This is a genomic window from Salinisphaera sp. (assembly GCF_002729955.1).
Taxonomy (GTDB): Bacteria; Pseudomonadota; Gammaproteobacteria; order Nevskiales; family Salinisphaeraceae; genus Salinisphaera.
In genome coordinates, this window is sequence record NZ_PBYA01000057.1 from 1 (window position 1) to 114,320 (window position 114,320).

The window sequence follows — 114,320 nt, forward strand, 5'->3', positions numbered from 1 at the left end:
GACGCGGCGATGAGGCCAAGCAGTGCGAGATAGCGGCGCATCGTGTCAGCTCCCCTTCTGGATACGTTCGATGAACGTGGTCATGAACGCCGAGGATTCCGGGTAGAGCTGGCGCTCGATCGCGAACTGTTCCGCCGCGCCGGCCTCGTTGCCCTGCATGTAGTTCATATAGCCCAGATGGGCATGCACGCCCGGTGGCACGCGTTTGCCTTCGGCTTCGCTGCGTTCGATATCGGCGCGCAGCTTCTGAGCCTGCACGCCGGGCTCGGCCGCACCCGGCTGCATGTACATCGTATAGATCAGGTTTTCGTATTCGCCCCAGCGATAGAGAGGCTCGGGCTGGGTGACACAGCCGGCCAGCAGCAATGCGCCCGCCAGCGCTGCGAGGGCGCTGCCACGCACGAATCGTGTATGAACTTTCATGCTTAGCGAACCGGCGACCAGGCGCCGTTCTCCATGGCCTGGGTGAGGTTGTTCACGGCTTCGGTGATGGCGAAGTTGAGCACCTTGCCATTGAGCGTGGCGTCGTAGCCGGCGGTGCCGCCAAAGCCGGCGACCTGGCGGTTGCTCAGCTCGTATTCGCCCGCGCCCTGTACCGAGTAGATGATTTCGGAGGTGGTGACATCGACCACGTTGAGCGCGACCTTGGCGTAGGCCACCTGGGTCTTGCCGGCACCGAGAATGCCGAACAGCTGCATGTCACCGGTGGTGCGACGGCCGAACTCGGTCACGTCGCCGGTAATTGCCACCTGGGCGCCTTTCAGGGTCTGCTGGGTGCCGCTGATCTTGGCTTCCTGGGCGATCTGGGCCATGTTGTCGCGATCGACCACGGCAAAACGGTTGGTCTGCTGCAGATGGGTCTTGAGGATGGTCTTGGCCTGGCTGCCGAGACGGTCGGTGCCATCGCTGAACAGGCCCTGCCGATAGGTGGAGCGGTTCTGGAAATTGCCCACGACCAGCACATAGCGCGGGCCGTTGTAGGCGGTGCCATAGCTGGCCACGGTTTGCGGCTGCACGCTGCGATGCGATTCGGTCGCACAGCCACCCAGCAACAACAGCCCGATGACGAGCACGCCGAATACGCGCGCCCGCGCAGAAAAACGATCAAACATGATGTATCCCCCAAGTGGGAACGGGCGCTTTGGTACGCGCTCGATTCCCGATTTCCCCATGAACAAGCCGACGGTCGCTACGGCGATCGCGGCATGCGCCGCACTATAGAACGTTTGTGCCGTGCGCCGGCAAGCGCGCCGGATAACAGTTGGTCGTAGGCGCGACAGGTCCATATGGAAACAATGGCTTGCGCAGCCGCTTGAGACAGACAGTAGACGGGGTGCGCCCAGGCGTCGGCCTGGGGTGAGCGATAACGCGCGTTACCGCGTACGCTCAGCGCGATCGTTTGCCGCGCTTGCCGGCGCCGGGCGGTTTTTTCGAGCCGGCCGCCGCCCGGGCGCTGCGCAGGGCGAGCTGGTCGGCGGCTTCGGCGATCTCGTCGCGCAGCTTTTCATAATTCGCGAATCGGGCGGCATCGAGCTGGCCGCTATCGATCGCCGCCTGAACGGCACAGCCGGGCTCGCCCATATGACGGCAATCGCGGAACCGGCATTGCATCGCGATTGCTTCGATATCGGCAAAGCCGTCTTCGACCAGGTCTTCCTCGCCGGTGGGCTTGAGCTCGCGCATGCCGGGCGTATCGATCAGGCAGGCGCCGGCCGTCAGAGCGATGAGCGCGCGGTGGGTGGTGGTATGTCGCCCGCGCGAGTCGCTGGCCCGGACCGCGCCGGTCTTCATGGTCTCGGCCCCGGTCAGGGCATTGGTGAGCGTTGATTTGCCCACCCCCGAGCTGCCCACGAGAACGGCGGTGATGCCCGGCGCGAGCCAGCGTTGCAGGCGCTCGACGCTGGCCGGGTCGGTCGCGTTGAGCGTGCATACGTCGACTTCGAGCGTGGCGAGCGCGGCTTTCGCGTTTTCCACGGCGCCGGGTTCGCGAGCCTCGGCGATATCCGTTTTCGTGAGTACCACCACCGGCCGTGCGTCGCCGCGCACCAGCAGCAGATAGCGTTCGATACGGCGCGGGTTGAAGTCGCCGTCCAGGCTGGACACGATGAAGACGATATCGATGTTCGCGGCGATGATCTGCTGGCCGTAGTGCTTGCCGGCACTGCTGCGCTTGATGGTGCTACGCCGCGGCAGCAGGGCAACGGCCTGGGCATGGGTATCGTCGCCGCCGCTCACCAGCAGCCAGTCGCCCACCGCCGGGCGCTGTTCCGAGGGCAGGCGCGGGCGCTGCCAGTCGGGCAGGGATTCGACCGCATAGCTGGTCTGGATGTCTTCGGCCACGATATAGCCGCTTCGGTGCTGTTCGACCACCCGGGCCGGGCGGGCGTTGGCATGAACCGCCTGCAGTTCGCCCCAGTCGCCGTCGCCCAGCGCGGTTTCGAACGGCCAGCCGATACGGCGCAGGGCGTTCAGATCCGCGGCCATCAGAAGCCGCCGCCCGCCGCAGCCGAAGCGGCACGCCGGCGTCTGATCGGCAGCGATGGCGCGGCCACGATTACCACATCAGGTCGTCGGGCACCTTGTAGTCGGCATAGGGATCGTCGGGGTCGGGCGTGTCATCGGCCGGTGTCGCGAGCCAGATGCGGTTGGGGATCAACGGTTGCAGTCGCTCCGCGACATCCGCGTTCACCAGCGAGGTCTTGCCCTGGTAGCGCACGATCGCCATGCGCCCCGCGGCCAGGGCCTTGCGCTGCGTATCGCTGACCATGAGCCGCTTGATCTTGCCGTTGACGTTGTAGTTGTAGGCCACGGCCTGGTCATTGTCGCCTTCGGCCGCCACCCGGTTGCGTTCGATGATCTGCACCGCTTTCTGCTGGCGTTCCTGGGCCTCGCGCTGGGCCTTGCGCTGTTCGTTGAGGCGCCGGTCGTAGTCGCGCTTGCCGGCCTCCTTGGCGGAGATTTCTTGTGCGAGCTGATCCTGCTGCTTGGCTTTCTTGGGGTCGCGGCGGGCGGCCTGGGCCTCGCGGGTCTTGTCACGGCGCGCCTTCTTGGCCTGTTTGGGCTTGGCCAGACCGGCTTGCAGCAGTTGTTCCTGCAGGGATTTCGACATCGTGCGTCTCGATACGAGCATGCGTGGCTATGCGCGCATTCTATCGAAGCCGGCCGCCGCTGCGCAGCCGATGTTCGACGAACCCGCCGGTTGTCGATGCGCTATTCGGCCTTCGGCGAAAGTTAGGGCAAGCCTACGGTTTGGCGCTACGCTGTCTGTCCGTTCACGAAGGGGCCATCATGAAGACGTTCTTATCGATGCTGTCGGCCGCGGTGCTCGTGCTGGCCGCGACCACCGGCTGGGCCGCGCCGAAAGGCGAAACCCTGGTCACCACGGCCCAGGGCGATGTCACCCTCTATCGCATTCAGCACGCCAGTTTCGTGCTCGAATGGCATGGGCAGACGATCTACGTGGACCCGACCCAGGGGGCCGAGGCTTATGCCGGGCTGCCGACCGCGGATGTGGTGTTGCTCACCCATGGGCATGGCGATCATCTGGATTCGAACACGCTGAACGGGCTCGATCTGCGCAAGGCGCTGGTGATCATGCCGCAGGCCGTGGCCGACGAGATCGGCGAGCGCTTTGGCCATGCACAGACCATCATGGCCAACGGCGAGACGGTGCATACCGATGCGGGCGTGGGTATTCATGCGATGCCCATGTACCACCTGCCGCCCAGTGACGATGCTTATCACCCCAAGGGCTGGGGCAACGGCTATGTGCTGACGCTGGCCGACAAGCGCATCTATATATCGGGCGATACCCAGGGCATCGAGGAAATGCGCGATCTGGACAATATCGACGTGGCCTTCGTGTGCATGAATCTGCCCTACACCATGGATGTGGAAGAGGCGGCCGATGCGGTGGCCGACTTCGCCCCGGCCGTGGTCTATCCCTACCACTATCGGGGTCAGGACACGGAGCGGTTTCGTGAGCTGGTCAACCAGCGCGAGCCCGAGATCGAGGTCCGGCTTCGCGACTGGTATGCGCCGCGCTAGCTCGGGTCAGGCCTGGGCGACCTGATCCCGGCCCTCGCGCTTGGCGGTATACATCGCCAGGTCGGCACGCGCGACCAGCGAGCGCAGTTCTTCGCCGGGTTCGTATTCGGCCGCACCCACGCTGATGGTGCATTCGACCGTCTCCGTGCCTGGACGAATCGCACGGCTCGCCACGGCGGCACGAATGGCGTCGGCCACCCGGAGGGCGTTGGGCAGGCTGCAATCACCCAGCAGGATCAGGAATTCGTCGCCGCCCCATCGACACAGCGTGTCGGTGTCGCGCAGATGAGTTCGGCAGGTATCGGCCAGGGTATAGAGCACCAGGTCGCCGGCGGCATGGCCGTATTCGTCGTTGATTTGCTTGAAGTGGTCGATATCGATCGCCAGCAGCGACAATGGTGAATGGCTGCGCAGCGCATTCTTGCGGGACTGATCGAAGATGGCTTCGAATACGCGGCGCGTGGTGCAGCCGGTCAAGGGGTCGGTGCCGGCCATCTGTTCCAGGCTTGCCTGATAATTGCGCACCGCGACCCAGCCGATCGCGCCCACCAGCGCGGCGATGGCGATGGCAATGCCGATATTGAGCAGCAGGGCACCGAGGACGCGCGCCTCGGCCGATGACTGTGCCTGCTCGACGATCAGGTACCAGTCGAATTCGGGAATCAGCCGGCTGTTGACGTAGACGCGCCGGCCGGCGCCGTTTTCGTAACTGACCGATGCGCTGGGTGTTGCCAGAATGGTGGTGGCGATCTGGCTCATGCCCGCGCGTTCGCGCAGATTCTCGGCGCCCTCGAACCGCGGGCCACGCAGGGTGACGCGGCCTTCGCGGTCGGTCAGATAGATTTCTCGCGCATAGCGGGTCTGGTAACTGGCGATCAGCTTGGCCACGGAATCGACCGAGAGTCCGATACCGGTCACGCCGATGAAGCGGTCCTGATAGTCGGTGACCCGATAGTTGAGAAAGATGGTCAGGCGGCTCGGATCCGCCGTATCGGTATCGACGTTGATCTCGTAGGGCGTTTTGAGCTGGCGCGCGCGAAAGTACCAGGCGTCCTGGGCATCGTCGGCCGAGACCTGCTTGAGGATGCCGTTGGCGTGATAATAGTTGCGTGTCTTTTCGGATACGTAGAAGGCCGTGGTCGTGTCGTATTTGTTCTGGATCTCGCGCAGATAACGCACGATTTTCTCGGGGTCGGCCTCGCCGTCGAGGGTCCAGTCGCGCAGCAGGGTGTCATGCGCCATGAGCGACGAAATGAGCACCGAGCGCAGCAGATCCTGTTCGATTTCGGAATAGATGTTGTCGCTGGTCAGCGGCAGCGTTTCCTCGGCGATATGATCGTTGACCGATTCGCTGGCCAGGAAATAGCTGATCACGCTGGTTGCGATAAAACCGAATACGAGCGCGCCGGCCAGGGCGACCGCCAGATACACTTTCTTTTGAGCCAGCATTGTTCTTCTTGGAAAGTGGATCGGAAAATCGCGCGCTGCCGGCAAGGCAGGGCGACCACATCGCCGCGAAGGTTCGCGCTGACAGCTTAATCAGTTGTTCAAGGCTTGGGTAGCGCGCTGCGCTTGTCGGAATGTCATCGCTGCCTTATACCGTTGTTATCGGCCCGGCATGGCAAGTGCTGTATGCCGGCTCAATTTTCGTATTCACTGCCTGAAGATATCCATGAAAACAGTTGTCTTTTCGATCGCCCGTCGTGTCCGGATGGTATCGCTTTCGTTTGCTTTGATCGCATTGCTTGCCGGCTGTTCGGGTGCGCCCGATGCCGGCGATGTGCAGCCGCTGCTGGAGAAGCAGGTACGCTCCAGCCTGGAAAACGCTCAGTCGGCGATGCGGGCCCTGGGCGGCGAATCCGGGGTCGAGTTCATGCGCGCCATGGGAGCCCCCGAGCCGACCGATATCAGCATCGAGAACGTCGAGATTCTGGAATCGCGTGAACTCGAGCACGACGACTACGAACTACAGCTGCGCTACGACATCGTGGCCGGGGAGAATCGCAAGGTCGAAACGACGACCGTACGCGTCAACGAAGGCGATGACGGCTGGCGTTTATTGCCCAACTAATACCGCAAGCAAGCCGCAGAAAGCGGCTCGTGGCCAATTTGAGCCGCTGTTGGCGGGCCGTTGAAAGGTGTCAAAAAACCGCCTTGCGACAGTCATATAGGGCGGATAGGCGGCACATATTATGCATCCAACACATGAGCCAAAGCGGCTATCTTGCTGACAACATGATACAAATAGGTCTCGCTCGTTGGCGTTTCACACCTGTGACGCCGCCATGGAGGCCTCGATGATAGAGACGTTTTCGCACGATTCGCGCTGCCGCTGGTTTGGCGGTATCGCCCTCGCTCTTGCCGTATTGGGCACGTCGCCCGCACACGCCGATAGCGCCGCGACCTGGGAAACGCTCGAAGTCACCGCCACGTCGTTCACCCTGGCTGAAGAAGAAACCAAGCAGGGCAACATCGGACTCACTGCCTTCGGCGATCAGCTGGAGCCGGGCGACAAGGCGATCGCGGTATCCCGCGACCTCATCCGGCTGGGGCTGACCCATGGCACGAAAGTGCGGGTGGAAGGGCTGCCGGGCACCTACACCGTGCAGGACAAGATGCATCGACGCTGGCGCAACAAGATCGATATCCTTTTCGCCAAGCGCAAGCGTGCCCTGAAATGGGGACGCAAGAATATCGAAATCCAGTATCTGGTCGCCGGCGCGAATTGATCCGCCCCCTCAGGATTTCAGCCGATACCCGGTTTTGAAGATCCAGGCCACGACCAGCAGGCACGCGGCCAGAAATACGCCGATCATGCCCAGACTGACGAATATGTTGACGTCGGCCACGTCGTAGAAGCTCCAGCGAAAGCCGGAGACGAGATAGACGACCGGGTTGAGCAGGGTGATCTTCTGCCATATCTCCGGCAGCATATCGATCGAATAGAACGTGCCGCCCAGAAAGGTCAGCGGCGTGACGATGAGCAGCGGCACGATCTGCAGCTTCTCGAAGTTGTCCGCCCAGATGCCGATGATGAAGCCGAACAGGCTGAAGGTGATCGCGGTCAGCGCGAGAAACACCAGCATCATGAAAGGATGGGCAATACGAATATCCACGAAGAAGAATGACGTGCCGAGGATGATGAGCCCGAGCGCGGCCGACTTGGTGGCGGCAGCCCCCACATAGCTGATCACGATCTCCACATAGGAGATGGGCGCCGAGAGCAGTTCATAGACGGTGCCGATGAACTTCGGGAAATAGATGGCGAACGAGGCGTTGGAAATGCTCTGCGTCATCAGCGAGAGCATGATCAGGCCGGGCACAATGAACGCGCCGTAGCTCACGCCCTGTATTTCGGTAATCCGCGAGCCGATCGCCGAGCCGAACACGACGAAATACAGCGAGGTGGATATCACCGGCGACACGACACTCTGAAAAAGCGTGCGCCAGGTGCGGGCCATTTCGAATTTGTAGATGGCGGCAATGGCATGGAGGTTCATGCGTCGTTCCTTGTGTTGCCGGCGGTCGGCGCCTTCACCAGATCCACGAAGATCTCTTCCAGCGAACTTTGCTTGGTATCCACATCGCGCAGCCGTAGCCCGGCGTGATCGAGGTCGCGAAACAGGGAATTGATGCCGGTGCGCTTGTCGTTGGCGTTGTAGGTGTACACGAGGGCCTGGCCGGCGTCGTCGAGCTCGAGCGCGTGCGCGGACAAGGCCTCGGGCACCTGTTCGATCGGCTCTTGAAGCTGCAGGGTCAGGCGTTTTTCGCCGAGCTTGGTCATCAGCTCGTTCTTTTGCTCGACCAGCACGATCTCGCCGGCGTTGATCACGCCAATGCGATCGGCCATCTGTTCGGCCTCTTCCAGGTAGTGGGTCGTGAGAATGATGGTCACTCCGTGGGCGCGTAGCGACCGGACCACCTCCCACATGCTGCGCCGTAGTTCCACGTCCACGCCGGCGGTGGGTTCATCGAGAAACAGAATGCGCGGTTCGTGCGACAGGGCCTTGGCGATCATCACACGGCGCTTCATGCCGCCGGAGAGGGTCATGAGCATGTTGTCGCGCTTGTCCCAGAGCGACAGATCCCTGAGCACCTTTTCGATATGCGCGGAATTCCTGGGCTTGCCGAACAGCCCGCGGGAAAAGCTTACCGTGGCCCATACCGTTTCGAAGGCGTCGGTGGTGAGCTCCTGGGGGACCAGCCCGATCAGCGAGCGGGCCGCGCGGTAGTCGCTAATGATGTCGTGCCCCGCTGCCTCGACCGTGCCGCCAGTGGGATTGACGATGCCGCAGATCACGTTGATGAGCGTGGTCTTGCCCGCGCCGTTGGGCCCGAGCAGGGCGAAGATATCGCCATCGGGAATATCCAGGTTGATGCCCTTGAGTGCCTGAAAGCCCGAGTCGTAGCGCTTTTCGAGATTGCGAATCGATATGATCGAAGCCAACGTGGATCCTTGTCGTGGGCCGCCGCCCCGGTCTGGGGCACCGGCGGTGTCGAGTCCAGGCGCGTAGGTTACGGCGCTACACGCACAAGGCAAATCGCTCGCGGTGTGACGGGTAGCGCTACCGCACAGCAACCTCGTGTACGCTCGGCATGGCGTATCAAAGGCAATCGGAGAATCGAATGATCGGCTATGTGACCCTCGGCGTGAGCGACATGACCCGCGCCAAGGCGTTCTATACCCAGCTGCTCGCGGATATGGATGCCCGGGTGTTGATGGATATGGGGCGTATCTGCTTCATCGGCCAGAAGATGAGCCAGCCCATGCTCGCGGTCTGTATCCCCTACGACGAACAGCCGCACGACCCCGGCAACGGCAATATGCTCGCATTCCACCCCGGCTCGAAGGCGGCGGTCGATACGATCTATCACCAGGCGATCGAGCTCGGTGCCAGCTGCGACGGCGAGCCGGGCCAGCGTATTCCCGATCAGTTCTACGGGGCCTATGTACGCGACCCGGACGGCAACAAGCTCTGCTTCTACCATTTCGGCTGACGCGCCGGGCGTGCTGCCCGCGCGAAGGTGAAAGATCATGTCCTCATCTCCTGCCACGGGTTTTCATCCCATAGCCCGCACGTTCCATTGGCTGGTGGCCGTACTGGTGTTCGCGGTCTGGCCGCTGGGCAAGGTCATTTCCTTCGTGCGCGACGATGCCAAGACCGGCTTCTATCTCTGGCACGAATCGTTGGGCTTTCTCGTACTCTGGTTGATGCTCGCCCGCCTTTGCGTGCGTTTTCTCACGCATACGCCGGGCCATGCCGGCATGCCCCGCGCCCAGGCATGGCTTGCCGATACGGTGCACTGGGCGCTCTACCTGGCGCTAATCGCGATGCCCGTTAGCGGGTTTCTGGCCACCAATGCCCACGGTTTTCCGCTCGAATGGTTCGGCGTGCTGCCGGTGGCCAGTCCGATCGGCAAGTCGCCCGAGATTGCGCCGCTGCTGTCCGCGATCCACTACTGGCTGAGCTGGACCACCCTGGCGCTGATTGCGCTGCATCTCGCGGGCGTGCTCTTTCACCGCCTGATTCTGCGCGACAACACGCTCGAACGCATGACGTGAGCCGCGCTTCCGTCAGCCTGCTCGGCGCTGCGTGGTTGTCCGTAGTAAAACGGATACTGTCGGGAAGAGATCGGCCCCAAAGTTATTGAACGCGCAAAAGATCGTGTGCGATGCGGCAGGATCGCCGCCGTATGCATCCGCAGGCCATGCATCTCGATGTCGGCCTCGGGGTATTCGAGAATCCAACCTGCCGGTACGGCTCAAACAGTCGACCGGCTCATCAAGGAGTATTTCCATGGTTGATGATGATCGCAAGCAGGGTACAGCCGACCGCGTCAAAGGTGCCGTCAAGGAAGGCATCGGCAAGGTCACCGGCGACGAACAGAAGGAAGCCGAAGGCAAGGCCCAGCGCAAGACGGGCAAGGTTCAGGACAAGGTAGGCGAAGCCAAGGACAAGGTTCGGGACAAGCTCAAGGACTAGGGAAGCTCTGCATAACCTCTCGCGGATCGCGTTCGAGTCCTCACAGACGGTGCGGCAAGGCGTCCCGACGCAGCGCCTGCCTTACTGGCAGGTCAAGCCTGGCAACGCAGTCGCGGCGTCTGTGAGGCCGAACCCCTTGCGGGCCGGGGCTTTGCGCACGCTTGAACGGCGTCAGTGTTCGCTACCGTGCCACTTGTTATTGGCTTGGGCACGCTACGCTCTCACTTGCCTGTCAATCGCGCGCAAAGCACGCCGGCGCGACCGCGACAGGTTGTGAAGAGCTTCCCTGGTCAGGCCCGTTCTCGAACATGGCGCGCCGGGGTTTTCCCCGGCGCGTTTTTTTAGTCGCTGCCCTCGAAGGCCCGCCGACGCTGTTCGATCTTGTCGCTGAGCGGCCGCGAGTCGGACTCGAACTGGCTGCGTCGCGTTTCCAGCGAATTGGCGCGCGCGGCGTTGCTGTGGGTCACGCCGTTGGAATAGCCGGTACCGCCGGATATGCCCAGGTTGGTACGCCGGTCGCCGCCGTCGATGACCGACATATTGCCGGAGCCGGAGGTGCGGCTGTCGCCGCCGATCGCCCGATCGCTGCCGGTGATGGCACGGCCGCTGCTGCTCACCGCACGATCGCTGCCGGTTACGGCGCGTTGGCTGCCCGTGACCGCGCGTTCGGCCATGGCCGTGCCGGCAAAGCCGAGCAACACGCAGCTGAGGGCGAGAATACGAATGTTCATGCTGAACTCCAGGCCCGCAGGGCCAGTATGAGAATGGCTAGACGCCGCCTGTAGAGGACCTGCCAACCGCCGACGGCGATGGCTTGATTATGGCGCGCCTGGCCGGCGCGTACCAGAAGCCTCGGCACAGACGACACGCGCTATGCGCGTTTGGCCGCCCAGCGTGCATGGCTGATTGCGACCCCCCAGATCGCGAGGCCGCCCAGCGCCAGCAGACTGCCCACCGCGCCGGTCGAGCGAAGACCCAGGCCCGCGGCCAGTGCCAGCCCGGCGACCCACGGTCCGAGGGCGTTGGCCATGTTGAAAGCGACGTGGTTGAGCGCGGCCGCCAGGTTCTGGGCGTCGCCCGCCACATCCATCAGGCGCGTCTGCAGTACGGGCCCCAGCGCACCGCCGATACCGATACAGAACACGTCCAGGGTGATCAGCCAGGGGTCGTGGGCCACGAGCGGAAAGCAGGCCAGCGCGATGGCGCTCCAAAGCAGTATGGCTCCGGCGGTGGGCATGAGGGCACGATCGGCAAAACGCGGCAGCACCGCGTTGCCAAACGTCATGCCCAGGCCGAATACGCACAGAACGACCGGTATCCAGCGCTCGGGCATGCCGGTGACCTGTTCCAGCGTGGAGGTCACATAGGTATAGACCGCGAACATGCCGCCAAAGCCCACTGCACCGATGGCCAGCGTCAGCCAGACCGATGCCCGGGCGAGCGCCCCGAGTTCGCGCGCCGCGCTGGCATCCGGGGCGGCCCGATCGCGGGGCGCATAGATCGCGATCAGTGCGACCGCGGTCAGGGCGATGGCCGTAATCACCCAGTAACCGCTACGCCAGCCCGCGGCATGGCCGAGCCAAGTGGCCAGCGGCACGCCGACCACGGTGGCGATGGTCAGCCCCAGCATCACATAGCCCACGGCCTGGGTACGCCGCGCCGGGTCCACCACCGAGGCGGCCACCAGCGATGCCACCCCGAAATAGGCGCCGTGGGGAATGCCGGCCAGAAAACGGCACAGCATCAACGAGCCGTAGCCCGGCGCGACCGCGCTCAAGGCGTTACCCAGAGCGAATAACGACATCAGGACCAGCAGCAACGGTTTGCGGGCGACCTTCGCTGCCAGCACGGTGATGATCGGGGCGCCGAACACCACGCCCAGCGCATAGGCACTGATCAGATGGCTGGCCGTGGAGGCATCGATATCCAGCTCGCCCTGGATGAAGGGCAGCAGGCTCATGGTGGCGAATTCGGTGGTGCCGATCGCGAACGAGCCGGTGGCCAGGGCGAGAACGACGGGCAGGGCGGCTAGCTTCTGGGGCATGAAAGTTCATCCGCGAACGGGCAACGCCAGTACATCGTTTCGCCTGTGGCCGGTTTCAAGGGCGCGGCACGGTTCAATTCCGGGGCGGGGCCAGATTGGCCAGTTTGTCCGCGCCGCGCACGCGGTCGAACAGCCAGGGGTCGAGCCGGTCGCCCTGGGCGAGTACGGCACAGTCGCCCGTGGTTTCGAAGACCACGGCCAACACCTGCTCGCGGTCGGTCACGCCGGCCAGGCGCAGTTTCGAGCGCAGATCGTCTTCGGTGACCCGCGCCTCGCGCAGATTGTCGTAGAGCACCTCGGAGCCGGCCATCAGCAATAGCGGCTCGTTGTCCACCAGGTTCTGAATCGCGGAACTGGCATGGCGCGCGCGGGAAACCGCGTACTGCAGGCCGTACAGCACCGCCAGGCCGAAGGCGGCACTGAGCAGATCCGGATTTTTCGACAGGAGCGTCGAAGCGATGATCGAGCCGAAGGCGACGGTGGTCGCGAAATCGAAGCTCGACATCTTGGAAAAGCTGCGCAGCCCGGCGAGCCGGGTGAGTACGAGCAGGGCCGCATAGATACCGATAGCGGAGATGAGCACCATCACGAGCGTGGTGGCGCTGCTGGTCAGCCATTGAAGATTCATTGGCCGGATCCTTGTGTCGTGGGAAGAGAAAGCCCGGTGCATGACGACCGGCAAGGCGGGCCACCGTGCCCGCGTGCGCTGGGGGCGGCGTGGCGATACGAACCAGTCTACCCGACACCGCCATCGCGACTTTTGCACACCGACGCTGGACGAAGCTGTGGATAAGCCGTGTGCGAGTGCGCCGATCGCCCGCCCCCCAAGGCCCGGCGTTGTAATGAACAATTTTTGACCAGGCCCCTGGAGCCTTTGACGCATGCGCTCGTCGGCATCGCGGTCGGCGCCCGACGCGCCCGATGGACGAGGTTCGTTATCCTGGGTTGCAGGCGGCGCGAAACGCGCGCGGCCCTGGCCGATCGTTTTCGGAGTCGATGCCCATGTCGCAGTCACTACGCCTGCTGTACCCCGTCATGGCCACGTTCGTGCTGCTGGGCGTGCTCTGGTGGGGCTTCGATCAGCTGCTGGACAGGCGTGCCCACCCCAATCGCGGCGTCGCGGTCGGCGCCGAGGCGCCCGACCGGCTGGTGCTCGAATCCGGCCCCGGCGGGCACTACATGGTGCCGGGCGAAATCAATGGGCAGGCCGTACGGTTTCTGGTTGATACCGGCGCCAGCCATGTGGCGGTACCGGCCGATATCGCCGAGCGGCTTGGCTTGTCGCGCGGCGCCCCCATGCTCGTTGAAACGGCGGCGGGGCGCGTGCGTGCCCATGCCACGCGCCTGGGGTCGGTCCGTGTCGGTGGTTTCACCCAGTACGACGTGCGTGCATCGATCAACCCGGCGATGGAGACGGATTTCGTGCTGCTGGGCATGACCTTTTTGCGGCATGTGGATATCAGTCAGCGCGACGGGCGGCTGGTTCTGGAGCCGCCGGCGGGCCGGTGATCGAAGCCGGGTTGGTGGTCGGCCTGTTGAAAGGGCGCCGCGCATGGGTAATGCTGAATCTCTCGCAGAGCCGAGGAGCACGATATGGCAACCGGTTGGGCGCGCGAAGGCGCCGTACAGGAACAGATCGACAGTACCGTGGCCGAAGGCGTCGAACTCGCACGCTCGCGGCTGGGGCAGGCCGGCGAGAGCCTGGAATATTGCGCCGAATGCGGTGAAGAGATTCCCCAGCGCCGTCGTGAAGCCATTCCCGGCGTACAGCTCTGCGTGGCCTGCCAGGAGCAGGTCGACCAGGACCATCGCCAGAACGCCGCCTTCAACCGGCGCGGCAGCAAGGACAGCCAGCTGCGCTAGTCCTTTCGAGCTCGCGCGGCGCGAACGTTTGACCTTTCGATCATCGACTTTTAGACCATCGGCTCACGAATCATGCGTTTTATCTGTGAAATCGGCAGCGACGAACACCTGGTCGAGGCCGATACCTTCGAAGCCGCGGCCGAGGCCGCCGCACGGGCGCATGCCGACGTACGCGGCGAGGCCGGCGGCAGCTACACGGTCAAGGTCTCCGAGGCCAACGAGGCCGATTTTCCGCTGGTCAGCGGCGAGGACTATCAGGTGAGGCTGGGCGACTAGCGCCCGCAGACGCCAGCACTGCGCCCGCGCCCGGCGATTCGCCGGGCCGCGCATGGAAAAGCAGGCGGTTATGGCAGCATGGGCAGGTCATAACCGTACGAGCATTTCCCATGAGTGAGTCCAACCCCTTCGAGAGCCTGCCGCAGAACGCGGCCAACCATGCCGCGTTGTCGCCGATCAGTTTTCTGGCCTGGTCGGGCGAGGTCTATCCCGAACGTACCGCGCTGATCCACGGCGAACTGCGCCAGAGCTGGGGCGAAACCTATGCTCGTTGCCGCCGGCTGGCCAGCGCACTCGATAAACGCGGCGTGGGGGCCGGCGACACGGTGGCGATCATGGCGCCGAATATCCCGGCGACCTACGAAATGCATTTCGCCCCGGCGATGGTCGGGGCCGTGCTCAACGCGCTCAACGTACGGCTGGATGCGGCCACGCTGGCCTTCATGCTTGAGTTCGGCGAAGCGAAGATGGTGTTCGTCGATCGCGCCTTCGCGCCGGTCATGGCGGATGCCATCAGCCAGCTGGATAACCCGCCCACGGTGGTGGATATCGACGATTCGGTCTATGCGGGGGACGAAGCGCTGATCGGCGAGATCGAGTATGAAGCCTTCCTGGCCGAAGGCGATGCCGACTTCCAGTGGCGGCTGCCCGAAGACGAATGGAACGCCATCTCGCTGAACTTCACCTCGGGTACCACCGGCAACCCCAAGGGCGTGGTCTATCACCACCGCGGTGCGTATCTCAACGCCATGACCAACGCCATGGCCTGGGACATGCCCACCCATGCGGTGTATCTGTGGACGCTGCCGATGTTTCATTGCAACGGCTGGTGTTTTGCCTGGACGCTGGCAGCCAAGGCCGGCACCAACGTCTGCCTGCGCCAGGTCGCGGCCGATCCCATTATCGAGGCCATGGCCGAACACGGCGTCACCCACTACTGCGGCGCGCCGATCGTGCATTCCATGCTGGTCAACGCCGATGCACAAAAGCTTGCCGGCATCGAACAGACCGTTTACGGCCTGGTGGCCGGGGCCGCACCGCCGGCGGCGATGATCGAAGGCATGGAGCGTATCGGCTTCAAGCTCACCCATGTGTATGGCCTGACCGAAACCTACGGCCCGGCCGCGCTCTGCGCCAAGCATGAATCCTGGGACGAGGTCAGCCTGGAGGAACGGGTGCGCCTGAACGGCCGCCAGGGCGTGCGCTACCCCACCCAGGCCGCGCTGACCGTCATCGATCAGGACAGCGGCGAGATCGTGCCCCACGACGGCCAAACCATGGGCGAACTCGTATTCGCCGGCAATATCGTGATGAAGGGCTATCTGAAGAACCCGTCGGCCACCGAGGAGGCCTTTGCCGACGGCTGGTACCACACCGGCGATCTTGGCTATATCGAACCGGACGGCTATATCAAGATTGCCGACCGCGCCAAGGACGTGATCATCTCCGGCGGCGAGAATATTTCCTCGCTCGAGGTCGAAAGCGTGCTCTCGCGCCATCCGGCGGTCGCGGCCTCGGCCGTCGTTGCTCGCCCGGACGACAAATGGGGCGAAACCCCCTGTGCTTTCATCGAACTGCGCGACGGCGAGCATGCCACACAGGACGAGATCATCGACTACTGTCGCGAGCATCTGGCTCGGTTCAAGTGCCCCAAGACCGTCGTCTTCGGGCCGTTGCCGACCACGTCGACCGGCAAGGTACAGAAGTACGAACTGCGCTCGCAGGCAGGGGAGTTGAACGACTCGCCATGATTGCCTGCCGGCGCAGGCGGTGATCCATATAGGCGGATATGCGATAAGATTGTGCTCCATAAAAAAGCGTGCGAGCGCAATCGGGGAGCCCATGTATAAGAAAGCGATGTTCGTCGGCCTGTTGACCACGGGCGTGCTCGTACTGGCCGGCTGCAAGGGCGACGACGGTAGCGTCGGGCTGTCGGCTTCAGGCCAGACCGGTGGTACTGCGGCCGATAACGAGGCGTCGACTTCGGGGCCGGGCGATTCGGCCAGTGAATCAGCAGAGTCGGGCGACGCATTCGCCGGCCCGGCGCTGCAGACCGACCCGGCCGAGCTCGATCGATCGCTGAACTGCACGGCCTTTGAACATCCGGATAAACCGCCGGTGTTGCTGATCCACGGCACCACCGTGACCGGCAGCGAGCAGTTCACGACGTTCTATACGCCGCAGCTTGTCGAACGCGGTTTTGATGTGTGTATCGTCACTTACCCGGATCGCGGGCTCGGCGATATGCAGGTTTCGGCCGAATATGTGGTCTACGCCCTGCGACGGATTCATGCCGAAACCGGCCGCAAGGTCGCCATGATCGGGCACAGCCAGGGCGGGGTGATGCCGCGGTGGGCGATCAAGTTCTGGCCGTCTGCGCGGGAGGCGGTGGCGGACTTCGTCATGCTCGCCGGGGTGAATCATGGTACCGATGTGGCCCTGCCGGCCGCGCTGGCCGACAGCCTGACGACCTTGCTGGGCATTGATCGCTTGCCGCCCGGTGTCGCGCCGGCGGTGACCTACCAGTTCGCACGGAGTTCGAACTTCGTCGCCGCGCTCAATGCGGGCGATGAAACACCCGGCGAGATCGACTATACGGCGTTGTATACGCTCTATGATGAGCTGGTGCGACCGGTGGTTCCCGAGCCGACCGCCGCAGTCGACTACGAGCAGGGCAATCCGAAGGTGGCCAATATTCTTCTCCAGGACATATGCCCGGGCCATGTGTCGGAGCATTTCGTGATCGGCACGGCCGACAGCCTCGCCTTCGCACTCGCCGTAGACGCGATCAGCAACGACGGCCCCGCCAACGTCGAGCGCGCCGGCGGGGCAGCGGGGCTCTGCGGCCTGCTGCCGGTCGATCTCGCGGACATCGTTATGCCGAGCAATGCGGCGCGTCTGCTCGAAGTGGTGGCCAGCACGCTGGACGAGCCGGAGCTCGACCCGCATCTCACCGCCTCGGAGCCGCCGCTGATGCCCTACGCACAACAGTCGGCCAAGCCGTAGAGACGATCGCGCGGGCCAGGGCGTGGCCCTGTTGATCCGGCACCAGAACAGCTGACTACGTCAGCTGGTTTCCATGGCTTCAGGGCCGTTGGAGGTCGTGGCGCGCGTGCGTTCGCGCACGCGCGTTATCAGCCCGACACATCCTTTATTGACTCATCTATTTCGGGACCGGGTCAGTAAGACCAGGGCAGTCGATCGAGGTCGACGTTGCCGCCGGTGAGGATCACGCCCACGCGTTGGCCGGCAAAGCGTTCGGGATGATGCAGGATCGTGGCCAGCGGCACCGCGCATGAGGGCTCGACGATGATCTTCATGCGCTGCCAGATCAGGTGCATCGCCTCGACGATCGCCGCTTCTTCGGCCCGCAGGATCTCGTCGACCTCGTGCTGCACGATGCCCCAGTTCAACTCGCCCAGAGAAGCCTTCAGGCCGTCGGCGATGGTGTCGGGCGCATCCTCGATGAGTCGTTTGCCGGCCGCGAGCGATCGATAGGCATCGTCGGCGTTGGCGGGTTCCGCGGCGAGCACCTGCGTATGCGGCGACAGGGCACGACAGCTCAGCGCGGTACCGCCGATCAGGCCACCGCCGCCGATCGGCGCGATGACGACATCCAGCCCCTCGATGTCCTCGAGCAGCTCTTTTGCACAGGTGCCCTGGCCGGCGATCACCCGGGCGTCGTCATAGGGCGGCACAACGTTGGCGCCGCTTTCGGCAACGACGTGATCCAGGGTTTGCTGGCGGGCCGTATTGGTTGGCGTACAGAACACCACCTCGCCGCCGTAGCCGCGTACCGCCGCCACCTTCGCCCGGGGCGCGGTTTCGGGCATGACTACCGTGCAGTCGATGCCGCGACAGGCCGCCGCGCGCGCCAGCCCCATGCCATGATTGCCGCTCGAGTGGGTAGCCACGCCGCGAACGGCATCGGCGTCCTCCAGACCGAAAACGGCGTTGACCGCGCCGCGCGATTTGAAGGCGCCGGCTTTCTGAAAGTTTTCGCACTTGAAGAACAGCGTGGCGCCGGTCATCGCATCGAAGGTCGCGCTGGTAAGTACCGGCGTGCGATGAATCCAGGGGGCGATGCGCTCGTGTGCGCGGCACACGTCCTCATAGGCCGGTAATTGCATGGCTCGCTCGTGGTTTTGAGGGGCTATCCATAATGCCCAACGCTGGTGGCATAAGGGAAACACGGCGCGGGCCCGATCACGCCTGCGCCGCGTATCGTAAAACGCTTGTGCCGCAAGGCGCGCAGGCCCTAATAATGAGTGATCGTTGCTAACCACAGCCCCTGCTGTACCGAGGTTTTTGTGGCCGAATCCCAGTCTTCAGAGCCTGTTCGTGAAACGATCGACGGCCAGAGCCCCGAACAGGCGGCGCGTACGCTCGGACGCCTGCCGCCGGAGCAGATCGAAACACTGCTCGGCCAGATGCCCCACGATGAGGCGATGGCCGTGGCCGCGCAGCTGCCCGGCGTGGCCGGTACGCAGGCGAGTGAGGATGGCAGCGACGAGGCCACCGAGGCCACCGAGGCGGCCGCAGCCGAAATCGATGCCACCATCGACGAATTGCTGGAAGCGGCGCCCGCGGTGCTCGATTCCGGCAAGACCGCGGCGGAGGCGGTGGCTTTTCTGGTCCAGAGCGAGTCGGTCGCACAGATCACCTATATCTTCATCGTGGACGATGAAAAGCTGGTGGGGGTGGTGGGCATGCGCGATATCGTGCTGGCCAAACCCGGTCAGCGGCTGTCCGAGATCATGGTCCAGGCGCCCTTCGCCTTCAAAAGCGGGACCGGCGTCGATGCCGCGGTGCGCGCCGCGCTGGCCCGTCATTATCCGGTCTATCCGGTGGTCGATGACGAGGGACGGCTGCTGGGGTGTGTGCGCGGTTGGCAGTTGTTCCAGCGCGTGGTGGTCGAAGTCACCGCACAGGCGGGTGCGACGGTCGGTGTCTCGCGCGAGGAACAGGTGAGCACGTCGATTCTGGGCGCGTTTCGCATGCGCCATCCCTGGCTGCAGGTGAATCTGCTCACCGCATTCGCGGCGGCCTTCGTGGTCAGCCTGTTCGAGGACACCATCACCCAGATCGTCGCGCTGGCCGCTTTCCTGCCTGTGCTGGCAGGCCAGAGCGGCAACACCGGCTGTCAGGCGCTGGCCATCACCCTGCGCGGTATCACCCTCGGCCAGCTCGATGAATACCCGGTGCGCAAACTGCTGCGCAAGGAGATATTGCTGGGCGCCTTGAACGGCGTGGTGGTGGGCATCGTCGCCGGGCTGGCGATGTGGCTGTATGCCGCGTACTCGGGCGAGCCGAACGCCATCATGCTGGGGCTGGTGATCCTCGTCGCCATGGTGGGCGCCTGTACCGGCAGCGGCATATTCGGGGTGGTGGTGCCGCTCACGCTCAAGCGCCTGGGCGCCGATCCGGCCATGGCCAGCAGTATCTTTCTGACCACGTTCACCGATATCCTCGGCATGGGTTTGATGCTGTTTCTCGCGAGCTCGATTCTTTTGTGACCGCTACCAAAAACGAAGACGATAGCTTTGGCTGGCACTACCGAGGGGGTGAGCGTCCGCCGTTTGCCATCGAGCCGGGGCCGGGCCAGGAATCGGTCTGGGACTACCCCCGTCCGCCGGCGCTCGTGGCCTGCGACAAGCGTGTCGATGTACGTCTGGGTGGGCGGCTGATCGCCAGCACCCGGGCCGCGTTTCGTATCCTCGAAACCGCCGGTGCGCCGACCTATTACCTGCCGCCCGAGGCGGTGGACTTCGATGCGCTCATGCCTGTCGATGCCCAGAGTTTCTGCGAATGGAAGGGCATGGCCCGTTACTGGGACGTCACCGACGGCAAACGCCGTGTCGCCCGCGCGGCCTGGAGCTATCCCGACGCCGGTAATCGCTTTGCCGCCATCGCCGGCTGTGTCGCCTTTTACTGCGACCGGCTGGATTGCCGGGTGGATGGCGTCCGGGCCTTCGCCCAGCCGGGCGGTTTCTACGGTGGTTGGGTCACCCCGGACATCGTCGGCCCGTTCAAGGGCGAGCCGGGCACCCGCGACTGGTAATCTGACCCGTGGGTGTCGCGTCGCTAGACCGCGCTGGCATGGTCTTTAATCGGTACCACCTTGGTCTGTGGGGCGCGTTGTGTCAGGCGGACAAACTCATCGGCTGACAGAGCGGGGCTGAACAGATAGCCCTGTACCTGATCGCAGTGCATCTGCTGGAGCTGTACCAGCTGGCTTTCCTCTTCCACGCCTTCGGCAACCACTTCAAGGTCCATGGCATGGGCAAGGTTGATCACGGCGTCGACGATCATCCGTCCGTGCTCGCTTGGGGACGTGAGCTGGCTGATGAAGGTGCGATCGATCTTGAGCTGGTCGATCGGCAGATCGCGCAGGTAGGACATACTCGACAGTCCGGTGCCGAAATCGTCGAGCGCGATCCGAATGCCACATGCACGCAGGCCGCGCAGCGTTTTAAGCGTGGCCGCCAGTTCGGCGATGGCCGCGGTTTCCGTAATCTCGCAGATAAGGTCGTCACTCGACAGACCGAATTCGTCAAGCGTGCCCAGCAGGATGTCCGGCAGAGCCGTGTTGCGCAGGCACATGGCCGACAGGTTGAAAGCGATCGGGGGTACAACGCGGCCGGCATCCCGCCATGCCCGTACATCGCGACATATCTGCCGCAGCATGCTCATCTGCAGGTCGTTGATCTGGTTCGACTGTTCGGCGACCATGATGAACTCGCCCGGCGATAGTTTGCCGCGTACGGGATGATGCCAGCGCGCCAGCGCTTCGCAGCCGACCAGCTGACGCGTGGCGACATCATATTTCGGCTGGTAATGAGGCCGAATTTCTCCGCTGGCGATCGCGGCATTGAGTTCGTTGCGGATGACAAAGTCGCGTTCCAGCCCTGCGGTTTGTTCGAACGTAAAGAAGGCATAGCGGTCGCGGCCTGCCTGCTTCGCGTTGTGCAGAGCGATATCCGCCGACTTCATCAGGGCCGGGGCGGTCTTGCCGTCGGCGGGATAGCAGGCCAGGCCGAGGCTGGCGCTCAAGCGCGTGCGCCCGGCGCCGACCGAGCGCACGGCCGCGAGCAGCCGTTCGGATACGTGTTCCAGTGCTTCATCGCCCTGGTTCGAGACAACGATCAGCGAAAATTCGTCGCTGCCCATGCGTACGGCCGTGTCCTGAGGGCGCACGCTCTGGTACAGGGCAGCGCCAACCCGGCGCAGTATGTCGTCGCCGTAATCGTGGCCGAGGTTGTCGTTGAGCTGCTTGAAGTTGTCTACATCGAGCGCGATCAAGGCGAAGCCGCTGCCGGTGCGGGCGGCGTGCTCTATGGCCAGGTTCAAGCGCTCGCGCAGCAGCACACGATTGCCGAGATTGGTCAGCGAATCGTGCCGGTTGGCATGGCGAAGCTGATCGCTCATTCGTTCGAGGGCCGCCATATGCTCGGCTGTGCGGTTTTGCAGGCGCCGATCCAGGGCCCCGGCAACCAGCGCACATGCCAGCAGCAGCAACGCGGTATTGGTGATCAGAAACGCCAGCCAGGGCGTGCTGATCGCGGTGACGGCGCCGCACACGCTCCCGATCGGGAACTGGGCGGCCTGCATGGCCGTGTAGTGCATGCCCACGACCGCGCCGCCCAGCGCCAGGGCAGCAAGTGTCTTGTCCATGAAGCCGGATTGAGAATGGCTGAAGGCGATACGCAACGCGCCATAAGACGCAGCCAAAGCAACCCCGATGGAGACACACACCCAGAAGGGGTCATATGAGATCGCCGGGCGCATATCCATCGCGGCCATGCCGGTGTAATGCATGCCCACGATTGCGGTCGTGATAAACACGGTGCCGCTCAGGTGGTGATGCCTGTGCAGCGTGGGGGCCGTGGCCAGACGAAGCCCGAGAACGGATCCCAATACAGCCAGCAGCCACGAAGCAGCGGTGAGATCGACGCGATAACCCATTTCGATCGGCAGATCGAATGCCAGCATGCCGACGAAATGCATGGCCCAGATGCCGCTGCCCATGCTGAGCGCGCCGGCCAGCAGCCAGCCCCAGGCGGTGGCGCCCTGGGCGGCGCGGATCCGGCCGGTCAGATCCAGCGCGGTATAACCTGCGAGCACGGCTATACCGATCGATACGGAAACCAGTAGCGGATCGTGGGTGCCGGAAAGAAAAGCCATGCAGAGTCCTGGAGTGGGGCGCGCTATCGTCAGCGCCGACGCTGGATCTGCTGACTTATCGGCCGACGGTCTTTTTTTTTCAGTGCGTCCATTACGTGACCGGGCCTGCGCCGGATGACGTGCCACCAGGACGGGGGGCGTCGTGGGGCATGGGCGCGCCTGTACCGCGCGCATAGGCAACGACCCGGCCACGTGAATAGGACGGGCAGTCCTGGCTGACAAAAACCCTGCTCGATCGACGGGAATACGCAGCTTCAGGCGTGTTTTGCGGGTTTTTGTCGAACGCAAAGGCCGGCGGTTTCGCGCCGCCGGCCGTTGGCGAAGGTTCAGGCGATGCTGTCGACCACGCCGCCGTCGACGCGCAGGGCCGCGCCGGTGGTGGCCGATGCCTGTTCCGAGACGGCGTAGACCACCATGTTGGCCACTTCTTCGACCGTGGCCGCGCGCTGGATGATGGAACTCGGGCGGGCCTTCTGCACGAATTCGGCCGCCACCTGTTCCATGGACTTTCCGCTCTTTGCCTGTTGGTCGGCGAGCATATCCTGTACGCCTTCGGAGAGCGTGGGGCCGGGCAGTACGGCGTTAACGGTCACGCCGGTGCCGGCCAGACGTTTGGCCAGCCCGCGCGAAACCGACAGATTGGCGGTCTTGGTCATGCCGTAGTGCAGCATCTCGGCCGGGATATTCAGGCCCGATTCCGACGACAGGAACACCACCCGACCCCAGCCGGCCTCGACCATGGCGGGAGTATAGGCACGCGACAGGCGTACGCCGGACATGATGTTCACGTCGAAGAACTGCTGCCATTCCTCATCGGGGATGTCGTAGAAGTCCTTGGGCCCGAAAATGCCGAGGTTGTTGACCAGGATATCGACGCGCGGCTCGGCTTCGACCAGCGTCTTGCAGCCTTCGGCCGTGCCCAGGTCGGCGGCAACGCCGCGGGCATCGACACCGGGCACGTCGGCGCGAAGTCGGGCCAGGGCAGCATCCACGCGGTCGGGTTTGCGGCCGTTGACGATTACGGTGGCGCCGGCACGGGCGAGGCCGCTGGCAATGGCAAAGCCGATACCGTGTGTGGAGCCGGTAACCAGGGCGGTCTTGTGGCTGAGGTCGATCTGCATGGTAATCCTCTCGCTGTGTTGTGATGGGCCCGTCGCCCAGAAGCCGTCGGGGCGGTGTCATGTAGGCCGGAATTGGCACGACGGCAACGCGGGCACGGTCGCCGCGTGCCTGTGTCTACGGGCGAAACCGAATACTGGGTTTTGCCGAAGATAGAGCCAAGCGGCGCCGGGTGGAATGCTTTGTTGCCAATCATGCAATAATCCGCGGTTTTCGAGCGAGGCGCTAGCGACATGGCCGACGAACTCATTCAGATGCGCGTTTTCGTGCGGGTGGTGGATTCGGGCAGTCTGTCGGCCGCGGGGCGGGAACTGGGTTTGTCGCCGGCGGTGGTCAGCCGTCGTCTGGCCGCGCTCGAACAACGTCTGGGCGTGCGCTTGATCAACCGCACGACCCGCAGCCTCGCGTTGACCGACGAAGGGGCAGCGTTTCAGGCGCGCTGCATGCGCATTCTGGCGGATATCGAGGACGCCGAAACCCAGGCCGCGGTCGGCGCGCGTGCGGCCAGTGGCGAACTGCGGGTAACGTCGACCGTGGCGTTCGCGCGTCGACTTTCACCGCTGCTGCACGAATTTCAACGTCTGCATCCGGGGCTGAGTATCCGCCTGCATGCCAGCGATGCCGTCATCAATATCGTGGATGGCGGCTTCGACCTGGCCGTGCGTTTTGGCGCGCTGGCCGATTCCAGCCTGATCGCCCGCGAGCTCGCCCCGAACCGGCGCGTGATCTGTGCCTCTCCCGACTACCTCGAACGCCGCGGGCGGCCTGCCTCGCCGGCTGAGCTGGTGCACCACGACTGTCTGCTCATGGGCGATCCCGGCGCGGATGTCTGGCAGTTCGCCGACGGCACGAGCGTGCGCGTTAACGGTGCGTTTGCCAGCAACGATGGCGAAATCGCCCATCTATGGGCCCTGGATGGCGCCGGCTTGGTGCGCAAGTCGATATGGGATGTACAGGCGGACCTGGCCGCCGGTCGTCTGGAGACGGTACTCGATGCGCATCCCCTGGCCTGTGCCTATATCCATGCGATGTACCCGCATCGTCGATTCGTCGCACCCAAGGTGCGGCTGTGCGTGGACTTTCTTCGCGAGCGACTGGCCGCACAGGCGCTTGATATGCCGGACCTGGCGGCGGCCACGGTCTGAGAAGGGTGGGGCCGCCAGCACGGCCGGTCCCTGGCCTGGTCCTTGCGTTTATCCCGGCCTTGGCTAGACTCGATTGACCGGCCGCGCTTTCGCATACGGCCTGGACCACGTCATTTTTCAGGGGGCTTTCATCGCTATGTTCACGCGCATTCTCAAGACGCTTGCGGTTGCCACGCTGGTGCTGGGCGTTGCCCAGGCCGCCAGTGCACGCACCTTCATCACCATCGGGTCGGGTTCGACCACGGGCCTTTACTATCCGACCGCGGTCGGCATGGCCAAGATCGTCAACGAAGCGGGCATCGATATCCGCGCCAACGCGCGTTCGACCGGCGGCTCCGTGTTCAACGACCGTGCCGTCGGTGCCGGCCAGCTGCAGATGGGCATCAGCCAGAACAACGTCGCCTACTACGCCTACAACGGCAAAGGGGTCGAGGCGTTCGAAGGCAAGCCGGTCGAGAATCTGCGCGGCGTGGCCGTACTCTATCCGGAAACGATCCAGGTGCTGGCACGCAAGGATGCGAACATCCAGACGCTGGCCGACATGAAGGGCAAGCGCGTCTACGTCGGCGATATCGGCTCCGGCACCGAACAGGACGTCAAGAACCTGTTTGGCGCCTTCGATATGAGCATCGATGATCTCAAGGCACCGGTGCGCGGCAGTGCCGGCAGCGCCGTGGGCCTGCTGCGCGATGGCCAGATCGATGCCATGTTCTATACCGTCGGCCTCGGCGCGTCGGCAATCACGGAAGCCGCGCAGACCGCACCGATCGAGCTGGTATCGATCGCGCCGGAGAAAATCGAGGAATTGAACGCCAAGTATCCGTTCTATACCCGTATCGAAATCCCCGACGACACCTACCCGAACATGGAGGCGGCGACGGCGGTCACGCTCAAGGCCATGCTCGTGACCTCGTCGGACGTATCGGAAGACGCGATCTATCAGTTCATGAACACCGTGTTCCATGAAAAGAAGGACGCCTTCTACAACGACATTGCGAATCCGAACCTCAAGAAATATTTCACGCTCGATACGGCGCTGGAAGGCATGTCCATTCCGCTGCATCCGGGGGCGGTGAAGTTCTTCACCGAACAGGATATCGACGTAAAGGAAAGCCTGATGCCGGCGTCCTGATCGAGGGTAGCTGGCGCAGCGCAACCATCGAACCCCGGCCCCTGCGGCTGGGGTTCGTTCGTTGGCCGGTCGAGGCCGGCACGTTGTTTTGATGGCGGGGTAGATCGATGAGCGAACACGTGGCGCGAGAAGCCGAGGGTATCGTCAAGGCCAGCGAGTACGGCGGCCGCGAGCCCACGGCGAACTGGCAGCGCTGGCTGCTGGTGGCCATCGCCGTGGCCTGGAGTCTGTTCCAGCTCTATGCCAGCTATTTCGGCACGCTCAACCCGCAGAAGATCGGTTCGATCCATCTCGCCTTCGGCTTTGCACTGGCGTTTCTGGCCTACCCGCGCAAGGGCGGCGTGGTCGATCGCATCCCCTGGTACGACTGGCTGCTGGCCGCCGCCAGCGTGGGCAGCGCGCTCTATATCCTGTTCAATTACTACAACATCGTGATGGTTCAGGGCGGACTGCCCGAACCGCGCGATGTCTGGGTCGGCACCGCGCTGATGGCCTTTCTGGCGATTGCATCGGTCCGCCTGCTGGGCTTCGCCCTGCCGGTGATCGCAGCAATCGTTGTGCTGTACGGGGTGACCGGCCCGGCCGGGCTCATCCCGTTGACCCCGCCGGACGTGATCTATCTGCACAACGGCTATCAGTGGTCGGAAATCATTCAGCAGCTCTATATCACCACCGAAGGCATCTGGGGCACGCCGATCCAGGTATCGGCGACGTTCGTGTTCCTGTTCGTGCTTTTCGGCGCGCTGCTGGACAAGGCCGGCGCCGGGCAGTATTTCGTGGATCTGGCCTACAGCGGGCTGGGTACGTTTCGTGGCGGTCCGGCCAAGGCGTCGGTGGTGGCGAGTCTGCTGACCGGCGTGATCTCGGGCTCGTCGACCGCGAATACGGTGACCACCGGCACCTTCACCATCCCGCTGATGAAACGGGTGGGGTATCCACCGGTCAAGGCCGGGGCGACCGAAGTCGCCGCCTCCGTGAACGGCCAGCTGATGCCGCCGATCATGGGCGCGGCGGCCTTCATCATGGCCACCTTCATCGACGTGCCGTATTCACAGCTGATCATCTATGCGCTGGTGCCGGCGGTGCTGACCTATCTCGGCCTGCTTTATGTGGTGCATCTGGAAGCGCTCAAGCTCGGCCTCGAAGGCCTGCCGCGCGCCGAGCTGCCGCCTTTCTGGCCGACCTTCATCAAGGGTGTGCACTACCTCATTCCGGTGGCATTCCTGCTCTACGAGCTGATGTGGGCCAATCTCACCCCGGAGCGCAGCGCACTCAATGCAACGGTGGTACTGGCCGGTCTCATTCTGGTGCAGGAGACGGTCAAGGGCGTTAAAGGCGAGGCCGGGCTGGCCGGTGGCCTCTGGCAGGGACTGCGCTCGATCGTGGCCGGCCTGGAACTGGGCGCCCGCAACATGACCACCATCGCGGTGGCCACCGCGGCGGCCGGCATCATCGTGGGCATGGTCACGATGACCAATCTGGGCTATGGCCTCACCCAGGTGCTCGACGTGCTTTCCGGCGGCAATATCTGGATCGTGCTGATCCTGTCCGCCATCACCTCGCTGATTCTGGGCATCGGCCTGCCGACCACGGCCAACTATATCGTCATGGCCGCGCTCGTCGCGCCGGTGATATCCAGCCTGGCGGCCGCCGCAGGGATGGACGTGCCGTTGGTGGCCGTGCATCTGTTCGTGTTCTATTTCGGCATTCTCGCCGACGACACACCGCCGGTGGGCCTGGCTGCCTATGCCGCCGCGGCCATTTCCCGGGCCGATCCGATCGCCACCGGCGTACAAGGCTTCATCTACGACCTGCGCACGGCGATTCTGCCCTTCATGTTCTTCTTTAATCCGGAGTTGCTGCTCTACAACGTAAGTAACTGGTATTACGCAGCCTGGGTGATCGCCACGGCCCTGGTGGGCATGCTGGGCTTCGTTGCCGCAACGCAGGGCTATTTCCGGATTCGCATGACCTGGTACGAACGCCTGGTCATGCTTGCCGGTGCCTTGCTCACGCTCAAACCCGGCTCATGGACCGATATCGTGGGCATCGGCCTGTTGATCGGCGTGGGGCTGTTTCACCATATGCGCGCCGCGCGACAGGCCGGACCGTATGCTGCGTGATCGACCCTTTGTCCGCCGATAAACGCCAAGACACGCGCATAAGGCGATTGTCCGCAGATCGACGCGGATCTAGAAAGGGCGTTTTACGCCATGCAAGCGGGCGGGGTCAGCGGCTTGCAATGGCGTAGAAGCTGCGGGTCGCGGTGCGCATGTGCTGACATGCACGCGTTACTAAGCCGAAAAAATAGTCTACTTCCAAAAAAAGGCCGATCGATGCCCGGTTGTTTGCGAACCGCGCGACCGATCGGCCGGTGCCTTACCAGCCAGGCGTGGAGCGCTACCGGCTGTCCTTCCACTGCTGGTACTGCTTCCATTCCTGCCAGTCCTTGAAACGCTGGTATTCCGGCGAGTCCTTGGGCATGTTCCGGAAGCGCTGGTATTCCTCGTAGTCGGCAAAGTCCTGCTGCTGGGCCGCACTGGGTGCGGTGGCTGTGCCCGTTGCCGGAGCCGCCTGGTTGGGCCCGGCGGTCTGGCCGCCGCGCGAATCGCGGTTGATCAGGGCCGGCTTGGAGGCATCGTCCGAGTAGACGCGAACGCCGTCGTCGTAATCATCGCCCCGCGCCGGGCTCATGAGCCCCGGACCCTCAGCCATCTTGTCGCCCGAGCCCGGCAGCCGTTCATAGTTCACGGGGTCGGCGGTGCCGGCACAGCCTGCAACGAGCAGGCTGCACACGGCGACGCAAAGACCGGAGGCCGCGATTTTCAGAGTGTGCTGCATACGGTCTTTGTCTCGACTTAAAGGAATTTCAGGCGGGTGCCGACGAACAGGATATCAAGATCCTGTGCATCGCCGGTGGCCGTGATGGTGGTGTCGTCCCCGGCCACGTCCGTGCTCGTGTAGCTGTATTCGGCATCGTCGAGCGTGAGGTGATGATAGGAGGCGAACAGTTCGACACTGTCGATCACGTCATAGACGTAGGCCAGACCGTAGCTGCGCGCGGTGCTGCCATCGCCGGCCAGGTCGTTGGTCTGCATGTAGCTGACTTCGAAGTGATGCTTGTCCTGCACATAGCCCACGCCGCCGAAGTAGTTTTCGGCCGTGGCGCGACCCGGCTCATTGTAGTCGCGCTGCTTGAACGAGCCGGTGAGGGTCAGGCCCGAAGGCAGCAGCAGCGAGCCTGTGCCGCCGGTTTCCTGAAAGCGCGGGCTGTTGTCGTTGACCGTGCCGTCGGGCTCGATATCGAAGTCCTGGTCCTGGGTATCGAGATGCGACAGCACGAAGCCGGCCTTGCCGCCGTCGGCGAACGGCGTTTCGTAGCGCGCCGCCAGTTCATAGGCATGGCCATTGTCCAGCGTCGCCGACAGCACGGCGCCGCCGAGGCTGGGCGTGTCGTAGCGCACGCCGTTCTGGCGCGAGATGCCGTCGAAATGGTTGGAAGCGCCGGAAAGATTGGTGACCACGCGGCCTTCGTCGTCGAGGAAGCTGATACCACCGGCATACATGGAAATGCCCTGACCGCCGCCCAGATACATGGTGCCGCTGTAGTTGAGCTCGGAGGAGCCGTTGGCCGCACCGTCGAGCTTGCCGAACGTGAAGCGACCGAAATCGCCCTCCACATAGACATTGGCCAGACGGTTGTCTAGGAAGTCGTCTTCGCTGCCGCCGCCGTTGTTTACGTCGAAGGAGGTGGAGGGGTTCTCGTTGAGTGCGATCTCGTAGGCGAAGCCGATGTTGTAGCCGTTTTCCAGATCCTGTTCGCCGGTGAAACGAAAGCGGCTGTTGGAGCCGACGTTATCGACGAAGCCGATATCGCGGTCTTCGCCGTTGTCGGCCGCGATTGCAGCGCGGTCCACTTGGCCGGAGACCTTGAATTCGAAGGCGTGGGCCGGACCGGCGAACGCGAATACGGTCGCGGCCGACAGGGCCGATGGCAACAGGTAGCGTGAGTGCAGGGTCTTCATGATGCTCTCCCCGAGCGGTTAGTGATCGGCAGGCACGCCCCCGGGGAAAACCTGTTCAACAATCCAGATCCGGCAAGCACGAACGTGGCCAGATGGCGCAGCCCGAGCACGCGTTCTGAAAAGGTGCAGTCTCCAGATATCCCCAATGTCATGTCATCGAGCGAGCGCCAGCGCTCGACCGAATCGTGGTGGCGCATCAACGAGTCCAGTCACCCCTCGGACTCAAGGAATGGTAATACCCACCAGTGAGTTGTGCCCAATATTTAATGTGCTTTGAATGATAAGGCGGGCAAGTTAGCGCGCCGGCGAGGGCGCATATATTAGACGTTAGTCCTCCAAGTTAGCCATGCCCATACTGAAATTGCCGGGTAATACTGGCTACCGTATGGATAATTCGGCATTGGGCGCCGGCCCGGTATGTGGCTACAGGCTCTAGAATGTCGTAACAGCGACAGCGATGAATCACATGAGCGATATGGACTGGATGCGGCGCGCGCTTTTGCTGGCGCGTCGTGCCGAGGCCGAGGGCGAGGTGCCGGTCGGTGCGGTCGTGGTGCGCGACGACGCGGTTCTGGGCGAGGGGTGGAACTGCCCCATCGACAGCGCCGACGCGACGGCCCATGCCGAAATTCAGGCAATTCGCGCAGCCTGTCACGCCGTGGGCAATTATCGCCTGCCCGGCGCGACCCTCTATGTGACGCTCGAACCCTGTGCCATGTGTGCCGGTGCGATCGGGCATGCGCGTATTGCTCGGGTGGTCTACGGTGCCGACGACTTTCGTGCCGGGGCGGTCCATTCGATTTTTTCGGTATTCGATGAGCCGCGTCTGAACCACCGGGTCGAGCATCTGGGCGGCGTTCTGGCCGACGAGAGCGCGGCGCTCCTGCGTGGTTTCTTCCGGGCGCGGCGCGCTCAGAAGTGAAAAGCCGCGTTTTGCGCGCCAAACCGATGCGTATGCATGCAGGTCGGTGATAGCCTGCAGCCATGAACACCAAAAAGACATGGCGCGTCGCGGTATTGCCCGGAGACGGTATCGGCCCGGAAGTGATCGCCCAGGCCACGCGGGCGATCGACGCTCTGGTTGCGAGCGATCCGGAATTGTCGATCGACTACGAAACGTTCGAATGGCCGTCGCACGCCTGGCATGAAAAACACGGCGAAAGCGCGCCGGCCGATTATCTCCAACGCCTGGAAAAGTTCGACGCGATTCTGCTTGGCGCGCTGGGGGATCCCGGCCCGAGCGATGATCCGGATCGCTACCTGCTTTCGGATGCGGTATCGCTGTCGCCTCTGCTGGAGATCCGCAAGGGCTTCGACCAGTGGTGCTGCGAGCGGCCCTGTCGGCCGATGGCCGGCGCGCCGCAGTATCTGGCCGATCCGCGGGCCAACGATATCGACATGCTCGTGATTCGCGAAAACAGTGAAGGCGAATATGTAAACCAGGGCGGGCGACTCGCCGTGGGCACCGAAAACGAGATCGCCACGCAGGTTGCCCTGTTCACCCACCGCGCGACCGATCGCATCATCCGTCATGCCTTCGAGCAGGCGCGGGTCAGGGCGGCCGAACGTGCCGCTGAAGGCCGCGAGCGCAGCTTCGGGCGCGACGAGAAGGCCAGCCAGGTCTGCATGATCACCAAGCGCAACGCCCAGCGCTTCTGGGGCGACATGTGGACCGACATGTTCGCCGAGATCGCGAAGGACTACCCGGATGTGGCCACCCACCACGAACTGGTGGATGCCGCCTGCATGAAGTTCGTCAGCCACCCCTGGGCGTTCGACGTCGTGGTGGCGTCGAATCTGTTCGGTGACATTCTGACCGACCTGGCGGCCGTGCTGAACGGCGGCATGGGCGTATCGCCCTCGTCGAACGTGAACCCGTCGGATCGCACGTGTCCGCCCATGTTCGAGCCCACCCACGGCAGCGCGCCCGATATTGCCGGCAAGAACCTGGCCGGGCCTACCGCGATGCTGCTGACCACGGCGATGATGCTGGAATGGATGGGCGTCGAGGATCCGGCCGCCGACCGCGCCGGCAAACGCCTGCGTGAAGTGGTCGCCGCCGACCTGGCCGAACACGGGCGCGAACGCCGCGGAACGATCGAAACCGGCGACGCGATCGTCGACGTACTTTAGCTTTTCAAGCGTTTACATATTGATCCTGCGGCGAGCCTGGCACGATCGTTGAAACTCGTTTCGATCCGGTCTAGGCTCGCGCGCACAATGCAACAAGGCCATCCAGGAGTGCCGTCATGCTAGGAAGCAACAAGAGCAATCTATCGCCCCTGCTCAAGCAGGCTACCGACGTCCATGTCGATCGCGGCGAAGGCTGCTACCTGTTCGACACCGACGGCAAGCGCTATCTGGACTTCACGGCCGGTATCGGCGTGACCAGTACCGGCCATTGTCACCCCAAGGTGGTCGCCGCGGCACAGGAGCAGGTCGGTAAACTCATCCACGGCCAGTACACCACGATCCTGCACAAGCCGATTCAGGATCTGTCCGCGCGTCTGGCCGACAAGATGCCCGGCGATATCGATTCCATCTTCTATGCCAGTGCTGGCACGGAAGCAGCGGAATCGGCGATGCGCCTGATGCGTCATGCCACCGGTCGGCCCAATATCGTGGTCTTTCACGGCGGCTTCCATGGCCGCACCATGGGTTCGGCCTCGATGACGACCTCGGGCACGGCCTATACCGCCGGCCTGCAGCCGCTGATGGGGGGTGTGATCGTCGCACCGTTCCCGGCTGCGTTCCGTTACGGCTGGTCGGAAGATCAGGCCACCGAGTTCTGCCTGCAGGAGTTGGACTACATTCTGCAGACGATCAGCTCGCCGAACGATACCGCCGGCATGCTCATCGAACCGATCCAGGGCGAGGGCGGCTTCATACCGGCCAACACCAAGTTCATGCAGGGCCTGCGCGAGCGCTGTGACAAGCACGGCATGCTCCTGGGCGCCGATGAAGTACAGGCCGGCTATGGTCGTACCGGCAAGTTCTGGTCGCACAGCCACTTCGACGTGGAGCCGGATATCGTGGTCACCGCCAAGGGCCTGGCCAGTGGCTTCCCGCTGTCGGCCTGTGCCGCGCCGCGCAAGATCATGGAAAAGGGCTTGCCCGGTTCGCAGGGCGGCACCTACGGCGGCAACGTGGTGGCCTGTGCGGCCGCGCTTGCCACGCTCGACGTGATCGAGGAAGAAGGCCTGGTGGATAACGCCGGTGCCCAGGGGGCGCATCTCAAGGAGCGCCTGGAACAGCTCGCCGACAAGCATGAATGCATCGGCGACGTACGCGGCAAGGGCCTGATGGTCGGCGTGGAATTCGCCAAGGACGGCAAGCCGGACGGCGCCCGTGCCGAGAAGGTCGCCAAGGAATGCGAAAAGCACGGCCTGTTGGTACTGCGCTGCGGCCCCGGCAAGCAGGTGGTGCGTTTCCTGCCGCCGCTGGTGGTCACGCGTGAACAGGTCGACGAGGGTGTGGACATCTTCGCCAAGGCGGTCGAAGCCAGCAGCTGATTGCTTCGGCCCCGTCGATCAAAAAGGCTCCCGTGTTCGCACGGGGGCCTTTTTTTATGTTCGGCCTGCGTTGATCACGGTGACACGGCGGTCTGGCTACAATGTCCGATTTGTTCGCGAGTGTTGATCGATGCGTGTCCGTCTGGCCGAGTTCATGGAGCTGGCCCGCTCCAGTTTCTGGTTTCTGCCGAGCGTGATGATGCTCGTGGGCGTACTGCTGTTCAGCATCACGCTGGGGCTGGATCGCAGCGACATGGCGGCGCCGTGGCTGACCCGGGTGCTGTATTCCGGCGGTGTCGAGAACGCAGTTTATCTGCTGCAGACACTCACCGCGGCGATGGTGGCGATTGCCACGGTGGTGTTTTCCACCCTCATGCTCGTGCTGACGCTGGCCACCAGCCAGTTCGGCCACCGCCTCATTCGCAGCTTCATGCGCGATCGGGCCAACCAGGCCGTACTTGGCGTATTCCTGAGTACCTTCGTCTACTGCATGCTGGTGTTTCATATGGTGGGCAACGATCCCGCCAACCGGTTCGTGCCCGCGCTGTCGGTCACGATGGGCTTTGGGCTGTCGTTGTTCGCAAGCTGCACGCTCATTTATTTCACCCACCATATGGCCCAGCTCATCGCCGCCCCACAGGTGCTGGAAGCGGTGGCAGTCGAACTCGACGACGTCATCGATCGGCTGTACCCGGAAAGCCCGGCGCAGCGACACGATGAGGGATTCAGCCTGCGTAACGGCGAGCTGGTTCGTGCGCCCCGTGCCGGCTACGTGCAATCGGTGGGGCTGGACGGCGTCGTCGCTGTTGCCCAGCAACACGATATCCGGATCGAGTCGCTCGTCGGCTACGGCGATTACGTATTGGCCGGTGCGCCGATCGCGCGCTGGCAGGGCAGCCCGGACGATCAGGAGGACGGACTTGCAGAGAAGATCGCCGGTGAATACCTGATTGGCGACAGCCGCATGAGCGACCGCGACCTGCTTTTCGCGATCAACCAGGTCGCGGAAATCGCGGTACGCGCACTATCGCCGGCGTTGAACAACCCCTATACAGCGGTGGACTGCATCAATCGGCTGGGTGCGTCGCTGGCCGAAGTGGCGCGTCGGCCGGTGCCGTCGCCCTTGCACGGCGAAGACGACAGGCCGCGTTTTTCTCTACAGCTGCCCGACTTCGAAGCCGCCCTTGACGCTGCTTTCACGCCGATCCGCAACTACGGTCGCGGCAGCGTACTGGCCAGTCGCCAACTGCTGCGCACTCTAGGCGGTTTGGGTGCGGTGGCCACCCGCGAGCCCGACCGCGCCGCGCTGCGGCGTCATGCCCAAGTGGTACGCGATGCCGCGCATAGCGCGCTGCAGGAACGACACGATATCGACGATATCGAGCGCGAATTCGAGCGTGCGCTGAACGGGTTGAGGCAGCCAGCCTGACCCGGCGGCGGGCGTTCGTTCCTCTTCTTTTTAAGGCGTCAGCCCCAGCCACTCGCTGCGATACAGGCGCGGCAGGAAGTAGGGCATGGTCTGGAACTCGCGCAGCGCATGACGACCCAGGTCTTCGCCGAAGCTTGGCTGGGGGATCAGCACACCGGCAAAGATGGTGAAGACCGTATCGAGAATGACGCCGTCGCGGGCGTCGTTCCAGCGCCACTGGTGGATGAGTTTGTTCGAAGGGAAGGGGGCGGGCGACAGCGGTACGTCGACGGGCAGCGAGACGCCCTGAATCTGCTGGAAGCTCTGGGGCTCGGCCAGGGAGTTGAAGAAATAGGGGCGCGGCTGTTCGATGGGCACGGGCGCGGGTGACACTTCGGGGTCGACGCCTTCGATTCGCAGAGTAATCAGCGCGTTGCCGATGAATTCGCGCACGATCTGGACCGCGCCGATATCGTATTGCAGGTCGCGATCTTGCGGTGCGACTGCCCATTCGAAGCGGTCGTGGTCGATTGGCTGCCACAGACGGTAGCGGGCGAGATTATCGATATGGTCCCACCACCAGGCGAGCATGTCGGGCGTAATGCCCTTGATCTCCTGATTCACGATGACGCGAAACGTCAGGCTCGAAAACTCGATCGGCGTCACTTCGACGCTGCCGCGGGTCAGTACCACGTCGTCGTAGAACTTGCGGTCGAAGCGGTCGGTCAGGAAACCGCTCGTGCCTTCGAGCAGCCCGCGTAGCCACAGGCCGTATGCGCGGGCGAGGTTTTTATCGCCCGCGGTGGTCAGTTCCAGCGAAAACGCTGTATCGGTCAAGGAGTCGCCGACGGGCTTGTAACGCAGCAGCACGTCGATTGGCGCGCCGTCGTCGATGGTTACGGTCATCGCCAGAAAGCTGAACGGCCGGCCGCCGAGATAGTTGCTGGGGTCGACCCGGCCGCGCGCGCTGTCGGGCGAGCGATAGCGCGACGTCACGCTGCGGCGGCGGCCCTCCAGCCAAATGGATTGCTTGAAGGACGCCTGGCTTTCGTAGCCCAGTTCGTTTGGCTGGGCCGGGGCATCAATCCACTCGAAGTCGCGCGATTGGCGGTTGGCGCGGCGTAACGCGCGTTGGCTCAGGTTGTTCCAGAACCAGCTGAATGCTTCCGGGCGGACGTCTTCCACGACAAACAACATCTGTTCGTCGACGTTCGGGCTGGAAGCCAGGCCCGCGAATGGATTCATTGTGTGGTTACGATCGGCGCCGTCTGCGGCCATCGTCGCAGCCGAGGCGAGCACGAGCGGCGCTAGGAGGAGGCCGGCGATCGACAGCCTCGTATTATTACGATGCCCGTCAACCCCATAAAAATAGGAAAGAAATTTTTTCCAGGCGCGTCGCACGATATTCTCCGTTTTTAGTTTCTAATAGTTATATCTGGGAAAATCTATGCCCCCGCGTCGAGGCCGTCAAGGCGCGGCGCGGCTCTGATTCAGAGGCAGTCTGGTGGGTGGGGTGAAGGCTCAACGCGACAAGGGCGGAGCATCGATCAAAGACTTGTCATCATCCGGTGATAACGACGACCGCAAACGGACATATGGTGTCGGCATGCTTGGCGGATCGCTTACTTCACGGGTCATTCATGTCTCGCTCTTTCATTCTGCTGCGCGCGCTGGCTCTGCTAAGCGCCACGATCTGCGTTTTCACGGCAACCGGCGCTTTCGCGCAGCCGTCGATTCTCATCAATGAAATCGATGCCGACACGCCCGGTACCGATAGTGCGGAGTTCGTCGAATTGACCGATGGCGGCGTCGGCAATACGGCGCTGGATGGTCTGGTGCTGGTCTTCTACAACGGCGCCAACGACCAGAGCTATGCCGCCTTCGATCTCGACGGCACGGTGACCTCGGGTGACGGTTATTACGTGCTGGGCAATTCAGGCGTGCCGGGCGTGGGTACCGTATTCGGCGGCAACGGCCTGCAGAACGGACAGGATGCCGTGGCCCTCTATGCGGGGGACGCAGCTGATTTTCCCAACGGCACGCCGGTGACCACCGATAACCTGATCGATGCCGTCGTCTATGGCACTGACGACAGCGACGACCCCGGGCTGGCCATCTTGCTGGCCGACGGCGCGCCGCAGCTGGATGAGGACGTCAACGCCAACAAGGACAACGAGTCGCTGCAGCGCAGCCCGGACAGCAGTGGCGCGGGCCGCGATACGAGCACGTTCGTGGCGGCCGCGCCGACGCCGAATGCCGCTACCGGCAGTGCGCCTTCTATCGGCACGCCCGACAACGGCGACGGCATTCCCGACAATGCGCTGACCGGTCTGCGTATCTACGATATTCAGGGCGCTTCCCATTTGTCGCCGCAGCGAGGCAACGCGGTGGCCGGTGTGCCGGGCGTTGTGACCGCGGTCACCCGCAACAGCTTCTATCTTCAGGACCCGGACGGCGACGGTCGCGATGCTACCAGCGATGCGCTTCTGGTGTTCACGGGCGGCGATCCCACGCGGCGCGACGGTGCGCCGGTCGCGGTGGGTGACGTGGTGGAAGTCGCCGGCGAAGTGAGCGAATTCTATCCCGGCGGGGTGCAGAGTAATAATCTGCCGACGACCCAGATCGTGACCGGCGACGATGGCAGCACCCGCCTTCTCGCCGATCCGACCTCGGTTTTCAATACGACCGAAGTCATGGCCGTGACCATCGGCCAGGGCGGCCGTCAGGCGCCCACACAGATCATTGATAACGACACCAACGGCAATGTCGCCACCAGCGATACCACGGTGTTCGATCCGGACGAAGACGGCCTGGACTTCTACGAAAGTCTGGAAGGCATGCGCGTACGGGTGAATCAGGCCATGGCAGTGGGCCCGACCAGCGGCTTCGGCGAGATCTTCGTGGTCCCGGATGCCGGCGCGAACGCGACCGGTATCAACGCCCGCGGCGGTATTACCCTGGTCGAGCGTGGCGATCGTGTGGACTACAACCCCGAACGCATCCAGATCGACGATACGCTGCTCGAAGGCGAAATGCCCGTTGTGGATACCGGGGCGCTGTTCACCCAGGTGGTGGGCGTGCTGGGCTACGGCTTTGGCAACTTCGAAATACTGCCCGATACGCTTGCCGCGCCGCAGCCTTCGAACCTCAACCGTAGCGGCGTGGGTGTGCTCGCCCGCGGCGATACGCTGAGCGTGGCCGGCTACAACGTCGAAAACCTCGACCCGAACGACGAGGACGGGGATACCGACGTTGCCGACGGCAAGTTCGAGGCCATCGCTGGCCAGATCGTCGAACGACTGGGGTCGCCGGACATCATCGGCCTGCAGGAAGTGCAGGACAATAACGGATCGATTAACGACGGGGTGGTCGCGGCGGATCAGACGTTACAACGACTGGCAGACGCCATCGTGGCCGCCGGCGGCCCGCGTTATGCCTATACCGAGGTGGTGCCCGAGGCGGAGGCCGATGGTGGTCAGCCGGGCGGCAATATCCGGGTGGCCTATCTCTACGACGCCAGCCGCGTGAGTCTGGTCGAGGCCAGCGGCGGCGTCGGCGATGCCACCACCGCGACCGAGGTTTCGACCGACGCCGAGGGCCGCTTGGCGCTGACGCTCAATCCGGGGCGGGTGGCGCCCAACGACCCGGCCTTCAACGACAGTCGAAAGCCGGTCGCCGCGCTGTTCGACTTCCGCGGCGAGCGGGTGCTGCTGGTCAACAACCATTTTGCCTCCAAGGGCGGTAGCTCACCGTTGTTCGGTGCCATCCAGCCGTACGAAAATGGTTCCGTTGACCAACGCATCGCTCAGGCAGCGGCCGTCAACGCCTTCGTGGATGACGCGCTGGCCGCGGTGCCGGAGGCCCGTATCGGGCTGCTGGGCGACTTCAACGAGTTCGGCTTTCTTGAGCCGATGCAGGTGCTCACCGGTGCCGACGAATCGGCCCCGGTGGTATCAGACCTGCTGGATATGCTCGATGCGACCGCGCGCTACAGCTATGTGTTCGAGGGCAACTCGCAGGCGCTGGATCACTTCTTCGTCACCCCGGCGCTGGACGCGCGGGCGAATGTTCAGGTGGCCCACGTCAACGCCGAATTCGCCGATCAGGTCAGCGATCATGACCCGATCGTGGCGAGTTTCGATCTTGCCGACAGCGACACGGTTAGCGACGGCGGCAGCGAAGGCGAGGATACGGTGGCCTCCGAGGACAACTCGAACAGCGGCGGTTGTACGCTCGGCAACGGTCGCGATGCCGGGCTGCCGCTACTGCTAATGGCCGCTATTGTTACGCTGGTCTGGCGCCGGCGTCGTACGGGCTAGCGCGTCGTAACCCCTGACAAGAACGCGGGCGGGGCTTCGATCCCGCCCGCTTGGTTTTTGTACTGCTTGGGGTAGCCCTGCCTCGGAGCGACTCGCGCCGGTTTGCGCGCGTCACGCGCCAGCGGTCGCGCGGAGCCGCTTGCCTGTCGGCCCTTTAGAGTGGGTTAATATTCCCATTCATCCGCCGGGTGCACGTCGGGTGAGAGGTCGCCAGGATCGTGGAAATGCCGCCTTTTCCGTTTGGCCGGGCGGCGTGGCGCATGGCCTCATCCACGCTCGCACAACGCCTCGCGGCTTGTGCGCAATTTGTCACATGCGGCCGGTGCATTCATCATGCACCGTGAATTACGACTGGCCGGCGCGTTTGCGCCCGCGGTAACGGTCATTACGTTCTGCTGTTCCTGCCAAGGAAAGACATCTATGAATCGAGTTGGTGCTTCGCGGTCCGCGTGGGACGCCCTGCGAATATTCGTTCTGTTTTTTGCACTTATGGTCGCCGTCATCGCCCCCCAGGCGATGGCCCAACAGAGCGATGCGCCCAGCGGCGATAACGCCAGCGAAGTGCTGCCTCTGACCCAGCTTGCCGATCTGCTCGAAAACGATGAAGCGCGCGCGCAGATCGTCGATCAGCTGCGTCAGGCGGCCCAGGCGGGCGAGGCCGAGAACGCCGACAGCCCACTGCCGCCACCGCCCGATACCGCTGAGGATCCGGCCCTGGACAAAGCGCCCGATGGCGCCGGCGCCGAGCAGGCCGCCGCGAGTCAGGAACGGGTGTCCTTTGCCCGCCAGTTCGCACAAACGACAGCGGCCTGGGCCGAAGTGATCGGCGAGCGTGTATCGGCGACCTGGGCGATGCTTACCTCCCTGGATGAGGACCGCGGGCCGGGCCCCGAATTCGACATGTCGGCGTTCGTGACTGCGCTGACGACTTTCGGCCTGGTCGCGGTAGCGACCGTGGTCTCCTTCTTCGTACTGCGGTTTCTGGCCGGTACGCTGTTCTCGGCCATCGGACGGTTTTCGCAACGTGCTGAAACCGGTGCGGGCGTACTCATTCGACGTGGCACGGCGATCGTCCTCGCCGTGATCGTGGATATCGCCGTTGTGCTGCTGGCCTGTGGCGCGGGCTATCTGGCCGGACTCTATGCCTTTGGCGAAGCAGGCAGCATCGGTACCCGCGAGTCGTTGTTCATCAACGCGTTCGCGCTCGTCGAGCTCACCAAGGTCGCAATTCGCGCGGTGTTCGCAGCGCGCTACGACAGTCTGCGCCTGATCAGCATTCCCAGCGATATTGCCCACTGGTGGAGCATTCGACTGCGGTGGTTCGTGGGCATCATCGGCTACGGTCTGCTGGTTGTGGTGCCGATCATCAACGTGCAGCTGTCGTTCTTCCTGGGTGCGGTTGTGAGCTTTTTGCTCATGGGCGGCGCCTATATCTACGCGCTGGCGGTCATCTTCAAGAATCGCGAGCTGTTCAATGCCCGCCTGCAGCGCATGTCGGAAAACGCGTCGATCGGTTTCTTCGGCGTCCTGTTCCGGCTCATGTCGAAACTGTGGGTGATTCTGGCCGTGGCCTACTTCACTACGCTGTTCGTCTCCAGCCAGGTTGATCCGAGCAATGCGCTGCCGTTCATGCTTTCGGCCACGCTCGAGACGCTCGTTGCGGCGGCGGTGGCCCTGGGTATTTCCGGGCTGCTGTCGAAGGCGATCGGCAAGCGTTTGACCTTCTCGGACAATGTGCGCAGCAAGCTGCCGATGCTCGAGGCACGGGTGAACTCCTATGTCCCGACCGCGCTCAAGGTCATCCGGGTGCTGATCCTGGTCGCCTTCGCACTGGTCGTGGCCAATGCATGGGATCTGTTCGATCTCGGCGCCTGGCTGTCTTCGGATGCGGGACTGAATACGGTCTCCACGCTCACGCGGGTTGCCATCGTGCTGGTGGCGGCGGCGCTGCTGTGGCTGATCGCCGCGAGCATCATCGAGCACCGGCTCAACCCGAATACCGGCGCCGGCAAGCCCACCGCACGTCAGGAGACGCTGCTGGAGCTGTTCCGCAACGCGCTGGCGATCGTGATCATCACCATGACGCTGATGATTTCGCTATCGCAGATCGGGGTGGATATCGGGCCGCTGATCGCTGGCGCCGGTGTGCTCGGTCTGGCCATCGGTTTCGGTGCCCAGAAGCTGGTGCAGGACATCATCACGGGCGTGTTCATTCAGCTCGAGAACGCGATGAATACCGGCGACGTTGTGACCGTGGGCGGTATCACGGGTACCGCGGAACGACTCACCATCCGTTCGGTGGGCATCCGTGATCTGGACGGCTCCTACCACATCGTACCGTTCTCCTCGGCCAGCACGGTGACCAACTACCAGCGCGACTTCGCCTACTTCCGTACCGAGTACGGCATCGGCTATCGCGAAGATATCGACAACGCCGTGTACCACCTGCGCGAGGCGTTCGAGGAGCTCAAGGCCGACGAGAACGTCAACGGCAATATCCTCGAGGATATGACCGTTCCGGGCGTGACCGCGCTGGCCGACAGTTCGGTCAATATCCGCATCATGATCAAGACCAAGCCCGGCACCCAGTGGGGCGTGGGCCGTGCCTTCAATCGTCTGGTCAAGATGCATTTCGACCGTGCCGGCATCGAAATCCCGTTCCCGCACCAGACGCTCTACTTCGGCGAGGACCGGGACGGCAAGGCGCCGCCCGCGAATCTGCGCATCATCGATGCGGGCCCGGAAGAGCGCCACGACGATGCGCCGCGTAAGCAGCGGCGCAAGGGCGATGATGCGGCGCCCGAGGAAACGGGCGACGCCCCGGCCGACGATAACTAGGCCGCGTTTGTTGCCAGTAAAAAAGCCCGTGGCCGGATTGGCCACGGGCTTTTTTTATACGTTGTGGGCTTTTCAAGCGAGGGCGATAGCCTTTCGGGCAGCCGCGGCGAAGACCGCGGCGGGCAGGGCCGATCGGCCGACGGCACAGCAGGTCGCTGCGCAACCAAATTCCACGAGCCTCGTTTCTGCGCATAAATTAGCCGCGGGTGGGCCAGCGCTGTGACGACCGGCGTTTGCGCCGCCTATGCTCGCTTTGTCCACAGCCTTATCCCAAGGCTGTGTGCACAAAGCCGGGCCCATATCCGTGTCTGCCGTGGATCGGCAAAACCTACGCCCGTCAAGGCCTGCCGTCTTTGATTAATTATTGTCCAGCACGCTGTAAATGCACGTCCGACAAGGCTTGCCGCGTTTTGACTACGGGTTATCCACAGGGTTTTCCAGCGCGATTGTGAAAACTGTTTCGTGGCCTGTTTGACCCGGCACGGGGTCTAGGCGTCCGATTCCGCTTCGGATTCGGTCCAGTCCCGTGCCCAGCCCTCGTCGTCGCGAAACATCTCATCCCCGGCATGCTGGGTAAACTCGATGGCGATACGTTCGCGCGGCACGTCAAGGTGTTCCACGCAAAGATCAAGCAGGGCGACGGCCAGTTGTTCGCGCCACTCGGTCGGCCGACCACGGCGGATATCGCACATCATGACAACGCCCGGTTCCGGCTCGCCTTCGCCGCAGCGCCACAGGCTGCCATCGGTGAGTTCGCGAAAACCCACGCTCACGCGGCGCGGCGTGGTATGCATGCGCTCGGCATATGTTTCGCCCAGCCGCCGGGCCAGCGTGCGTTTGGTTTCCTGGGGATAGGCGCTCGGCACGTCGAGTTGCAGATAGGGCATGGAATGATTCCGTTCGTTTGATGAAGGCACATGAATGCATATCAAAGCCAGCGCGTGCAATGCGCGGTACGCATCACCGCGACGGACGGCGCTGGTCGAAAATTGATCGCGAACCGTTAACGCCTGCTGCCGTGGGCGATTGCGCGGTTTGCGCGCATCTTTTCCACAGGCTTGTCCCGTGCTTTTGTGAGTAAAGCCGTCGCCGGCGCCGCCTGCTTGACGCGCCATGGTTCCTGGCGTGTTCGTGGTCGTGGCACGAGAGGTGATCGGGCGATTGGCATCGAACGTCCGCGCGCTGATCAATTTTTGTTCGATACGTCGACAACGCCCGCGCCGCAAGGCGTTGATGGCTTTGCCAACGGCTTATCCACAGCGTTGTCAAAAGCCGGTGTGCACAACGCCAGGTGGCGCGATCCGGCCGGGCGATGGTTAGCCGGCCAGGGGCCAGACCCAGGGCGCCAGCGCGATCGTGACGGCCCCCACCAGCAGCGTCAGTGGCGCACCGAGACGCAGGAAATCGGTGAAGCGATAGCCGCCCGGCCCGTAGACCATGAGGTTGGTCTGATAACCGATAGGCGTCAGAAAGCTTGCCGAGGCGCCGATAGCGACCACAACGGCATAAGCCATCGGCGCGTTTGATGCCCCTAGCGCCAGGTTGACGGCAATGGGCAGCATGATCACCGCCGCTGCGTTATTGGTGACGATCGAAGAGATCAGCACCGTGCTCACGAACAGGCCGGTGAGCGCCGCATACGTCGAGCCACCGGCCAGGCCGATGAACCCATGGGCGAGCGTTTCGGCCAGCCCGGTCTGTTCGACGGCCGAGCCGATACCGATCGCCGCGCCGATCGCCACCAGCAAGGACCAGTCGATGGTCTTGCGCACCGAGCTCAGCGAGCAGCAGCCGGTAATCACCATGAGAGCAGCGCTCGCGAGTGCTGCGTTGAGAATGTCGATTGCGCCGATGGCCACGGAGATCACCAGCAGGGCAATGAGGCCGATGGCGGTATAGGCGCGCTGGTGCTGGGGCGGGTTCGAGTCCTCGACCGTACTCACGAGGAAGAAATCCCGCGAATGCCGCTGCTGCGCCGCGAACGAAGGCCTTGCTTCGAGTAGCAGCGTGTCGCCCGGCTGGAGCACGATATCGCCGATCTTGCGGTGGATGCGCGCGCCGTCGCGGGCGACCGCGAGTACGACGGCCTGATACTGGCCGCGAAAACCGCCTTCGCGAATCGTTTTCCCGACCAGCGGGCAGCTATGGGAAACCACGGCCTCGATGAGCACGCGCGCACGGCGTGGCGTATCCAGCTTGAAAATCTGTTCGGTGGCCGGCACCAGGCCGCGGGTCTTGTGCAGATGCACGACGGAATCGACGATCCCCACGAACACGAGTCGATCTTCACCCTGCAAGGGCTCGCGCGGTGATACTGCGGGCAGGATATGGCCATCGCGTTCGATCTCGGCCAGATACATGCCCGGCAGCTGGCGCAGTCCTGCGTCCTCGATGGTCTGGCCCTCGAGTGGACCGCCGGCGGCCACCATCATCTCCACGCTGTATTCGCGCGGATTGTCCATGCGTTCCAGTGCCGGCATGCGATCGGGCAGCAGCCAACGCCCGGCCAGGATCATGAAGATCGTGCCGAGGACCGTGATCGGTACGCCCACCCAGGCGAGTTCGAACATGCCCAGACCCTCATCCAGCCCCTGCTGGACCAGCAGGCTGTTGACCAGCAGGTTGGTGCTTGTACCGATCAGGGTGCAGGTGCCGCCAAGGATGGTGGCGAAGCTCAACGGCATCATCAGCTTCGATACGGACAGCCGGTGTTTTCTGCACCAGTCCGAGACCGCCGGAATCAGCGCCGCCACCACGGGCGTATTGTTAAGAAATGCGCTCAGGATCGCGGTGGGAACGATCAACTGGGTCTGGGCATGGGCCGTCGAGCGCGGTTTGCCGAGCACGCGCGCGGCCAACATCTGGGTCGCACCCGTATCCCGCAGTCCGGCGACAACCACGTACAGCGCGGCGACGGTGATCACCCCCGGATTGGCGAAGCCCATAAACGCGGACTCGGCATCGATTACGCCGCTTAGCAGCAGGGCGATTAAAGCGCCGACCAGCACCGCGTCGACCGCGATTGGGGTGAACGCGAGCGCGCAGAATGCAGCGACCAGAACGGCCAGCGTGAACAGTGCGGCTAGCGACACGCGTTGTCATCCCCATGGCCTGCGCAGGCGGCTGGCGGCTGCGACGCCCACGGCCTGACGCTTCGATGCCGAGCCTCAAGGCCGGCGCCGGGGACGGGGCGATATTCAGTCACGGCCGACTTCGTGCTGTTCTTCTGTCCAGCGATCGAAGCCGCCCTCCATATGGGCAACGCCCTCCAGCCCCATATCCTGCAGCGTGGCCGCCGCGAGCGCCGATCGCCAGCCCTTGTTGCAGTAGAGGATCAATGTCTGCGCCTGGGCCAGTTCAGGCTTGTGGTAGGGGCTTTCCGGGTCGATCCAGAATTCGAGCATGCCGCGCGGCACGTGCAGCGAATCCGGGATACAGCCATCGCGTTTGCGTTCGCGCACGTCGCGCACATCAACGATCAGTACGCCCTCATCGTGTCGCCGGCCGGCCACGTCGTCCGGCGAAAGGGTGGTCACGCGTTGCTGTGCGCGGGCGACCAGGTCGTGAACGGACAGGGTGACGGGCATGGCGAACTCCGTGGCGAACGAGGCCGTTTTATATCATGGTGTGGCGCATACCGAGTGTCTTGATGTGCTTTGTTGCGAGGGTGCAATCGGCGCGAATTTGTCGATCAGGAAGTCCACGAAGGCTCGCACCTTTCGCGACAGATAGCGCCGATGGGCATAGAGCACGAAAAAAGCCGAATCGTCGTGCGGGTACTCGGTCAGCACCGGCGTCAGCCGTGCGGCGGCGATATCGGGGGCCACCAGCCAGTGTGAAAGCCTGGCCAGGCCGACGCCCGAGCGTACGGCTTCGTGCAGTGCGTCTGCAGTGTTGGCGCGAAAGCTGCCATGCATGCGAAGTACGCGGGTGCCGTGTTCTGCGTCGGTAAATGCCCAGTCGTTGAATTCGTCGAGTGTAGACAGGGTGAGGCAGTTATGCGCGATCAGGTCTTCGGGCGCGCGCGGGGTGCCGTTTCGCGCCAGATAGGCGGGCGCGGCGCAGATGATACGGCGGTTGATACACAGACGGCGGGCGACAATATCCGGATCGTCCACCTGTTCGCGCCACTGAATGGCGACATCGAGTCCATCCTCGACGAGATCGACATGGCGGTCGGTGAGCTCGAATTCGATATCGATCTGCGGGTAGCGAGCCATGAACTCATTGATCAAGGGCAGGACCTGCACCCGCCCGAAGGAGACGGTGGCCGCGATACGAAGCGTGCCCCAGGGCTCGGTGCTCATCGCGCCCGCCGCATTTTCGGCCTCTTCGATCGCTCGCAGAATCTCGACGCAGCGCTGATGGTAATGCTGTCCGGCTTCGGTGAGATGGATACGGCGCGTCGTACGCTGAAACAGGCGCGTATGCAGGCGTTCTTCGAGCCGGCGTATCTGCTTGCTTACTGCCGATGGGGTCAGGCCCAGCTCGCGCGCGGCGGCCGAAAAACCGCCGGCGTCCACCGCCCGTACGAAGATCGTCATTTCCGTGGTCTTGTCCATGGCCGTTGCCCTGTTTATGCCGGCACGGCACAGGTGATATGCCAGCGAGCCGGATGATGACGTGCCGGGTCGTCGTTATCTTGCGGCCTCGTGATTCGCTTGGCCGTGCCGGTTCTGCCCGAGGAGTTGTCGTCATGCTGTTCGTAACGCCGGTCAAGCCGGTCGACCGAAAACTCGGTACGGATGCTGCGGCGCGCCGCGAGCAGGCCGACCGCGAGTTCGAACGTTTCAAAGCGCGGCATGGTTCGTTCGCGCGCTATGCACGTCCGCCGATCTAGAAAACTGGGGGGGAGTAAACCGTCAGGTCCTAGGAACCGTCGGCGCGCCAGTTCGCGATCGCCTGGCGTTCTTCGTCGGTGATACCGGTGATATTGCCAAGCGGCATGTAGCCGCTGGCCACCGCCTGTTTGATCTGGGCCCGATGCGCACGGATGCGCGCGTCGCTATCCAGCATGATGCCCGCCGGTGCGGCGCTGAAGCTCTCGCTGCTCGGGTTTTCGGCGTGGCACTCGCTGCAGCGCTGCGCAATGATGTCGTGAACGCGGGCGAAGGGGGTGGCGTCGGCCGTATCGGTGCGCGTCGCCGGGTCGGTGCCGGGCGGCGTGGACGACAACGATGCCAGCGGTGCGGTCAATACGAAGGCGGCGATAATGAACAGGCCGCCAGCGATGGCAAACATCGGCCGGATGTGGCCGGCGTGCATGGACACGAAAAACTGTCGGATCAGCGCGCCGGCGACGATGAACAGCACGATCACGACCCAGGCATAAGGGTCGGTATACAGGAAGGCATAGTGGTTGCTGAGCATCAGCAAGACCACCGGCAGGGTGAAATAGGTGTTATGAACCGAGCGCTGTTTGCCGCGCTTGCCATCCAGCGGGTCCGGCGTCTGCCCGTGCATCATGGCCGCGACCATGCGCCGTTGCCCGGGAATGATCCAGAAATAGACGTTGGCGGTCATGGCGGTGGCCATTACCGCGCCCACCAGCACGAACGCGGCACGCCCGGCGAATATGTGCGTGGCCAGATAGGCCACGGCCACCATCATCAGCGCAACCGCCACACCGAGTACGCCGTCGCGCTGCATGGTGGGGCTGATGCGTTTGCACAGTTCGTTGTAGATCAGCCAGCCCAGCGCGAGAAAGACGAGCGCGGCGATATTGGCCTGCCATCCGGTCATCGCCGCAGCCCAGGCCCAGTCGCTTTGCGGATCGACCAGATAGATCTCGGGCCGGGTCAGATAGAGCAGGGCGAACAGGGCGAAACCGGACAACCAGGTCGTATAGGCCTTGAGATAGGACCAGTGCAGATCGTCGGGCAGCTTGGCCGGGGCGCTGGCGTATTTCTGGTTGTGATAGAAGCCGCCGCCGTGCACGGCCCACATTTCGCCGGCCACGCCGTTACGGGCATCCTCGGCGCTGGCCGGTTTCTTCAGGCCGTTGTCGAGCATCACGAAATAGAAGGATTCGCCGATCCAGGCGATCGCTGCGATCACGTGCAGCCAGCGCAGCAGCATGTTGCCGAATTCGATCAGAAAAGCCTGCATTCATATCCCCTGGACGGATGGCGTGGCTCCTGGGCAACGGGCGTGTCGTGCCAGTCCGTATGATCGGTTGCCGACGCTAATCGACACGGCGAGCCGTTTTTAGAGTACAACCGCGCCTGTTTTTTGTATACAAAATGGGCTCGGGCGATCGGCCACGCGCCGCCGCAGGACATGCCGCCGGCGCGGGCAACCGTAAACGCCGTGGCAGACGCTGCCACCGGATTGGCGGATGCGTCGGGCCGTGAACGCGCACCCGTGGCCCGGCTGTGGCTGCAACCGAAACGAACCAGAACCGGTGCCGCGGGTAGTGTGACGACACGCCGCGCGGGCGTGATGGCGAGCGTGGCCTGCCGCGCCTGGGCGTGTCCCGCGTATGATGGGCACGAATGTCGCGGCCCCGGACGAAGGCGAACAGCTGTCGGGGTCGACCGCCATCAGCAAGGCGTCCATTTTCAATTCGTGTGCTCGGCTTGCCGAGACCCGCTGCAAGGAACGATCGCGATGCCCGAGATCAGCGAATCGCATAATCCGCTGCCCGATGCCCAGCAGATCGCCAGCCCCTCGGGCCGGCGTACGGATCAGGATATCTATCGCGCGATCGCGAACGCGATATTCGAGCAACGCCTGCCCTCGGGCACCAAACTGCCCGAGGACAGCCTCGGGGATATCTTCGCGGTGAGCCGTACGGTGGTGCGCAAGGCGTTGTTTCGTCTGGCCAGTGAAAAGCTGGTCGATATCCGGCCCAATCGCGGCGCGATGGTCGCCAGCCCCACGATCGAAGAAGCGCGCGATGTGTTCCAGTCGCGCCGGATCATCGAGGCAGCCAGCGTGGAGGCAGCGATGCAGCGTATGACCGACGACGGCCGCACGCGTCTGGAACGGCTCGTGCTCAAGGATCATGCCGCTCACCAGGAACGCAGCCGCCGGCACTGGATTCGTTATTCCGGGGCCTTTCATCTGGAGATCGCCGAGATCGCGGGCAATCAGGTGCTCAAGGCTTTTCTGAAGGAGTTGATCGGGCGGACTTCGTTGATCATCGGCCTCTACGAACCGATGCAGCGCACCGTATGTACCTACGATGAGCACCAGCATCTGCTCGAGGCGATGACCGGCGGCGATATCGCGCATGGGGTGCAGACCATGGTCGATCATCTGATCGATTGCGAGCAGCGCCTTGGCCTGGAACGCCGCGACCGCGATATCGATCTGCGCGCGATATTCGCCGACGGCGGCGATTGAGCAGTCGCCGGGCCTAATCGAGGAGCGCCGCCAGGCGAAAACGCGCGATGCGGTGAATCTCGTCCAGCGCACGGCGTCGTTCGGTGGCGGCGTCGTTATCCAGGCGCGCCTGCATGGCAGCGAGAATCTCCTCGCGCGTGAGGCCCTTGACCGCGACGATGAACGGAAAACCGAACTTTTGGGTATAGGCGTCGTTGAGCGCCTGCAGGCGTTCGTATTGCTCGGGCGTGCAGCCGTCTAGCCCGGCCCCGGCCTGTTCGCGTGCCGATTCGGCGGTCAGCCCGCCCGCCACGGCGAGTTTGCCGCCCAGATCCGGATGGGCCCGGATGAGCGTCATCTGCTGTGTCTCGTCGGCCTGTTCGACCACCTGCCGCATTGCCTGTGCCAGCGGCTCGCGCTGTGCCAGCGCGCTTTTGTCGGCGTCTTGCCAGACCGTGCGCGCAACCCACGGCGAGTGTTCGTAGACGGCGCCGAAGGTGTCTACGAATTCGTGTTCGTCCATGTGCTCGACGCAGGGGCGGTGAGGCGGGGCGGTATCGGTCATCGGTTGTCTCCAATTGGCATGATCGTTGGTTGGTCAAATCGATGCGCAAAGCCATACGCCAGACCGACCCAATGCAAAACTCATTTCGGATTGTATCGAATCACGAGTTGACGAATGTTCCAGTTGTAGATAGAAATTGTATTCAATATGGGGGTCAAGGCACGCTATGCGACTCAGTCGGCACCCGTGAGGGCATGACCGGTGGGTGGTCCGACCGCTGGGAGCTTGTGCGGTTCGATCGCATGGCCGCCTGCTGTTTTGACGGAATCACAGCCTTCGGGCCGCGCGCTGCCAGTGCGCCTGCCCGGGCAGCCACGGGGGCCGTGCTAATCGAGAAGGGGCGCTGCAGCGGCGAAGCCGCCCTGCACGGCGTTTCGCCCGGCCAACCGGCGAGCGCATTCGATACGAATAATAAAGCCGGCACAGATCGTCTGTGCGAACGGCCAATGAGGAGATAATTCGATGTCCGACGCGCCTGACGCGGCCAGCGATCCCGAGCTGTGTGCGGCCGATCGCCGGCCACCGTTCGCCCAGCTTTTGCCCATGGGAATCCAGCACGTGCTGGTCATGTATGCCGGCACGATCGCGGTCGCGCTGATCGTGGGCGGCGCGCTCGAACTGTCGCGCGCGGATATTTCGTATCTGATCATGGCCGATCTGCTGTGCTGCGGTATCGGCACGCTGATTCAGTCGCTGGGCATCTGGGTCTTCGGGATTCGTATGCCGATCGTGATGGGGTCGAGCTTCGTTACGGTCGGGCCGATGGTGGCCATGGCGACCAGTGGCGAGGTCGGTATTGCCGGTATTTTCGGGGCCACGGTCGTGTCCGGTATCTTCGGCGTGTTGCTGGTGCCGTTTTTCACCCGACTGCTCAAGTTCTTTCCGCCCCTGGTTACCGGTACGGTGATCGCCTCGATCGGTATCTCGCTCATGCCGGTCGGTATCAACTGGGCCGCGGGCGGCGTCGGCGCCGCCGATTTCGGCGCGCCGGTCAATGTGGGCCTGGCCGTATTCGTGCTCGCCTGTATTCTGACCATCAACCGTCTCGGGCGCGGAATCTGGGTCAATATCTCGGTATTGCTGGGGCTTCTGGTCGGCTATATCGTCGCGTTGCCGCTGGGCGTGGTCAGTCTCGACGGCCTCGCGTCGCAGCCGGTGGTCGGTATCGTGACACCGCTGCATTTCGGCATGCTCGAGTTTCCGCTGTCGGGCATCATCGCGATGTGCATCATCATGGTGGTCACGCTGGTGGAATCCACCGGTATGTGTCTGGCGCTGGGCGAAATGGTGGGCAAACCGGTGGATCGCGGGCTGCTCAATCGCGGCCTCTACGGCGACGGCATCGCGACCACGATCGCCGGCTTTCTGAACGGTTTCCCGCATACCTCGTTTTCCCAGAACGTCGGGCTGGTGGGCATGACCGGCGTGACCAGCCGGTTCGTGACCGTGGTATCGGGTGTCGTGCTGATCCTGTTGAGCCTGTTTCCGCAGGCGGCGTTCGTGGTCGCCTCCATCCCCAAGCCGGTGCTCGGCGGGGCGGGGCTGGTGATGTTCGGCATGGTCGCATCGGCCGGTATCAACATCATGACCAAAGCGGATATGGCCCAGCGCAGCAATCAGCTCGTGTTCGCGGTATCGATCGGCTTCGGCATGATTCCGCTGGCCGCGCCCGGTTTCTTTGCCGTGTTTCCCGACTGGACCGCGCCGATCGTCCACAGCGGCATTCTGCTGACCACGGTCGCCGCCGTGGTGACTAACCTGTTGCTCAACGGCCCGGAAGCGGTCGCAGAGCAAGACGATACGGCCGCGCGCGCCGTGCTCGAAGACGCCGCCGCGCGCCAGCACGAGCCGGCAACCGGCCGGGATTGAACGCCGGACGTGAACGCGCCGACACTGACGACTAGAGGAAGATCATGGGCTATCTCACCACACACGTACTCGATACGGCCAATGGCTGTCCTGGGACGGGTATCGATATCGTGGTCCGGCGTATCGATGCCGAGGCCGTGCAGACGATCACCCGGGCCACTACGAATGCCGACGGGCGCTGCGACCAACCGCTGGTAGCCGATGCGGCATTTGCCGTGGGCCGCTACGAACTCGTGTTTTCGGTGGGCGCCTATTTCGCCGGCCGGCGGGAAACGCTCGACGAGCCCGCCTTCATCGACGAAGTGGTGATCCGATTTGGCGTTGCCGATGCCGAAGCGCATTACCACGTACCGCTGCTGGTTTCCCCCTATGGCTACAGCACCTATCGCGGCAGCTGAGCCCAGCGGCCGCGAGGCCGGCCGTCAATGGCGGGCCTGTTGGCCTGCCCACATCAAGGAGCCGAACGAATGGCCACCACCATGCTACGCAACGCGGCGTTCATCGCTACCATGGACGACCACGACACCATACGCCGCGATGCCAGTATCCGTATCGTCGATGGACACATCGACGCGATTGGTGCCGCTGATGAAATAACCGGCCATGCCGACGAGACGATCGATGCCAGCGGCCATATCCTGATTCCGGGGCTGGTCAATACCCATCATCATTTCTATCAGACGCTCACGCGCAACCTGCCGGCCGGGCAGAACAGCAACCTGTTCAACTGGCTGGTCGCCCACTATCCGATCTGGGCGCGCATGGATGCGACGTCGATCGATGTGAGCACGCGTATCGCCATCGCCGAGCTGATGCTTTCGGGCTGTACGACCGCGGCCGACCATACCTATATCTGGCCCAACAATGCCCGTGTCGACGACCAGATTCATGCGGCCCGGGAGATGGGCTTTCGTTTTCATGCCGCACGCGGCTCGATGTCGGTCGGCCAGTCGCGCGGCGGGCTGCCGCCCGATCATGCCGTCGAGGCCGAGGATTTCATCCTGTCGGATTCGCAGCGCGTGATCGAGACGTATCACGATGATCGCGCCGGGGCGATGACCCGTATCGTGCTCGCGCCCTGCTCGCCGTTTTCGGTGTCCACCGATCTCATGCGCGAAACAGCCAAGATGGCGCGGCATTACGGCGTGCATCTGCATACCCATCTGGCCGAAACCCTGGACGAGGAACACTACTGCCGCGAGCTGTTCGGCCAGACGCCGGTCGAATATGCCGAGGCCAACCACTGGGTTGGCGACGACGTGTGGTTCGCGCATATGGTGCATCCGCACGAAGCCGAAATCGCGCGGCTGGGCGCGCATCGATGCGGCGTGGCGCATTGCCCGAGTTCCAACATGCGTCTGGCCTCGGGTGTGGCGCCGGTCAAGGCGCTCCAGGCCGCCGGTGCGCGCGTTGGCCTCGGTGTCGATGGCTCGGCCTCCAACGACAGCTCGCATATGCTCAGCGAGGCGCGCCAGGCGATGCTGCTCCAGCGTCTGCAGAACGGGCCCGACGCGCTGAGCGCGACCGAGGCATTGCGTCTGGCCACGCGTGGCGGTGCCGAGGTGCTCGGGCGTGACGATATCGGCTACCTCGCACCGGGGATGGCCGCGGATATCGTGGGTTATCGCCTCGACAGCCTGCCGCTGGCCGGCGGCGCGGTGCACGATCCGCTGGCCGCACTGGTGTTCTGTCTACCACCGCAGGTGGATCTGAGCCTGATCAACGGCCGGCTGCGGGTTCATCGCGGGCAATTGCTCGGCGTGGATATCCCGCAGCTCGTGGCACGTCATAACGCTGCCGCGACCGCTTTGATCAACGGCTAGCCGCCGACAGTCCCCGCACTCTGTTTCAACCAGACAAAAACGAAACAATGCCCCAATTCAGTCAATCCCGTCGTCGATTCCTCAAGCACTCGGTCGTAGCGGGCGTGAGTACCTATGTCGCCAGCCTCGCGAGCCCGAGCTTCGCGGCGTTGTTCGAACAGGACATCCTGTCGCCGACCGCCCAGGCCTGGCGGCCTGGAGCCGGGATGAAATTCCGGCTCGACGGGATCGCCAAGGTGACCGGCAGCAAGGTTTTTGCCCGCGATATCCGTGCCCGCGACATGCCGCATTGGCCGGATACCCAGGCCCATGCCTTCATCATTCGCGCCACGCGTTGCGATCGCCGCTACGAGGGTATCGATCTGTCGGCGCTGGAGGCGGCCGGCCTCGCCCCGGATCGCGTGGTCACTGCCGAAGACATGGAGCGCGACAATATTCAGGTGCCCGAATATTACGGTCCTGCCTTCTTTCTGCCCGCCGGCGAGGCGCCGCTTTATCTGGGCTATCCGGTCGCGCTGTGCATTTACCACGATTTCGCCCGCTTTTCCGTGGCCAAGGCCCGGGTGCGTGCGGCCGAGGATGTCGTGGTCTATGGCGAGCAAACGCCGTTGCCGGAGAAACCGCCCTACGGCGCGTTTCGCTATATCCGGGCCGGTGGCGATACACCGTATGCGCCCGATCGCTTCTCTGCCTTGCAGGAAACCGTGCTCTATCCGGATTTTCGCAAGCGCCACCCCGTGTGGCCGCAGGCGCTGGAAAACGGCAAGGACAGCCAGCGCGCGATGTATTACGCCAACCAGCTCGCCGAGCAGCTGGATACGCCCCCCGACGACTGGCTGGTGTTCGAGGGTGAATACCAAACGCCCTATATCGATCATTTCGCCATGGAAGCCGACAACGCCAATTGCTGGTTCGATGCCGATGCCGGGGACATGCACCTGGTCTGTGGCAGCCAGTCGCCGGCCGAGCTGGTCGAACGCATGGCCGAGCTGAACTCGGCCAGCACCTTCGCCAGCGCACGCCTGTTTCTGCACCCGACGTATACGGTCGGTTACGGCTCGAAGGACAACTCCATCTTTCCGTATTACGGCTTGATCGCAGGGCTCTATGGCGATGGCCAGCCGGTACGCCTGGCCAACGATCGCTACGAGCAGTTCCAGGCCACGATGAAACGCCATCCGTTCACGATTCGCAATCGTCTGGCGGTGGAGCGCGAAACCGGCAAGTTTCAGATATTCAAGCAGAACCTGACCGCCAACGGCGGCGGACGGGCCAATTTCTCCAATTCCGTGGCGTTCGTGGGGGCAACGGCCGCCCAGGGCATCTATTACATGCCCAACAGCGATCTCACCGCCACGGCCGAGTTCTCGCGCATGCCGGAAGCCGGCTCGATGCGCGGTTACGGCACGATCCAGACCATGGCCGCGACCGAACTGATGGTCGACGAAATCGCCGACCAGTTGGGTATGGATCCGTTCGAACTGCGCCTGGCGAATGTCTTCAAGTCCGGCATGAAAAACACCCAGGGCGCGATTCCGGCCGGTCATCTGCGCGCTGAAGAGATTCTTCACAAGGCCCGACAACACGAGATCTGGACCCAGCGCGCGTCGCGTAAGCAGGCCTTCGAGGCCGATCACCCCGAGCAGCGCTACGGCGTGGGTTTTGCCTGTGTCCAGAAGGACTTCGGCCACGGCGCCGAAGGCGTGTTCTCGGAAGTGCGCCTGAATGCGGATGGCTCGATCGAAGTGCGCAATACCGGGGCCGAAATGGGCACCGGGTATTCCACCAGCCAGGCCGCGGTGGTCGCCCAATGGCTCGGACAGCCTGCGAATACGGTCCACACCGCCGAAACCGAGTGGGACGATCTGGCCATGACCTCGAGCGGCAATCCGTATGTGATGTCGCAGTCGGACCAGGAGGCCGCCCAGACCGATCCGCGCTGGACGCCTATGCTCCAGCAGGCCTCCAGCGCGAGCAACTCGTCCTATTATCTGTCGTTTCCGACCATCGAAGCGGCCCGCGTGATCTTCAGGCACGGGCTGTGGCCGGTTGCGCTCGAATACTGGCAGCGCGGCATCGGCGGCGGTCAGGCCGCGCCCTATGTCGTGCGCGAACAGGACGCGCGCTGGGAACACGGCAAGCTCACCGCCAATGGCATGGAGCCCTTGTCGCTGGCGTTTCTGGCCGAGCGTGCCCATGCCACCGGCCGGGTGACCGGTGCCATGGCGCACGCCTTCAATCGCTGGGAATGGTCGCGCGCGGATTATCGGATCGACGGCACCGACGAGAATCTGCCGCTCGACGGCCTGGCCGTGCGCTACGGCGACGGCGCTTCCGAGCAGAAGAAAGCGCGGATGACCAGCAAGCGAGGCTTCGAACTGCTGACGCGTTCCAACCCGTATTTCCCGCCCACGCAGCGCAACAATGCCGGGGTGACCTATTACAGCGCCTGCGCCACGCTCGTGGAGCTGGCCGTGCACACCGGCACTGGCGAGGTGTCGCTGCTCAATCATCACTCGTTTCTCGAGTGCGGCAATACCATCGTCGAGGAACTGGTGTCCGGACAGCTGCAGGGCGGGCTCGCCATGGGCATCGGCCATGCCCTGTATGAAGACATGCCGCTTTACGAAGACGGCCCGGGTAACGGCAGCTGGAACATCAATCGCTATCACGTGCCCCGGGCCAGCGAGGTCGCGGTCTGGAAGCAGAGCGCCGACATTCTGGCCCCGCTATCGCGTACCGACCCGCCCAAGGGCATTGCCGAAGTGGTGATGATTCCCGTCGTGGGCGCGATCGGCAACGGCATCGCCCACGCCATCGGTCATCATTTTCATCGTCTGCCCATTACGCCCGAGCGAATCCGGGAGGTTCTGTGAGTACTACCGACCCCATCGTCAACAAGCCGTTGCATGTCACCGTCAACGGTATCGAACAGCCCGTCGAGGACATTCCCGAGCAGTTGATGATGCTCGATTATCTCAACGAGTATCGCAATCTCACCGGCACCCGTTTTGGCTGCGGCATCGGCGTGTGTCGCGCCTGTACGGTGATCGTCGATCACGAGGATGGGCGCAGCGAGGAGATCCGCACCTGTATTACCGGCGCGCATTACTTCGAGGGTAAATCCATTCGCACCGTCGAAGGCCACGCCGAGCGCGATGAGAACGGCGATGTGGCCAAACTCTCGGAGGTCCAGCAGCAGTTTCTGGATCATTTCTCGTTTCAGTGCAGCTACTGTGCGCCGGGCTTCGTGAATGCGGCCACGGTGCTCGTCGAGCGTCTGCAACGCGAGCCGATACCGCGCTCACAGCTGGAGGCGACGATCAGCGATGCATTGGAATCGCACCTGTGTCGCTGTACCGGCTATGTGCGTTATTTTCGCGCGGTACGCGCCGCGGTGCTGGCCATGCCCGGCACGACGGTGGAGGGTTGAACATGGCGGGCTATCGACAGACAGCGGTGGCGCTCGTACTTGCCCTGAGTACCGGCACGGGCTGGGCCGCCAGTCAGGCGACAGCGAAACAGATCGAGCGCGGCCAGTATCTGGCCCGCGCGGCCGATTGTGCGGCCTGCCATACCGCCGAAGGCGGCACGCCCTATGCCGGCGGGCGGGCGATCGAGACGCCGTTCGGCAAGGTTTACGGCACCAACATCACGCCCGACGACGAATACGGCATCGGCGACTACAGTGCCGACGATTTCTATCACGTGCTCACCCAGGGCGAACTACCCGACGGCACGCAGCTGTATCCGGCCATGCCCTATACCTCGTATCACGATATCGCGCGCGAGGATTCGGATGCGATGTATGCCTATTTCATGAACCTGGACGGCGTACACGTCCAGTCGAAACAGACAGATCTGTCCTGGCCGTACTCGATGCGCTGGACACTGAATTTCTGGAACTGGATGTACGCCCCGGACGATGACGCCGGCCAGCGGCGTGCGGCAGACGACCAGCGTGGTCGTTATCTGGTCGATACGCTCGGGCATTGCGGGCAGTGCCATACCCCGCGCAACCGCTTCGGCGCGATCGAGCGCGATCGGCATCTGCAGGGCGCGGTCATTGCCGGTTGGCAGGCCCCCAGCCTCGAAGCCGAGGCGCTTGCGGCGCGCGGCTGGGACGACGCGTCATTGCGTGCGTTCATGCGCGAAGGCCGCAGTCGCCAGGGCAGCATGTACAGCGAGATGTATCCGGTCTTTCACCACAGCACGCGATATCTCGACGATGACGATCTGGCGGCGATGAGCCACTATCTGCTGGGCGAGAACCCACCGGCCGCAGCGCGTGTGGTCCAGAAGAGCCAGGCCGACGACGGCGCGGGCCGCCAGCTCTACCTCAACAGCTGCGCCGGTTGTCATGGCGCCGACGGCGAAGGCGCGCCGCATGTGGCAAGCGCGATGACCACCAACACCGCACTGCGGCTCGATAGTCCGCGCAATCTGGTCAAGATCATTCATGACGGGATCGATGCGCGGGCATTCTCCGGCTACGAACGGGTCCAGGCAATGCCCGGTTTCGGCGACGCGCTCAGCGATGCCGAGATCGCAACGCTCGCCAGCTATCTGCGCCGGCGTTGGGGCGGCCAACAAGACGCCGTCACGGCGGAGAACGTGGCCGATCTGACCAGCGCCGGCGACTGAGCAGCCCAGCGCCTGACGAGCGCGCGCCGGCCCAAGCCGGCGCGCGGCTGGGCAGTCCAACGCCGCGAGGGCAACGGTGTTGCGTTGCAGCGTTGCCGTTGGCCGCGGGCGCGCTAAACTTGCCGCGCCGATGGGCGCGCGTGGCTACGCAGGGGCCCAAGCGCGGCGATAACCGACCGATATCCCAGGTGATCGAATGACCAAAGACCTCGAGAAACGTTCGCTCTATATTCCCTACGCCGGCCCGACGCTGCTGGAAATGCCGTTGCTCAACAAGGGCAACGCATTCGATGCCGACGAGCGGGTGGCGTTCAACCTCATCGGTTTGTTGCCGCAGAACGTGGAGACGATCGAAGAGCAGGTCGAGCGCGCCTATCGTCAGTATCAGACCTGTACCAACGATCTGGATAAGCACATCTACCTGCGCGGCATCCAGGACGACAACGAAACCATGTTCTTTCGCCTACTCGAAGAGCATCTCGAAGAGATGATGCCCATCATCTATACGCCCACGGTGGGTCGCGCCTGCGAGAAATTCTCGGAAATCTATCGCAACCACCGCGGCATCTTCGTGAGCTATCCGGATCGTCATCGCATCGACGACATCATCCGCAGTGCCACCAAGGACAACGTCAAGGTGATCGTGGTCACCGACGGCGAACGCATTCTGGGCCTGGGCGACCAGGGCATCGGCGGCATGGGGATCCCGATCGGCAAGCTCTCGCTGTATACCGCCTGTGGCGGCATCAGCCCGGCCTATACGTTGCCGGTGGTACTGGACGTGGGCACCAACAACCAGGACCTGCTCGACGATCCGATGTACATGGGCTGGCGCCACGAGCGTATTTCCGATGCCGAATACGCCGAGTTCGTGGACCTGTTCGTGCAGGCGATCAAGCGTCGCTGGCCCGGCGTGCTGCTGCAGTTCGAGGATTTCGCCCAGGCCAACGCCATGCCGCTGCTCAAGCGCTATCGCGACCAGCTGTGCTGCTTCAACGACGATATCCAGGGCACGGCTGCGGTGGTGGTCGGCTCGCTGCTGGCCGCCTGCAAGGCCAAGCAGGAATCGATCGCCGATCAGACCATCGCCTTCGTGGGGGCCGGCTCGGCCGGCTGCGGCATTGCCGAACAGATCGTAGTGGCAATGACCGATGCCGGGCTCGAAGAGAGCGAAGCCCGTGCCCGGATCTACATGATCGATCGCGACGGGCTGATCACGGACGCCATGAGCGGGCTCTACGACTTCCAGAGTCGTCTGGCCCAGCGCCAGTCCAAGGTCGACGGGTGGAACGATTCCACGGAAACCGATCCGCTGCTCACCGTGATCGACAACGCCAGGCCGACGGTGCTGGTGGGGGTGTCCGGCCAACGCGGTCTGTTTTCCCAGCAGGTCATCGAGACCATGCACCGGCATTGTTCGAATCCGCTGGTGATGCCGCTATCGAACCCCACCTGGAAGGTGGAAGCTACGCCCGAAGAGATTCTCGACTGGACCGACGGCCAGGCCTTGGTCGCCACCGGCAGCCCGTTTGACCCGGTGGCCGTAGGCGACGAAAAGCGGCCGATCGCACAATGCAACAACGCCTATATCTTCCCCGGCATCGGCCTGGGGGTGATCGCGACCGGTGCGGCGCATGTGACCGATGGCATGCTCATGGCGGCTTCCCAGGCGCTGGCCGACAATTCACCGCTGGGCACGACCGGCGAGGGCGCGCTGCTGCCGGCCCTGTCGGACGTGCGCGAACTCAGCCAGTCGATCGCCTTTGCCGTGGCCAAGCAGGCCCAGGCCGACGGTGTGGCCCTGAAAACCAGCGATGAAACGATCGCCGAACGAGTCGAGAAGCATTTCTGGTATCCGCGCTATCGGCGCTATCGGCGGGCGGCGTTCTAGCCGGCGCTCGCCGTACGGGCCGCGTTGGCGCGAACAACGTTGCGACGGCTTCGAACGAATCGATGCCGTTGCGCATCGCCACGGCCCGCGGTCCGATGGCAGCGCCGTTCGCTGAATGCGCGCGGGGGCGGCTCGCCGGCCGGCTGGAATGCCGGCCGATGCAGGCCGGCGGGATCAGACGCCGAGTCGTTCGCGCGGGTTGAAGTCCAGCTCCTGGGCCATGCGTTCGTAGACTGCGCGGGCCTTGTCGCTGTTGGCCGGCGGCAGGGCGATACGCAATACTGCATACAGATCGCCGGGCGTCTTGCCCGGCATGCCGCGTCCACGCAGGCGCAAGCGTTTGCCGTCGCGCGAGTTGGGCGGAATACGCAGATCCACCGCGCCCGCCGGCGTGGGCGTTTTCACGGTCGCCCCCAGGGCCGCCTCCCAGGGCGCCACGGGCAGTTCGAGAATCAGGTCGGCGCCTTCAAGCGTGTAGATCGGGTGCGGCTTGAAGCCGATTTCCAGCAGCAGATCGCCGGGCACCGCGGCCGTATTGCCGGCCTTGGCCTGGCCTGCCAGACGCAGCTGCTGGCCCTCGCGCACGCCCTTGGGAATGGTGACGTTGAGGGCACGCGAACGCTCGACCGTCTGGCCGAGTTCGTTGACCTCGGGGGTACGCAGCGTCACCCGCCGGCGTCCGCCGGTGAAGGCATCTTCCAGGTCGAGCTCGACGCGGGCGATATGATCCTGCCCGCGTCGCTGGTTGCCGAAACCGGGTCCGAAGCCGTGGGTACGACGCGAGGTGCCGCCGGCACGGGCGCCGGCAAAGCCGCGCCCGAACAGCGACTCGAAGAAGTCGCTGAAGGTCGAGCCATCGGCGCCGGGGGGCGGCTCGGCATGCGCGCCGCCGCTGAAATCGAAGCCGTGGTCCCAGCCCGGCGGCGGCTGAAAGCCGGTCTGCGCGCGCGCGCGTTCGGGGTCGATCCGGTCATAGGCTGCGCGTTTTTCCGGGTCCTTGAGCACCTCGTAGGCTTCGTTGGCCTCCTTGAAGCGGTCGTCGGCGTCGATCTCGGTACTCACGTCCGGATGATATTTGCGCGCCATGCGCCGGTACGCCTTCTTGATATCGTCTTCCGAGGCGCTGCGCTCCAGGCCCAGAATCTTGTAGTAGTCCTTGTATTCCAATATGCACCTCCGGTGAGCCCGCCGTGGTGGGCTCCCGTAATCAATGTATGGGCACGGGGAGCGGCTTCAATCGAGGGCGGCGTCGCGGCCCGCGGCTCGTGCCGCCAAGGTCATATCGGCGGCGGGCAGGTAAAAATGACCGCCCGGGCGGCCGGGCGGTCCGCGGCCGTCGTTGGCTGCCTGTCAAACCCGGGTAAAAAGCCGTATCGTTGCAGAGGTTTTTTCGCCTTCGCATGGCCTGGCCATGTTTTCTTTTCGACTCACCCGAGTCCTCAATGATCGATTATCTCAACGGTATCGCCGAAGCCCACGCCGTGGATCCGCTGCTGTTCGTGCTGATCTACCTGGTGAGTACGGTACCGTTTCTGCTCGTCAGCGGCTGGCTGTTTCACCATATCCGCAAGCAGCGCCCGCTGGCCCTGCTCACGTTCGTCTGGGCGCTGTGCTATACCGCGCCCTATCTGTACGTGCTCGCGGTGGGCCGTGATCTGCCGCTATGGGTATACGGCATGGTGACCCTGCTCATCGTGGGCGGCCTTTGGCTGGCCGCACGCGGGCTGATGCGGCGCCTGCGCCGGGCCGAAAACGGCTGATCGAAAGCGCGCGACGGCTCGACGTCGTCGAGGGTTTCAACCTGGCGCGGCGAGCCGATAGACATACTCCTCGGCGCTTTGCACGCCGCGCTCTGCGAGCATGTCTTTACCGCCGAGTCGCGAGCCGTTTTCCAGCAGCGTGATTTCGCCGCAGGATTCGAATAGCGTGTTCACCTCATCTTCGCCGACCGCGAAGGGCGGGCCGTTCATCTGGCTCTGATCGTAGTCGAGCGTGATCAGCAGGCCGGGCGCGGCGTCGGTGAGCAGCGTCAACAGATGCTCGACGTAGCGCGAACGCATCGCCTCGGGCAGTGCAATCAGCGCGGCGCGGTCGTAGAACGCATCGAAGGCACCCAGCGTCTCGGCACTGGCGGCAAAGAAATCGCCCACCAGTATTTCGATCGACCCGGCGCCGCACTCGGCGCGATAGCGCTCGAAGTCTTCTGTCTCGTCGCTGTCCGCGCTCAGATGCTGTTCGACGAAGAAGTCCTGGGCGGCGATCGGGCTGAGTTCGATGCCGGTCACCCGATGTCCGCGTTCGGCGAGGGTGCGCAGATCGGGCGTCTTGCCACATAGCGGCACCAGCACGTGGGCATCGGTGTCCAGTTCCAGCGTGGGCCACCACTTGTTGAGCATCGGGTGCCCGTCGGGCTGATGGAACGCGGTTTGTTGCTTCGACCAGCGCCTATGCCAGAAATCCGGCTCCATGGCTTTCCCTCGAATTGGCCGCCCCTCGTCAATGCGCGGCATCGAGTTCGGGGTAATGGCGGAATATACCGTTCTCATTGAACGCCATTCGGCGCGCCGAGTCGAGGTAAGCGGCGATGCCCGGTCGTGCGGCCACGGCTTGAGCAAGTCCGGCGACGCGGGGTACGGCGGGTTCGTGTTGCGCCATCGCCTTGGGCAAGGCATAGCGCAGACCGGCGACGACATGAAACAGGCTCAGATCGGCCGTGCTGCAGGCATCGCCCACGAGCCAGTCGCCACTATGCGGGTTGTGGGCAAGAACCTGCTCGAAATAGTCGAGAAACTTCGGCAGGCGCTCTTCGATGAAGACCGCGCTGCGCCGCTTGGCTTCTGCCTTCTGTTGTTCGTAGTAAAGGCCGGGGCCGAGTGGGTGATGGGTGTCGTGAATTTCCGCCACGAAGTCGGTAAGCGTGAGCTGCAAGCCATGGCACCATAAACGACCGGCTTCATCCGCCGGCGCCAGACCGAGCCGCGGGCCCAGGAACTGCAGAATATTCGCCACGTGCGAGACTTCGATATCCCCGGCGCGCAGATAGGGCGGGGCAAAGGGCGCGCGCGGGTTGTGCTCGAAATCCAGCCCCTGGTTGACCCGTTCGAGCCCGGCTTGCGCGTCGTAGGCGATATCGACATAGTCCGCGCCAGCATCCTCAAGGGCGAGGCGAACGAATTCGCCGCGACCGGGGATGCCGGGCCAGTAATACAGTTCGTAGCGCATGCGCGAAAAAATCCTGTCGGGGTCGGTCTCGTATCGCAGCAAAGCGCATCGATGCGGTCAACCAGCGCTTCCACAACGCGTCGAGTGCCCCCTGCGTTTCCTCTTCCGATCCTCGTCCGGCAAGGAAAACGGTCCGCCAATGCACGCCAATGAAACGCGAATGCAAGAAAGCGATTGAACGATGCAAACCGCTGCACGTGCGGCGTAAACAGCAGATCACCCAAGCCTTCGATCGACCGGTCCTTTGTCTTATTCGCGTGTCTTCGCGTTCGTTTGCGGACAACCTGCTTGCTTGAGAAAAATCGACGAGGTTTCATCCCTAATCAAGAAGCGATTTATCCGCAGATCGACGCAGATCACAGATCAACGACAATAAATCACGGCCGTTCGCTGTCGTCTTTATCCCGCGATTTTCATCTGTGTAATCCGTGAAATCTGTGGTTCCTCTTGATGAACGGTGCCATCAGAGAACCGGTTACCGAAATCCGCATATTTGGTGCTGATTCGGAAGACGGCATTTAGCATTCCGCGCGAACAGAACGTCGACAGCCTTGATCCACCTGCCGTTTGCTTATTCGCGTGTCTTCGCGTTCATTTGCGGACAACCTGCTTGCTTGAGAAAAATCGGCGAGATTTCATCCTTAATCATGAAGCGATTTGTCCGCAGATCACACAGATCAAAGACAATAAATCACGGCCGTTCGCTATCGCCGGTATCCCGCCATTTTCATCTGTGCAATCCGCGAAATCTGTGGTTCCTCTTGATGAACGAGGCCATTAGAGGCCCGATTGCCGAAATCCGCATATTCGAGGCTGATTCGGAAAACGACCTTTAACATGCGGCGTGAACAGCACGGCAATAGCCTTGATCCATCTGCCTTTGTCTTATTCGCGTGTCTTCGCGTTCATTTGCGGACAACCCGCTTTCTCACCCCAGCCGTGGATGCGCCTACAACAGACTCGGCTGGATCGCTTCTTCGCTGCCGTCGACGAAACCGGACAGGCCGACGCCGACCAGCCGATAGCGGGTGCCGGGATCGGCCTCGACCCGGTCGCGTAGCGCACAGGCGATTTCGGCAACTTCCGCCGCCGAGGTCGGCCGGCTGGGCGGGGTGAAGCTGCGGGTGAGAATCTGGAAGTCCGTCGTCTTGAGCTTGAGCACCACGGTTCGCGCCACGCGCGGCTGCTTGCGCTGATGATTGGCCCAGGTCTTGTCGGCCAGACGGTGGATATGTTCGGCCAGCTCGTCCAGGCGCAGATCCTGGCGCAGCGTGTCTTCACTCGACACCTGGGCGGCATCGCGTTTGGGCTGGACCGGGCGCTCGTCGATGCCGCGGGCCAGCTCGTAGAGCCGGCGGCCCCAGCGCCCGTAACGATCCACCAGCTCGGCCTGTTCGAAGGCCCGCAGATCGCCCACCGTATGCACGTTCAGCGCGGCGAGCTTTTCCTTCATCTTGGGGCCGACGCCGGGCACCTTGCCGATCGCCAGCGGTAGCAGAAAGGCATCGACGCGACGGGGCGTGACCACGAACTGGCCGTTGGGCTTGCGCCAGTCCGAGGCGATCTTGGCCAGGAATTTGTTGGGCGCGATACCGGCCGAAGCGGTCAGCCCGGTGGCCTCGAGTATTTCGGCACGAATCACCCGCGCGGCTTCGGTGGCCGAGGGCATGTTCGTATGGGTGACGGTGACGTCCAGATAGGCCTCGTCGAGCGACAGCGGCTCCACCAGGTCGGTATGGCGAAAGAATATCTCCCGGATCTGGCGCGAGATGGCGCGGTAGCGATCGAAATGCGGGTCCACGAAGATCGCCTGCGGGCACAGCCGTTCCGCGCGCACTGCCGGCATGGCCGAACGCACGCCAAACACCCGCGCTTCGTAGCTGGCCGCGGTCACCACCGAGCGCAGCCCGCGCTTGGCCACCACTACCGGTTTGCCCTTGAGGCTGGGGTCGTCGTGCTGTTCGACCGACGCATAGAAGGCGTCCATGTCCACATGCACGATCTTGCGCAGCGGCGCCTGCGCGGCGTTGTCGCGCTCGGCGCTCATTCGAGGCGGCCAAGCAGCCCGTGGCGCGCTACCATAGCGGGCTTTGTCGCCGGCCGTATGTCGGCCTGTTCGCTCATCTGAACGGCATCAATCATGGATCGTCCCCGCCATTTTACCCTGCGTTTTTCCTGCCCGGACCGGGTGGGCATCGTCGCCCGTGTCGCCAGCTTCTTTGCCGGTCACGGCGGCTGGATTCTGCGTTCGAGCCAGCATTCCGACGAAGACAGCCAGCGATTCTTCATGCGCGTGGAAGTGCGCGCGGATTCGCTCGATCTGGACGAGGCCGCGCTCTGCGATGCGTTCGAAGCGATCGGCCGCGAGTTCGACATGGACTGGCAGATCAGCGACAGCGCGGTGAAAAAACGTGTCGTGATCCTCGTCTCCAAGCAAATGCATTGTCTCTACGACCTGCTCGAACGCTGGCAGTCGCGTGAACTGGATATCGAGATTCCCTGCGTGATTTCAAACCACGACGACGCCCGCGGGCTGGTCGAGTGGCACGGTCTGCGCTATCACCATGTGCCGATTGACAAGGACAACAAGCCCGGGGCCTGGGCCGAGATCGAGCGGCTGTTCGTCGAGGCCGGCGGCGAAACCATGGTGCTCGCCCGTTTCATGCAGATCCTGCCGGCGGATCTGTGCGATCGCTTTCCCGGGCGCATTCTCAATATCCACCACAGCTTTTTGCCCAGTTTCGTGGGGGCACAGCCCTATCTGCAGGCCTACCAGCGCGGGGTGAAGCAGGTCGGGGCGACCTGTCATTACGTGACGCCGGAACTCGACCAGGGGCCGATCATCGACCAGGACGTCACCCGTGTGGACCACGGCGATACGGTTCGCGATCTGGTGCGCTACGGCAAGGACATCGAAAAAGCGGTGCTCGCCCGCGGGCTGCGCCACCACCTGGAAGATCGCGTGCTCATCAGCGGCCGGCGCACGGTCGTTCTATGACCGTACGCCGGCTGTGCTGGTCGGCTATGGTTACGCCTGCGGCGCCTGCTTGAGCGGCTCGCGGCCGACATAGTCGGCAAAGGCGATCGGCGCCGACAGCAGTTCGTCGGGAATGCCGAAGGCTTGGACGTACGCCAGCGCGTCCGGGCGGATTTCGCCGAGCATGGCCCCGCGCAGGTTGCGCAGCGCCTTGTACTTGCCCGAGGAGATATAGCCGTAGGTCAGATACCACTCGGCATGCTCGAGCAGGGTGTCGATTGCTGAGAGCTGGCGCATGCGCTCCAGGGCCTGCTTCTCCGGCCCGTCGGCCAGCGGTTCGACCGCGTCGGCGAACACCTGGGCGATATGGTGATGCATGTCCGCATGGGCGAAGGCCATCATATGGTCCTGGATATCGCTGAACGCCATGAACGGCTCCATGTCGTCCTGCTTGATGCGCTTGAACAGCCGGCGTGAAGCAGCGACCAGCAGGTTGTGCTTGCGCAGCTTGAGCAGTTCGAGATGGAAATCCGCGCTGCGCAGGTGATCCTCGTCGGTCTTGCGGGCGGTCAGCGGGTTGATATCGATCAGCTCGGTCCGGGCCATGCTGGTGAGTTCGCGGACCAGGGTCAGCGCGAGGTTCTGTTCAAAGCCCTTGGCGAAGCTGGCCAGGCGGTTCTTCGATACTAGGTTGAGCAATACGGTGTTGTCGCCCTCGAAGGTGGCGAATACGTCGATATCGCGACGAATGGTGGCGATCTGGTTCTCGGACAGAAAGCCCAGCCCGCCACAGCATTCGCGCGCGGTCTGGGTGGCATCGATGGCATGCCAGGAGGCCATCGACTTGATGCCGGCGGCCAGGGTTTCCACTTCGCGCGCGGTCTTTTCGGTGCGATCGCGAAAACGCTCGATCAGGTCGAAGGCGGCGAAATGCATGGCATAGGTATGGGCGATCGCCGGGAACAGGCGCATCTGATGCGCCTTGTAGTCGATGATACGCAGCTCGCTGCCATCGTCGCCGCCGAACTGGCGGCGCACCGTGGCATAGCGGGTTGCGATCGCCAGCGACTTCTTGGCCGCGGTGACCGAGGCCGCGCCCACGCTGATACGCCCGCCCACCAGCGTGCCGAGCATGGTGAAAAAGCGCTTGTTGCTGCCCGAGATCGGACTGTCGTATTCGCCGTTCTCGGCCACGCTGGCATAGCGATCGAGCAGGTTTTCGCGCGGGATGCGTACGTTGTCGAAGTACAGCCGGCCGTTGTCGACGCCGTCCAGGCCCATCTTGGAGCCGCAGTCCTCGATACGAACGCCCGGCGCGGGCTCACCGTCATCAGTGCGAATGGGCACGATGAAGGCGTGTACGCCGTAGTTCTCGCCGCCGGTGGCCAGCTGGGCGAACAGAGTCACCGCATGGCCGTCGCGCGCGGCGTTGCCGATCCATTCCTTGCGGGCCGACATGGTCGGGGTATTGATGACGAACTCGTCGGTGTCCGGGTCGAAGGTGGCGGTGGTCTCCACCTCCTGCACGTTCGAACCATGGCCGGACTCGGTCATGGCAAAGCCGCCCAGCAGCTTGCCGGAGGCGATATCCGGCAAGTACTTCTTATGATGCTCGTCATTGCCCAGGAAGATGATGCTGCCGCCGAACAGGCCGAACTGCACGCCGAATTTCACCACCAGGCTCAGGTCGAACATGGCCAGGGCCTGAAACACATGGATGAAGCCGGCCATATCGCCTTCGCCGCCCACGCTTTCGGGCATGGCGCCAATGGCGATGTCCTGTTTCTCGGTCGCCAGATATTTCAGCCAGCGCAGCACCGTCGCGCGCTGGCTTTCTTCGGACTCGCCGGTGCTGTAGGTGAAGATGTCGTCGGCCAGGGCATCACGCACCTCCTGCCATTTCTTGGCGTAGTCGCCTTCCAACATGCCGCGCAGCTTGTCCGCGTCGAAGCTCGGCTCCGGCTCATTACGGCTCTGGTCGACCGGTTCACCGGTGTCCTGAAAGATCTCGGCAGACACGCCCATGCCGCTCACGCCGTATTCGCGCGCGTAGTCGGCCACGGCTTCGTTGAACTCGCCGTTGGCGGTGCCGCCCATCGCATCGCTCATCGCGGTCAGCGAAGGCTGGCGGCGACCGACCTGTTCACGAATGCGCCGGCGCAGGCGTGACAGCTCGGTGGCACTGGGCGGGTTATCCGCGTCCAGCCAGGCATCGAGCGTTTCGCGCGCCTGGGTATCGAAGTCCGGCAGCTGCCCGGCCATGGATTCAATATGGGCCGATTCTTCCTGCGCGAGCGCACCGTCCGACCAGGCGATATAGATCACCGGGAGCAGTGGTTGGAGTTCGGTATTTTTAACGAGAGCATCAGTACGCTGTGACATGGCCGTTATTCGTTTAAGCGGTAACTCTTTGTACCAAAGTCGAAGCGTTTGGGATGCAATAAAAGGCTAAAACGGGTTGGGTTGAGCGTAAATCGTCGGGTGTATCGGCCCATGGAGGGGGCCGGTATGCGTGTTTGTACGCTTTACATCGGCTTCTGCCGGCCGACACAGTGTTTACTTCGGTCGTACGCGGGGCATTCGTCGGCCGCGCCCGAGGCCGTACGATTCTTTGGGGGAGCAAACAGGATGACGATCGCTGGCCCGAGGGGGGCTGAACATGCCGCGCCGGCGCTTGCAGCGGATACCGGCCTGTGAGTGCGCACAGCGAGGTCGAACAGATCGTCCGGCTTCTGGGTGGCATAGGTCATCAGGCTTATGTCTGCCTCGATGATGCCGGCCGGGTGATCGCTTCGACCGCTGCAGCCCAGGACATGGCCGGGCTGAGCGCTGAACAGGCGCAGGGACGTTTGTTCACCCAGCTGGTCCCGCCCGTGTTCGAGGGCGACGAGCGCATTGATATTGCGCTGCTCGCAGGGCTATCGGCACCGGGTCAAAAGGTCTCGGATTGCCGCTGTCGGCGCGACCACGGCGGACGTCCCCTGTGGCTGGAGGTGACCGTCGAACGGCTTGCGGGTGGGCCAATCGCGGGCATCACCTACGGCATGAGTCTCACGGACGTCAGCGAACGCGAGCAGGTCGAAGCGGAGCTGCGCGAAAGCCTGCGTATGCTCAACGTCGCCGAGGAGACCGCAGGCCTTGGTCACTGGCGGCTGGATCTGGCGACCCAGACAACGCAGTGGTCGAAGGGAATCTACTGGATTCACGGCTTCGACGAAGGCAGCGATTCCTGCCTTGATGATGCGCTCAACGCCTATGTACCCGAAGATCGTGCGCGCGTGGCGGCGATTCTCGAGCAGGCGATCGAACGCAAGAAGGCTTTCGCCCTGCGTGCGACCTTGCAACGGCCTCAGGGTGATCGCCGTTCGGTCGAAGTCAAGGGCCATGTGGAGCTCGACGAGGCCGGCGAAGCGGTCGCGCTGTTCGGCGTGCTGCGCGATATAACCGCCGAAACCATTGCCACCCGAAAGCTGGTCGCGGCCCGCGACGAGGCGAATTCGGCGGCCCAGGCGAACATGATGCTGCTGGCGACCATGAGCCACGAGATACGCACGCCCCTGAGCGGCATCATCGGCATGCTCGAGTCGTTGCGTAGCGGCCGTGCGCTCAAGCCCGCGGAACAGGTGCTCAAGACGGTGGAGTCGGCCTCGCGAACGCTGATGACGGTGCTCAACGACGTGCTCGATCATGCCAAGATCGAAAGCGGTGAGCTGCAGATTGAACAGGTGGCATTCGATCTCACCGAGGTCGTGCACGGGACGCTCGATCTGTTCGAGGCCAGCGCGGCCGAAAAGACCCTCAGGCTGGTGCGCGATGTGGATGGCCCTTTGGATGTGATCGGCGACCCCACGCGTATCCAGCAGATTGTGTCCAATTTCCTGAGCAACGCCATCAAGTTCACCACCGAAGGCGAGGTGCGCCTTAAGCTGCGCTACGAGGCCGGGGTCTGTGATATCGAGGTCGCCGATAGCGGTATCGGTATCGACCCGAGCACGCTGGCGCAGATATTCAAGCCTTTCACGCAGGCCAGCGCCTCGACCACCCGCCATTTCGGCGGCTCCGGGCTCGGCCTGTCCATCTGCCAGCGGCTGGCAGCCGCAATGGATGGCAGCGTAGGCGCAGACAGCAAGCTGGGGCAGGGCAGCCGCTTCTGGCTGCGCCTGCCACTATCCAGAATCGAGCGGGACGTGGCGCCCGGATCGCCTCGCATGATCGACGAACCGGCCGAACTGCCACGCGTCGACGGTGCGCCGCCGGTGGTGTTGATCGTAGACGACACGCTCACCAATTGCCTGATCGCCGAAACCCACCTGCGCACCCTCGGTGCCCAGGTAGAAACCGCAAGCAACGGCCTGGAAGCCCTGCAACAGATGTGTACGCAGGAATTCGATGCCGTGCTCATGGATAACGCGATGCCGCTGCTCGGCGGTAAGGTCACCAGCGATCTGATCCGCGTGATGCCGTTCCCGGCCTGCAGCGTGCCGATCGTGGGGGTATCCGCCGACGCCGACGAAGAGGCCGTCTCCGATGCGCAGGGCCGGATGCGCATGAACGCGGTGCTGGAAAAACCGCTGCGGGCGCCGACGCTTGTTGGCGCACTTGCGCCGGCGGTTCGTGACTGGCAGTGGCGCAAGAGTGCGGGCATGCGCACACTGCTCGACGACGCCCTGGACAGCCAGGTCTGGCGGCATTTTCACGATTTCACGCAGGCGCTCAGAGCCCTCGATATCGACCGCGCGCGCTCCAGCGCCCAGCAGCTCGAAGCGCTTGCCGACGACGGCGGCATCGCGGCCCTGGTCGAGTTCGCGCAATTCGTGCAGGCCTGTCTGAACACGCTCAGCCCCGAGCTGTGCGTCATGCTCGTCGATAGCATGCAGGCGCTGCTTGAACGCATCACCGTACCCGGCAAACGGGTGACGTCGGCCAACGTACAGACCGGCAAAAGATCATGAACGACATCAGTGCGAGCGAACGTATTGCCATCCTCGAACGGCGCCTGCGTCGGGCGACCCTAGCCCGTGAGGAGGCCGAATCGATTCTCGAACGCCGGTCCCGCGAGCTGGTATATCTCAACGAAAAGCTCTCGGCGCGCGAGGACGAGCTTGTACGCAGGCTCGGTGAAGAGACGCAGCATCTGCTGTATGCCCAGCGCACCGCCGAGATCGCCACGTTCCATCGAAAGCGCGGTGAAGCATTCTTCGCCTCGCCCGAATTCAATCGGCTTCTCGGTTTGCCGGCCGACCAGCGCCCCAACGAACAGGCGTTGCTGCAGGTCATCCATCCGCTCGATCGTGAACGCATGCTGCGTGCAGAGAAAGACTTCTACCAACACGCGCCGGCCAATACCGAGATGGCCTACGAATGCCGCATTCTCAAGGCAGGCGAAAAGCGCTGGCTACGCTGGGTGATGCGTCGCGAAAACGACGACGAAGGCCTCTTCATGTACGTGTTCGGCAGCGTGCAGGACATCACGGGACAACGGCGCGCCGATCGTCATGCCCGTGCCATGGCGCTGATCGCCGACCGCCGCGTCAAGCAGCTCACCCGAGTCAGAGACGAGCTCGCTGCCAGTCGCCAGGAGGCCGAACAGGCCTATCGGGCCAAGAGCCAGTTCCTGGCCATGATGAGCCACGATATTCGTACGCCGCTCAATGGTTTGCTGGGCATGACCGACATGCTCGCGCTGGGTGAACTCAACGCCGCCCAGCGCGAACGCCTGGACGTCGCCCACGAGGCGGCCACGCAGCTGCATCGCCAGATCGAGGACATCGTGGCCATGGCGCGCGGCGAGGGTAGCGACCTCGACTATGAGCCCCAGCCCGTGTCCATCCGGCACAGCCTGAATAACATGGTGCGCTTCTGGTGTGCCGGCCAGCCGGACGTGGGCGCGCGCCTGCGGTTGACGTTGTCGAACACGCTACCCGAGGCCGTGGCCAGTGATCCGACCCGGCTGCGCCACCTCCTGGATGCGTTCATCGAGCGGCTGCGCGGCGCCGAGGCGGAAATTGAAATTCATGCCGATGCCGACCCGCAGCATGTCCGCATCGCGGTCGGCTGCCTGCAGGCAGGCATCGAGAGCCACGATCGCCGCAGCGCCGAGCGCCATATCCTCAATCGGCTGGCCGAATCGATGGGCGCACGTATCGACGTGCAACGAGACGTTGGCAGCCTGCGGTACGTACTCATTCTGGCGAACACGCCGATGCCCGGCGCCACGACCACGCCGGCAGCCGAGGAGCACGACTACTCCCCCGAGCGCGAAATCGCCGCGGCCGCCGAGATAGCGCCGTTACGTTGTGCCGGTCGGCGCCCGGTCGTGCTTGTCGTCGACGATGTCGAGATCAATCGTTTCGTGCTCGTACAGATGCTCGACGCGCTTGGCTGCGATGTGGATACCGCAGCCGATGGTCGCCAGGCTGTCGACTGCGCCCTTCAGAGCCGCTACGACATCATTCTCATGGATATTCGCATGCCGGTCATGTCCGGTACCGAGGCGATGCGGGTGCTGCGGGCCTGTGGCGATACGCGAACCGAGCGGCTGCCGATCGTGGCGGTCACCGCGCATGCCGATCCGGCGGAGCTGGCCGAACTGGTCGAGCAGGGCTTCAACGCGGCGCTTGGCAAACCTGTCCAGCTGTCGCGTATCGCGACCACGCTGCAGACGCTGCTGGCATGCGAATCGGATGGCGCCGGCGCTTCGCCGCATACACCCGAGGCGGGGGCGGTTTCGCCTACCGATCAGATCGACAGCGGTCACTTCATGTCGATCTTTGGCCCCCTGCCGCCGGAGCGTCGACGTATGCTGCTGGACGTAGCAGTCGCGGATTTCGAGCGGCTGGGCGGCGCGATTGCCACTGCCGTGGACAATGACAGTGCCGCTGCGCTGGATCAGGCCTCGCATAGCCTCAAGGGGGTCGCCGGCAATTTTGGCGCGTTCGCGCTGATGGACACGCTGGCGATGCTGCGCAGAATGGATATGGCCGAGGCGCGGGTCGCGCTGCCGGCGCTACAAAACCAGATCGAAGCAGTCATCGAACAGGCAAGGGCGTTGTTCGAGGCCAACGAAGCCTGAGAGGCGCGGCAACTGCCTGGGGGCGGGACGTCATTGAAAGCCATCGCAATGTATCTACGCCGCAAAGCGACCGGCCGCGATGTTGAACCCACCACGACCGGCCCTGGCTTTCAATAGGCCCCCCGGCGGCTGAGTACGGCCGGCACGGTACGAAACATCAGCGCGATATCGTTGAGCAGGCTCTTGCGGCCGAGATAGTCGATATCGAGTGCGACCTGCCCCTCGAAAGGAATTTCGGCGCGCCCCGAGACCTGCCAGGTGCAGGTGATCCCCGGCTTGCCGTTCAAACGGCCCCAGCTACGCCCGGCATAGGTCACTACTTCATCGGCCAGCGCCGGGCGCGGGCCCACGATCGACATCTCGCCCTTGAGCACGTTGAACAACTGCGGCAGCTCGTCCAGCGAGGTCTTGCGGATGAATGCCCCGACGCGGGTGATACGCGGATCCTGCTTCATCTTGAAACATACGCCGTCGCGTTCGCTCTGGCTAAGCAGCTGTGCGCGCCGGGCTTCGGCGTCCTGCACCATGGAACGGAACTTCATCATCATGAAGGGCTTGCCGTTGGCGCCGATACGGCGCTGTTTGAACAGCGCCGAACCGCCGTCTTCGCGACGGATAGCATAGGCCACCCCCAGAAGCACCGGCGCGAGCACCACGATCGCGGCCAGCGCGATACCGAAGTCGAGCATCCGCTTGGCGCCGGCATAGACGCGGCTGCGCGCGCCGCGTTCGGCCAGGGCCACGATCATCGCATAGGCCAGAAAGATGAAATTGCCCCAGAGATAGCGCTTGGCCAGCCGCCGCGGCTCCTGGGCCAGACGCCAGGCCCATTCGCAGCCGACCTTGCGCACCAGCGCCGGGGCGCGCACGACGTTGCCGGCGTAGTAGTCGAACAGACCGCCCACGCCGAGCATCACCGGCGCGTCCACCGCATCGCGATGGGTGGCGATCCATTCTTCCTGCAACGGCACGCCGAAGCCGACGAACAACAGGGCGGGGCGTGCCCGGTTGATGCGGGCGACGACGTCGGCCTGTTCTTCCTTTGCAAAGTAGCCGTGCTGGGTTCCGGCCACGATCAACCCCGGGTAGCGGCGCTGCATGGCCAATGCTGCACGCTCGGCGGTGCCGGGGCTGCCGCCGAGCAGGTAGATCGACTGGCCGTGCTTGGCCGCACGCTCGCAGAGCGCGGGGAACAGGTCGGTGCCGTTGAGGTTGTCGCCAAACTGCTTGCCGGCCATCGACGCGGCGATGCGCAGGCCCGAGCCGTCGGGAAGCAGAAGGTCGCTCTGGGCCAGGCGTTCGCGGTAGGCGCTGTCACGACGGGCCACGTTCACGCAGTGGGCGTTGAGAAAGTTCACGACGGTAGCGCGGCCGGCGGCCGCACGCGCCACGATATGGTCGGCGGCCGCGGCCAGCGGCGCATCGACGAGGTCGAGATCGAAAAGACGAGTGGTTTCGAGCTGGGTATCGAAAAGCGCGGCCGTCTGGGTCAGGCGGGTCAGGGCATCGAAACCGTCGTGGGAAAAGCGCTTGTACATGATCAGTCTCCGGCAGTGGGGTTGGGGTTGTGTCTGCCGTTGACTGCCAGAAACCGTGCCAAAATATTAAATAACGAAAAATCAAATGGTTAGGATTTTTCGAGAAACGCCCAAAAGCGGTTCTTCGCGATATGCAACGCATCCCGCGAATAAAATTGCAAAATGCGCAGTATTTCGCGCCGGCTACCTATAAATTGGGGCCGGTTTTTTACAAGCTTCTGATAGATAAAGAGAAAAAATATTGGCGCGGTTATTGAATAGTTCGGTGCAACTTCCGCCCGGATCATTTAATGAAAATCGCAACGTTCAGCCATCGCCTGCGCCACGCCGACTGGTCCACTCTGGGTCGGGGCTTGGCCGCCTTCGGCAGCGCCGAGCTGATCACCCGCGTCGTTCGTATCGCCGCGATCGTGGTCATCGCTCGGCAGGTATCGCCCACGGTCATGGGCGCGGCCGCGCTCGCGCTGAGCCTTTTCGAGCTGGTGCGGGTACTGGCCAATGCCGGCATCGGTCAGCGCATCATTGCCGCGCCCCAGCCCGCGCTGGAGGCCGTCTGCAATACCGCGCATCGGCTGTTCTGGGCGTGGTGTGGCTGTGTAGCCATCGTGCAGCTGGCCGTGGCCGCAGTGCTCTATGCCGTGTTCGGCATGCACGATATTTCGGCCATGCTGGCGGTGCTCAGCGGGGTGTACCTGTTCATGCCGGCCGGGCTGGTACAGGTATTTCTGCTCATGCGTGAGGAGCGCTTCGGCGTTATCGCCCGTGTCGGCGCGACGCAGACCATCTGCGATCACGTGTTCACGCTACTGCTGGTGCTGGCCTGGCCGAGCGCCTGGGCGATCGTGCTGCCCAAGCTGCTGACCGCGCCCCTCTGGCTGATTCTGGTCCGACGCAATCGCAGCTGGAAGCCGTGTCCTCTGGCCGGCTATGCGCCCGCGCGTAGTTTTCTCGGCTTTGGCCTGGGTGTGCTGATCAGCGACATGGCCAACGTGGCCCGTGCCCAGATCGACAAACTGGTTGTCGGGGCGCTGTTCGGTGTGGAAGCGCTGGGCATCTACTACTTTGCGTTCAACGCCGGCCTGGGTATCACTACGTCATTCGTGATGGCGCTGGGCAACGTGTTGTTCCCCTATATCTGTGCCGCCGCGCACTGGCCGGATCGTCAGCGCCGTTGCCGCCAGGGCCTGGTCATGGCCGTGGTCGTGTTTCTGCCCATCCTTATTGCCCAGGTCGGGCTCGCACATCTTTATGTGCCACTGATCTTCGGCGATCAGTGGCGTGATGCCGCGCCGCTGGTCTCCATTCTGGGTCTGGGCGCGATCCCGATGATATTCGCCGCGGTCGCCAGCGCCTGGCTACGCGCCCAGAACCGGCCCGCAACAGAAGCCGGCATAGCGAGTGCGGCCACCGTGGCCGCGCTCGGCGGGCTCGCCGCTTTCGCCACGTTCGGCCTGACGCTCGCCGCGACTGCCTATGTAGCCGGGCTGGCCGCGGTGATGATTCCGGCCGCCCTCTATTACCTGTTTTTCAGTGCCACCCCCGAACAGACCGCCACCATCCATGGGAGCTATGCATGAACACGCCACGTTTCTCTGTCGTCATCCCGATTCATAACGCCGAAGACTCGTTGATTTCCACGGTCGAAAGCGTGCTCGAACAAAGTGAACCGAATTTCGAGCTCTTGCTTCTCGACGATGGGTCCACCGACGGCAGTCTTGCCATCATGCGCGCCCTGGCCGCACACGACCGGCGTATCCATGTGCGTACGCAGCGTAACGCCGGCGTTTCGGCAACGCGCAACCTCGGGGTGCGCCTTGCACGCGGGCTGTTTGTTGCATTCCTCGACGCCGACGACGTCTGGCATCGAGACAAGCTGGCCACGCATTGGCAGTTTCATCTCGATCGGCCACAGGTGCGTTGCAGCTATGCGAAGATCGCCTTCCTGCAGAACGACGAACCGGGCCTGCGCGACGCACGTACGCACTCCACGGTACCAGCGGGCCGGCTGTCGCTTGCCCAGATCCTGGGCGAAAACCCCGTATGCACGAGTTCGAACCTCGTCATCGATCGCGAATGCTTCGAGCGGATCGGCGGATTTCGCACAGATATGCAGTACGCCGAAGATCAGGAATGGCTGGCCCGGGCGGTCGATGCCGGCTTGGCGGTCGTCGGCCTCGATGAACTGCTGGTGGGCTATCGCATGTCGCCGACCGGGCTGTCGTCGGATCTCGAAGCGATGTACGACGGTTGGAAACGCCTGGTCGCCGATTATCGTGCCCAGTTCGAACATGCCGCGGCCCAGGCCTTGTACTGTCGCTATCTGGCGCGGCGGGCGCTGCGCTCGGGCGCGTCGTCGCGTCAGGCACTGCGCTTTGCGATGGCCGGTCTGTGCGCCAGCCCCCAGACATTCTGTGACGACCTGCGCCGCGGCCTTCTGACCCTGGCCGGCGCGATGGCCAGCCCCGTCATGTCGTCGCGTCTGCGCACTCGACTGTTCGCATGAGCGCCGCGCCTGACAGCGATCTTGGCATTATGAAAAGGGAATCGAAACTGCGATGCAAAATGCAAAATATCGGCATCGCAGTTTCGCCTTCTCAAGCCCGAAATTCTATTAAGTCATTGAACAATAAGAGATAGAAAAACTGGCCCGCTTCTTGAGTTGATGGTGGTACGAAACGTCATCCGTGTCCATCGACCACCACAGGAAGCCAAGCCATGAAACACCCGATCATTTCCGTCGTCATGCCGGTCTACAACACCGAAGCCTATGTCGGCGAAGCCATCGCCTCGGTTCTGGCCCAGACGTTCCAGGACTTCGAGCTCATCATCGTCGACGACGGCGGCGACGACGCCAGCATGGCGATCTGCCGCCAGTTCACCGACGAACGTATTCGTATCGTCACCCAGGCCAATCGCGGCCTGGCCGGCGCCCGCAATACCGGCATCGCCGCGGCCCGCGGCGAGTACGTCGCCCTGCTGGATTCGGACGACCGCTGGGACGCTTCGAAGCTGGCCCTGCACTTCATCCATCTGCGCGCGAGCCCCGAAGTGGACGTCAGCTATGCCGGCTCACGCCTGATCGACGCGGCGGGCAATGCGCTGCGCGTGGAACAGCGCCCACGCCTGAAGAACGTGAAAGCGCATCATATTCTCACCCGCAATCCCGTAGGCAACGGCTCGGCCGCGGTGATTCGCCGCACGGCGCTGGATCGGGTCGCCTTCGTGCATCCGCAGGAGCGCACGCGTCTGTGCTGGTTCGACGAGAGTTTCCGCCAGTCCGAAGATATCGAGCTCTGGGTTCGTATGGCCGGCGGCTATAGCTGCCGCTTCGAGGGCATCGAAGGCCTGCTGACCGATTACCGCATCATCGACGGCGGGCTATCGGCCAACGTGATCCGTCAGTACGAAAGCTGGCAGCGTGCGGTCAAGAAAGCGCATCGCTATGCGCCCCGGCTGCTGGCCCGCCACGGTCGACGGGCCGCGGCCTACCAGCTGCGCTATCTGGCCCGGCGTGCGATTCAGCTGGGCGACGGCGCATTCGCCGTATCGCTGGTGCGCCAGGCCTTGACCACCAGCCCGATGATCGCGATCCAGGAACCGGCCAAGACGCTGGTCACCATCGCCGCATCGCTGGCCGCGCGTTGGCTGCCGACGCCGGTATTCATGACGCTGGTCAACCGCCGGCTGCACACGAGTATCCCCGCATGAAAAGGCTCAACGTTGTTCATCTGCTCGACGACATGTCGGCCGGCGGTGTGACCCAGGCGCTCGGCGTGTATGGCCGCCCGGAACTTATCGAGTTTGCCGACTCGCGTGTGGAGCAGGTCGACCCCAACCAGCGGCATGCACCGCGTTTCGATGCCGATGTGATCGTGACCCACTTTCCGCCGCGCTGGCGTGCGCTGCCGTTTGTCTACAGCCTGCGACGGCGCAACCCCAGGGCCCGGCTGGTGCATGTCGAACATAGCTATACGCGTGCCTGGGAGCAGGCCAACGTACCGCACAAATGGCGTTTTCGCGCGATGCTGCGTCTAGCGCTGAGGCAGTACGATCAGGTCGTCTCGGTCTCCAACGGGCAGGCCGACTGGCTGAATGCGATCGAGGCGGTACCGAGCGAACGGCTGCGCGTCGTAGCGCCCTACAGCGATATCGATGCGTTGCTCGAACTTCAGCGTAAGCCGCGGGCGGCCGGCGCCGCGATCGTGATCGGCGCCTTTGGACGCTTTGCCGAGGTCAAGGGCTTCGAACGGCTCATCGATGTCTTCGCCCGGCTCGATCCGGCCCGGTTCGTGTTGCGTATTGGCGGCTTCGGCCCGCTCGAGGACGCGCTCGAAAAACGGGCCGAGGGATTGCCCCACGTTGAATTCGTGGGGCCGGTCACCGACCGCGCGGCGTTTTTGTCGGCCTGCGATATGCTTGCCGTGCCGTCGCACTGGGAGTCTTTCGGCCTGGTCGCGGCCGAGGCACGGGCGGCCGGCTGTCCGATTCTGGTATCAAACGTGGACGGGTTGCCCGAACAGGCTCGCGGGCGCGGCTATGTATTCGATTTCGATGATACGAGGGGCGTCGCCGATACCATCGCGTCGGTCAGCCACAGCGAGATTACGTTGATGGGGGCGCTGGCTCGCCAATCGGTGCGTAGCTTGAGCGCGAGTCGGTTCAAGGCATGGCGCGAGATCTTCGAAGCCGCCAGGCCTACCGCGGCTGGATAGCATGCGCGCAGCGTCGGCGCTGCGCGGGTGTACGCTCAGCCAGGTTTCGACGCCTTGAATGAATCCGGCGCCGACACCTCTTGTTCAGCGGTGTCGCGACTGTTCGAGTCGTATGCCATATGCCTGTCGTCGAGCTGACTGTTCCGCCGGTTACGCCGGGTTGATCGGCCGGCTGCCGTAGGCCTGCGACGCTCGGCCGGCAGCGATACCCACCAGAATCAGCGCCGGCCAGTAGAGATACGCCAGTATCTCGAGGTTCTCACCGAAGCTGTAGAGCGTGAGCAGTAACAGCATGGCCAGCGCAACACGTCCCACCGGGTCGCAAAGCGACAATCGAGCGGCCATCCAGAAGCTGGCAATCATCGGTACGACCAGCGCCACTGCACCGGTCAGCCCCTTGACGAACAACAGGCCGAACCAGGTGTGATGGCTGCCGATCGGCATGTATTCGACCAGATGCGGGCCCCGTTCGACGATGCCGTGACCAAACCACGGTGCTTCGTTACGCCAGCGGTCGGTGGCGATACGCCCGAGCGCGGCGCGCACGCGGCTGGAATCTGCCCGTGCGCTCGTGAATTTGTAAACGGCATGATCGGCCAGCGCATGCAGCTGCGGGGCGAGCATGCCCAGGCCGAGAACGGCCGGCGCGACGGCAAACCAGACCCAGGCTTCGCGCAGCCGGCTTACGCCATAGGCTGTTGGCCAGACAATGGCCAGCGCCACCAATGCCAGGCGTGATTGGGACAGCAGGGCCAGCAGCAGACCGGCGAGGATGCCGATCGCCTTCCATTTACGATCCTTTTCCTCGATCGCGCAGAGGATATGCACCACCGCGATCATGCCGGCGGCCGGCGACCACGGCGCGAAGAACTGCCAACGCGGCGTGCCCGCGCCGGGTTCGAGCGTATAGAGGATGACCGCGAAATACTCCGGCCCCGAACCACCCACGATCTTTAGCGGTGACACATAGAGCAGGCCGGGCAGACCGATGAACGGCGCGACCAGAAACAGCGGGATGAACAAAAGCGTTTGCAGCCCCAGCCGACAGATGGCGCGATAGATCACTTCGGGGCGAATCGCCAGAATCGCGCCGGCAAACGGGAACAGCGCCATCAGCGCCCAGCCCTTGGCCCAGCCGATCGAGGACTTGATCGTCTTGGGAATGCCGAGATCATTTTGGAAATGGCCGATGATCAGGATCACCAGCATGGCCAGCATACCCAGCAGCCAGAGATGGATCGCCGGGTGCAGGGGCGGCGGCCGGTCGGCGGGCGCCAGGTTGGGCGCGACGTAGATCGCGATGAAGGCCAGCGTGGCCAGACCCCAGCCCAGCACCGGGCCGGCGATATACAGGCCGCCGACGATCCAGAGCAGCCAGGTGCTCTGGATCGCCCAGGAGATCAGCTTTTCGGCAGGGCTAGCTGGAGCAATGGCTGGCGTAGCCATAGCATCAGGAAACCGACGAGCACGAAAAAGCTCGCCGCGACACCGCCCGCGATGGCCAGCATGGTCGATGGCGAAGAGGGGGCCGTTGGCAGCGAGGGCCATTCGAAGGTCTGTACCAGCGGATAGGACGCGAACGGATCCGCTTTGTTGGTATCCAGGCGTGCCAACGCCGAGGAAACAACCGCTTCGGCCACGCGCCGGGCGCGCAGCAGATCGGAGAGTTTGGCGGCCTGGGTAACGAGTTCATGGGCATTGCGGTTGTGCTCGTCGATCTGCCGGCGAATTTCACCCAAACGGGCTTCGGCGGCTGCCGAGTCGCCGTCGGCGATAATCAGCTGCTCGAAGATCCGCTCGCGGCCGTCACTGGTGGATATATCGACAAACCGTAGCAGTATTTTTTCTTCGAGGCCCGTGAGTTCCCGGCCACGCACGAGCATGGACTTGCGTAGCGCACCGCGTTCGGCGCGCAGTTCGGCCACGCTCATATGCCGATCGCCCAGGGTTGCGCTGGCTTCCGTCCATTGCGTGTTCACGCTCGCATATTGGCCGATGAGCGACTGGAACACGGGATCGTTCTTGAGTACGAGTGCGAGGCTGGCGTTCTCGATCGAGGTTTTGAGCACGCCGGCAAGCCGCTTCGTGGCGGCCGCACCGTATTCGATTTCTACCAGCGCCTCGCGTTCACGGGCACGCAGGTCGTCGACGATCTGAATACGGCTGTTGAACTGATCCATGGTCGCCAGACCGCTCTCGCCCTGAAATTCGAGCAGTTCGAGCTGGGCGGCGCGGGCCTTGGCTTCTAGGTTTTCAAGCTGTTCGCGGTCGGCGGCTTCGCGCTTGGCCTGTTCGTCGTCGCGTAGTACCGCCAGGCATTCCAGAAACGCCTGGCGCAGGGCGTTCAGACGTCCCCGCGCATTTTCCGGCGACGGCCCGCTCACGGATACCAGGATCAGATTGGTCTGATCGACGAGTTTGATGGTGGGGGCAGGCAGCAGCCCCGGCTCGCCCAGAATCTCGGCCGCGCGTCGCAGCGTGCTGTCTGCGCTGAGCAGGCGCTTGTAGTTCTCCGTCGGGCTCAACGAGGTGCCGGCGAATGCGGAGCTGGTCTGTGCCGACGCCTGGCCGATCGATTCCAGATTGAGCGATCCGCCCATGCCCGAGCCGGGCAGGATGAGCGTCATGCTGCTTTTGTAGTTCAGCGGCGCGACGCTCAGATAGGCGAATACCAGTGCCCAGATCACGACCAGAATCGGCAGTATCGTCAGGGTATAGCGCTTGTAGCGCCCCGGCGATGGCAGGCCATAGCGGATGAAGTGCCACAGGCGTAGCAGGAACCGGTTGCCAGCGGCGTTTTCGGTTTTGTTTTTCATTTCGTCAGATCACGAATGATGAGTCCGGCCGCTACGGCGCCCGCGCTTTCGCCGGCGAATACCAGCGCATCGCGGGCGTTCATCCAGCGGCTGTCGTAGCAGGCGAGCGCGTCACCGGGCATCAGGTAGGGATCGATATGGTCGCGGTTTGCGCTGCGCACCAGCTCTTCGACGCTGCGCTGGATAACCACGCTGCGACCGTTGAGCGGGTTGCGCGATATCAGCACCGCATGGCGATTGGCGTTCATGGCCGAACCGCCGACACAGTTGGCCGATACCAGCGCCTGTAGAAACCGGGTGCCGTAGGGCAGGCTGGTCGCGTCTTTACTGATCGCGGCCGTGGCGTTGCCGGCTACGGGGCGTGCCAGGTTCGACATGAAGACCCGGATACCCGGCACGGTGAGGGGGGTCGGCCGCATGAGGTCGGCCTGGAAGCAATCGCGGCTGGGTACGTAGACATGATCGTTGGCCGCGAGATCGACTTTCAGACTGCTGGTGCCGGCAAGCACCCCGGCCAGATCGATACGTGTCCACCGGTTGGCGCGTGTCAGATAGACGTTCTGCAGGTCGGCGTCCGGGCGCAGTCCGCCCGCGGCACGTATGGCAATCGCCAGCGTGCGGGCGTTGTTGGCATCGCCGCTGGCTTCGCCTTCGCGCTGGCCCACACGGTCCTTGCTGGCGCGCTCGCCCACGCGGATCGCGCCCGGATGAAAGACTGCGCCGTTGACGGCCACCGACACTCCGGCGCTTTCGATGAGCAGCACGCTGACCACGCGATCGAGCGCGCGCACGAACCCGGCCTGGATGAGTTCACGCGAGATCGTGGCCTCGACGTCGGCCACACTCCGGCCAATGGCACGCACGGCCGGCAGGCCGGGCAGATTGACCCGGCCATCTTCGTCGATCACGAACACCCCGGACAGTTGATCCTGGTCGCCAATGACCTGGATACGCAGCCGGTCGCCGGGGGCGAGCACCGACGGCATGTCGGTCAGTTCAGCAAGGCTGACCTGCTGGCCCAGCGGGTAGGCCGCCGGCCGCTCGTGGTCGATACAGACCTGTTGCGGCGCGTCTTCGGGGGTGTGTTCGGGCATCCAGTTCGCCTGGGCCGGATTGCCGGGGGTACGTCCGCTGGCACAGGCGGTCAGTACCAGCGGCAGCGCGAGCGTCAATGCAAATCGAAGGGCGGCATGGACAGTTTTCATGGGTCGTCTCGTTTTGCGAAGTGGCGTTTAGCCAGACCCTTGTCAAAAAGTGCGCCAACTCGCGCGCGCTTTATTTTGCGTTGCAAATTGAGTTGTTTTTGCGTTTTGCAACATGCGTTTTCGCATTTAGCAGCACGAGTACGTTGCATTCTGCGAACTTATTGCCGATAACGGCCATAAGTCGGCGTTTTTTAGCTGGCATAGGGATTGCTCTAGGGCATCAGGACTTGCTGCCATAGAGGAAGACGGGCGTGAAAGGTTTGATATTTGTCGAGTTGATGAACTTCATGGAAGAACAGTTCGGCGAGCTGCTGACCGACGAAGTCGTGGATGCTGCGGCGATCCCTGGGGACGCCGCCTTTACGACCATCGGTCAATATCCCAGCGCATACGCCAGCCGGCTCATCGGCGCGGCAGCCGATCGCAGCAATGCGTCGGCGGCTGAACTGTGCCGTGCGTTCGGCCGCTATCTGTTCTGCCGCTTCGAAGTCCGATTTCCGACCATGATCCAGCGTTACCCGAGCGCGCGTTCCCTGCTGATGCACGTGGAAGCCCATATCCACGAGGAAGTGCGCATCATCTATCCCGATGCCAGGCCGCCGACGGTGACCGCTCTGGAAGTGGATGACGCGCTGCACGTGGTTTACCGCTCGGACCGGCCGTTTGCGCATATCGCCTACGGCCTCGTGGATCAATGCATCGCCTCCTACGGCGAACAAAGTACCGTTGAATGGTGCGAGGGCAACGACGACTCGCATGCTCGCTTCATCATTCGTTCGCTGCACAGGAGCGCCGCATGAATTCTTCTCTACGTGTTCTCGTCGTCGAAGACACCGCCTCGCTGGCGCTGACCTTTGCCGGTCAGCTCGAAGCCGCCGGCTGCGAGGTCGATGTGGTCGGCGATGGCACCGAGGCCCGCCGTCGGGTCGAGCATGCCCATCAGCCCTATGACGTGGTGCTGCTCGATTTGAAGCTGCCCGACTGTGACGGTCTGCAGCTATTGGAAATGGCGCCGGAGTTCGTCGAACAGTCGAGCGTGGTGGTGATCACCGCCGACGGTTCCATCAACCGTGCGATCCAGGCCATGCGGCTGGGGGCCTACGATTTTCTGGTCAAGCCGGTGGCCCCGGAGCGTTTGACGACCACCGTAAGCCGCGCGGGCGAGCGGCGTGTTCTTGAACGCGAAGTCAGCGCCGCGCGGCGCATGAATCGGCGCGAGCGCTTTCACGGCTTCGTGGGGGCTTCGGACGCCATGCAGGCGGTCTATCGGGCAATCGAAAACGTGGCCAACTCCAAGGCCACGGTGTTCGTCACCGGCGAAAGCGGCACCGGCAAGGAGGTGACCGCCGAAGCGATCCACCAGATCAGCGACCGCAGCAACGGCAATTTCGTGGCCATCAACTGCGGCGCGATCCCCGAGAACCTGCTCGAGTCGGAACTGTTCGGCCATGTGAAGGGCGCGTTTACCGGCGCGTTGGAAAACCGGGTCGGCGCGGCCAAGGAAGCCGACGGCGGCACGCTCTTCCTCGACGAAATCTGCGAAATGGAGCTCAAGCTGCAGGTCAAACTGCTGCGCTTTCTCCAGACCGGCATGATCCAGCGCGTGGGCAGCAGCCGGCCCGAGGCGGTCAACGTTCGCGTGATCTGTGCGACCAACCGCGATCCGGCTGCGGAAGTCGCGGCCGGTCGTTTTCGCGAGGACCTGTTCTACCGCCTGTCGGTGCTGCCAATCGAATTGCCGCCGCTGCGCCAGCGCGGTGACGATATCGGGCTGCTCGCACAGAGCTTTCTCGACCGCTTCGCGGCCGAGGAGAACAAGTATTTCCAGCCGCTCGATGCTGAGCTGATCGGTCAGATCCAGCGTCATTCATGGCCGGGCAACGTGCGCGAACTACAGAACGCGATGCGGCGTGCCGTGGTGATGAGTGCGGGGCCGAAGCTGGCCTTGCCAGCGTCGCCGGGCGGGGATACTGCACCCGGCGCAAACCCGTCGGCCTCAACACGGGAGCCGGCGCTACCCACGGCCGATTCGGACACGCCGCTGCCGCCCTCGGGCTTCGACGGCATGACGCTGGAGCAAATTGAGCGCTGGGCCATCGAGCGGGCTATCGAGCGCTGTGGCGGTAGCATTCCGGCGGCGGCACGCGCGCTGGATACCAGCCCGTCGACGTTGTATCGCAAGCGCGAACGCTGGGCCGACCGCGATTCAGCCACGGATTGAGGGCGAGTCGCGAGAAATGGATGATCCCGACTCGACGAAGCGCGTAGGGGGCCGCCTACGCGCTGCGGTGACAGCCCGCGAGGCCATTCAAGCAGCTCGCCTCGTCAATTGCTTCGGCGCCGGATAAATCGCGATAAGCGGCACGGCCGCAAAGGCACTGCCGTGCTAGCGCGTATCAATCGCTATGCTCGTCGTAGCCCTGCGGGTTGTTCGACTGCCAACGCCAGGCGTCGGCCATGATGTCGTCGATGCTGCGCCGGCAATGCCAGTCGAGCTCGGTTTCGGCCTTGTGGGGGTTTGCCCAGCACTGGGCGATATCGCCGGGCCGGCGGGCCACGATGCGATAGGGCACTTTGCGCCCGCTCACGCGCTCGAAGGCCCGCACGGCCTCCAGCACCGAATGGCCCTTGCCCGCCCCCAGGTTCCAGGTATGCAGGCCGGGCCCGTCGGCGATGGCGCGTGCTGCCTTGAGATGGCCCTCGGCCAGGTCCATGACGTGAATATAGTCACGCACGCCGGTGCCGTCTGGCGTGGGGTAGTCGTCGCCATAGATCGACAGCTCGGGCAGGCGCCCGATCGCGACCTGGGAGACGAAGGGCAGCAGGTTGTTGGGGATGCCGTTCGGGTCCTCGCCGATATCGCCGCTCTCGTGGGCGCCCGCGGGGTTGAAATAACGCAGGATGGCGATCGACCAGTCCGGATTCGCGGCATGCAGATCCTGCAGGATCCATTCGATCATCAGCTTGGAGCTGCCGTAGGGGTTGGTCGGCCGCCCCGTGGGCGCGTCCTCGGTCAGCGGCATGACGTCGGATTCGGCATACACCGTGGCTGACGAACTGAACACCAGCGTGCGCACATCGGCGCCGCGCATGGCTTCGCACAGCGAAAGTGTGCCGCCGACGTTGTTTTCGTAATAGGCCAGCGGTTTCTGCGTGCTTTCGCCCACGGCCTTGAGGCCGGCGAAATGAATCACCGCCTCGATTGCGTGCTCGGTCAATGCCTGTTGCAGGCGCGCGGTATCGCGAATATCGGCCTCGATGAACGTCAGGGAACGCCCGCTCAGTCGTTCCACGCGCCGTAACGACTCCCGCGAGGCGTTGGAGAGATTGTCGTAGACGACGACTTCATAACCGGCCTGCAGCAGCACGAGGGCAGTATGGGAACCGATATAGCCGGCGCCGCCGGTCAGAAGCATCGTCATGGCCTGAATCCTGTCTTAGCCGTTTGCACAAAACGCGGACGGGTGGGGCGGCGCCGGCAAGAGGGGGCCGGCGCCTGAGTCGTCTTTATCGGCCGAGCAGCCCGGAAAAGAACTGGTGCGCGTTTTCCTGCAGGTGGTCAACGTCGTAGCCGCCTTCCTGGATCACGCAGACGGGCATGTCCAGTTCGGCCATGGCACGTCCGATACGGGCAAAGCCTTCGCTGGTGACGGCGACCTTGGCCTGCGGATCGTTTTCGTAGATATCGAAGCCCAGCGGCAGCACCAGTACGTCCGCGCCGAAGAGCTTGATCGCGGCGACGGCCTCATCGAGCTTTTCGAAGAAGGTCTCTTCCGGCGAGCCGTGCGGCATCGGCAGGTTGATGTTGTAGCCGTAGCCGGCGCCCGCGCCGCGCTCGTCGGCATGGCCGGTCACCACCGGGTAGAAGTTGGTCGGGTCGCCGTGGATGGAGATATAGAGCACGTCGTCGCGCTCCCAGAAGATCTCCTGAATGCCCTGGCCGTGGTGCATGTCGGGGTCGAGAACGGCCACACGATCGAACTTGTCGCGCAGCGCCTCGGCGGCTATGGCGGCGTTGTTGAGGTAGCAGAAGCCACCGGCGCCGTCGCGGCGGGCGTGATGGCCCGGCGGCCGGCACAGGCCATAGGCGAAGCGCTCACCGGCGAGGATGTCGTCGGCGGCGGTCAACGCGGTCTGCGCCGAGGCATAGGCGGCCTTCCAGGTGCCTTCGCCGATCGGGCAGCTGCCGTCGGCCTGGTAGCGCGCCGATTCTGCGAGGATGCCCTTGAGCGGATTGGGCGAGCGCACGAAGATGTTCGACATCACCTCGTTGCCCCAATCGTCGGGGATCTCCATCCAGCGCCGGTGCGCGGATTCGAGAAACCGCAGATAACCCAGATCGTGTACCTGCGAAATCACGTTCATGCCGTGATCGACGGGCTTGTTGACCGCGATATCCAGGCCTTCCAGCGCGGCGACCAGCGGCGGCGTACGTGCCGGCACTTCCTGGGGTTCGCGCATCTGCCCGCGGGTCAGATAAGTCTTGGGTACATGCTCATTCTGGGTCGGGTCGAAATAGGCTTTCACGGCAACGGCTTCCGTTTGGTCGAAAATGAACGGGCGGCGACACGCGCCGCATGACTTCGGCTTGCAACATACGCCGGCCGGGCCTTTGCCTGCAATGCATAATTGGCGTCAGCCGGGTCGCACGCACAAAAAAAGCCGGCGGGTCGGCCCGCCGGCTTGCACGCGATCGAGGGCGTGACTACTTGCCGCGCGGCACGGTCTGGACTTCGACGAATTCCATGATGCCTTCGTCGCCGCCTTCACGGCCGATGCCGGACTGCTTCATGCCGCCGAATGGCGCATGCGGGGCCGGGCCGGTGCCGGTGTTCCAGCCGCAGTGGCCGAAATGCAGGCCGCGAATGGTTTTCTCGGCGCGCTTTTCGTCCGAGGTGAAAACATACGACGCCAGGCCGAATTCGGTGGTGTTGCCGAGTTCGATGACTTCGTCCTCGTCGTCGAACTTGATCATCGGCACTAGCGGGCCGAAGGTTTCTTCCTTGCAGCAGGCCATGTCGTGGGTCACGCCGGTGACCACGGTCGGCGTGTAGAACAGGTTCTTGTCGGCGTCCAGTTCGTCCGGGTGCTTGCCGGCGACCAGCTTGGCGCCTTTCGAGAGCGCGTCGGCGACGTGGTTCTGGACCTTCTCGAAACCGGCCTTGTTGATCAGCGGGCCGACGTCGATGTCTTCATCCATGCCGTCGCCGACCTTGAGCGCCTTGACCTTCTCGACCAGCTTGTCGGTGAATTTGTCGTACACCCCGGACTGGACGTAGATGCGGTTGGCGCATACGCAGGTCTGTCCGCCGCCACGGAACTTGTTGCCCACCAGCTGCGTGGTGGCATGGTCGATATCGGCGTCGTCGAAGACGATGAACGGCGCGTTGCCGCCCAGTTCCAGACCGAGCTTCTTGACGTGATCCTTGCTCTGCTCGATGAGCAGCTTGCCGACTTCGGTTGAGCCGGTGAACGAGATCATGGTCACGTCGGGCGAGGACATCAGTTCGCCGCCGATCTGGCTGGACGAGCCCATCACCAGGTTCACGAAGCCCTTGGGCAGATCCAGGCGTTCGTGGAAAAGCTGGAACATGGCGATCATGGTCAGCGGCGTTTCGCTGGCCGGCTTGATCACGCTCGGGCAGTCGGCGGCGATGGCCGGGGCGATCTTCTTTGCGACCATGCCGATCGGGAAGTTCCAGGGCGTGATCAGGCCGACCACGCCGACCGGGCGGTGGTGGACCGTCCAGGTGCAGTCCTTGGCTTTTTCCTTGAGCTCATCGGGCTTGAGGATATCGATGTTCTTGGCGCAGTAGTCGAAAAACCCGGCCGCGTATTCGACTTCGCCCTGGGCTTCCTTCCACGGCTTGCCGTGTTCCAGACACAGGATGCGCCCGATCTCTTCCTTTTCATCGAGCAGGGCATCGCGGATGTCTTCGAGCCATTCGCGGCGCGTTTCCAGATCGTTGGGCTTCAAGGCAGACTTGGCGGCTTCGATGGCGCGCTGGGTTTCGGCCTGGCCCATCTTCGGCATCTCGGCCAATACCTTGCCGTTGGCAGGATTGAGGACTTCGACGGTTTCGCCGGAGTCGGCCTCGACCCACTGGCCGTCGATATAACCGGAAATATGTTTCAGCAGATACGATTCGATCATGGGTGTCCTCGGTCCTGTCTTGACGACTTGAGTCTGTAAATCGGGTTTCGAACCGCTGCTGCGGCCCGATAGGAATGCTGTTTCGACGCTGTATCAGTGATCGGGGCGTCGTTGCCGCTTTTAAAGCCTTGGCCGCGGGTCATGGACTTATGCCGCGCCCGGTGCATAGCCGTGATGCTTGCTGACCTGGTTGAACAGCGTATCGCCGCGCTGCCAGCGGGCGAGGTTGTCCAGGAACTGGTCGACCAGGGCATCGCGCCAGCCAACGAAATCGCCGGCCATATGTGCCGACATGAGTACATTGTCCAGCCCCCAGAGCGGGTGGTCGCTCGGCAACGGCTCCTGTTCGAATACGTCCAGCGCCGCGCCGGCGATCTGCTGGTTGACCAGGGCATCCACCAGATCGTCGGTGACCACGATCGGCCCGCGGCCGATGTTGATGAAGCGTGCATGCCGGGCCATGGCCGCAAAACGGCGGGCATCGAACCAGTGTTCGGTGGCTTCGGTGAGCGGCGCGGCCACCACTACGTAGTCGGCATTCGGCAGATGGGTGTCGATATCGTCGGCCGCATGCACGGCCGAAAACACTTCGTCGGCATCGCGGGCACGCCGGGCAATACCGGTGACGTCCATGCCCACGGCCTTGCACAGGCGGCCGATCTCGCGACCGATGGAGCCGGCACCGGCCACCAGCACCCGCTTGCCGTGAATGCTTTCGGTATCGCGATGCACCCAGCGGCGCTGCTGCTGGTAGGTGATGTTGGCGCGGGTGTCCTTGGCGAACATCAGGATCGCGCCAAGCACGTATTCGGCGATATTGCGATCGAATATGCCCTGGGCATTGGTGACCGGAATATCGGAATCGACCAACGCGTCGAACATGAGCTGGTCAACGCCCGCGCTTGCTGCATGCACCCAGCGCAGGCTATCGGCCGCCGGCCAGGCGGCTTCCAGGGCTTCGGTACGAAAATCGGTGACCAGCAGGATCTCGCTGCCGGGCAGGGCATCGCGCAGGCTGGCTTCATCATGGGCGATACGAATATCCCCATGATCATGAAGTCGGCGAACCGAGTCCGGCCCGTCGGGCGTATCGGCCAGGATGGTGATCCGAGGTCGCGGCTCGTCAGGGTCGACGGCGTGATCGGATGACATTTTGGCGACGTTGTCGTGGCTCATGCAGGAGTGCGCGCCCGCGTGTTCACCAGGCGCGTAATTCCATGGATCATGCAGCACGGTACCCAGAGCCCGAGCCGAGCGTCAATAGCTGCTGCGAATCCCGTGTTGACTTGTCTTGACCGGGGTTGCAAGACCTGACTACGCTCGCGCTGATGGGCCTGTTCGGCCCTTGCTATCCAGCGTCACGAGGCACCCATGGTCGCGAATCTGAAAAAGAGCAAAGAGATCCTGTCCGCCGATCCGGGCGAGCGTTACGTGCGCGACCGGCTGGTCTGGAACCCGGCGATGCATGCGATCCCGATTTCGGGCATCCGCCGCATGGTCAACCGTGCCGCCGAGCTTGAGGACGTCGTTCATCTGTCCATCGGCCAGCCCGACTTCGCCACGCCGCGCCACATCATCGATGCGCATATTCATGCGCTGGAAGCCGGTCAGACCGGTTACACCATGGACGCCGGGCTGCCGGAGCTGCTCACCGCGCTCAAGGAATACTACAACGCGCGCTATCGCAGCACGCTCACCGAAGACAACTTCCTGATCACCACCGGGGCCACGGAAGGCATCTATCTGCTGATCACGGCCATGGCCGCGCCGGGACGCGAGTTCATCATCGCCGATCCCACCTTTTTGCTGTATGCGCCGTTGATTCGCATGAACGGCGGCCAGGTCCGCACGGTGCCCACCAAGGCCAGCGAAGGCCACCAGATCGACCCCGAGCGCATCATCAACATGATCGGGCCGAACACGCACGCCATCATTCTCAATTCGCCGAGCAACCCCACGGGTACCGTCTATCCGCGCGAAACGGTGGAATGGCTGTGCCAGGAGGCGGCCTATCGCGGTGTCGAGATCCTCTCCGACGAGGTCTACGACAACCTGATTCTCGACGATATCGACTACCCGAGCGTGCTGTCCTGTGCGACCGACCTCGACGGCGTGGCCGTGGTGTCGAGCTTTTCCAAAACCTATGCCATGCCCGGGCTGCGGGTCGGCTGGATCGTGGCCGACCAGAACACCATTCGCACCCTGCGCCGCTACCACATGTTCACCACCACGGTGGCGAGCACGCCGGCCCAGTGGGCCGGGGTGGCCGCGCTGGTTGGCGACCAGAGCTGCGTGGACGAGATGGTGCGCGAGTACTCGCGCCGGCGTGACCGGGTGGTGGATCTGGTCGCCGATACGCCCGGGCTGACCGGCTACTGGCCGCAGGGGGCGTTCTATATCGCGCCGTCGCTGCCCCACGGTGTGGACAGCGGCAATCTGTGCATGCGCATGCTCGAGGAAACCGGCGTTTGCGTGATTCCGGGCGACGCCTTCGGCGAGGACTCGAACGACCTGATGCGCATCAGCTATTCGACCTCGATGGAGAAGATCGAGGAGGCCTTCGACCGGCTTCAGCCCTGGATGGCGCGTCAACCGGAGTTGCGCGGCCACAACTAACCGGCTGTCCGCACCGAAGCATGGCCCGGGATTGCCGCAATCCCGGGCTTTTTCATGTGTGGGGCTAGCCGTTCACCGCGCCGCATTGCGCTGAGGGCGCGCCCGCGGAGCGGGCCTCGGCGGGCATGTCGCTGGCATAGGTCACCCGTACGGGATACACCTCGCCGGCATCGTTGTGCATGTTGCCGATGCCCCGGTATTCGAGCAGACGCTTGCTGTCGGGGTCGTAGGTGAGCTTGAGTGAATCCACGAAGAAGTTCACCAGGAACATATCCAGCTCGGCGTCGAAAACCACCGCCTGTTTGCCCTCGAAGGTGGTGGTGCCGGTCTGCTTGGCGCGCAGCTTGATCACGGCCTGGCGACCGGCGGCGGCGAAGTTGAACGCCACGGTCTGGCCTGCGGTGAGGTCGTCGAAGCGCTGGCGCACGAGCGGGTCGAAGCCGGAGTCGGCGGCCATCGGCGTGTCGATCGTGAAGGTCTTGGTCTGTTCTTCGGCATCGCGCGACTCGCGCCGGAACATGGTCCACTCGCCGCCCTCGTGACGGATACCTTCCCGATAGCCGCTGGCGGGAATTTCCAGGGTATAGGTGGGGACGGTATCGCTGTCGGCGAATTCGAGCTGTTTGGTGGCGATGGTCTCACCGTTGCGGCCGACATAGGTCACGTCCCAGTCGCGCAGCTTGCCGTCGGCCAGGCGTTGTTCGTGGTGCTCGGTATAACGATAGTCGCCACCCTCGAGCGTATAGCCGTAGCCGTTGAAGCAGCGCATGTCGCTGGCGTTCTCGCTTTGCTGGGCGATGGCGGTGGCCGTGCCGACAGCGAGTGCCGCGCCGGTCAGCAGACAGAAAGCAGGGCGTAGCATTTTATTTGTATTCATGATTTTTCTTAACCGGCGCGTTGCCGTTGCGGTACGAACAGATAGTGGGCAATACCCCATTCGTTGCCGGCGTTGTAGCCGAACAGTTCGGCGACGGCCATGAAGAACATGCGCCAGCGTTGAAACCAGCGTTCGGCTTCGGCGTCGCCGTAGGTTTCGCGGAATATCGCCATGATCGGCTCTTCGGCGGCGTCCATGCGCTCGAGCCAGCTGTTGGCGGTATCGCGATAGTGCGTGCCGGACAGCCACCAGTGCTTGCGCAGGCGCATGTCTTCCTGGAAATGCGCGAATAGATGCTCGCTGGGCATGATGCCGCCGGTAAAGAAATAACGCGCCATCCAGTCGTAGTCGCCGTCGTTTTCGAACGTGTAGGCAAGTAGCTTGTGGGCGAACACGTGCACGAACAGACGGCCGTCGTCCACCAGCCAGCGGCTGATACGCGCGAACAGCTCGCGGTAGTTGCGCATGTGTTCGAACATCTCGACCGAAACGACCCGATCGAAGCGCTGCTCGCCCGGGTCGAAGTCGTTGATGTCGCAGGTCTGAACCTGCAGGTTGTGCAGGCCCAGCCGGCTGGCGGTGGCCTCAATGGCCTCGCGCTGCGCATTGGAATTGGAAACCGCGAGAATATCGGCACTAGGAAAGCGCTTGGCCGCCCAGAGCGCGAACGAACCCCAGCCGCAGCCCAGATCGAGAATACGCTGGCCGTCATGCAGCCGGGCCCGCTCGGCATAGAGCGCGAGCATGGCGTGTTCGGCCTGATCCAGCGTCTTGATGCCGGGTTCGAACAAACAGCCGCTGTATTTGCGATGCGCGCCCAGCACATATTCGAAGAAGGCCGGTGGCAGCTCGTAGTGCTGGGCGTTGGCGTCCTCGGTGTGCTGGGCGATGGGCCCGGTCGAGGCGCGCTCGAGAAAACGGCGCATGTAATTGCTGCGCCATTCCGGGTCGCGCGCTTCGCGGCTGGTCAGCCGGCTGCCGATCAGCCGACGCATGCCGACGCGGGCAATCGGATCCGGCACCAGGCCGCGTTCACACCAATCTATCGCCAGGCTACTCAACAACGTTCTCCTTGATCGTCCGATTATTTTTTTGGTGGCCAGGGAATGAACGCACTCGTACGACGCACGTATTCGTCATGGCCTTCGCGTTTTTCCGACGCCTGCTTGTTTTCGATTGTGGGGATCCCCGAGACCCGCAGCAAAAGCCAGGCCATGATCACCGGGCTGGCCAGTGTCGCCCACCAGTATGGCGCGCCGATGGCGAGCACCACGTAGGTCACCCAGTGCAGCGATTCGAAAAAATAGTTTGGATGTCGAGAATAGCGCCAAAGCCCCTCGGCGCACACCTTGCCGCGGTTTTCCGGCTTTTGCTTGAAGCGATGCAGCTGGGCATCTGCGGTGCCTTCCCCCACCACGGAAACGAACCATATCGCGATGGCGGCCAGCGCCACCGCAAGCGACGGCGCCTCCGGCATGTACGCAATGACCAGAAACGGTATCGAAAGAATCGATGCCGCCACGGCCTGAAAAAGAAAGAAGCCGAGCATGTAGAGATCGGCCTTACTGCCCCAGGCTTCACGCGCTGCGGCATAGCGTGAATCCTCCGGGGCACCGCGCATGCGTTTGGCCAGATAGCCGGCCAAGCGCAACGCCCAGGTCAATGCCAGTGCGGCCAGCAGAATCCGCGCGGCGGGCGGGGCATCGCCGAGCAGGGCATATTCGGCGGCGATCAGGCCGACCGCGGCCGACCATACGACATCCACCAGCCCGGCATTACGGGTGAACAGCTGGATGACCCACACCAGGGTGAGCAATAGCGCCGCCGTTGCCAGCCCTATACCAAACGCCGCAAGCGCACTCATGCAGACTCCTTTCCAATCATTACAGGCACGAACGGCCGCCTGCCGAACCGTACGACAAACAGGTCAAACTACGCCGACGATGGGCAGCGCGATGCGTCCGCTTACGTGAATCCGGCCCGGGATCGCGGAAAAGCTGGCCAGATACTGGGGATGATAGCCGTAGACGAGCAGGCCGAGTCGGTCGCCGGCATGCAGGCGATGACTCACGCCGTTGAGATCCAGCTCGCGACGCCCGCCGCCGCGAATCGGGCGAACCTGCTTGTTGAGCAGCACGGTGGTGGCATGGCCGGCCCGCTTTACGCCGAGCCCGACGAAGGCGATGGGGTTGCGGTCGCTGCCGCTGATATCGATATCGATCTGGGGAATGCCGGCGATGGCCTGATTTTCGGCCTCCACGCTCATCAGTTCGATGAAGGTGCCGCCGCTGGCCAGCTCGTCGAGATGGTCCGAGGGCAGGGCGTTGACCAGCCGTGCGACCAGCGCGGTTTCGTCGCCACTGGCCGGTTTATCGGTATCGAACACGCGCTTGATGGCCGTCCATGCGTTGCCGGCCGTACCCGTGGCGAGCGACCACAGCCGCGATACGCTCTGGCGGCGCACGATACCCAGCAGCAGATCGAGCCCGCCCGTGGTGGCGTCACCGGCGAATTCGACAACGGGGCCGGTTTCGCCGGTGCCCATGGGCAGCCTGTCGAAGAACAGGGCGGTTTCGTCGTCGAGCACGATCATGTTGCGGGGCACGTCGCGGGCCGGCGTCTTGCCTTTGAGCTTCCAGTCCAGATAAGCCAGTTCGAGCTCGCTGGTTTCGATGTAGTCATCGTCAATACGCAGGCTGGCATCGGTCTGGTAGGCAATACGGTCGATATCCTGCAAGAACGGCAGGCTGTGGCCGTACTGCATCGCGATCAGGTGTACATCGTTGCCGGCGGCGCGCAGGGCGTGCGCGTTGGCCGCAGCTTCGTTGAGGTTGAACAGCGTATCGCCCACGCCCTGGACGAGCAGTACGTCCACCTTCGGCGTGCGGCGTGTTTCGCAGGGTTCGCGTTGGCCATCGCGCGCGATGTGTCCGTCGTAGAATGATGCCGGGCTGCTGTTGTAGAGCCGGTCGATCACGGTCTGGGACAGGCCGCGGCCGGTCAGCGTCGAGGCCAGGCCTTCGGCCAGCGCCCGATAGAGCAGCGGGTCTAGGCGCACGCCGGAAGTGGGTATGCCCAGTGCCACCAGGGCCGCGCCCCAGGCCGTCTTGACCACGTTATCCGGCGCCAGGCTGTAGCTCAGGTCGTACCAGGTCGCGGTGGGCACGAGCGCGTCGAAGCGCGGGTCGATACAGGCGCCGATCAGCTGAAAACCGCCGCCATAGGACAGGCCCAGGCCGCCGATGACCGGATCGCCGTCGCGATAGGCCAGGCGCTCGCGCTCGGGCATCTCGTTTTCGGCCCAGTCGAGAATGGCGCTGATATCCACGCCTTCGACCTCGGGGTTCATGATTTCCACACAGCCGGCGGAGTCGCCGAAACCGCGCTGATCGAAACTGATCACGAAATAGCCGTCGGCGACGGCGCGGCGGGCAGCTTCCGTTGACGGCAGGATGCCGCCGGAAAGCACTTCATAGACCGAGCGTTCGTGCCGATTGGTCAGCCGGGCGCCGCCAAAGCCGTGACCGTGCAGAATCAGCGGCGCGGTCTCCCCGGCGGCCAACGCCGGCTGCATGACGGTGATCGCGATTTCGACGCCGTCGTTGGGGTTGGTGACGGTCGCGCTGTAGTCGCGGGCTTCGAGCGTCGCCGAGTTCGTCACGATTTATTCCGCCGTCTCGTCGGGTACATGAATCGCAGCCAGCGCGTCGCGCAAGGCCGTCGGAATGGCCTCGGCCCGATTGGTTTCACGGTTGACGAACACATGCACGAAATCGCCGTGCGCGCTCGGCATGTCGGCGCCGGCCTGGAAGATACCGATGCCGTAAGTCGTGGACCGGTTGCCCAGATGCTTGACCATCAGCCCGGCCTCGAGCTTTTCGGGGAAGGCGACCGGCGCGTGGTAGTGGCAGCGCGATTCCACCACGAAACCCACCACCGGGGCGTTGTGGATATCCAGCCCGCCGACTTCGATGAGATAGCGATTGGCCGCGGTATCGAAGTAGGAGTAGTAGGTCACGTTGTTCACGTGGCCGTATACGTCGTTGTCCATCCATCGGGTGGGCATGTCGCAGAACCAGGGGTAATCACTGCGGCTGGGGCGTTGTTTCGACATCGGTCAGATTCTCGCTGAGGGCAAAAAAAGAAGCCGGGCGATGCCCGGCTTCGATTCGCAACGGTCGCGGTTTACGACTGCACCTTCCAGGTGCCGTCGGCCTGGCGACAGGCCGTGCCGTTGACCTTTTCGGGCTGGCCGTCGACGTTGGCGTTCATGGTGAACTCGCGACAGGGCTGGTTGCCACTATTGTAGGTACGGGTCGGCGTCACCGAATAGTTGGAGTTGGTATCCGGGTTGCTCCAGCTCGACGTATTGCCGGTCTGGTTGGTCTCCAGGGCGCTGCCGAACTGCTGGCGGTCGCGCTGGCCGAAGTTGTCGCCGATGCGACGGCCCAGGGCCGCGCCGGCCAGGGTGCCCACCACGGTGGCGATGGTGGTGCCACGGCCGCTGCCGATCTGGGAGCCGGCCGCGCCGCCGGCAATGCCGCCGATCACGGTGCCGGTATCGCCGGAGCTCCAGTTGGCGCAGCCGCTCATGGCCACGGTAAGCGCCAGCGCACTGATGAAACTCAAGGTCTTGGTCATGCTTTCTCTCCCGATGGGGCCCGAATCGTATGGGCCGGTCTATCCGAAAATCTCGATATTCAGTGTAACCAAAACAGGGGTCGCGGGTCGTTGTCGCAGCCGCGGGCAACGTTGGCGAGCGCCTGATGGCACGAGTACTCTGGCGCAGCGTTTACGAATCCCGGCTGAACCGTTACCTGGATTACGATGTTCATTACCGCGCACGAGCATACCGGTGCGGCGTGGCTGCGGCCATGCGCGCCTGTCGTAGCAGGCACACTATTCTGGGCAAGGAACGATCCGATATGAGCCAAGGCGCGCTGCTGCTGGCTTTCGCCATTCTGTTCGAGGTGATCGGCACCACCTGCATGAAGCTCTCCGAAGGGTTCACCCGGCTGTGGCCATCGCTGGGCATCGTGGTGTTCTATGTTGCTTCCTTCACCTGCCTGACCCTGGCGCTGCGCCATCTGCAGGTGAGCGTGGCCTATGCGATATGGGCCGGGCTGGGCACGGTGCTGATTACGCTCATCGGCGTGGCGCTGTTTCACGAGCCGATGAGCGCCTGGCGCGCGGGCTGTATCGCGCTGGTGCTCGTGGGCGTGGTTGGGCTGAACCTGTCGCACGGGTGAGCCGTCTGTGCTCACAGGCCGCCTAGCCGGGTAAGGCTGGCGGGTTCATCAACGAGCGCAATTATCTATATCCTGTGGCGGGTAAATAAAACCCGATTTCAGGAGATCCCCATGCGGGCATGGCTGGTAGAAGAGCCGGGTGCGCCGGAAGCGCTCGAACTCAAGACGATAGACGACCCGAAGCCGGGGCCGGACGAGATTCTGGTGGACGTACGCGCGGTCGGCATCAATCAGGCCGACGTGCTGCAGCGCAAGGGCGGCTACCCGCCGCCGAATGGTTTCGACGTGCGTCGTCCCGGCCTGGAGTATGCTGGCGAGGTCGCCGCCGTGGGCGATCGCGTGACCGCGCGCAAGGTCGGCGAACGGGTGATGGGCCTGATCGGCGGCGGCTCCTATGCCGAACAGCTGGTGGTACACGAACGCGAAGCGCTCACCATTCCGCCGCACTACGATTTCGAGCAGGCCGCGGCCATGCCGGAGGCCTTTCTCACCGCTTATCGCGGTCTGTTTCTGGTGGGCGAACTGGCGCCGGGCCAGTGGGCGCTGGTGCGTGGTGCCACCTCGGGTGTAGGCCAGGCCGGTCTGCAGCTCATCCAGGCCATGGGCGCACGCAGTATCGCGACCAGCCGCCAGCAGGCCCGGCTCGATGAAATGGAGCAGCGCTTCAAGGCTATCGGCTTCGACAAGGCCTACGATCTCGGCCTTGAAGACGGCAGCGAGGGCGTGGCCAAGGCGGTGCAGGAACAGACCGGCGGCGCGCATGTGGTACTGGATTTCGTCGGTGGCCCGGCCCTGGCCGACAACCTTGATGCCCTGCGCCCGGAAGGCCGCCAGGTCCAGATCGGGCTGATCGGCGGGCGCAAGAGCGATATCGACATGGGCAAGCTGCTCATGCGCCGGCTCAGCCTCGTGGCCATGACCATGCGCAGCCTGCCGCTGGAGCGCAAGATCATGCTCGCCCAGATGTTCGACGACCGCCTGCTGCCGCTGTTCGAAACCGGCAAGCTCAAGCCGATCGTCGATCGCGCCTTTGCCTTTGAAGAAGCGGTGGACGCACATCGGCTGATGGAATCCGGCGAGCACGCCGGCAAGCTGGTGCTGGTGCGTAGCTAGCCGAAAGGACCCGCGGCAGGCCGGCTGGGGCCTGTCGCGGGCCTGCTCAGCGGCGGCCTGTTGAGCCGGCGCAACCACCGACGTTTGCACGATTGGACCGATCGTTGCATACCTTACTGCCATGATGATTTCGTATTCCGGGCAGGCGGTGGGCGTCGATGGCTGAATTCGTCCCGGTCGCCCCCTTCGACCTCGTAATCTTCGGCGGCACCGGCGACCTGGCGCAGCGCAAGCTGTTGCCCGCGCTTTTTCATCGCGACGGCGACGGCCAGTTCAGCGCCGACAGCCGGATCGTGGCGGTCTCGCGTGGCGATATCGACAGCGACGCCTATCGCGCCTGGGTCTACGAAACCCTGCAAACGCAGCTTTCGGCCCGCGAACTGCGAGACGACGTATGGCAGCGCTTCAGTGCGCGGCTGTATCACGTCGGCCTCGACATGCAGGCCGACACCGGCTGGGATGCGCTGGGTGCGGCGCTGGACGGCGAGGCCAAACGGGCCCGCGTGTTCTATCTCGCGACCGCGCCGACGCTGTTCGGCACCGTGGCCACCCAGCTTCATGCGGCCGGGCTCACCGATGCGCGCTCGCGCATCGTGCTGGAAAAGCCGGTCGGCCACGATTTCGATTCCGCACGCGAGATCAACGACGCTGTGGGCGCGGTCTTCGCCGAATCCCAGATCTATCGGATCGATCATTATCTGGGCAAGGAGACGGTGCAGAACGTGCTGGCGCTGCGCTTTGGCAACTCGCTGTTTGAGCCGCTGTGGGCCAGAGGTGCGGTCGATCACGTACAGATCACCGTGGCCGAGAACCTGGGTGTGGGCCAGCGCTTCGACTTCTACAATCGTACCGGCGCGCTGCGCGATATGGTGCAGAACCATATGCTGCAGCTGTTGTGCATGGTGGCCATGGAGCCGCCGGCGAGCATGCACCATGACGATATTCGTAATGAAAAGATCAAGGTGCTGCGCGCGCTCAAGCCGATCACCCGCGAGGTGGTCGATCGAGTGACCGTACGCGGGCGCTACACTGCCGGCATTGTCGCGGGCGAGCCGGTGGCCGGCTATCGTGAAGAAGGCGACCACCCCGATATCAAGACGGCCGAGCAGGACACCGAAACCTTCGTCGCCATCAAGGCCGAAATCGACAACTGGCGCTGGAACGGCACGCCGTTCTATCTGCGTACCGGCAAGCGCATGGCGCGCAAGCTCTCCGAGATCGTGTTCCAGTTCAAGCCGGTGCCGCATTCCATTTTCGGCGACCAGCCGCTGACCCCCAACCGGCTCGTGCTCAGCCTGCAGCCGGAAGAGGGCGTGCAGCTCACGCTGATGACCAAGGAGCCCGGGCCCGGCGGCTTTCGCATGCGCTCGCTGCCGCTCAACCTGAATTTTCCGGATGCGTTTTCGGTGACCTATCCCGACGCCTATGAACGCCTGCTCATGGAAGTGCTGCGTGGCAACCCGGCCTTGTTCATGCGCCGCGACGAAATCGAAACCGCCTGGCGCTGGATCGATCGCATCATCGACAGCTGGCACAGCCGCGGCGTACGCACCCACGAATACATGGCCGGCAGCTGGGGGCCGACCGATTCCTTCGTGCTGCTCGATCGCGACGACCGCCGCTGGGCCCAACCGGAATAGCCATGCCGACTTTCAACGCATTTCCCGATCGCGGGGCCTGTGCCCAGGCCCTGGCCGACGAACTCGCTGCACGGCTGCGCCAGGGCATCGCCGACAACGGCCAGGCCACGCTGGTGCTCAGCGGCGGTTCCTCGCCGATCGATCTGTTCGAACGCCTTGCGCTCATCGAACTGGACTGGTCGCGGGTGACGGTTCTGCCCAGTGACGAACGCTGGGTGGCAACGGATCAGCCCGAGAGCAACGAAGCGGCGCTGCGCGAACATCTGTTATACGGCCCCGGCAATGCTGCGCGGTTGTTTGGCCTGTATCGCGACAAGGGCACGCCGGACGACGCGACGTCCCAACTCGACGCCGAGCTGCGCCAGCTACCACGCCCTTTCGACGCCGTGGTGCTGGGCATGGGCGAGGATGGTCATACCGCCTCGCTTTTCCCGGACGCGGCCAATATCGAAGCCTGCATGACCAGCGAAGCTGAATGCGTCGTGCCTGATCGCGAGGACGATGGCCCGGCCCGCATCAGCCTGAGTCTGAACCGGCTGCTGGCCACACGGTCGCTGTATCTGCTGTTTTTCGGTAAGGCCAAGCGGGGCGTGTACGACGCGGCCTGCGAAGCCGGCCCGGCGATCGAATACCCCGTACGGGGCGTGCTGCATCAACAGCATGTGCCGGTGGCGGTGTACTGGTCCGACTAGATGCGGGCAATGCCCGCTGGAGCGACGAGCCATGAATCTGCACCCTGTCATTCACGAAGTCACCGAGCGCGTGGTCGCCCGCAGCGTTGAGACGCGCGCGGCGTATCTGGACAAGATCGCGCATGCCCGGCGTGCCGGCCCGCATCGCGGCCAGCTGTCCTGCGGCAATCTGGCCCACGGCTTCGCGGTGGAAGACAAACCCGGCAAGGACGCCCTGGCCGGCGCGCAGCGGCCGAACGTGGCCATCGTGTCGGCCTACAACGAAATGCTGTCGGCGCATCAGCCGCTGGGCGATTTTCCGCCGATCATCAAGCGGGCCGCCTGGGCGGCGGGCGGGGTGGCCCAGTTCGCCGGCGGCGTGCCGGCCATGTGCGACGGCGTCACCCAGGGCCAGCCGGGCATGGAACTGTCGCTGTTCTCGCGCGATACCATCGCCATGGCCACCGCTGTCGCGCTCACCCACAACATGTTCGACGCCGCCCTGTGTCTGGGCGTGTGCGACAAGATCGTACCGGGGCTGATGATCGGCGCGCTGTCCTTCGGCCATCTGCCGGTGATCTTCGTGCCCGGCGGGCCGATGACGTCCGGACTGTCGAACAAGATCAAATCCGAGGTGCGCCAGCGCTTTGCCGCAGGCGAGATCGGCCGCGACGAACTGCTCAAGGCCGAGTCGATGTCCTATCATTCGCCGGGCACCTGCACGTTCTATGGCACGGCCAATTCCAATCAGCTGCTCATGGAATTCATGGGCCTGCACCTGCCCGGCGCCTCGTTCATCAACCCCAACACGCCGCTGCGCGATGCCCTGACCGGCGCGGCCGCCGAGCGCGTGGTCGCGATCACCGAGCTCGCCGACGACTACCGCCCCATCGGCCATATCGTGGACGAAAAAGCCGTCATCAACGGCATCGTCGGCCTGCTGGCCTCGGGTGGCTCGACCAACCACACCATGCATATCGTGGCCATGGCCCGAGCCGCCGGGGTGAAGATCGACTGGAGTGATTTCGCCGAGATTTCCGCGGTCGTGCCGCTGCTGGCCCGGGTTTATCCCAACGGCGTGGCCGACGTGAACCATTTCGCCGCGGCCGGCGGTATTCAGTTCATGATTCGCGAGCTGCTGGCGGCCGGCCTGCTGCACGACGATGTCTCGACCGTGGTCGGCGACGGCCTGCATCGCTATACCCGCGAGCCGTTTCTCGACGGCGACGAAGTGGTCTGGCGCGAGGGCGCCGACGAAAGCCACGATACCGACGTGCTGCGCGGCGTGGCCGACCCGTTCGCGGCGACCGGCGGGCTGCGCCTGCTCACCGGCAATCTCGGCCGCGGCATTATCAAGGTATCGGCGGTGGAAAAACAGCACCGCACGATTCACGCGCCGGCTAAAGTCTTTCCCAGCCAGGAACACGTGCTTGCAGCGTACGAGGCCGGTGCGCTGGAAAGCGATACCGCCATCGTCGTCATCAATCAGGGCCCGCGCGGCAACGGCATGCCCGAGCTGCACAAGCTCACCCCCGCGCTGGGCGTGCTCCAGGACAAGGGCTATCAGGTCGCGCTCATCACCGACGGGCGCATGTCCGGCGCCTCCGGCAAGATTCCGGCGGCGATCCAGATCACCCCCGAAGCCCGGCTGGGCGGCCCAATCGGCCGAATTCGCGACGGAGACATGATCGCGCTGGATGCCGACGCCGGCACGCTGCGGGTCGAAGTCGTCGACGCCGAATTCGACGCCCGCGAGCCAACCACGTTCGACGACAAACCTGAAACCGAATTCGGCTTCGGCCGCGAACTGTTCGCCGTATTTCGTCGCAACGTAGGCTCGGCCGAGGAGGGGGCCTGTGCGCTGCTGGATGCCCAGCCGGCGAAGACCGAAACGCCAACCACGGTCGCCGAGCAGGAGCCGGCCGAATGAAGTACGATCAGACACGCCAGGTGATGGCGATCGCGCCGGTGATCCCGGTCGTGGTCGTTCCTGATGCCACGTCGGCGGTCGAAATCGCACGCGCGCTCGTCGCCGGCGGTATCCGCGTGATCGAGGTCACGCTGCGAACCGAAGCAGGCCTGGCCGCGATCGAGGCGATCGCCCGACAGGTCGATGATATTTGCGTCGGCGCCGGCACGGTCTGGACGGCCGCACAGGCCGAACAGGCCATCGCCGCCGGCGCTGAATTCATGGTCTCGCCCGGCATTGCCGACGAAGTGAACGCAGTCGCGCAGGCCCGCGAAATCGCCTATCTGCCGGGCGCGCAGACGGTAAGCGAGATCGCGCATCTCAAGCGGCAAGGCGTGACGGCCACGAAGCTGTTTCCGGCGTCTGTCGTTGGCGGGCCGGCCGCGATCAAGGCGTTTGCGAGCGTGTTCCCCGATCTGGTGTTTTGTCCAACCGGCGGGATCAAGGAAAACACCGCGGCGGACTATCTGGCGTTGGATTGTGTGCCTTGCGTGGGCGGCAGCTGGTTGGTGTCGGCTGACGCTGTGGCGGCCGGCGATTGGGCGGCTGTTCGGGCTGCGGCCGAGCGGGCCTGCAAGCTGTTGGATATGTAAGGGTCTCCGACCTGTGGGGCCCGGCATTCGCTTTGGAGCGAAAGGTTTGTGCCACGGCTTGACGTAGCAGACCCGCCGGGTCCGCCGGTCGGGCGTGTGGTCTGTGACGCACCGATTACGCACGTCCTCGACTGCATAGGGTCAGGCGGGGCCGGTCGAGCTGATTTACACCTGAAGCGAGCGACTGCCCGAGGCGAGAGCACAGGCGGCAGCAGCCCCGAGAATCACCCCACTGGCCAAAAACAGGGTGCGGTAATCGCCTGTGACCGATAGCGCCCCGGCCATTGCATAGCCCGAGGCGGCCTGGCCGATCGCAAACAGGGCGGTCGCCTTGCCCCAGAACGCTTTGTGGTTCTGCGCGCCGACCAGGGCGGCAATTCGTCCCGAAGTGATCGCAACGACCCCGGGCACCAGCGCGCCGACCGCAAAAGAAGACACGCTACGCGCGACAAGACCGACGGCGACGAACGGCAACCCGACTGCGATCGCCTTGACCAAAAGCGCGATGGCCAGACCGTTTCGCCATCCAGAAACACCGACCAGGCGTGCAGCGAGAATAGGCCCACACAAGGCACCGAAGCCGAAAATCGCCCACTGCGTATTCGCTGCGGTCGTGGAAAGGCCAACATCGCGCTCGAGGAAGTCAACCCAGAATACGGTATGCGGCACGAAACCGATTGCGTCGCCCATATATGCGATGCATACCAGTACCACGGCCACGACGATCGAGCGTTCGAGCCTGGGTGCTGAGGCCCCGGGTTGCGGTGGCGGGACGGCGGGCTCGGCTGCAGGCAGCCCGGCATGCGCGGTGATCCCGATCACGGCGGCTATGGCAACCGCGAAGCCCAGCATCAGCCAGGTCAGCGTCAAGCCAACCTCAAGCAGGCTCGGCACAGCCAATGCCGATACGAGCGCGCCGGCGCCGATGCCCATGAACGCTAGAGTGCCAATGATCGGGCGGTCCGAGGGTGGGGTGGAAGACAGCGCGATTGACGGGCCGATCACCATCAACCAGCCGCCGGTGACGCCGGAGACGGCGCGCCAGACGAAAAACCAGGCGAATGGCGCCGACACCGCGCACAGCACGAAACTAAGCACTGACAGCAGGCAAGCGAGCGCTAGCAGACGATGATCGCCCAGCCGTGCCGAACAGCGTTGCGCGCTGACGGCGCCGAGGAGATAGCCAAGCAGATTCGCCGCGCCAAGAAAGGTGGCCGCCGAGGCATCGAACCAGCCATGCGCGATCAAGGCTGGAATCAGCGGCGTATATGCGAAACGCTCCAGCCCGATGCCGATAAACGTGGCGCTTGCGCCGACCGCAATCGCTTGAGCGTTTCGTTTCAGTTGTTCCATTGAGTATCCGCCGGCCGAATAAAGCGCCAGGGGAACAGATCGGCTCAATCATTTGAAACGATTTAGAAAGATGGTTTTGATCGTTGTTAATGATTGATTGGCTTGCTAACGTTCGGCGCTCGATATCACTCGATGGGAAACTCGCGGTGGAATTTCGCTCGCTACGTCTTTTTCATGTGCTCGCGCAAACAGGCAGCTTTGCTGAAACCGCCCGGCGCGAGCATACAGTTCAGTCGAATGTGACGGCTCATATCAAGAAGCTCGAGGGCGAGCTCAATACGCAGTTGTTCCTTCGAAAAGGCGGCGTACGCCTGACCCCGTCAGGCCGTTTGCTGCTAGCGCATGCCGACAACATCCTGGCGGCTCACGCCGATGCTGTTGCCGCTTTCCAGGCCGATACGATGCCATCGGGGCGCCTGCGCATCGGTTCGATGGAAACGACCGCTGCCGTACGGCTGGGGCCTGTCATCGCCCAATATCATGAACGCTATCCGAAGGTCGGCATGGAGCTGAAAACCGGACCCACGGCTGAGCTCTGCGAAGACGTCCGGGCGGGGCGCCTTGATTGCGCCCTGGTGAGCGGCCCCACAGCGCAAGGCGCACTGGAAAGCACGCCGGTCTTCAAGGAAGAGCTTGTGCTCGTTTCGCGCCAGCCTATTGCCGACGTGTTCGACTCAGCCGTGTTGGCTGACAAGCCATTCGTGGCGTTCCGCCAAGGCTGCCACTACCGCCACCAGATCGAGTTATTCCTGGAGGCGCGCGCTATCCACCATGTATCGATATTCGAGTTCGGCTCGATTGAAGCCATATTGGGCTGCGTTCGTGCCGATATGGGGCTTGCGCTACTACCGCGTAGCCTCATGAGGGGCCGGGCCGAGTCCAACGCCCTGCATATCACGCCGGTCGAGCCGGAGATCGCTGCGGTCGAAACGTTTCTGGTCACGCTGGCGGGCCGGGGTAACACCCAGGCCGTTGAGTGCTTTCTCGACCTGCTCATGGAACACGGCGCGATCCACGATCACGAGCCCGACGGTCGGCGCCGTAATCAGCGAGCGGCTTCAGCTGCCGTCACCGCCTAACGCCAAAGCTCAGTTCCCGGCCGAAGCGGGGCAGCGCATTAGGTGGTTGACTGCGGCGCAATGTTAGGCGACCCATTAGTCGGTGCGAATTTCGGGCTCGCAGTCGACCTCGAAATTAACCGAATTTGCAATAAAGCAGTACGAATGAGCTTTTTTATGGAGAGATTTTGCTAGCTCGCTATCGTCACCGGGAACGATGTTGACGACGGGATTTAGTGTGACATTCTCAAAATGGCCACTTCCATTTTTGGTCTCGACCATTCGGCCTTTCGCGCTGTCTATATAATTCAAGACTGTGATACCGGCATCGGCACAGAGGTGCAGATACCAGAGTATGTGACATGCCGACAGTGAACTAAGCAAAAGCTCTTCCGGGTTGTAGCGGGAAGAATTACCCAGAAACGCTGGATCGGCCGACCCGGCTATTGTTGGCTTGTTACCACAGGTAATTTCATGATCGCGCGAAAAAGCGCGATAGTTTTTAGTACCTTGGCCTGAATTACCGGTCCAGACAACGGTCGCTGAATAGTCGTGCTCACCCTTTCTCGACACCGAATCTTCCTCTTGGAACGTGACTCTCGGCCCTAACTGACCCGGGATCGGACCCGGTGCTGCTATAACGGCCGCTGCATACATGCGTAAGCGCTAGATAGCTTGGCTTGGCACACTGTCTACATAGCCTTCGGGTAAGGCGACACTGACGACAACTGCGACCGAAAGCCTTGTCGTAACTGCAATGGCCGATCTAAGGCGCAGGCTTATGCCTCACCTTCGTTCATGAGCATACGAACGATCTCGCACGCAGGCAGCTCTCTTGCCAGCGGCGCCCCCTGTCCGGCCCAGTTGGGCGAAAAGCGTGTATCGCCTGCCTCGCGTGCTGCGGTATTCAGCATTTTTGCAGCGGCGTAGGCCACCGGATAGTCCGGGATCGTGGACGGATCAAGCGGTTCGATCTGTTCCTGAAAAACACCGCGAATGCCCCGCGCCGGGCGACCGGATATAGAGCGTACGACCTGCGTGCGATAGGCCGTATCGCTTTTCAGTGCCGCGCGATGGGCATCGCTTGCCGCCGATTCCGGGCACAGAATGAAAGCTGTGCCCAACTGGACTGCCACCGCGCCGAGGGCCATTGCGGCCTTCATGCTGCGAGCGTCCATGATACCGCCGGCCGCGATAATGGGTAGCCGACTGTGGGCATCCAGCAAGCTCAAGAGCGTATGCAGCCCGATCTCATCGTCGCGCTCGGCGTTGAAATTACCGCGATGCCCGCCCGCTTCGATTCCCTGGGCCACGATTGCATCGACACCGGCGTGTTCGGCTGCCCGTGCTTCATCGAGATTGGTCGCACAGGCGAGCACCGTGCCTCCATAACCCTGAATCGCCTCGATTGCCGATTTGCACGGCAGCCCAAAATGAAAGCTCACGACGGCCGGTTGCGTGTGTACCAGCATATCGAGCATGTCTGGGTTCTCATCGAAAGGCGGGTAAGGCTCGTTCAGCTCGGTCGGCGGCGTGGCGCCGACTGCCTTGAAATGTTCCGCTAGCGTGTCGATCCAGTTACGACGTTTCTCATCGGAGCAACTCGCCGGACGATGACAGAAGAAGTTCACGTTGAACGGGCGCGATGTCAGCTTCTGTGTTTCGCGAATCGACTGCTGCGCTTTCTCCACACTGCTGCTACCCAGGCCGAGACCGCCGATTGCACCGGCTTCGCTCACCGCGGCGGCCAGCGCAGGCGTCGCCACGCCCGCCATCGGCGCCTGAAGAATAGGCACCGAGGCGTTGAAAAGCCGGAGGAATGTTTGGTCGTCGGGATGCATGGTCGACTCCTGTCTAAACTCCGGATTGCTCGGCACGGCAACGCGGGCATTGGTTCGTATCGCCGGCACGAGCGTTCCTGCTGACGACGAAACTACGAGAGTCGGTGCGGTATGGCCAATAAGATCTACAGGTCTCGCCAATCGTTATCAGTGATAACCAACCGTTGGCAGGTCGATCGTATTGAAAACAGCTGGCCGGGCCGGCTGCTTTGGTGCGGATCAAGTAGATAGGGCGCAGTGCGGGGCTACGCGATGTAAGCAAGGTGATTTGGCTTCGACCAGGGTAAGATCAGGTGTACCAGCGCAGTTCTGGCTCAGCATACGGATACCCATCGGTCGCATCGCCGGGGCTCTCCTGACACGCTCATCCCGGCTGCGCCGATGCGCTACCTCACTGCTTATTTGCGGCTGCGGTCGGCACTCATGGCGAAAGCTCGGTAGCCCGCCACATGAACCAGCTGCCGACCGACCGATATGGTCGCCAGATCTCGCATTCGCGTTCCAGCTGCTTCGGCTTGGGCAGTTCCTCGCGCCCGTAGGTGATCGCATACCCCTTGCGTACGCCGAGGTCGTGAATAGGCATGACGTCCGGGCGGCCGAGGTGAAACAGCAGCAGCATCTCCACGGTCCATCGGCCGATGCCGCGGATGGCGGAATAGCGTTCGATCAGCTCGGCGTCGTCGTAGTCGTCCAGGCGCGATTCGTCCGGTAGTTCGCCGGCCAGCTGGGCAGCGGCGAGCGCCTGCAGGCTGAGCATCTTGTTCTGCGACAGGCCGGCAGCCCGCAGGGTGGCGTCGTCGGCCGCGGCAATACGCTCGGCCCCCGGCGCATCGCCGCCGCCCAGCGCATCGAGCAGCCGCCGGTGAATGGTTCCAGCAGCCTTGCCCGACAGCTGCTGGTAAACGATCGCCCGCACCAGCGAATGAAAGACGTCAGGCGCCGCCGTGGTAGACGGCGCAAACGGCTCGCAGCGGTCCATCAACGCACCCAGGGTGGGGTCGACCGCGCGCAGGTGGGCTACGGCCGTGTCGGCGTCGAACATGAGCCGGGTGGGGCGTTCGTTCGACGCTTCGCTCATAGCCCCTGCAGGGATTCGATGGCCTCGGCAATCGGCGTATCGCCGGCCAGTACTTCGAGCGTGCGGTTATAAGAGGTCGGTGCATCCACGAGTGCGAGCAGCAGCTCGGCCACGTCGTCGCGAGTGATATCGCCATAACGGCCCAGCGACTCGGCCAGCTCGATCTTGCCCGTGCCCGCATCGTTGGTGAGCTTGCCGGGCCGCAGGATGGTGTAGTCCAGACCCGCTGCACGCAGGCGATCGTCCGCGGCTTTCTTGGCCGCGAAGTAGTGCTGCATGGCCTCCGGGCCCTTTTCCGGCGTGTCCGCGTTCATCGACGATACCATGATGAAGCGCTGCACGCCGTTGGCCACCGCCTGGTCGATAAGGGCGATGGCGCCGTGGCGGTCCACGTCCTCGGTCTTCTCCGGTGGGGTATGGCCGCCGGAACCGGCGGTGAATATCACGGTGTCGACGTTCGCCAGCGCCTCGCTGCAATCGTCCTCCAGATCGGCGATCACGGTCTCGTGGGCGCCCAGGCCGGTCATTTCCGGTGCCTGGCCGGCGCTGCGGATCATGGCCACCGAGGTATGGTCGCTCTTGGCAATGGCCTGGATGAGACGTTGGCCGATCTGCCCGTGTGAACCTGCAACAAGTATCTTCATGCAATGCTCCTGTGCGGCGCGGCGCAACCGATCAGTGGCGCCCGCCTTGAATAATCGCCCATGCCCTGCAACATCAGGCTGTATAAAGCGAATACAAGCATACGTCGAAAGACGAAGGACCGTTCATGATCGATCTCTATACCTGGACCACGCCCAACGGCCACAAAATTCATATCATGCTCGAAGAAGTCGGGCTGGAATACAAAGCGCATCCGATCAACATCGGCAAGGGCGACCAGTTCGGCGAGGAATTCCTCAAGATCAGCCCGAACAACAAGATCCCGGCGATGGTCGATCAGGACGGTCCCAACGGGAAGCCGTACGCGATGTTCGAATCGGGCGCCATGCTGATCTATCTGGCCGAGAAGACCGGCCGCCTGCTGCCCACCGATACCGTCAAGCGCCACGACGTCATGCAGTGGCTCATGTTCCAGATGGCAAGCGTTGGCCCCATGCTCGGACAGGCGCACCACTTCAACAAATACGCCCCCGAGAAGATCGAGTACGCCCAGAAGCGTTACGAGAACGAAGCCAATCGCATCTACGGCGTGATGGATCGCCGCCTGGCCGACTTCAAGTTCCTCGCCGGTAATGACTACTCCATTGCCGATATCGCCACCTGGCCATGGCTACGTAGCGCCGAAACCCAGGGCGTGAATATTGACGACTACCCGAACGTCCGCCGCTGGTTCGAAATGATCGGCGACCGCGAGAACGTGAAGAAGGGGCTGCAGGTTCTGGCCGACCATCACACCGATCTGAGCAAGGATAAGGATGCGATGGAGAATATGTTTGGCAGTACGCAGTACGAGAAACGCTAGTTATCGGGCTGGCAATAGCGCCACCCATACCTCAAAGCCCGCCGAGCGTGGGCTTTTTCACGAGTGGCATACGTGCGATATTCGAGACCAAGCAAAGACCGAGCCGCTGCCGAAATGGCGCGGCTGGTTAAGGAAAACGGCTTATCGAACTAAGTATGGCGTCTCAGATAATGATCTTAATAAAGCGATAGCTGAGGGACGTATCCGGTCACGCCGAAAGAAGGGTAAGGTTTGGGTGGAAGACCGTAGTCTTTGAAACCTAACGAATTGGTGACGCGATTAGGTTCCTGCGGCCTGCGGCCGCTCCGGCCACAACTGAGCTTCGGCGTTATCATCTGATAAGTGATCGAGGTAACCGAAATCATGACCAATTTAAGTGAGCTGGAGAAACAAGCGCTAGAGCTGCCACCGCAGGAGCGCGAGCGTTTGGTATTGACGATGTGGGACAGCCTTGAAGGGATGCCTGCGGTCGATCCGGAAGGGGTGGAAATCGCGCGGTGTCGAGATGCTGAAGTAGAAGCAGGTGCCGTTCAGCTTATTAGTCATTCCGAATTCCAGCGTCGTACAAGCGGCGGTTGATGAAGGTTGAATATCATCCGTCGACGGTCGCCGATCTCAATGCGGCCATAAGCCACTATGACCGTCAGCGCGCCGGCTTAGGTAGCCTGTTCCGAGCTGAAGTCTACGCGGTTATAGATCGCGTCATCGAAGACCCCCAGCTCTACGCAGAAGTGAAAGGCGTTCGGCGCGCGTTGGTGAAGCGCTTCCCGTATTCGGTTGTTTATAGGCTTATGCCCGATGAGCGGATTCGGGTTCTGATGATTCGCCACCACAAGCGACATCCAGAGCATGGGGCTCAGCGGTCGTAGAGCCAAGAACAAGAAGCTGTCGCAGCTGACCGCACAGAGCGCTGCCGTTTCGGCCGCCCCCGCCATCAGGGGATAGGACCCGCCGCCGTCTTACGGCAGCCGCACACGGCGGTTCGAAGTTTGCGCGTTGAGGTTGAGCGCGAAGTCTCGGCGGCGCTTCCCTGCCGGATACGCACGGCGCCCGGCGAGCACGCCCGGTATCATGGCCGTTTACCCAGCACCCCAAAACGCCCATGACCATCGAAAACCAACGCGACCTCGACGGCATTCTTGCCATTGGCCGGATCGTGGCCGAGATTCGCGACGCCATGCTGGCGGCGGTGGCGCCGGGGATGACGACGGCCGAGCTGGATGCGATCGGCGGGCAGATGTTGTCGCGTCTGGGCGCGACCTCGGCGCCGATGAAATGCTACGACTTTCCCGGCTTTACCTGCATCAGCGTGAATGAGGAAGCAGCCCACGGGGTGCCCGGTAAGCGCGTGATTGCTGCGGGGGATATCGTGAACGTGGATGTGTCGGCGGAGCGCGATGGTTACTTCGCGGATACGGGCGGGACGACCGTGGTCGCGCCGGTGGCGGAGGCGCAGGCCACGCTGTGCCGTGCTACCGAGTTGGCGCTGGAGCGCGCCTTGGCCGAGGTGCGTTCGGGGGCGCCCATCAACAAGATCGGCAAGGCGATCGAGGGCGTGGCGAAAAAGCACCGGCTTAAGATCATCAAGAATCTCGCCGGGCATGGGCTGGGCCGCTCGTTGCACGAGGAGCCGGAAGGCATTCTCGGCTTCTATGATCGCAGCGATCGGCGGCGCCTGGAGTACGGGCAGGTGATTGCGGTCGAGCCGTTTTTATCCACGCGCAGCAGGTTCGTATCGGAAACCGACGATGGCTGGACGCTGGTGGGCGATCCGGCCAGCCGCTCGGCGCAGTTCGAGCATACGGTGATCGTGACCGACGGCGCGCCCATCATCGCCACGCTGTCGCCGCAGGCAGCCTGAGATTTGCCTGGCCTGCCCGTCTGAGAGGCGACTGGCGGGGTGCCGGGGCCGAGCTTGCGCCGGATTATGGCGGGGCCGTCATCGCCTGGATATGTTCCAGTGACTGGATGCGGCGTCTTTCGGCGTCGTTGAAATGGGTTTGCCGAAGCGCTTCCAGGGCGCGTTCGCGATCGGCCGGGGCCAGGCCGTCGTTGCCCAGAATACGAGCTCGTTCGGCGGTGTAATCGGCCACGCGTTGCTGCCACTGTGCGCGTTGTGCGTCGACTTGCTCGAGCCGCTGTGCGGCCTGTGGGCCCAGTAGCGCTTCTCGTCGTGCGCGAATCTCGGCGTCGCTGGCCCCTTGCGCACGCATCCGCGCGATTTCGCCGTGGGCGCGCGCCGGCAGGCGGGTGCGCTCGCGGTCGGCTTGTATACTCGCGGGCAGTGTCTCTTCCAAAAAGGCCAGGCGCTGTTCGCGCTGGTGTTCGGTCAGATCCGGGGTATGCATCAGCGTTCGTTTCTGCACGAGATAACGGGCCATGACGTTGTCGTCTGCAAAGAAGGCATCGGCAATTTCGATGCCCAGGATCTCCTGTCGCAAGGCTTCGCGGCGTGCCAGCGTATCGGCCAGCGTCTGCGCGTCGGCCTGTGGCGTACGGCCCATGTCCGCCACACGTTGGCGATAGGCCATATAGCGGTCGTACACCGCGAGCACTTCGCCCTGCGCTGAAGTGGGCAAACCGAGTGCGACGAGATGACGCGCCAGACGGGTACGGATGTCGGGCAGGGAAGCGCGCCCGATGCCGGTCAGAAAATAGTCGAACAGCCGGCGTAGATCGCGGGTGACGACCAGATCGCCTTCGTTGTCGAGCGTTACGCCGCCGTCGACGGCCGTGCCCTCATGCGATGGTAATACGTCGTCGACAGGCAACGATGCACTGACCGCGGATGCGCCGCGTTCGGGGGTCTTCCGTGTGAGGGGCGCTGCGTTCCGGTTGAGCGATGGCGCTTGGCTCGCGGCAACCGCGGCCGAATGCGGCGGCTGATTTTCCGGCGTGCCAGTGGGCCACTGAGCGATCGCCCAGCAGCCCGCCAGTATGGCCACCAAGGCCAGCGCGTAGCGAACGCGCATCTGCTACAGACCCGTGTTTTTAAGCCGGTTGGCCTGTTGGCGATAGAGTTCAGGCACATCCTGGCCGATACCGACGAGGCCCGCGACCTGATTGATCTCGTCCAGATGGTTCTGG

At 63.5% G+C, this 114,320-nt stretch carries 101 protein-coding genes (1 of these 101 running past the window's edge); 52 read left to right on the top strand and 49 right to left on the bottom strand.

What is annotated here, in order from left to right; all coding sequences use genetic code 11:
• Positions 1-45 precede the first annotated feature (45 nt).
• From CMN27_RS16320 to CMN27_RS16335, 4 genes are all read right to left on the bottom strand, one after another.
• Positions 46-423, bottom strand: a complete 378-nt coding sequence (locus CMN27_RS16320; RefSeq protein ID WP_293628168.1) for a DUF4810 domain-containing protein — start codon at positions 421-423, stop codon at positions 46-48.
• Positions 424-425: 2 nt separating this feature from the next.
• A complete protein-coding gene (locus CMN27_RS16325; RefSeq protein ID WP_293628170.1) occupies positions 426-1,112 on the bottom strand; it encodes a CsgG/HfaB family protein in 687 nt (228 codons plus the stop codon).
• 274 nt (positions 1,113-1,386) lie between these two features.
• Positions 1,387-2,484: a ribosome small subunit-dependent GTPase A gene (gene rsgA / locus CMN27_RS16330; protein WP_293628172.1), complete on the bottom strand. Its 1,098-nt coding sequence runs from the start codon at positions 2,482-2,484 to the stop codon at positions 1,387-1,389.
• A gap of 70 nt (positions 2,485-2,554) precedes the next feature.
• A complete protein-coding gene (locus tag CMN27_RS16335; protein ID WP_293628174.1) occupies positions 2,555-3,109 on the bottom strand; it encodes a DUF2058 family protein in 555 nt (184 codons plus the stop codon).
• Between the two features lie 179 nt (positions 3,110-3,288).
• Here CMN27_RS16335 and CMN27_RS16340 point away from each other — a divergent pair, with 179 nt between their 5' ends.
• A complete protein-coding gene (locus CMN27_RS16340; protein WP_293628176.1) occupies positions 3,289-4,047 on the top strand; it encodes an MBL fold metallo-hydrolase in 759 nt (252 codons plus the stop codon).
• A gap of 6 nt (positions 4,048-4,053) precedes the next feature.
• Here CMN27_RS16340 and CMN27_RS16345 read toward each other — a convergent pair whose 3' ends face one another.
• On the bottom strand, positions 4,054-5,496 hold the full coding sequence (locus CMN27_RS16345) for a sensor domain-containing diguanylate cyclase (protein ID WP_293628178.1): 1,443 nt from the start codon (positions 5,494-5,496) through the stop codon (positions 4,054-4,056).
• A gap of 223 nt (positions 5,497-5,719) precedes the next feature.
• Between CMN27_RS16345 and CMN27_RS16350 the strand changes: the two genes are divergently transcribed.
• A complete protein-coding gene (locus CMN27_RS16350; RefSeq protein ID WP_293628180.1) occupies positions 5,720-6,118 on the top strand; it encodes a hypothetical protein in 399 nt (132 codons plus the stop codon).
• 226 nt (positions 6,119-6,344) lie between these two features.
• Positions 6,345-6,776, top strand: coding sequence for a hypothetical protein (locus CMN27_RS16355; protein WP_293628181.1), 432 nt, complete (start codon positions 6,345-6,347; stop codon positions 6,774-6,776).
• Positions 6,777-6,785: 9 nt separating this feature from the next.
• Here CMN27_RS16355 and CMN27_RS16360 read toward each other — a convergent pair whose 3' ends face one another.
• Both CMN27_RS16360 and CMN27_RS16365 read right to left on the bottom strand, forming a co-directional pair.
• Positions 6,786-7,547 (bottom strand): ABC transporter permease, encoded by a 762-nt coding sequence (locus CMN27_RS16360; RefSeq protein ID WP_293628183.1) that lies wholly within the window; start codon positions 7,545-7,547, stop codon positions 6,786-6,788.
• Complete coding sequence (locus CMN27_RS16365; RefSeq protein ID WP_293628185.1) at positions 7,544-8,494, bottom strand: ABC transporter ATP-binding protein; 951 nt, start codon at positions 8,492-8,494, stop codon at positions 7,544-7,546. Before CMN27_RS16365 ends, CMN27_RS16360 begins: the two co-directional genes overlap by 4 nt.
• A 179-nt stretch (positions 8,495-8,673) precedes the next feature.
• On the opposite strand from CMN27_RS16365, the gene CMN27_RS16370 reads away from it, so the two are divergent.
• The 3 genes from CMN27_RS16370 (at position 8,674) to CMN27_RS16380 (ending at position 10,031) form a co-directional block, all read left to right on the top strand.
• A complete protein-coding gene (locus CMN27_RS16370) occupies positions 8,674-9,045 on the top strand; it encodes a VOC family protein (RefSeq protein WP_293628187.1) in 372 nt (123 codons plus the stop codon).
• A 37-nt stretch (positions 9,046-9,082) separates the two neighbouring features.
• On the top strand, positions 9,083-9,610 hold the full coding sequence (locus tag CMN27_RS16375) for a cytochrome b (RefSeq protein WP_293628189.1): 528 nt from the start codon (positions 9,083-9,085) through the stop codon (positions 9,608-9,610).
• A gap of 235 nt (positions 9,611-9,845) precedes the next feature.
• Positions 9,846-10,031: a CsbD family protein gene (locus CMN27_RS16380; RefSeq protein WP_293628191.1), complete on the top strand. Its 186-nt coding sequence runs from the start codon at positions 9,846-9,848 to the stop codon at positions 10,029-10,031.
• A gap of 341 nt (positions 10,032-10,372) precedes the next feature.
• Here the strand turns inward: CMN27_RS16380 and CMN27_RS16385 are convergent, their stop codons facing one another.
• The 3 genes from CMN27_RS16385 to CMN27_RS16395 form a co-directional block, all read right to left on the bottom strand.
• Positions 10,373-10,762 (bottom strand): hypothetical protein, encoded by a 390-nt coding sequence (locus CMN27_RS16385; RefSeq protein WP_293628192.1) that lies wholly within the window; start codon positions 10,760-10,762, stop codon positions 10,373-10,375.
• A 140-nt stretch (positions 10,763-10,902) separates the two neighbouring features.
• Positions 10,903-12,075 carry an MFS transporter gene (locus CMN27_RS16390; protein ID WP_293628194.1) on the bottom strand — a complete coding sequence of 391 codons (1,173 nt, stop codon included), beginning with the start codon at positions 12,073-12,075 and terminating at the stop codon, positions 10,903-10,905.
• A gap of 73 nt (positions 12,076-12,148) precedes the next feature.
• Positions 12,149-12,703, bottom strand: coding sequence for a YetF domain-containing protein (locus tag CMN27_RS16395; RefSeq protein ID WP_293628196.1), 555 nt, complete (start codon positions 12,701-12,703; stop codon positions 12,149-12,151).
• Positions 12,704-13,077: 374 nt separating this feature from the next.
• On the opposite strand from CMN27_RS16395, the gene CMN27_RS16400 reads away from it, so the two are divergent.
• The 5 genes from CMN27_RS16400 (at position 13,078) to CMN27_RS16420 (ending at position 17,220) form a co-directional block, all read left to right on the top strand.
• The gene (locus CMN27_RS16400) at positions 13,078-13,584 is read left to right on the top strand and encodes a retropepsin-like aspartic protease (protein WP_293628198.1); all 507 of its coding nucleotides are present in this window, start codon (positions 13,078-13,080) and stop codon (positions 13,582-13,584) included.
• Positions 13,585-13,668: 84 nt separating this feature from the next.
• Entirely contained in the window at positions 13,669-13,938 is a 270-nt protein-coding gene (locus CMN27_RS16405; protein ID WP_293628200.1) for a DksA/TraR family C4-type zinc finger protein, read from the top strand.
• Positions 13,939-14,010: 72 nt separating this feature from the next.
• Positions 14,011-14,214: a hypothetical protein gene (locus tag CMN27_RS16410; protein WP_293628202.1), complete on the top strand. Its 204-nt coding sequence runs from the start codon at positions 14,011-14,013 to the stop codon at positions 14,212-14,214.
• A gap of 110 nt (positions 14,215-14,324) precedes the next feature.
• Positions 14,325-15,965, top strand: a complete 1,641-nt coding sequence (locus CMN27_RS16415; RefSeq protein ID WP_293628204.1) for an acyl-CoA synthetase — start codon at positions 14,325-14,327, stop codon at positions 15,963-15,965.
• 91 nt (positions 15,966-16,056) lie between these two features.
• A complete protein-coding gene (locus CMN27_RS16420) occupies positions 16,057-17,220 on the top strand; it encodes a lipase (RefSeq protein WP_293628205.1) in 1,164 nt (387 codons plus the stop codon).
• A gap of 173 nt (positions 17,221-17,393) precedes the next feature.
• Here the strand turns inward: CMN27_RS16420 and bhcB are convergent, their stop codons facing one another.
• Positions 17,394-18,344: a beta-hydroxyaspartate dehydratase BhcB gene (bhcB, locus tag CMN27_RS16425; RefSeq protein ID WP_293628206.1), complete on the bottom strand. Its 951-nt coding sequence runs from the start codon at positions 18,342-18,344 to the stop codon at positions 17,394-17,396.
• A 180-nt stretch (positions 18,345-18,524) separates the two neighbouring features.
• Here bhcB and CMN27_RS16430 point away from each other — a divergent pair, with 180 nt between their 5' ends.
• A complete protein-coding gene (locus CMN27_RS16430; protein ID WP_293628207.1) occupies positions 18,525-19,730 on the top strand; it encodes a magnesium transporter in 1,206 nt (401 codons plus the stop codon).
• Positions 19,727-20,275, top strand: a complete 549-nt coding sequence (locus tag CMN27_RS16435) for a DUF427 domain-containing protein (protein ID WP_293628208.1) — start codon at positions 19,727-19,729, stop codon at positions 20,273-20,275. The genes CMN27_RS16430 and CMN27_RS16435 overlap by 4 nt, the downstream gene beginning before the upstream one ends.
• A gap of 23 nt (positions 20,276-20,298) precedes the next feature.
• On the opposite strand, the gene CMN27_RS16440 is transcribed toward CMN27_RS16435, so the two are convergent.
• Both CMN27_RS16440 and CMN27_RS16445 read right to left on the bottom strand, forming a co-directional pair.
• The gene (locus CMN27_RS16440) at positions 20,299-22,398 is read right to left on the bottom strand and encodes an EAL domain-containing protein (protein ID WP_293628210.1); all 2,100 of its coding nucleotides are present in this window, start codon (positions 22,396-22,398) and stop codon (positions 20,299-20,301) included.
• 326 nt (positions 22,399-22,724) lie between these two features.
• Complete coding sequence (locus tag CMN27_RS16445; RefSeq protein WP_293628211.1) at positions 22,725-23,519, bottom strand: SDR family oxidoreductase; 795 nt, start codon at positions 23,517-23,519, stop codon at positions 22,725-22,727.
• A 231-nt stretch (positions 23,520-23,750) separates the two neighbouring features.
• On the opposite strand from CMN27_RS16445, the gene CMN27_RS16450 reads away from it, so the two are divergent.
• From CMN27_RS16450 to CMN27_RS16460, 3 genes are all read left to right on the top strand, one after another.
• Positions 23,751-24,662, top strand: a complete 912-nt coding sequence (locus CMN27_RS16450; protein ID WP_293628212.1) for a LysR family transcriptional regulator — start codon at positions 23,751-23,753, stop codon at positions 24,660-24,662.
• A gap of 136 nt (positions 24,663-24,798) precedes the next feature.
• Entirely contained in the window at positions 24,799-25,794 is a 996-nt protein-coding gene (locus tag CMN27_RS16455) for a TAXI family TRAP transporter solute-binding subunit (protein WP_293628214.1), read from the top strand.
• Positions 25,795-25,901: 107 nt separating this feature from the next.
• On the top strand, positions 25,902-27,917 hold the full coding sequence (locus CMN27_RS16460) for a TRAP transporter permease (protein ID WP_293628216.1): 2,016 nt from the start codon (positions 25,902-25,904) through the stop codon (positions 27,915-27,917).
• A gap of 277 nt (positions 27,918-28,194) precedes the next feature.
• Here CMN27_RS16460 and CMN27_RS16465 read toward each other — a convergent pair whose 3' ends face one another.
• Positions 28,195-28,635 (bottom strand): hypothetical protein, encoded by a 441-nt coding sequence (locus CMN27_RS16465; RefSeq protein WP_293628218.1) that lies wholly within the window; start codon positions 28,633-28,635, stop codon positions 28,195-28,197.
• 17 nt (positions 28,636-28,652) lie between these two features.
• Entirely contained in the window at positions 28,653-29,819 is a 1,167-nt protein-coding gene (locus CMN27_RS16470; protein WP_293628220.1) for a porin, read from the bottom strand.
• A gap of 466 nt (positions 29,820-30,285) precedes the next feature.
• Here CMN27_RS16470 and tadA point away from each other — a divergent pair, with 466 nt between their 5' ends.
• The 4 genes from tadA to CMN27_RS16490 all read left to right on the top strand — a co-directional run bounded on the left by tadA (position 30,286) and on the right by CMN27_RS16490 (position 34,760).
• Positions 30,286-30,741 carry a tRNA adenosine(34) deaminase TadA gene (gene tadA, locus CMN27_RS16475; protein WP_293628222.1) on the top strand — a complete coding sequence of 152 codons (456 nt, stop codon included), beginning with the start codon at positions 30,286-30,288 and terminating at the stop codon, positions 30,739-30,741.
• Between the two features lie 62 nt (positions 30,742-30,803).
• Entirely contained in the window at positions 30,804-31,952 is a 1,149-nt protein-coding gene (locus CMN27_RS16480) for an isocitrate/isopropylmalate family dehydrogenase (protein WP_293628224.1), read from the top strand.
• Between the two features lie 116 nt (positions 31,953-32,068).
• Complete coding sequence (locus CMN27_RS16485; RefSeq protein ID WP_293628226.1) at positions 32,069-33,331, top strand: aminotransferase class III-fold pyridoxal phosphate-dependent enzyme; 1,263 nt, start codon at positions 32,069-32,071, stop codon at positions 33,329-33,331.
• Between the two features lie 130 nt (positions 33,332-33,461).
• Entirely contained in the window at positions 33,462-34,760 is a 1,299-nt protein-coding gene (locus CMN27_RS16490) for a DUF2254 domain-containing protein (protein ID WP_293628228.1), read from the top strand.
• A 30-nt stretch (positions 34,761-34,790) separates the two neighbouring features.
• On the opposite strand, the gene CMN27_RS16495 is transcribed toward CMN27_RS16490, so the two are convergent.
• The gene (locus CMN27_RS16495; RefSeq protein ID WP_293628230.1) at positions 34,791-35,984 is read right to left on the bottom strand and encodes a hypothetical protein; all 1,194 of its coding nucleotides are present in this window, start codon (positions 35,982-35,984) and stop codon (positions 34,791-34,793) included.
• A 395-nt stretch (positions 35,985-36,379) separates the two neighbouring features.
• Between CMN27_RS16495 and CMN27_RS16500 the strand changes: the two genes are divergently transcribed.
• A complete protein-coding gene (locus tag CMN27_RS16500) occupies positions 36,380-39,058 on the top strand; it encodes a JDVT-CTERM domain-containing protein (protein ID WP_293628232.1) in 2,679 nt (892 codons plus the stop codon).
• A 420-nt stretch (positions 39,059-39,478) separates the two neighbouring features.
• Positions 39,479-41,896, top strand: a complete 2,418-nt coding sequence (gene ybiO, locus CMN27_RS16505; protein ID WP_293628233.1) for a mechanosensitive channel protein — start codon at positions 39,479-39,481, stop codon at positions 41,894-41,896.
• A 488-nt stretch (positions 41,897-42,384) separates the two neighbouring features.
• Here the strand turns inward: ybiO and CMN27_RS16510 are convergent, their stop codons facing one another.
• The 6 genes from CMN27_RS16510 to CMN27_RS16535 all read right to left on the bottom strand — a co-directional run bounded on the left by CMN27_RS16510 (position 42,385) and on the right by CMN27_RS16535 (position 48,004).
• A complete protein-coding gene (locus CMN27_RS16510) occupies positions 42,385-42,783 on the bottom strand; it encodes a hypothetical protein (RefSeq protein WP_293628234.1) in 399 nt (132 codons plus the stop codon).
• 429 nt (positions 42,784-43,212) lie between these two features.
• Entirely contained in the window at positions 43,213-44,988 is a 1,776-nt protein-coding gene (locus CMN27_RS16515) for an SLC13 family permease (RefSeq protein ID WP_293628236.1), read from the bottom strand.
• A 105-nt stretch (positions 44,989-45,093) separates the two neighbouring features.
• A complete protein-coding gene (locus CMN27_RS16520; RefSeq protein WP_293628238.1) occupies positions 45,094-45,483 on the bottom strand; it encodes a rhodanese-like domain-containing protein in 390 nt (129 codons plus the stop codon).
• A 33-nt stretch (positions 45,484-45,516) separates the two neighbouring features.
• Positions 45,517-46,458 (bottom strand): LysR family transcriptional regulator, encoded by a 942-nt coding sequence (locus CMN27_RS16525; RefSeq protein ID WP_293628240.1) that lies wholly within the window; start codon positions 46,456-46,458, stop codon positions 45,517-45,519.
• Between the two features lie 14 nt (positions 46,459-46,472).
• Positions 46,473-46,700, bottom strand: coding sequence for a hypothetical protein (locus CMN27_RS16530; protein ID WP_293628242.1), 228 nt, complete (start codon positions 46,698-46,700; stop codon positions 46,473-46,475).
• A gap of 65 nt (positions 46,701-46,765) precedes the next feature.
• Positions 46,766-48,004, bottom strand: a complete 1,239-nt coding sequence (locus CMN27_RS16535; RefSeq protein ID WP_293628244.1) for a urate hydroxylase PuuD — start codon at positions 48,002-48,004, stop codon at positions 46,766-46,768.
• A 501-nt stretch (positions 48,005-48,505) separates the two neighbouring features.
• On the opposite strand from CMN27_RS16535, the gene CMN27_RS16540 reads away from it, so the two are divergent.
• On the top strand, positions 48,506-49,243 hold the full coding sequence (locus tag CMN27_RS16540; protein WP_293628246.1) for a GntR family transcriptional regulator: 738 nt from the start codon (positions 48,506-48,508) through the stop codon (positions 49,241-49,243).
• 13 nt (positions 49,244-49,256) lie between these two features.
• On the opposite strand, the gene uraD is transcribed toward CMN27_RS16540, so the two are convergent.
• The gene (uraD, locus tag CMN27_RS16545) at positions 49,257-49,787 is read right to left on the bottom strand and encodes a 2-oxo-4-hydroxy-4-carboxy-5-ureidoimidazoline decarboxylase (RefSeq protein WP_293628248.1); all 531 of its coding nucleotides are present in this window, start codon (positions 49,785-49,787) and stop codon (positions 49,257-49,259) included.
• Between the two features lie 462 nt (positions 49,788-50,249).
• Here uraD and CMN27_RS16550 point away from each other — a divergent pair, with 462 nt between their 5' ends.
• The 7 genes from CMN27_RS16550 to CMN27_RS16580 all read left to right on the top strand — a co-directional run bounded on the left by CMN27_RS16550 (position 50,250) and on the right by CMN27_RS16580 (position 60,014).
• Positions 50,250-51,656 carry a nucleobase:cation symporter-2 family protein gene (locus CMN27_RS16550; RefSeq protein ID WP_293628250.1) on the top strand — a complete coding sequence of 469 codons (1,407 nt, stop codon included), beginning with the start codon at positions 50,250-50,252 and terminating at the stop codon, positions 51,654-51,656.
• Between the two features lie 44 nt (positions 51,657-51,700).
• Positions 51,701-52,054: a hydroxyisourate hydrolase gene (uraH, locus tag CMN27_RS16555; RefSeq protein WP_293628252.1), complete on the top strand. Its 354-nt coding sequence runs from the start codon at positions 51,701-51,703 to the stop codon at positions 52,052-52,054.
• Between the two features lie 69 nt (positions 52,055-52,123).
• Positions 52,124-53,479 carry an 8-oxoguanine deaminase gene (locus CMN27_RS16560; protein ID WP_293628254.1) on the top strand — a complete coding sequence of 452 codons (1,356 nt, stop codon included), beginning with the start codon at positions 52,124-52,126 and terminating at the stop codon, positions 53,477-53,479.
• A 47-nt stretch (positions 53,480-53,526) separates the two neighbouring features.
• Positions 53,527-56,355 carry a molybdopterin cofactor-binding domain-containing protein gene (locus CMN27_RS16565; protein ID WP_293628256.1) on the top strand — a complete coding sequence of 943 codons (2,829 nt, stop codon included), beginning with the start codon at positions 53,527-53,529 and terminating at the stop codon, positions 56,353-56,355.
• A 14-nt stretch (positions 56,356-56,369) separates the two neighbouring features.
• Complete coding sequence (locus CMN27_RS16570; protein WP_366515481.1) at positions 56,370-56,912, top strand: (2Fe-2S)-binding protein; 543 nt, start codon at positions 56,370-56,372, stop codon at positions 56,910-56,912.
• A 2-nt stretch (positions 56,913-56,914) separates the two neighbouring features.
• Positions 56,915-58,123, top strand: coding sequence for a cytochrome c (locus CMN27_RS16575; RefSeq protein ID WP_293628260.1), 1,209 nt, complete (start codon positions 56,915-56,917; stop codon positions 58,121-58,123).
• Positions 58,124-58,319: 196 nt separating this feature from the next.
• Complete coding sequence (locus CMN27_RS16580; RefSeq protein ID WP_293628262.1) at positions 58,320-60,014, top strand: NAD-dependent malic enzyme; 1,695 nt, start codon at positions 58,320-58,322, stop codon at positions 60,012-60,014.
• A 174-nt stretch (positions 60,015-60,188) separates the two neighbouring features.
• On the opposite strand, the gene CMN27_RS16585 is transcribed toward CMN27_RS16580, so the two are convergent.
• Positions 60,189-61,181, bottom strand: a complete 993-nt coding sequence (locus CMN27_RS16585) for a DnaJ C-terminal domain-containing protein (protein ID WP_293628263.1) — start codon at positions 61,179-61,181, stop codon at positions 60,189-60,191.
• 275 nt (positions 61,182-61,456) lie between these two features.
• Here CMN27_RS16585 and CMN27_RS16590 point away from each other — a divergent pair, with 275 nt between their 5' ends.
• Positions 61,457-61,774, top strand: coding sequence for a hypothetical protein (locus tag CMN27_RS16590; RefSeq protein ID WP_293628265.1), 318 nt, complete (start codon positions 61,457-61,459; stop codon positions 61,772-61,774).
• A gap of 36 nt (positions 61,775-61,810) precedes the next feature.
• On the opposite strand, the gene CMN27_RS16595 is transcribed toward CMN27_RS16590, so the two are convergent.
• From CMN27_RS16595 to dinB, 3 genes are all read right to left on the bottom strand, one after another.
• Positions 61,811-62,482: a thiopurine S-methyltransferase gene (locus CMN27_RS16595; protein ID WP_293628267.1), complete on the bottom strand. Its 672-nt coding sequence runs from the start codon at positions 62,480-62,482 to the stop codon at positions 61,811-61,813.
• Between the two features lie 28 nt (positions 62,483-62,510).
• Positions 62,511-63,236 (bottom strand): glutathione S-transferase, encoded by a 726-nt coding sequence (locus CMN27_RS16600; RefSeq protein WP_293628268.1) that lies wholly within the window; start codon positions 63,234-63,236, stop codon positions 62,511-62,513.
• A gap of 949 nt (positions 63,237-64,185) precedes the next feature.
• Complete coding sequence (dinB, locus tag CMN27_RS16605; protein WP_366515482.1) at positions 64,186-65,247, bottom strand: DNA polymerase IV; 1,062 nt, start codon at positions 65,245-65,247, stop codon at positions 64,186-64,188.
• Positions 65,248-65,376: 129 nt separating this feature from the next.
• On the opposite strand from dinB, the gene purU reads away from it, so the two are divergent.
• Positions 65,377-66,234 (top strand): formyltetrahydrofolate deformylase, encoded by an 858-nt coding sequence (gene purU / locus CMN27_RS16610; RefSeq protein WP_293628272.1) that lies wholly within the window; start codon positions 65,377-65,379, stop codon positions 66,232-66,234.
• A gap of 30 nt (positions 66,235-66,264) precedes the next feature.
• Here purU and CMN27_RS16615 read toward each other — a convergent pair whose 3' ends face one another.
• Positions 66,265-68,595 carry an acyl-CoA dehydrogenase gene (locus CMN27_RS16615; RefSeq protein ID WP_293628274.1) on the bottom strand — a complete coding sequence of 777 codons (2,331 nt, stop codon included), beginning with the start codon at positions 68,593-68,595 and terminating at the stop codon, positions 66,265-66,267.
• A gap of 311 nt (positions 68,596-68,906) precedes the next feature.
• On the opposite strand from CMN27_RS16615, the gene CMN27_RS16620 reads away from it, so the two are divergent.
• Positions 68,907-71,165, top strand: a complete 2,259-nt coding sequence (locus CMN27_RS16620) for an ATP-binding protein (protein WP_293628277.1) — start codon at positions 68,907-68,909, stop codon at positions 71,163-71,165.
• Positions 71,162-73,285: a PAS domain-containing hybrid sensor histidine kinase/response regulator gene (locus CMN27_RS16625; protein ID WP_293628279.1), complete on the top strand. Its 2,124-nt coding sequence runs from the start codon at positions 71,162-71,164 to the stop codon at positions 73,283-73,285. The genes CMN27_RS16620 and CMN27_RS16625 overlap by 4 nt, the downstream gene beginning before the upstream one ends.
• A gap of 110 nt (positions 73,286-73,395) precedes the next feature.
• Here CMN27_RS16625 and CMN27_RS16630 read toward each other — a convergent pair whose 3' ends face one another.
• Complete coding sequence (locus tag CMN27_RS16630) at positions 73,396-74,823, bottom strand: WecB/TagA/CpsF family glycosyltransferase (protein ID WP_293628281.1); 1,428 nt, start codon at positions 74,821-74,823, stop codon at positions 73,396-73,398.
• A 290-nt stretch (positions 74,824-75,113) separates the two neighbouring features.
• On the opposite strand from CMN27_RS16630, the gene CMN27_RS16635 reads away from it, so the two are divergent.
• From CMN27_RS16635 to CMN27_RS16650, 4 genes are all read left to right on the top strand, one after another.
• Positions 75,114-76,400, top strand: coding sequence for an oligosaccharide flippase family protein (locus CMN27_RS16635; RefSeq protein WP_293628283.1), 1,287 nt, complete (start codon positions 75,114-75,116; stop codon positions 76,398-76,400).
• On the top strand, positions 76,397-77,326 hold the full coding sequence (locus CMN27_RS16640) for a glycosyltransferase family A protein (protein WP_293628285.1): 930 nt from the start codon (positions 76,397-76,399) through the stop codon (positions 77,324-77,326). The genes CMN27_RS16635 and CMN27_RS16640 overlap by 4 nt, the downstream gene beginning before the upstream one ends.
• Before the next feature lie 212 nt (positions 77,327-77,538).
• Entirely contained in the window at positions 77,539-78,531 is a 993-nt protein-coding gene (locus tag CMN27_RS16645) for a glycosyltransferase family 2 protein (RefSeq protein WP_293628287.1), read from the top strand.
• Positions 78,528-79,535 carry a glycosyltransferase family 4 protein gene (locus CMN27_RS16650; RefSeq protein WP_293628289.1) on the top strand — a complete coding sequence of 336 codons (1,008 nt, stop codon included), beginning with the start codon at positions 78,528-78,530 and terminating at the stop codon, positions 79,533-79,535. Before CMN27_RS16645 ends, CMN27_RS16650 begins: the two co-directional genes overlap by 4 nt.
• Before the next feature lie 150 nt (positions 79,536-79,685).
• Here the strand turns inward: CMN27_RS16650 and CMN27_RS16655 are convergent, their stop codons facing one another.
• The 3 genes from CMN27_RS16655 to CMN27_RS16665 are packed head-to-tail and all read right to left on the bottom strand — an operon-like array spanning position 79,686 to position 83,556.
• On the bottom strand, positions 79,686-80,981 hold the full coding sequence (locus CMN27_RS16655) for a hypothetical protein (protein ID WP_293628291.1): 1,296 nt from the start codon (positions 80,979-80,981) through the stop codon (positions 79,686-79,688).
• Positions 80,936-82,351 (bottom strand): hypothetical protein, encoded by a 1,416-nt coding sequence (locus tag CMN27_RS16660; RefSeq protein WP_293628293.1) that lies wholly within the window; start codon positions 82,349-82,351, stop codon positions 80,936-80,938. The genes CMN27_RS16655 and CMN27_RS16660 overlap by 46 nt, the downstream gene beginning before the upstream one ends.
• On the bottom strand, positions 82,348-83,556 hold the full coding sequence (locus CMN27_RS16665; protein ID WP_293628295.1) for a polysaccharide biosynthesis/export family protein: 1,209 nt from the start codon (positions 83,554-83,556) through the stop codon (positions 82,348-82,350). The genes CMN27_RS16660 and CMN27_RS16665 overlap by 4 nt, the downstream gene beginning before the upstream one ends.
• Positions 83,557-83,807: 251 nt before the next feature.
• Here CMN27_RS16665 and CMN27_RS16670 point away from each other — a divergent pair, with 251 nt between their 5' ends.
• Together CMN27_RS16670 and CMN27_RS16675 are read left to right on the top strand one after the other, a co-directional pair.
• Positions 83,808-84,356 (top strand): heme NO-binding domain-containing protein, encoded by a 549-nt coding sequence (locus CMN27_RS16670; RefSeq protein WP_293628297.1) that lies wholly within the window; start codon positions 83,808-83,810, stop codon positions 84,354-84,356.
• Positions 84,353-85,777 carry a sigma-54 dependent transcriptional regulator gene (locus tag CMN27_RS16675; protein WP_293628299.1) on the top strand — a complete coding sequence of 475 codons (1,425 nt, stop codon included), beginning with the start codon at positions 84,353-84,355 and terminating at the stop codon, positions 85,775-85,777. Before CMN27_RS16670 ends, CMN27_RS16675 begins: the two co-directional genes overlap by 4 nt.
• 175 nt (positions 85,778-85,952) lie before the next feature.
• On the opposite strand, the gene galE is transcribed toward CMN27_RS16675, so the two are convergent.
• From galE to CMN27_RS16695, 4 genes are all read right to left on the bottom strand, one after another.
• Positions 85,953-86,978 carry a UDP-glucose 4-epimerase GalE gene (gene galE, locus CMN27_RS16680; protein WP_293628300.1) on the bottom strand — a complete coding sequence of 342 codons (1,026 nt, stop codon included), beginning with the start codon at positions 86,976-86,978 and terminating at the stop codon, positions 85,953-85,955.
• A gap of 85 nt (positions 86,979-87,063) precedes the next feature.
• Positions 87,064-88,083 carry a histone deacetylase family protein gene (locus CMN27_RS16685; RefSeq protein ID WP_293628301.1) on the bottom strand — a complete coding sequence of 340 codons (1,020 nt, stop codon included), beginning with the start codon at positions 88,081-88,083 and terminating at the stop codon, positions 87,064-87,066.
• A 178-nt stretch (positions 88,084-88,261) separates the two neighbouring features.
• Entirely contained in the window at positions 88,262-89,710 is a 1,449-nt protein-coding gene (locus CMN27_RS16690; protein WP_293628302.1) for an NAD-dependent succinate-semialdehyde dehydrogenase, read from the bottom strand.
• Between the two features lie 147 nt (positions 89,711-89,857).
• Entirely contained in the window at positions 89,858-90,862 is a 1,005-nt protein-coding gene (locus CMN27_RS16695; protein ID WP_293628303.1) for a D-2-hydroxyacid dehydrogenase, read from the bottom strand.
• 219 nt (positions 90,863-91,081) lie between these two features.
• Between CMN27_RS16695 and CMN27_RS16700 the strand changes: the two genes are divergently transcribed.
• Positions 91,082-92,326 (top strand): aminotransferase class I/II-fold pyridoxal phosphate-dependent enzyme, encoded by a 1,245-nt coding sequence (locus tag CMN27_RS16700; protein WP_293628304.1) that lies wholly within the window; start codon positions 91,082-91,084, stop codon positions 92,324-92,326.
• Between the two features lie 64 nt (positions 92,327-92,390).
• Here CMN27_RS16700 and CMN27_RS16705 read toward each other — a convergent pair whose 3' ends face one another.
• The 6 genes from CMN27_RS16705 to CMN27_RS16730 form a co-directional block, all read right to left on the bottom strand.
• Positions 92,391-93,203, bottom strand: a complete 813-nt coding sequence (locus CMN27_RS16705) for a hypothetical protein (protein ID WP_293628305.1) — start codon at positions 93,201-93,203, stop codon at positions 92,391-92,393.
• 8 nt (positions 93,204-93,211) lie between these two features.
• Positions 93,212-94,264: a cyclopropane-fatty-acyl-phospholipid synthase family protein gene (locus CMN27_RS16710; protein ID WP_293628306.1), complete on the bottom strand. Its 1,053-nt coding sequence runs from the start codon at positions 94,262-94,264 to the stop codon at positions 93,212-93,214.
• A gap of 23 nt (positions 94,265-94,287) precedes the next feature.
• Entirely contained in the window at positions 94,288-95,067 is a 780-nt protein-coding gene (locus tag CMN27_RS16715; protein WP_293628307.1) for a DUF1295 domain-containing protein, read from the bottom strand.
• Positions 95,068-95,130: 63 nt separating this feature from the next.
• A complete protein-coding gene (locus tag CMN27_RS16720; protein ID WP_293628308.1) occupies positions 95,131-96,864 on the bottom strand; it encodes a CocE/NonD family hydrolase in 1,734 nt (577 codons plus the stop codon).
• 3 nt (positions 96,865-96,867) lie between these two features.
• Positions 96,868-97,317, bottom strand: coding sequence for a thioesterase family protein (locus tag CMN27_RS16725; protein WP_293628309.1), 450 nt, complete (start codon positions 97,315-97,317; stop codon positions 96,868-96,870).
• A 71-nt stretch (positions 97,318-97,388) separates the two neighbouring features.
• The gene (locus CMN27_RS16730) at positions 97,389-97,844 is read right to left on the bottom strand and encodes an RT0821/Lpp0805 family surface protein (RefSeq protein WP_293628310.1); all 456 of its coding nucleotides are present in this window, start codon (positions 97,842-97,844) and stop codon (positions 97,389-97,391) included.
• Positions 97,845-98,128: 284 nt separating this feature from the next.
• Here CMN27_RS16730 and CMN27_RS16735 point away from each other — a divergent pair, with 284 nt between their 5' ends.
• The 6 genes from CMN27_RS16735 to eda all read left to right on the top strand — a co-directional run bounded on the left by CMN27_RS16735 (position 98,129) and on the right by eda (position 104,438).
• Complete coding sequence (locus CMN27_RS16735) at positions 98,129-98,452, top strand: multidrug efflux SMR transporter (protein WP_293628311.1); 324 nt, start codon at positions 98,129-98,131, stop codon at positions 98,450-98,452.
• 111 nt (positions 98,453-98,563) lie between these two features.
• A complete protein-coding gene (locus tag CMN27_RS16740; protein ID WP_293628313.1) occupies positions 98,564-99,565 on the top strand; it encodes an NAD(P)H-quinone oxidoreductase in 1,002 nt (333 codons plus the stop codon).
• 158 nt (positions 99,566-99,723) lie between these two features.
• A complete protein-coding gene (gene zwf, locus CMN27_RS16745; protein WP_293628314.1) occupies positions 99,724-101,205 on the top strand; it encodes a glucose-6-phosphate dehydrogenase in 1,482 nt (493 codons plus the stop codon).
• A 2-nt stretch (positions 101,206-101,207) separates the two neighbouring features.
• Entirely contained in the window at positions 101,208-101,897 is a 690-nt protein-coding gene (pgl, locus tag CMN27_RS16750) for a 6-phosphogluconolactonase (protein WP_293628315.1), read from the top strand.
• 31 nt (positions 101,898-101,928) lie between these two features.
• Positions 101,929-103,806, top strand: coding sequence for a phosphogluconate dehydratase (gene edd, locus CMN27_RS16755; RefSeq protein WP_293628317.1), 1,878 nt, complete (start codon positions 101,929-101,931; stop codon positions 103,804-103,806).
• 23 nt (positions 103,807-103,829) lie between these two features.
• The gene (gene eda / locus CMN27_RS16760) at positions 103,830-104,438 is read left to right on the top strand and encodes a bifunctional 4-hydroxy-2-oxoglutarate aldolase/2-dehydro-3-deoxy-phosphogluconate aldolase (RefSeq protein WP_293628319.1); all 609 of its coding nucleotides are present in this window, start codon (positions 103,830-103,832) and stop codon (positions 104,436-104,438) included.
• A gap of 165 nt (positions 104,439-104,603) precedes the next feature.
• Here the strand turns inward: eda and CMN27_RS16765 are convergent, their stop codons facing one another.
• Entirely contained in the window at positions 104,604-105,791 is a 1,188-nt protein-coding gene (locus tag CMN27_RS16765) for a YbfB/YjiJ family MFS transporter (protein ID WP_293628321.1), read from the bottom strand.
• 89 nt (positions 105,792-105,880) lie between these two features.
• Between CMN27_RS16765 and CMN27_RS16770 the strand changes: the two genes are divergently transcribed.
• Positions 105,881-106,870, top strand: a complete 990-nt coding sequence (locus CMN27_RS16770) for a LysR substrate-binding domain-containing protein (RefSeq protein ID WP_293628323.1) — start codon at positions 105,881-105,883, stop codon at positions 106,868-106,870.
• A gap of 75 nt (positions 106,871-106,945) precedes the next feature.
• Here CMN27_RS16770 and CMN27_RS16775 read toward each other — a convergent pair whose 3' ends face one another.
• From CMN27_RS16775 to CMN27_RS16790, 4 genes are all read right to left on the bottom strand, one after another.
• Positions 106,946-107,422: an OsmC family protein gene (locus CMN27_RS16775; protein ID WP_293628324.1), complete on the bottom strand. Its 477-nt coding sequence runs from the start codon at positions 107,420-107,422 to the stop codon at positions 106,946-106,948.
• 206 nt (positions 107,423-107,628) lie between these two features.
• Positions 107,629-108,690, bottom strand: coding sequence for a nitronate monooxygenase (locus CMN27_RS16780; RefSeq protein ID WP_293628325.1), 1,062 nt, complete (start codon positions 108,688-108,690; stop codon positions 107,629-107,631).
• A gap of 421 nt (positions 108,691-109,111) precedes the next feature.
• Positions 109,112-109,768 (bottom strand): DNA-3-methyladenine glycosylase 2 family protein, encoded by a 657-nt coding sequence (locus CMN27_RS16785; RefSeq protein WP_293628326.1) that lies wholly within the window; start codon positions 109,766-109,768, stop codon positions 109,112-109,114.
• Positions 109,765-110,412, bottom strand: a complete 648-nt coding sequence (locus CMN27_RS16790) for an SDR family oxidoreductase (RefSeq protein WP_293628327.1) — start codon at positions 110,410-110,412, stop codon at positions 109,765-109,767. The genes CMN27_RS16785 and CMN27_RS16790 overlap by 4 nt, the downstream gene beginning before the upstream one ends.
• Before the next feature lie 125 nt (positions 110,413-110,537).
• On the opposite strand from CMN27_RS16790, the gene CMN27_RS16795 reads away from it, so the two are divergent.
• The 4 genes from CMN27_RS16795 to map all read left to right on the top strand — a co-directional run bounded on the left by CMN27_RS16795 (position 110,538) and on the right by map (position 113,094).
• Positions 110,538-111,233: a glutathione binding-like protein gene (locus CMN27_RS16795; RefSeq protein ID WP_293628328.1), complete on the top strand. Its 696-nt coding sequence runs from the start codon at positions 110,538-110,540 to the stop codon at positions 111,231-111,233.
• Positions 111,234-111,596: 363 nt separating this feature from the next.
• Positions 111,597-111,812, top strand: coding sequence for an addiction module protein (locus CMN27_RS16800; protein ID WP_293628329.1), 216 nt, complete (start codon positions 111,597-111,599; stop codon positions 111,810-111,812).
• Entirely contained in the window at positions 111,812-112,102 is a 291-nt protein-coding gene (locus tag CMN27_RS16805; RefSeq protein ID WP_293628331.1) for a type II toxin-antitoxin system RelE/ParE family toxin, read from the top strand. Before CMN27_RS16800 ends, CMN27_RS16805 begins: the two co-directional genes overlap by 1 nt.
• 233 nt (positions 112,103-112,335) lie before the next feature.
• Positions 112,336-113,094 carry a type I methionyl aminopeptidase gene (gene map, locus CMN27_RS16810; protein ID WP_293628333.1) on the top strand — a complete coding sequence of 253 codons (759 nt, stop codon included), beginning with the start codon at positions 112,336-112,338 and terminating at the stop codon, positions 113,092-113,094.
• A 64-nt stretch (positions 113,095-113,158) separates the two neighbouring features.
• Here map and CMN27_RS16815 read toward each other — a convergent pair whose 3' ends face one another.
• Both CMN27_RS16815 and CMN27_RS16820 read right to left on the bottom strand, forming a co-directional pair.
• Positions 113,159-114,004, bottom strand: coding sequence for a lipase secretion chaperone (locus tag CMN27_RS16815; RefSeq protein WP_293628335.1), 846 nt, complete (start codon positions 114,002-114,004; stop codon positions 113,159-113,161).
• A 204-nt stretch (positions 114,005-114,208) separates the two neighbouring features.
• Positions 114,209-114,320, bottom strand: partial view of a triacylglycerol lipase gene (locus tag CMN27_RS16820; protein ID WP_293628337.1) — the 3' end only. The gene runs 857 nt beyond the window's last position; only the last 112 of its 969 coding nucleotides appear in the window; its start codon lies beyond the right edge, outside the window — the gene reads right to left on this strand; its stop codon occupies positions 114,209-114,211.

What these genes read in the sequence shown, in the direction of transcription:
- CMN27_RS16805 (WP_293628331.1), top strand. Translation starts at nt 111,812, where the DNA reads ATGAAGGTTGAATATCATCCGTCGACGGTCGCCGATCTCAATGCGGCC.
- CMN27_RS16360 (WP_293628183.1), bottom strand. Translation starts at nt 7,547, where the DNA reads ATGAACCTCCATGCCATTGCCGCCATCTACAAATTCGAAATGGCCCGC.
- CMN27_RS16485 (WP_293628226.1), top strand. Translation starts at nt 32,069, where the DNA reads ATGCTAGGAAGCAACAAGAGCAATCTATCGCCCCTGCTCAAGCAGGCT.
- uraH (WP_293628252.1), top strand. Translation starts at nt 51,701, where the DNA reads ATGGGCTATCTCACCACACACGTACTCGATACGGCCAATGGCTGTCCT.
- CMN27_RS16590 (WP_293628265.1), top strand. Translation starts at nt 61,457, where the DNA reads ATGATCGATTATCTCAACGGTATCGCCGAAGCCCACGCCGTGGATCCG.
- CMN27_RS16690 (WP_293628302.1), bottom strand. Translation starts at nt 89,710, where the DNA reads ATGATCGAATCGTATCTGCTGAAACATATTTCCGGTTATATCGACGGC.
- CMN27_RS16785 (WP_293628326.1), bottom strand. Translation starts at nt 109,768, where the DNA reads ATGAGCGAAGCGTCGAACGAACGCCCCACCCGGCTCATGTTCGACGCC.
- CMN27_RS16565 (WP_293628256.1), top strand. Translation starts at nt 53,527, where the DNA reads ATGCCCCAATTCAGTCAATCCCGTCGTCGATTCCTCAAGCACTCGGTC.
- CMN27_RS16395 (WP_293628196.1), bottom strand. Translation starts at nt 12,703, where the DNA reads ATGAATCTTCAATGGCTGACCAGCAGCGCCACCACGCTCGTGATGGTG.
- CMN27_RS16400 (WP_293628198.1), top strand. Translation starts at nt 13,078, where the DNA reads ATGTCGCAGTCACTACGCCTGCTGTACCCCGTCATGGCCACGTTCGTG.
- CMN27_RS16655 (WP_293628291.1), bottom strand. Translation starts at nt 80,981, where the DNA reads ATGGCTACGCCAGCCATTGCTCCAGCTAGCCCTGCCGAAAAGCTGATC.
- CMN27_RS16370 (WP_293628187.1), top strand. Translation starts at nt 8,674, where the DNA reads ATGATCGGCTATGTGACCCTCGGCGTGAGCGACATGACCCGCGCCAAG.
- CMN27_RS16510 (WP_293628234.1), bottom strand. Translation starts at nt 42,783, where the DNA reads ATGCCCTATCTGCAACTCGACGTGCCGAGCGCCTATCCCCAGGAAACC.
- CMN27_RS16800 (WP_293628329.1), top strand. Translation starts at nt 111,597, where the DNA reads ATGACCAATTTAAGTGAGCTGGAGAAACAAGCGCTAGAGCTGCCACCG.
- zwf (WP_293628314.1), top strand. Translation starts at nt 99,724, where the DNA reads ATGGCTGAATTCGTCCCGGTCGCCCCCTTCGACCTCGTAATCTTCGGC.
- galE (WP_293628300.1), bottom strand. Translation starts at nt 86,978, where the DNA reads ATGACGATGCTTCTGACCGGCGGCGCCGGCTATATCGGTTCCCATACT.
- CMN27_RS16635 (WP_293628283.1), top strand. Translation starts at nt 75,114, where the DNA reads ATGAAAATCGCAACGTTCAGCCATCGCCTGCGCCACGCCGACTGGTCC.
- CMN27_RS16380 (WP_293628191.1), top strand. Translation starts at nt 9,846, where the DNA reads ATGGTTGATGATGATCGCAAGCAGGGTACAGCCGACCGCGTCAAAGGT.
- CMN27_RS16645 (WP_293628287.1), top strand. Translation starts at nt 77,539, where the DNA reads ATGAAACACCCGATCATTTCCGTCGTCATGCCGGTCTACAACACCGAA.
- CMN27_RS16600 (WP_293628268.1), bottom strand. Translation starts at nt 63,236, where the DNA reads ATGCGCTACGAACTGTATTACTGGCCCGGCATCCCCGGTCGCGGCGAA.
- CMN27_RS16700 (WP_293628304.1), top strand. Translation starts at nt 91,082, where the DNA reads ATGGTCGCGAATCTGAAAAAGAGCAAAGAGATCCTGTCCGCCGATCCG.
- CMN27_RS16550 (WP_293628250.1), top strand. Translation starts at nt 50,250, where the DNA reads ATGTCCGACGCGCCTGACGCGGCCAGCGATCCCGAGCTGTGTGCGGCC.
- CMN27_RS16335 (WP_293628174.1), bottom strand. Translation starts at nt 3,109, where the DNA reads ATGTCGAAATCCCTGCAGGAACAACTGCTGCAAGCCGGTCTGGCCAAG.
- CMN27_RS16575 (WP_293628260.1), top strand. Translation starts at nt 56,915, where the DNA reads ATGGCGGGCTATCGACAGACAGCGGTGGCGCTCGTACTTGCCCTGAGT.
- CMN27_RS16790 (WP_293628327.1), bottom strand. Translation starts at nt 110,412, where the DNA reads ATGAAGATACTTGTTGCAGGTTCACACGGGCAGATCGGCCAACGTCTC.
- CMN27_RS16675 (WP_293628299.1), top strand. Translation starts at nt 84,353, where the DNA reads ATGAATTCTTCTCTACGTGTTCTCGTCGTCGAAGACACCGCCTCGCTG.
- CMN27_RS16625 (WP_293628279.1), top strand. Translation starts at nt 71,162, where the DNA reads ATGAACGACATCAGTGCGAGCGAACGTATTGCCATCCTCGAACGGCGC.
- CMN27_RS16405 (WP_293628200.1), top strand. Translation starts at nt 13,669, where the DNA reads ATGGCAACCGGTTGGGCGCGCGAAGGCGCCGTACAGGAACAGATCGAC.
- CMN27_RS16780 (WP_293628325.1), bottom strand. Translation starts at nt 108,690, where the DNA reads ATGCATCCCGACGACCAAACATTCCTCCGGCTTTTCAACGCCTCGGTG.
- CMN27_RS16730 (WP_293628310.1), bottom strand. Translation starts at nt 97,844, where the DNA reads ATGACCAAGACCTTGAGTTTCATCAGTGCGCTGGCGCTTACCGTGGCC.
- CMN27_RS16455 (WP_293628214.1), top strand. Translation starts at nt 24,799, where the DNA reads ATGTTCACGCGCATTCTCAAGACGCTTGCGGTTGCCACGCTGGTGCTG.
- CMN27_RS16420 (WP_293628205.1), top strand. Translation starts at nt 16,057, where the DNA reads ATGTATAAGAAAGCGATGTTCGTCGGCCTGTTGACCACGGGCGTGCTC.
- CMN27_RS16325 (WP_293628170.1), bottom strand. Translation starts at nt 1,112, where the DNA reads ATGTTTGATCGTTTTTCTGCGCGGGCGCGCGTATTCGGCGTGCTCGTC.
- CMN27_RS16355 (WP_293628181.1), top strand. Translation starts at nt 6,345, where the DNA reads ATGATAGAGACGTTTTCGCACGATTCGCGCTGCCGCTGGTTTGGCGGT.
- CMN27_RS16540 (WP_293628246.1), top strand. Translation starts at nt 48,506, where the DNA reads ATGCCCGAGATCAGCGAATCGCATAATCCGCTGCCCGATGCCCAGCAG.
- CMN27_RS16320 (WP_293628168.1), bottom strand. Translation starts at nt 423, where the DNA reads ATGAAAGTTCATACACGATTCGTGCGTGGCAGCGCCCTCGCAGCGCTG.
- CMN27_RS16660 (WP_293628293.1), bottom strand. Translation starts at nt 82,351, where the DNA reads ATGAAAAACAAAACCGAAAACGCCGCTGGCAACCGGTTCCTGCTACGC.
- CMN27_RS16440 (WP_293628210.1), bottom strand. Translation starts at nt 22,398, where the DNA reads ATGGCTTTTCTTTCCGGCACCCACGATCCGCTACTGGTTTCCGTATCG.
- CMN27_RS16765 (WP_293628321.1), bottom strand. Translation starts at nt 105,791, where the DNA reads ATGGAACAACTGAAACGAAACGCTCAAGCGATTGCGGTCGGCGCAAGC.
- CMN27_RS16500 (WP_293628232.1), top strand. Translation starts at nt 36,380, where the DNA reads ATGTCTCGCTCTTTCATTCTGCTGCGCGCGCTGGCTCTGCTAAGCGCC.
- CMN27_RS16525 (WP_293628240.1), bottom strand. Translation starts at nt 46,458, where the DNA reads ATGGACAAGACCACGGAAATGACGATCTTCGTACGGGCGGTGGACGCC.
- CMN27_RS16375 (WP_293628189.1), top strand. Translation starts at nt 9,083, where the DNA reads ATGTCCTCATCTCCTGCCACGGGTTTTCATCCCATAGCCCGCACGTTC.
- CMN27_RS16725 (WP_293628309.1), bottom strand. Translation starts at nt 97,317, where the DNA reads ATGTCGAAACAACGCCCCAGCCGCAGTGATTACCCCTGGTTCTGCGAC.
- CMN27_RS16410 (WP_293628202.1), top strand. Translation starts at nt 14,011, where the DNA reads ATGCGTTTTATCTGTGAAATCGGCAGCGACGAACACCTGGTCGAGGCC.
- CMN27_RS16615 (WP_293628274.1), bottom strand. Translation starts at nt 68,595, where the DNA reads ATGTCACAGCGTACTGATGCTCTCGTTAAAAATACCGAACTCCAACCA.
- uraD (WP_293628248.1), bottom strand. Translation starts at nt 49,787, where the DNA reads ATGACCGATACCGCCCCGCCTCACCGCCCCTGCGTCGAGCACATGGAC.
- pgl (WP_293628315.1), top strand. Translation starts at nt 101,208, where the DNA reads ATGCCGACTTTCAACGCATTTCCCGATCGCGGGGCCTGTGCCCAGGCC.
- CMN27_RS16520 (WP_293628238.1), bottom strand. Translation starts at nt 45,483, where the DNA reads ATGCCCGTCACCCTGTCCGTTCACGACCTGGTCGCCCGCGCACAGCAA.
- bhcB (WP_293628206.1), bottom strand. Translation starts at nt 18,344, where the DNA reads ATGCAATTACCGGCCTATGAGGACGTGTGCCGCGCACACGAGCGCATC.
- CMN27_RS16650 (WP_293628289.1), top strand. Translation starts at nt 78,528, where the DNA reads ATGAAAAGGCTCAACGTTGTTCATCTGCTCGACGACATGTCGGCCGGC.
- tadA (WP_293628222.1), top strand. Translation starts at nt 30,286, where the DNA reads ATGAGCGATATGGACTGGATGCGGCGCGCGCTTTTGCTGGCGCGTCGT.
- CMN27_RS16630 (WP_293628281.1), bottom strand. Translation starts at nt 74,823, where the DNA reads ATGTACAAGCGCTTTTCCCACGACGGTTTCGATGCCCTGACCCGCCTG.
- CMN27_RS16350 (WP_293628180.1), top strand. Translation starts at nt 5,720, where the DNA reads ATGAAAACAGTTGTCTTTTCGATCGCCCGTCGTGTCCGGATGGTATCG.
- CMN27_RS16770 (WP_293628323.1), top strand. Translation starts at nt 105,881, where the DNA reads ATGATTGATTGGCTTGCTAACGTTCGGCGCTCGATATCACTCGATGGG.
- CMN27_RS16345 (WP_293628178.1), bottom strand. Translation starts at nt 5,496, where the DNA reads ATGCTGGCTCAAAAGAAAGTGTATCTGGCGGTCGCCCTGGCCGGCGCG.
- CMN27_RS16495 (WP_293628230.1), bottom strand. Translation starts at nt 35,984, where the DNA reads ATGAATCCATTCGCGGGCCTGGCTTCCAGCCCGAACGTCGACGAACAG.
- CMN27_RS16735 (WP_293628311.1), top strand. Translation starts at nt 98,129, where the DNA reads ATGAGCCAAGGCGCGCTGCTGCTGGCTTTCGCCATTCTGTTCGAGGTG.
- CMN27_RS16715 (WP_293628307.1), bottom strand. Translation starts at nt 95,067, where the DNA reads ATGAGTGCGCTTGCGGCGTTTGGTATAGGGCTGGCAACGGCGGCGCTA.
- CMN27_RS16450 (WP_293628212.1), top strand. Translation starts at nt 23,751, where the DNA reads ATGGCCGACGAACTCATTCAGATGCGCGTTTTCGTGCGGGTGGTGGAT.
- map (WP_293628333.1), top strand. Translation starts at nt 112,336, where the DNA reads ATGACCATCGAAAACCAACGCGACCTCGACGGCATTCTTGCCATTGGC.
- ybiO (WP_293628233.1), top strand. Translation starts at nt 39,479, where the DNA reads ATGAATCGAGTTGGTGCTTCGCGGTCCGCGTGGGACGCCCTGCGAATA.
- CMN27_RS16665 (WP_293628295.1), bottom strand. Translation starts at nt 83,556, where the DNA reads ATGAAAACTGTCCATGCCGCCCTTCGATTTGCATTGACGCTCGCGCTG.
- CMN27_RS16445 (WP_293628211.1), bottom strand. Translation starts at nt 23,519, where the DNA reads ATGCAGATCGACCTCAGCCACAAGACCGCCCTGGTTACCGGCTCCACA.
- CMN27_RS16795 (WP_293628328.1), top strand. Translation starts at nt 110,538, where the DNA reads ATGATCGATCTCTATACCTGGACCACGCCCAACGGCCACAAAATTCAT.
- CMN27_RS16415 (WP_293628204.1), top strand. Translation starts at nt 14,325, where the DNA reads ATGAGTGAGTCCAACCCCTTCGAGAGCCTGCCGCAGAACGCGGCCAAC.
- CMN27_RS16560 (WP_293628254.1), top strand. Translation starts at nt 52,124, where the DNA reads ATGGCCACCACCATGCTACGCAACGCGGCGTTCATCGCTACCATGGAC.
- CMN27_RS16705 (WP_293628305.1), bottom strand. Translation starts at nt 93,203, where the DNA reads ATGAATACAAATAAAATGCTACGCCCTGCTTTCTGTCTGCTGACCGGC.
- CMN27_RS16740 (WP_293628313.1), top strand. Translation starts at nt 98,564, where the DNA reads ATGCGGGCATGGCTGGTAGAAGAGCCGGGTGCGCCGGAAGCGCTCGAA.
- CMN27_RS16595 (WP_293628267.1), bottom strand. Translation starts at nt 62,482, where the DNA reads ATGGAGCCGGATTTCTGGCATAGGCGCTGGTCGAAGCAACAAACCGCG.
- edd (WP_293628317.1), top strand. Translation starts at nt 101,929, where the DNA reads ATGAATCTGCACCCTGTCATTCACGAAGTCACCGAGCGCGTGGTCGCC.
- CMN27_RS16530 (WP_293628242.1), bottom strand. Translation starts at nt 46,700, where the DNA reads ATGCCGCGCTTTGAAACGTTCGAACTCGCGGTCGGCCTGCTCGCGGCG.
- eda (WP_293628319.1), top strand. Translation starts at nt 103,830, where the DNA reads ATGGCGATCGCGCCGGTGATCCCGGTCGTGGTCGTTCCTGATGCCACG.
- CMN27_RS16340 (WP_293628176.1), top strand. Translation starts at nt 3,289, where the DNA reads ATGAAGACGTTCTTATCGATGCTGTCGGCCGCGGTGCTCGTGCTGGCC.
- CMN27_RS16470 (WP_293628220.1), bottom strand. Translation starts at nt 29,819, where the DNA reads ATGAAGACCCTGCACTCACGCTACCTGTTGCCATCGGCCCTGTCGGCC.
- CMN27_RS16480 (WP_293628224.1), top strand. Translation starts at nt 30,804, where the DNA reads ATGAACACCAAAAAGACATGGCGCGTCGCGGTATTGCCCGGAGACGGT.
- CMN27_RS16460 (WP_293628216.1), top strand. Translation starts at nt 25,902, where the DNA reads ATGAGCGAACACGTGGCGCGAGAAGCCGAGGGTATCGTCAAGGCCAGC.
- CMN27_RS16390 (WP_293628194.1), bottom strand. Translation starts at nt 12,075, where the DNA reads ATGCCCCAGAAGCTAGCCGCCCTGCCCGTCGTTCTCGCCCTGGCCACC.
- CMN27_RS16580 (WP_293628262.1), top strand. Translation starts at nt 58,320, where the DNA reads ATGACCAAAGACCTCGAGAAACGTTCGCTCTATATTCCCTACGCCGGC.
- rsgA (WP_293628172.1), bottom strand. Translation starts at nt 2,484, where the DNA reads ATGGCCGCGGATCTGAACGCCCTGCGCCGTATCGGCTGGCCGTTCGAA.
- CMN27_RS16385 (WP_293628192.1), bottom strand. Translation starts at nt 10,762, where the DNA reads ATGAACATTCGTATTCTCGCCCTCAGCTGCGTGTTGCTCGGCTTTGCC.
- CMN27_RS16490 (WP_293628228.1), top strand. Translation starts at nt 33,462, where the DNA reads ATGCGTGTCCGTCTGGCCGAGTTCATGGAGCTGGCCCGCTCCAGTTTC.
- CMN27_RS16640 (WP_293628285.1), top strand. Translation starts at nt 76,397, where the DNA reads ATGAACACGCCACGTTTCTCTGTCGTCATCCCGATTCATAACGCCGAA.
- CMN27_RS16695 (WP_293628303.1), bottom strand. Translation starts at nt 90,862, where the DNA reads ATGTCATCCGATCACGCCGTCGACCCTGACGAGCCGCGACCTCGGATC.
- purU (WP_293628272.1), top strand. Translation starts at nt 65,377, where the DNA reads ATGGATCGTCCCCGCCATTTTACCCTGCGTTTTTCCTGCCCGGACCGG.
- CMN27_RS16465 (WP_293628218.1), bottom strand. Translation starts at nt 28,635, where the DNA reads ATGCAGCACACTCTGAAAATCGCGGCCTCCGGTCTTTGCGTCGCCGTG.
- CMN27_RS16535 (WP_293628244.1), bottom strand. Translation starts at nt 48,004, where the DNA reads ATGCAGGCTTTTCTGATCGAATTCGGCAACATGCTGCTGCGCTGGCTG.